General features: G+C 44.0%; 82 protein-coding genes and 4 pseudogenes. 44 read left to right on the top strand and 42 right to left on the bottom strand.

What is annotated here, in order from left to right; all coding sequences use genetic code 11:
* Nucleotides 1-954 precede the first annotated feature (954 nt).
* The gene (gene ppsA / locus F6K53_RS12475; protein WP_293069895.1) at nt 955-3,471 is read right to left on the bottom strand and encodes a phosphoenolpyruvate synthase; all 2,517 of its coding nucleotides are present in this window, start codon (nt 3,469-3,471) and stop codon (nt 955-957) included.
* 40 nt (nt 3,472-3,511) lie between these two features.
* On the opposite strand from ppsA, the gene F6K53_RS12470 reads away from it, so the two are divergent.
* The gene (locus F6K53_RS12470; RefSeq protein WP_293017798.1) at nt 3,512-3,643 is read left to right on the top strand and encodes a hypothetical protein; all 132 of its coding nucleotides are present in this window, start codon (nt 3,512-3,514) and stop codon (nt 3,641-3,643) included.
* A 480-nt stretch (nt 3,644-4,123) separates the two neighbouring features.
* Here F6K53_RS12470 and F6K53_RS12465 read toward each other — a convergent pair.
* The 4 genes and pseudogenes from F6K53_RS12465 to F6K53_RS12450 form a co-directional block, all read right to left on the bottom strand.
* Nucleotides 4,124-4,432, bottom strand: a pseudogene (locus tag F6K53_RS12465) (adenosine-specific kinase).
* 183 nt (nt 4,433-4,615) lie between these two features.
* A complete protein-coding gene (locus F6K53_RS12460; RefSeq protein ID WP_293080913.1) occupies nt 4,616-4,858 on the bottom strand; it encodes a hypothetical protein in 243 nt (80 codons plus the stop codon).
* A 439-nt stretch (nt 4,859-5,297) separates the two neighbouring features.
* A complete protein-coding gene (locus F6K53_RS12455) occupies nt 5,298-5,837 on the bottom strand; it encodes a universal stress protein (protein WP_293065310.1) in 540 nt (179 codons plus the stop codon).
* Nucleotides 5,838-6,244: 407 nt separating this feature from the next.
* Entirely contained in the window at nt 6,245-7,081 is an 837-nt protein-coding gene (locus tag F6K53_RS12450) for an S-layer family protein (protein WP_293017806.1), read from the bottom strand.
* A gap of 698 nt (nt 7,082-7,779) precedes the next feature.
* On the opposite strand from F6K53_RS12450, the gene F6K53_RS12445 reads away from it, so the two are divergent.
* Nucleotides 7,780-8,088: a DUF3288 family protein gene (locus tag F6K53_RS12445; protein ID WP_293017808.1), complete on the top strand. Its 309-nt coding sequence runs from the start codon at nt 7,780-7,782 to the stop codon at nt 8,086-8,088.
* A gap of 346 nt (nt 8,089-8,434) precedes the next feature.
* Here F6K53_RS12445 and F6K53_RS12440 read toward each other — a convergent pair whose 3' ends face one another.
* The 3 genes from F6K53_RS12440 to F6K53_RS12430 are packed head-to-tail and all read right to left on the bottom strand — an operon-like array spanning nt 8,435 to nt 12,449.
* On the bottom strand, nt 8,435-9,832 hold the full coding sequence (locus F6K53_RS12440; RefSeq protein WP_293040009.1) for an MlaD family protein: 1,398 nt from the start codon (nt 9,830-9,832) through the stop codon (nt 8,435-8,437).
* Nucleotides 9,833-9,877: 45 nt separating this feature from the next.
* Nucleotides 9,878-10,549, bottom strand: coding sequence for a dethiobiotin synthase (gene bioD, locus F6K53_RS12435; protein ID WP_293040006.1), 672 nt, complete (start codon nt 10,547-10,549; stop codon nt 9,878-9,880).
* A 13-nt stretch (nt 10,550-10,562) separates the two neighbouring features.
* Nucleotides 10,563-12,449 carry a serine/threonine-protein kinase gene (locus F6K53_RS12430; RefSeq protein ID WP_293040003.1) on the bottom strand — a complete coding sequence of 629 codons (1,887 nt, stop codon included), beginning with the start codon at nt 12,447-12,449 and terminating at the stop codon, nt 10,563-10,565.
* Nucleotides 12,450-13,135: 686 nt separating this feature from the next.
* Between F6K53_RS12430 and F6K53_RS12425 the strand changes: the two genes are divergently transcribed.
* Nucleotides 13,136-14,128, top strand: a complete 993-nt coding sequence (locus F6K53_RS12425) for a ribose-phosphate pyrophosphokinase (protein ID WP_293017817.1) — start codon at nt 13,136-13,138, stop codon at nt 14,126-14,128.
* A 139-nt stretch (nt 14,129-14,267) separates the two neighbouring features.
* On the opposite strand, the gene F6K53_RS12420 is transcribed toward F6K53_RS12425, so the two are convergent.
* Both F6K53_RS12420 and F6K53_RS12415 read right to left on the bottom strand, forming a co-directional pair.
* Nucleotides 14,268-15,686: a DUF4335 domain-containing protein gene (locus tag F6K53_RS12420; RefSeq protein ID WP_293080910.1), complete on the bottom strand. Its 1,419-nt coding sequence runs from the start codon at nt 15,684-15,686 to the stop codon at nt 14,268-14,270.
* 485 nt (nt 15,687-16,171) lie between these two features.
* On the bottom strand, nt 16,172-16,777 hold the full coding sequence (locus F6K53_RS12415; RefSeq protein WP_293036322.1) for a DUF3038 domain-containing protein: 606 nt from the start codon (nt 16,775-16,777) through the stop codon (nt 16,172-16,174).
* Nucleotides 16,778-16,952: 175 nt separating this feature from the next.
* Between F6K53_RS12415 and F6K53_RS12410 the strand changes: the two genes are divergently transcribed.
* From F6K53_RS12410 to fusA, 4 genes are all read left to right on the top strand, one after another.
* The gene (locus F6K53_RS12410) at nt 16,953-17,471 is read left to right on the top strand and encodes an adenine phosphoribosyltransferase (RefSeq protein WP_293036320.1); all 519 of its coding nucleotides are present in this window, start codon (nt 16,953-16,955) and stop codon (nt 17,469-17,471) included.
* Between the two features lie 152 nt (nt 17,472-17,623).
* Nucleotides 17,624-18,688 (top strand): ABC transporter permease, encoded by a 1,065-nt coding sequence (locus F6K53_RS12405; RefSeq protein ID WP_293036317.1) that lies wholly within the window; start codon nt 17,624-17,626, stop codon nt 18,686-18,688.
* 435 nt (nt 18,689-19,123) lie between these two features.
* Complete coding sequence (locus F6K53_RS12400) at nt 19,124-19,417, top strand: hypothetical protein (RefSeq protein ID WP_293017827.1); 294 nt, start codon at nt 19,124-19,126, stop codon at nt 19,415-19,417.
* Between the two features lie 318 nt (nt 19,418-19,735).
* Nucleotides 19,736-21,826, top strand: coding sequence for an elongation factor G (gene fusA / locus F6K53_RS12395; protein ID WP_293065323.1), 2,091 nt, complete (start codon nt 19,736-19,738; stop codon nt 21,824-21,826).
* A gap of 65 nt (nt 21,827-21,891) precedes the next feature.
* Here fusA and F6K53_RS12390 read toward each other — a convergent pair whose 3' ends face one another.
* Both F6K53_RS12390 and panB read right to left on the bottom strand, forming a co-directional pair.
* Nucleotides 21,892-23,628 (bottom strand): glycoside hydrolase family 9 protein, encoded by a 1,737-nt coding sequence (locus tag F6K53_RS12390; RefSeq protein WP_293065326.1) that lies wholly within the window; start codon nt 23,626-23,628, stop codon nt 21,892-21,894.
* A gap of 30 nt (nt 23,629-23,658) precedes the next feature.
* On the bottom strand, nt 23,659-24,441 hold the full coding sequence (panB, locus tag F6K53_RS12385; protein ID WP_293017833.1) for a 3-methyl-2-oxobutanoate hydroxymethyltransferase: 783 nt from the start codon (nt 24,439-24,441) through the stop codon (nt 23,659-23,661).
* Nucleotides 24,442-24,681: 240 nt separating this feature from the next.
* Between panB and F6K53_RS12380 the strand changes: the two genes are divergently transcribed.
* The 3 genes from F6K53_RS12380 to hpsU all read left to right on the top strand — a co-directional run bounded on the left by F6K53_RS12380 (nt 24,682) and on the right by hpsU (nt 27,476).
* On the top strand, nt 24,682-25,635 hold the full coding sequence (locus tag F6K53_RS12380) for a glycosyltransferase family 2 protein (RefSeq protein ID WP_293080907.1): 954 nt from the start codon (nt 24,682-24,684) through the stop codon (nt 25,633-25,635).
* Nucleotides 25,636-25,904: 269 nt separating this feature from the next.
* Nucleotides 25,905-26,858 carry a glycosyltransferase family 2 protein gene (locus tag F6K53_RS12375; RefSeq protein ID WP_293080904.1) on the top strand — a complete coding sequence of 318 codons (954 nt, stop codon included), beginning with the start codon at nt 25,905-25,907 and terminating at the stop codon, nt 26,856-26,858.
* 9 nt (nt 26,859-26,867) lie between these two features.
* Nucleotides 26,868-27,476, top strand: coding sequence for a hormogonium polysaccharide biosynthesis acetyltransferase HpsU (gene hpsU, locus F6K53_RS12370; protein ID WP_293080901.1), 609 nt, complete (start codon nt 26,868-26,870; stop codon nt 27,474-27,476).
* Here the strand turns inward: hpsU and F6K53_RS12365 are convergent.
* A complete protein-coding gene (locus F6K53_RS12365) occupies nt 27,437-27,598 on the bottom strand; it encodes a hypothetical protein (RefSeq protein WP_293080898.1) in 162 nt (53 codons plus the stop codon). The two genes, hpsU and F6K53_RS12365, sit on opposite strands and share 40 nt — an antisense overlap.
* A 224-nt stretch (nt 27,599-27,822) precedes the next feature.
* Here F6K53_RS12365 and F6K53_RS12360 point away from each other — a divergent pair, with 224 nt between their 5' ends.
* Nucleotides 27,823-28,560: a hypothetical protein gene (locus F6K53_RS12360; RefSeq protein WP_293080895.1), complete on the top strand. Its 738-nt coding sequence runs from the start codon at nt 27,823-27,825 to the stop codon at nt 28,558-28,560.
* Nucleotides 28,561-28,838: 278 nt separating this feature from the next.
* On the opposite strand, the gene F6K53_RS12355 is transcribed toward F6K53_RS12360, so the two are convergent.
* Both F6K53_RS12355 and F6K53_RS12350 read right to left on the bottom strand, forming a co-directional pair.
* Entirely contained in the window at nt 28,839-29,780 is a 942-nt protein-coding gene (locus F6K53_RS12355) for a glutathione S-transferase family protein (protein ID WP_293080892.1), read from the bottom strand.
* Nucleotides 29,758-30,024: a hypothetical protein gene (locus F6K53_RS12350; RefSeq protein WP_293080889.1), complete on the bottom strand. Its 267-nt coding sequence runs from the start codon at nt 30,022-30,024 to the stop codon at nt 29,758-29,760. The genes F6K53_RS12355 and F6K53_RS12350 overlap by 23 nt, the downstream gene beginning before the upstream one ends.
* A 565-nt stretch (nt 30,025-30,589) precedes the next feature.
* Here F6K53_RS12350 and F6K53_RS12345 point away from each other — a divergent pair.
* The 3 genes from F6K53_RS12345 to F6K53_RS12335 all read left to right on the top strand — a co-directional run bounded on the left by F6K53_RS12345 (nt 30,590) and on the right by F6K53_RS12335 (nt 32,799).
* A complete protein-coding gene (locus F6K53_RS12345; RefSeq protein ID WP_293080886.1) occupies nt 30,590-31,012 on the top strand; it encodes a hypothetical protein in 423 nt (140 codons plus the stop codon).
* Between the two features lie 48 nt (nt 31,013-31,060).
* On the top strand, nt 31,061-32,377 hold the full coding sequence (locus F6K53_RS12340; protein WP_293074610.1) for a sigma-70 family RNA polymerase sigma factor: 1,317 nt from the start codon (nt 31,061-31,063) through the stop codon (nt 32,375-32,377).
* A 296-nt stretch (nt 32,378-32,673) separates the two neighbouring features.
* Nucleotides 32,674-32,799 carry a hypothetical protein gene (locus tag F6K53_RS12335; protein WP_293074601.1) on the top strand — a complete coding sequence of 42 codons (126 nt, stop codon included), beginning with the start codon at nt 32,674-32,676 and terminating at the stop codon, nt 32,797-32,799.
* 204 nt (nt 32,800-33,003) lie between these two features.
* On the opposite strand, the gene F6K53_RS12330 is transcribed toward F6K53_RS12335, so the two are convergent.
* The 3 genes from F6K53_RS12330 to F6K53_RS12320 all read right to left on the bottom strand — a co-directional run bounded on the left by F6K53_RS12330 (nt 33,004) and on the right by F6K53_RS12320 (nt 35,566).
* On the bottom strand, nt 33,004-34,518 hold the full coding sequence (locus F6K53_RS12330; RefSeq protein ID WP_366511348.1) for a mercuric reductase: 1,515 nt from the start codon (nt 34,516-34,518) through the stop codon (nt 33,004-33,006).
* An 81-nt stretch (nt 34,519-34,599) separates the two neighbouring features.
* Complete coding sequence (locus F6K53_RS12325; protein ID WP_293065358.1) at nt 34,600-34,740, bottom strand: hypothetical protein; 141 nt, start codon at nt 34,738-34,740, stop codon at nt 34,600-34,602.
* Nucleotides 34,741-34,831: 91 nt separating this feature from the next.
* Complete coding sequence (locus F6K53_RS12320; protein WP_293080880.1) at nt 34,832-35,566, bottom strand: TVP38/TMEM64 family protein; 735 nt, start codon at nt 35,564-35,566, stop codon at nt 34,832-34,834.
* Nucleotides 35,567-36,533: 967 nt separating this feature from the next.
* Here F6K53_RS12320 and F6K53_RS12315 point away from each other — a divergent pair.
* Together F6K53_RS12315 and F6K53_RS12310 are read left to right on the top strand one after the other, a co-directional pair.
* Nucleotides 36,534-37,223: a hypothetical protein gene (locus F6K53_RS12315; RefSeq protein WP_293065364.1), complete on the top strand. Its 690-nt coding sequence runs from the start codon at nt 36,534-36,536 to the stop codon at nt 37,221-37,223.
* Nucleotides 37,224-37,330: 107 nt separating this feature from the next.
* On the top strand, nt 37,331-37,669 hold the full coding sequence (locus F6K53_RS12310; RefSeq protein WP_070395931.1) for a XisI protein: 339 nt from the start codon (nt 37,331-37,333) through the stop codon (nt 37,667-37,669).
* Between the two features lie 154 nt (nt 37,670-37,823).
* Here the strand turns inward: F6K53_RS12310 and F6K53_RS12305 are convergent, their stop codons facing one another.
* Together F6K53_RS12305 and F6K53_RS12300 are read right to left on the bottom strand one after the other, a co-directional pair.
* A complete protein-coding gene (locus F6K53_RS12305) occupies nt 37,824-38,069 on the bottom strand; it encodes a DUF4926 domain-containing protein (protein ID WP_070395932.1) in 246 nt (81 codons plus the stop codon).
* Nucleotides 38,069-38,404: a DUF6883 domain-containing protein gene (locus F6K53_RS12300; protein ID WP_293065372.1), complete on the bottom strand. Its 336-nt coding sequence runs from the start codon at nt 38,402-38,404 to the stop codon at nt 38,069-38,071. The genes F6K53_RS12305 and F6K53_RS12300 overlap by 1 nt, the downstream gene beginning before the upstream one ends.
* A gap of 455 nt (nt 38,405-38,859) precedes the next feature.
* Between F6K53_RS12300 and F6K53_RS12295 the strand changes: the two genes are divergently transcribed.
* The 5 genes from F6K53_RS12295 to F6K53_RS12275 all read left to right on the top strand — a co-directional run bounded on the left by F6K53_RS12295 (nt 38,860) and on the right by F6K53_RS12275 (nt 41,310).
* Nucleotides 38,860-39,426 carry a Uma2 family endonuclease gene (locus tag F6K53_RS12295; protein WP_293065374.1) on the top strand — a complete coding sequence of 189 codons (567 nt, stop codon included), beginning with the start codon at nt 38,860-38,862 and terminating at the stop codon, nt 39,424-39,426.
* A 107-nt stretch (nt 39,427-39,533) separates the two neighbouring features.
* Nucleotides 39,534-39,941, top strand: a complete 408-nt coding sequence (locus F6K53_RS12290) for a XisH family protein (RefSeq protein WP_293017858.1) — start codon at nt 39,534-39,536, stop codon at nt 39,939-39,941.
* A complete protein-coding gene (locus tag F6K53_RS12285) occupies nt 39,932-40,276 on the top strand; it encodes a XisI protein (protein WP_293017859.1) in 345 nt (114 codons plus the stop codon). The genes F6K53_RS12290 and F6K53_RS12285 overlap by 10 nt, the downstream gene beginning before the upstream one ends.
* Before the next feature lie 29 nt (nt 40,277-40,305).
* Nucleotides 40,306-40,521: a hypothetical protein gene (locus tag F6K53_RS12280; RefSeq protein ID WP_293017860.1), complete on the top strand. Its 216-nt coding sequence runs from the start codon at nt 40,306-40,308 to the stop codon at nt 40,519-40,521.
* 48 nt (nt 40,522-40,569) lie between these two features.
* Nucleotides 40,570-41,310: a class I SAM-dependent methyltransferase gene (locus F6K53_RS12275; RefSeq protein ID WP_293065378.1), complete on the top strand. Its 741-nt coding sequence runs from the start codon at nt 40,570-40,572 to the stop codon at nt 41,308-41,310.
* 268 nt (nt 41,311-41,578) lie between these two features.
* On the opposite strand, the gene F6K53_RS12270 is transcribed toward F6K53_RS12275, so the two are convergent.
* Both F6K53_RS12270 and F6K53_RS12265 read right to left on the bottom strand, forming a co-directional pair.
* Nucleotides 41,579-43,003 carry a hypothetical protein gene (locus tag F6K53_RS12270; RefSeq protein WP_293065381.1) on the bottom strand — a complete coding sequence of 475 codons (1,425 nt, stop codon included), beginning with the start codon at nt 43,001-43,003 and terminating at the stop codon, nt 41,579-41,581.
* Nucleotides 43,004-43,296: 293 nt separating this feature from the next.
* Complete coding sequence (locus F6K53_RS12265; protein ID WP_293065383.1) at nt 43,297-47,751, bottom strand: caspase family protein; 4,455 nt, start codon at nt 47,749-47,751, stop codon at nt 43,297-43,299.
* A gap of 320 nt (nt 47,752-48,071) precedes the next feature.
* Between F6K53_RS12265 and F6K53_RS12260 the strand changes: the two genes are divergently transcribed.
* From F6K53_RS12260 to msrB, 5 genes are all read left to right on the top strand, one after another.
* Nucleotides 48,072-48,674, top strand: coding sequence for a Uma2 family endonuclease (locus F6K53_RS12260; protein ID WP_293065386.1), 603 nt, complete (start codon nt 48,072-48,074; stop codon nt 48,672-48,674).
* A 240-nt stretch (nt 48,675-48,914) separates the two neighbouring features.
* The gene (locus F6K53_RS12255) at nt 48,915-49,076 is read left to right on the top strand and encodes a hypothetical protein (RefSeq protein ID WP_293030909.1); all 162 of its coding nucleotides are present in this window, start codon (nt 48,915-48,917) and stop codon (nt 49,074-49,076) included.
* Between the two features lie 458 nt (nt 49,077-49,534).
* A complete protein-coding gene (locus tag F6K53_RS12250) occupies nt 49,535-51,970 on the top strand; it encodes a caspase family protein (RefSeq protein ID WP_293080877.1) in 2,436 nt (811 codons plus the stop codon).
* Nucleotides 51,971-52,005: 35 nt separating this feature from the next.
* Complete coding sequence (gene radC, locus F6K53_RS12245) at nt 52,006-52,737, top strand: DNA repair protein RadC (RefSeq protein ID WP_070394266.1); 732 nt, start codon at nt 52,006-52,008, stop codon at nt 52,735-52,737.
* Nucleotides 52,738-53,252: 515 nt separating this feature from the next.
* Complete coding sequence (gene msrB / locus F6K53_RS12240) at nt 53,253-53,651, top strand: peptide-methionine (R)-S-oxide reductase MsrB (RefSeq protein ID WP_293030700.1); 399 nt, start codon at nt 53,253-53,255, stop codon at nt 53,649-53,651.
* A 34-nt stretch (nt 53,652-53,685) separates the two neighbouring features.
* On the opposite strand, the gene F6K53_RS12235 is transcribed toward msrB, so the two are convergent.
* Nucleotides 53,686-54,570, bottom strand: coding sequence for a UTP--glucose-1-phosphate uridylyltransferase (locus F6K53_RS12235; RefSeq protein ID WP_293071842.1), 885 nt, complete (start codon nt 54,568-54,570; stop codon nt 53,686-53,688).
* The gene (locus F6K53_RS12230; RefSeq protein ID WP_293029605.1) at nt 54,557-55,609 is read right to left on the bottom strand and encodes a GHMP kinase; all 1,053 of its coding nucleotides are present in this window, start codon (nt 55,607-55,609) and stop codon (nt 54,557-54,559) included. Before F6K53_RS12230 ends, F6K53_RS12235 begins: the two co-directional genes overlap by 14 nt.
* A 510-nt stretch (nt 55,610-56,119) precedes the next feature.
* On the opposite strand from F6K53_RS12230, the gene F6K53_RS12225 reads away from it, so the two are divergent.
* Complete coding sequence (locus F6K53_RS12225; RefSeq protein ID WP_293071841.1) at nt 56,120-56,620, top strand: peptidoglycan-binding protein; 501 nt, start codon at nt 56,120-56,122, stop codon at nt 56,618-56,620.
* Nucleotides 56,621-56,854: 234 nt separating this feature from the next.
* Here the strand turns inward: F6K53_RS12225 and F6K53_RS12220 are convergent, their stop codons facing one another.
* Nucleotides 56,855-57,013 carry a hypothetical protein gene (locus F6K53_RS12220; protein WP_293029592.1) on the bottom strand — a complete coding sequence of 53 codons (159 nt, stop codon included), beginning with the start codon at nt 57,011-57,013 and terminating at the stop codon, nt 56,855-56,857.
* A 113-nt stretch (nt 57,014-57,126) separates the two neighbouring features.
* Here F6K53_RS12220 and F6K53_RS12215 point away from each other — a divergent pair, with 113 nt between their 5' ends.
* A complete protein-coding gene (locus F6K53_RS12215; protein ID WP_071105518.1) occupies nt 57,127-57,591 on the top strand; it encodes a DUF4079 domain-containing protein in 465 nt (154 codons plus the stop codon).
* 249 nt (nt 57,592-57,840) lie between these two features.
* Here F6K53_RS12215 and F6K53_RS12210 read toward each other — a convergent pair whose 3' ends face one another.
* Nucleotides 57,841-58,548, bottom strand: coding sequence for a DUF1997 domain-containing protein (locus tag F6K53_RS12210; RefSeq protein ID WP_293071840.1), 708 nt, complete (start codon nt 58,546-58,548; stop codon nt 57,841-57,843).
* A 474-nt stretch (nt 58,549-59,022) separates the two neighbouring features.
* On the opposite strand from F6K53_RS12210, the gene F6K53_RS12205 reads away from it, so the two are divergent.
* Both F6K53_RS12205 and F6K53_RS12200 read left to right on the top strand, forming a co-directional pair.
* Nucleotides 59,023-59,682 (top strand): NAD(P)H-binding protein, encoded by a 660-nt coding sequence (locus F6K53_RS12205; protein WP_293071839.1) that lies wholly within the window; start codon nt 59,023-59,025, stop codon nt 59,680-59,682.
* Nucleotides 59,683-59,782: 100 nt separating this feature from the next.
* Entirely contained in the window at nt 59,783-60,508 is a 726-nt protein-coding gene (locus tag F6K53_RS12200) for a glycoside hydrolase family protein (protein ID WP_293044112.1), read from the top strand.
* A gap of 116 nt (nt 60,509-60,624) precedes the next feature.
* Here F6K53_RS12200 and F6K53_RS12195 read toward each other — a convergent pair whose 3' ends face one another.
* Together F6K53_RS12195 and F6K53_RS12190 are read right to left on the bottom strand one after the other, a co-directional pair.
* Entirely contained in the window at nt 60,625-60,762 is a 138-nt protein-coding gene (locus tag F6K53_RS12195) for a hypothetical protein (RefSeq protein WP_293029577.1), read from the bottom strand.
* Between the two features lie 296 nt (nt 60,763-61,058).
* The gene (locus F6K53_RS12190) at nt 61,059-61,205 is read right to left on the bottom strand and encodes a hypothetical protein (protein ID WP_293044114.1); all 147 of its coding nucleotides are present in this window, start codon (nt 61,203-61,205) and stop codon (nt 61,059-61,061) included.
* Between the two features lie 357 nt (nt 61,206-61,562).
* Between F6K53_RS12190 and F6K53_RS12185 the strand changes: the two genes are divergently transcribed.
* Nucleotides 61,563-62,735 (top strand): VCBS repeat-containing protein, encoded by a 1,173-nt coding sequence (locus tag F6K53_RS12185; RefSeq protein WP_293071836.1) that lies wholly within the window; start codon nt 61,563-61,565, stop codon nt 62,733-62,735.
* A 283-nt stretch (nt 62,736-63,018) separates the two neighbouring features.
* Here the strand turns inward: F6K53_RS12185 and F6K53_RS12180 are convergent, their stop codons facing one another.
* On the bottom strand, nt 63,019-63,270 hold the full coding sequence (locus F6K53_RS12180) for a hypothetical protein (protein ID WP_293071835.1): 252 nt from the start codon (nt 63,268-63,270) through the stop codon (nt 63,019-63,021).
* A 144-nt stretch (nt 63,271-63,414) separates the two neighbouring features.
* On the bottom strand, nt 63,415-64,653 hold the full coding sequence (locus tag F6K53_RS12175; protein ID WP_293071844.1) for an HhoA/HhoB/HtrA family serine endopeptidase: 1,239 nt from the start codon (nt 64,651-64,653) through the stop codon (nt 63,415-63,417).
* 912 nt (nt 64,654-65,565) lie between these two features.
* Between F6K53_RS12175 and gloB the strand changes: the two genes are divergently transcribed.
* The 5 genes from gloB (at nt 65,566) to dnaB (ending at nt 70,729) form a co-directional block, all read left to right on the top strand.
* Nucleotides 65,566-66,339 carry a hydroxyacylglutathione hydrolase gene (gene gloB, locus F6K53_RS12170; RefSeq protein ID WP_293072529.1) on the top strand — a complete coding sequence of 258 codons (774 nt, stop codon included), beginning with the start codon at nt 65,566-65,568 and terminating at the stop codon, nt 66,337-66,339.
* 120 nt (nt 66,340-66,459) lie between these two features.
* On the top strand, nt 66,460-67,005 hold the full coding sequence (locus F6K53_RS12165) for an EF-hand domain-containing protein (protein WP_293036303.1): 546 nt from the start codon (nt 66,460-66,462) through the stop codon (nt 67,003-67,005).
* Between the two features lie 183 nt (nt 67,006-67,188).
* Complete coding sequence (locus F6K53_RS12160; RefSeq protein ID WP_293072531.1) at nt 67,189-68,430, top strand: RNA-guided endonuclease TnpB family protein; 1,242 nt, start codon at nt 67,189-67,191, stop codon at nt 68,428-68,430.
* Nucleotides 68,431-68,598: 168 nt separating this feature from the next.
* Complete coding sequence (rplI, locus tag F6K53_RS12155) at nt 68,599-69,057, top strand: 50S ribosomal protein L9 (RefSeq protein ID WP_075901951.1); 459 nt, start codon at nt 68,599-68,601, stop codon at nt 69,055-69,057.
* 325 nt (nt 69,058-69,382) lie between these two features.
* A complete protein-coding gene (gene dnaB / locus F6K53_RS12150; RefSeq protein ID WP_293080872.1) occupies nt 69,383-70,729 on the top strand; it encodes a replicative DNA helicase in 1,347 nt (448 codons plus the stop codon).
* 213 nt (nt 70,730-70,942) lie between these two features.
* On the opposite strand, the gene tnpA is transcribed toward dnaB, so the two are convergent.
* A complete protein-coding gene (gene tnpA / locus F6K53_RS12145) occupies nt 70,943-71,410 on the bottom strand; it encodes an IS200/IS605 family transposase (RefSeq protein WP_293036295.1) in 468 nt (155 codons plus the stop codon).
* Nucleotides 71,411-71,439: 29 nt separating this feature from the next.
* Here tnpA and F6K53_RS12140 point away from each other — a divergent pair.
* A pseudogene (locus F6K53_RS12140) lies at nt 71,440-72,700 on the top strand (transposase).
* 91 nt (nt 72,701-72,791) lie between these two features.
* Here F6K53_RS12140 and F6K53_RS12135 read toward each other — a convergent pair.
* Nucleotides 72,792-73,349: an FKBP-type peptidyl-prolyl cis-trans isomerase gene (locus F6K53_RS12135; RefSeq protein WP_293017867.1), complete on the bottom strand. Its 558-nt coding sequence runs from the start codon at nt 73,347-73,349 to the stop codon at nt 72,792-72,794.
* Nucleotides 73,350-73,371: 22 nt separating this feature from the next.
* Nucleotides 73,372-73,695, bottom strand: a complete 324-nt coding sequence (locus F6K53_RS12130) for a phasin family protein (protein ID WP_008180024.1) — start codon at nt 73,693-73,695, stop codon at nt 73,372-73,374.
* 219 nt (nt 73,696-73,914) lie between these two features.
* Here F6K53_RS12130 and F6K53_RS12125 point away from each other — a divergent pair, with 219 nt between their 5' ends.
* Entirely contained in the window at nt 73,915-74,091 is a 177-nt protein-coding gene (locus F6K53_RS12125) for a hypothetical protein (protein ID WP_293080868.1), read from the top strand.
* A gap of 202 nt (nt 74,092-74,293) precedes the next feature.
* On the opposite strand, the gene F6K53_RS12120 is transcribed toward F6K53_RS12125, so the two are convergent.
* Entirely contained in the window at nt 74,294-75,433 is a 1,140-nt protein-coding gene (locus tag F6K53_RS12120; RefSeq protein WP_293017895.1) for a ferrochelatase, read from the bottom strand.
* A 708-nt stretch (nt 75,434-76,141) separates the two neighbouring features.
* Here F6K53_RS12120 and F6K53_RS12115 point away from each other — a divergent pair.
* Together F6K53_RS12115 and F6K53_RS12110 are read left to right on the top strand one after the other, a co-directional pair.
* On the top strand, nt 76,142-77,386 hold the full coding sequence (locus F6K53_RS12115; RefSeq protein ID WP_075901941.1) for a 30S ribosomal protein S1: 1,245 nt from the start codon (nt 76,142-76,144) through the stop codon (nt 77,384-77,386).
* Nucleotides 77,387-77,547: 161 nt separating this feature from the next.
* The gene (locus F6K53_RS12110; protein ID WP_293065452.1) at nt 77,548-78,285 is read left to right on the top strand and encodes an HAD family hydrolase; all 738 of its coding nucleotides are present in this window, start codon (nt 77,548-77,550) and stop codon (nt 78,283-78,285) included.
* A gap of 121 nt (nt 78,286-78,406) precedes the next feature.
* On the opposite strand, the gene F6K53_RS12105 is transcribed toward F6K53_RS12110, so the two are convergent.
* A complete protein-coding gene (locus F6K53_RS12105; RefSeq protein WP_293017873.1) occupies nt 78,407-79,885 on the bottom strand; it encodes a hypothetical protein in 1,479 nt (492 codons plus the stop codon).
* A gap of 408 nt (nt 79,886-80,293) precedes the next feature.
* Between F6K53_RS12105 and purB the strand changes: the two genes are divergently transcribed.
* On the top strand, nt 80,294-81,589 hold the full coding sequence (purB, locus tag F6K53_RS12100; RefSeq protein WP_293017896.1) for an adenylosuccinate lyase: 1,296 nt from the start codon (nt 80,294-80,296) through the stop codon (nt 81,587-81,589).
* Here purB and F6K53_RS12095 read toward each other — a convergent pair.
* On the bottom strand, nt 81,512-81,721 hold the full coding sequence (locus F6K53_RS12095) for a hypothetical protein (protein ID WP_293017875.1): 210 nt from the start codon (nt 81,719-81,721) through the stop codon (nt 81,512-81,514). The genes purB and F6K53_RS12095 overlap by 78 nt on opposite strands.
* Between F6K53_RS12095 and F6K53_RS12090 the strand changes: the two genes are divergently transcribed.
* Together F6K53_RS12090 and F6K53_RS12085 are read left to right on the top strand one after the other, a co-directional pair.
* The gene (locus F6K53_RS12090; protein ID WP_293017877.1) at nt 81,721-81,930 is read left to right on the top strand and encodes a hypothetical protein; all 210 of its coding nucleotides are present in this window, start codon (nt 81,721-81,723) and stop codon (nt 81,928-81,930) included. The genes F6K53_RS12095 and F6K53_RS12090 overlap by 1 nt on opposite strands.
* A gap of 42 nt (nt 81,931-81,972) precedes the next feature.
* The gene (locus F6K53_RS12085; RefSeq protein WP_293017879.1) at nt 81,973-82,848 is read left to right on the top strand and encodes a Uma2 family endonuclease; all 876 of its coding nucleotides are present in this window, start codon (nt 81,973-81,975) and stop codon (nt 82,846-82,848) included.
* 144 nt (nt 82,849-82,992) lie between these two features.
* On the opposite strand, the gene F6K53_RS12080 is transcribed toward F6K53_RS12085, so the two are convergent.
* The 5 genes and pseudogenes from F6K53_RS12080 to F6K53_RS12060 form a co-directional block, all read right to left on the bottom strand.
* Nucleotides 82,993-83,913 (bottom strand): Rpn family recombination-promoting nuclease/putative transposase, encoded by a 921-nt coding sequence (locus F6K53_RS12080; RefSeq protein ID WP_293017881.1) that lies wholly within the window; start codon nt 83,911-83,913, stop codon nt 82,993-82,995.
* 587 nt (nt 83,914-84,500) lie between these two features.
* Nucleotides 84,501-85,385, bottom strand: coding sequence for an Rpn family recombination-promoting nuclease/putative transposase (locus F6K53_RS12075; protein WP_293080865.1), 885 nt, complete (start codon nt 85,383-85,385; stop codon nt 84,501-84,503).
* 68 nt (nt 85,386-85,453) lie between these two features.
* Nucleotides 85,454-87,085, bottom strand: a pseudogene (locus F6K53_RS12070) (tetratricopeptide repeat protein); the annotation flags it as partial.
* 28 nt (nt 87,086-87,113) lie between these two features.
* Nucleotides 87,114-88,405: pseudogene (locus F6K53_RS12065) on the bottom strand (IS701 family transposase).
* Between the two features lie 80 nt (nt 88,406-88,485).
* Nucleotides 88,486-90,909 carry an NB-ARC domain-containing protein gene (locus F6K53_RS12060; RefSeq protein WP_293017883.1) on the bottom strand — a complete coding sequence of 808 codons (2,424 nt, stop codon included), beginning with the start codon at nt 90,907-90,909 and terminating at the stop codon, nt 88,486-88,488.
* 463 nt (nt 90,910-91,372) lie between these two features.
* Here F6K53_RS12060 and F6K53_RS12055 point away from each other — a divergent pair, with 463 nt between their 5' ends.
* Complete coding sequence (locus tag F6K53_RS12055; protein ID WP_293017885.1) at nt 91,373-91,627, top strand: hypothetical protein; 255 nt, start codon at nt 91,373-91,375, stop codon at nt 91,625-91,627.
* Between the two features lie 291 nt (nt 91,628-91,918).
* Here F6K53_RS12055 and F6K53_RS12050 read toward each other — a convergent pair whose 3' ends face one another.
* Nucleotides 91,919-92,098, bottom strand: a complete 180-nt coding sequence (locus tag F6K53_RS12050) for a hypothetical protein (protein WP_293065461.1) — start codon at nt 92,096-92,098, stop codon at nt 91,919-91,921.
* Nucleotides 92,099-92,128 lie beyond the last annotated feature (30 nt).

The raw sequence follows: 92,128 nt of genomic DNA, 5'->3' as shown, positions 1-92,128 counted from the left end.
GACCTCGTTAAAGAAGATTCCTGAAAACCTGGTTTTTATAGCTTGGAAATTATGGGCAATCCCAAGCAGCACAGATGATAGCGTTTGCCAGACTACGGCAAAGGTTGGTTTGATGGTTTCGTTAATTTTTGTTAACATGTCAACACCCTTTATAGTATGGATTGAAAAAAAATTGTTTTAAAATGCACCCTTTTATAGGCTTGTCAAGCTTTCACTTGTTCCACTGCTGTCTGTGGATCCTGTTTACCCGTGAGCTGTGCCATTGAAGACACCCTCATTAGCGATACCACAAGCCTGAAGACATCTAGCTAGTAGCTATTACGGGTGGTTTCACCCATAGTTATGGCTACCATGGTTTTTTACTTGAGCTGACAGCAAGAGAACTAGTGATTTCAGCTCATCTACATTTGATAGAGTTGGGAAAATCAAAAATGGTAGAATTTGTTCTATTTAATTACCCATTCTTGATTTATTTTATAATCTTTAGATTTTATTTATATTTCTCTGGAGCTATCATCCCCAATTCCTCCTATTTTATATTTCTTAAAAAACGTCAAGTTTATGGTTAGCCAAGGTTTTTCTATGGTTTGGGGCAAGTTAATCCCTAGGCCCTTGGCGTATCTTAAAGTTTTGTAATGTAATTTTTGATTTTGAATTACATGAGAATTTTTGGCTATTAACTCATCCTTCCTCCCAGGTCATCTGCGATTGTTGATCAAGAACTCGGCGACATCAATCACCAAACTTGGCATCTTTGCGGTGCGACCCGTGGCGAATTTAATTCTTAATGGGTCAAGCGCACCGGAGACGTTTTGAAGCTAGAAGCTACTTGCAACTTGCCCCTAAATGCGACGAGATTCAAGTCATCTCCATGGGGGAAAACCTTGAGGTGTTTGGTTAGGTGTAATGTAAATTTATTAACACATAACCCTCTTAACACCTAACACCGGGACACTAATTTACTCCTTCTACCTTGGCGATATCCAGAAGTGTCTTGAGTACCGAGTCAGGGTTCAAGCTGATGGAATCAATTCCCAACTCCACTAAGAAGCAGGCAAATTCCGGATAGTCACTTGGTGCTTGACCACAAATACCAATCTTGCGGCCATTTTTCTTGGCTTTTTCTATCACCATCCGCACCATTTGTTTAACTGCTTCGTTACGTTCATCAAAGATATGGGCAACTAAAGCAGAGTCACGGTCTAATCCTAAGGTTAATTGAGTGAGGTCATTAGAACCGATGGAGAAGCCGTCAAAGATTTGGCTATACTCGTCGGCTAGGATGACGTTACTGGGGATTTCACACATCACATAGACTTCTAACCCATTCTCCCCCCGCTTCAAGCCATGTTTTTCCATTTCCGCCAGCACCCGGCGACCTTCATCAGGAGTGCGACAGAAGGGAATCATGGGGATAACGTTTGTGAGTCCCATCTCATCCCGTACCCGTTTGAGTGCCTTACATTCCAAACCATAGGCTTCCCGGTAGATTTCATCACAGTAACGAGACGCCCCTCGCCATCCTAGCATCGGGTTCTCTTCTTTGGGTTCAAACTGTTTACCCCCTAAGAGATTGGCGTATTCGTTACTCTTGAAATCTGACATCCTGACGATAACTGGTTTGGGATAGAAAGCAGCAGCGATGATGCTAATCCCGTTGGCTAGTTTATCCACAAAGAAGTCAGGTTTATGGTCATACAATGCTGTCAGCTGAGCAATTTCTTCCTTGACCGATGGATCTTCGAGTTTATCGAAGTGAATCAACGCCATCGGGTGTGCCTTAATGTGATTGGCAATGATGAACTCAAACCGGGCTAACCCCACCCCATCGCAGGGAAGAAAAGACAGACTAAAGGCTTTCTCTGGGTTACCCACATTCATCATGATTTTGGTGCGGGTGCGCGGTAGGTTGTCAAGGGGTGTTTCTTGCACCTCAAAGGGCACTAACCCTTGATAAACCTTGCCTTCATCTCCTTCTGCACAGGAAACCGTCACTGGTTGGCCTGTCTTCAACTGGTTAGTGGCATTGCCACAACCCACAATCGCGGGGATACCCATCTCACGGGCAATGATGGCAGCGTGACAAGTGCGGCCTCCTTGGTTAGTGACGATAGCACTCGCTCTCTTCATGATAGGTTCCCAATCCGGATCTGTCTTGTCCGTGACCAATACCTCTTTGGCTTGGAAACGGTCAATCTTGTTGACATCCAGAATTACCCTTGCTTTGCCTTGACCAATCATTTCACCGACGGCGCGACCGGTGACTAGCACAGACGTTGCCTGCAATGTCTCTACATCGCCTTTGAGTTGATAATGACAAATAACATTGGCAGATTTCTGGGATTGTACAGTTTCCGGACGGGCTTGAACAATAAAGAGTTCACCGGTTTTCCCGTCTTTCGCCCACTCAATGTCCATGGGGGTGTAGCTACCCCGCACCTGGGAATAGTGCTCTTCAATGATGCTAGCCCACTTGGCTAGGGTCAGAATTTCCTCATCATTGATGGCGTATTTTCCCCGTTCTGATGGCGGCACTGATATATTTTTCGTCAGTTTTACGCCGTCATCATAGACCATTTTGACTTCTTTGCTACCTAGACGTTTGTCTAGGATAGGGCTATACCCCTCTTGGAGAGTCGGCTTGAACACCAGGTATTCATCAGGGTTGACTGCTCCTTGGACAACGTTTTCACCTAAACCGTAAGCCGCCGTTACTAAAGCGGCATTTTTAAATCCGGTTTCGGTGTCGATGGAGAACATCACACCAGAGGACGCTAGGTCTGAACGCACCATTTTCTGGACACCGACAGACAGAGCAACATCAAAATGGTCAAAGCCTTTAACAGTTCGATAGGAGATGGCGCGGTTGGTAAAAAGGGAGGCAAAGCATTTGTGACAGGCTTCTAAAACCCCTTTTACTCCGTGGACGTTGAGATAGGTTTCCTGTTGACCAGCAAAGCTAGCATCAGGTAAGTCCTCAGCGGTGGCACTGGAACGAACTGCTACATCTGTATTGTAATTTGACTGTAGGCAAGTGTCCCGATATTCTGGCTCAAACTGCTCACAGAATTCCTGGGGATCATTCCCATAGCGTTGGCATAGTTGTTGGTATGCCAACGCGATCGCATTGGCTAGTTCTTTTGGGAATGGCGTATTGAGGATTAAGCTTCTCGCTTGCATCCCCCGTTGTCGCAAGTTATTGACATCTTCCACATCCAGGTCAGATAATCCCTGGCGCAGCTTGGCTTCTAACCCAGCTTTCTCAATAAAATATCGATAGGCATAGGCTGTGGTAGCGAAGCCAGTGGGTACTCTAACTCCTACTGGTGTCAGTTGTCGGATCATTTCCCCCAAAGAGGCATTCTTTCCCCCCACTAGGGGGATATCGGCAATCCCAACTTCCTCAAACCAGAGGACGAAGGCTTTGTCTTTGGCAGATGGTTGGGCTTTTTCTGGAGCAGTGATGACCATATGATGCTTCTCCTAAGCTTGACTTCCAAGGGGAGTACAGATGGTTTTCTGCCTCAATGGGATTGTTCAATGGGATTGTGAAAAGTCCGATGAAGCACCTGAAGTTGTGGCAGTTGCTGAACTAGCATTAACTCAAGGCTTAGCCTGTTCGGCAGACAACGTCACCTTATGACAACGTCACCTTATGACAACGTCCACGAATATGCCATTGTCTTAACTCTAGCCTAGCAATTCGTTTCTCCCCTTCATTGAGCTATCAACTCTATCGGGGCTGATACTACTAGTTTAGAAAATTTTCCTCAAAGGAGGTCATCTTTCTTTACTTTATTTTATATACAACACAGATGTTGTTTAACTAGAAATCAGAAATGATTAAGTATAAGTCAGAAATGATTTAAATTTTTTATAGATATAAACAAGGGGATGAGTTTTAGTTAATTTCCAGGCTTTGGCTTATCTCACCAGATTTTTGTAGTTTATTTTACATAAATTTCCAGGCATTTGTAGTTTATTTTACATAAATTTCCAGGCATTTGCTATATGGTAAAAAACCTGAGGAAAATAGTAATAAATTTCTCAATACCATTATTTTTCGTCTCTGGTGCAACAGGCACGGAAATACCTGACCGCTAAAAATTACCCCCTTACCCCCTTAGCCCTTCATCTGTTGCATTTCAGCTACAATCTCCTGTACTGGATTGGCGGTTGAGCAATGGATAGGGCAGACTTCTGGGCACTGCTGGATGGCATTCAAGAAGTTGAATGGGTATGCTTCTTTGAGTACAATCACGAAGCTATGTCCAGATGCGCTCCCACAGCGTGAGCAAAGCTGAATCCCTTGAGGATTCTGAGTTGGATTAGATTTAAGCGTTGGATCATTTCCTGTAGCTCGGATCAATTATGATCCAGATGCTTCACAGAAGACGATGCCGGATTTTAGCTGGGTCGAAGTTCCGATCATGACCTGATATAAGTCAACGACCGTTTTAATAAAGTGGGCGTTACCAATAATAATGATGTTACTCCCCCTGACGAAATTTCCATCCTAAGCACTTTGAGTTCGATTGTCACCGACCTCTGAGCCTCAGTGAAATAGTAAAAACACTAAATTTAAACAGTAAAAACACTAAACTAAACCTAAAATCTATATACTATCTCCAGCCGAAGTAAAATGACTGCCAAAATGCCAAATATCTACCGGCATCATAGATACTTCTTCTGATGGCAGGTGGTAACCTGTAGATCTAATTATCACCTCAGCATTGACAAAAATGCCTAAGTATGAATATAGCAAAGGGAACAGGGAACAGCGGATCACCGGAACAGGGAATATGGGATCAAAATTTTCACAATTCCTACAGGGATTGCTATACAAGCAAACTAACATCAACAAGCCACGGTTGTTGAGAAATTACCGAAGAAATAACTCCCACAACTTACACAAAACTGGACTCCAAAACCTATAATATCAAGTTAGGTTGAATACCCATAATTAGAGGGAGGGTGGGACCCACCCCTAACCCCGACCAGGAGGGGAAGTGTGGGGAGGGTGGGAAGTGTGGGAAGATGGGGAGATGGCCAGATGGCCAGATGGGGGAGATTTTTATTAAGGGTAATTATCCCGACATGATATAAGTAGTAGGGTGCGTTAATAACGCACCCTACAAGTAGAGTTGTTGCGGAATTCCTGTTCTCAAAAACAGACTAGACTTCTGGTGGAAGTAAGAAGGATTAATGAAATGATTAGTGATGACTCTGTCTATTCTATCCTTCTATGTAATAAATGCATAATCCCTCAAGCCTTAGAATGTCAAGGGTGTCTATCTCTACTTTGTATCTCTAGTTACTGGAGTGGCTGTAGTGGTTAACTCAAGGCTTGGGGTTGCTACCCCTTGAACCACCAACACTGAGCAAGGAGCATGGTGAACAACATAGTTACTGACACTCCCGAGTACTATTTCTTTTAAACCCCCAAGCCCTCGACGACCTAGAACAATTAAATCCGCACCCCACTTTTGGGCGAGATCACAAATTCCTACACTCGGATCTGCCAATTGACAAGATACTTCGGCAGCGATACCATGATCATTGGCCTGTTGAGCATAACTCCTAAGCCACTCTTTGTTTTCCTCAACGTGTTTTTGCAGATTTTCTTGCTGAACCTTTCGGATACTACCATACACGTCTACATCGGCTATGGTGCCAAGACCTACGTAAGGAGTCATCATTTCCTGAGGTTCCCAGTTAAGGCAGTGTACTAGCATCAGAGTACTCTGTTCTTTTGCGGCTAGGTCTAAGGCCTGTTCAAACACTGCTTCTGCTTGGGATGAGCGGTCGATTGCTACCAGAATCTTTTTGTAAGCCATGATTAGTTTTTCCTCGTCTCTTCAAATTATTCAAATGGGGGCTCGAAGACATGGAATTTAAGTACTTGCAGAAAATAAATTAAGGGTTTCCTTTGTCTAGTAAAGATAGGGAAGATGGGTAAGATACTGAGGTTCGCGCTTGAGCTATAATCCCTGACATTGAAGACGTTGAGTGAATAGTTGATTGTAGTCAGTGCTGTAGTCAGTGCTGTAGTCAGATGCTACTCAATGTGATAGGGTTCTATAATTTAATTCTAGAAAAACTACTGACAGATATTAAGTACTGTTAACTATTTGTAACACTTATCGGCCTAGTCAAAAAAAATAGCAATGGGATGATAATTAGTAGGGTGAATGATTAAGAAAGCCTAAAAGTCCAGAAACGTACAGTTATTGGCCCATTTCTGTTACCGTAGGCAATAATAAGGGGAAAACCAGGAAATGAAGGGACTCGACTGAGGTGAATCAGCCACTAACTCTACCACTCCGTCCTTATTAATAATCCATCGATTAGCTTCAACAATTCTAGACCGACGTGAGTTAGCTGCATTAGAAGCACTAGAAGCTAAGATAGGATTTTTCCGGCGGCGAGTTCTGTGGCGAGGTAATGGACGTAAATCCATCCACAGGGTTTCACCCAAAAGAGGTTTAGTGGGGTCTGTGGGTAAGCCACCCCGCCCAAATTGGGTAAATTGATTCCCCTCATCGGTACCGCAACCAGTGGCAACTAGGAGTTTGGGATTCACAAAATTTTCTGGTAGCTCGAATAATCCCGCGCTAGGGTCGAAGTATGGTGCATTAATTTCGACGGTACCGCTAAAGGAAGCTCCCAGTTGGGAAGAGGCGGTAATATCACTTTCTGCAGTTTTTTCTTCCCGAAATTCAGTACCAAAAATGATAATCACTTGTCCTCCAAAGCTATCTTCAGCATTGGCAGTGATATCGCTATTGTCTAGGGCAACTAGCAAGTCAGTATCGATAGTAATGTTACTGCCAGTGACAGAACCTGTAGCATTAGTAGTGATGTTACTGCGATCGCGCATCAAGATTAGCTGAGAATCCAGAATAATATTGCCCTTATCGCCAGCACTGACTTCAGCAGAAAGGGTAGCGCTTTTGTCTAATACAATCGACTCAGCAGTAATGTCGAGATTACCAGCCTGGGCTAACTCCCCTGAACCACGAGCACTGACCGAGATTTCGGCACCATCGCGAACGGTCAAGTTGTTGCTGGTAATGGTCACCGAACCCGCAGCCCAATTGGATTAGACTTCGCGGCAGTTGTCGGGAACAGGGAACAGCGGATCACCGGAACAGTGGACAAAAATTGACGCAAAGACTATCAGAATAATACTTTTGCAAGAGGTCTATTGACCATTGCAAAGCGTGAAATGGGGTCTGTTGGTAGGCTTTGTCTGAGGGGATTGGTGCTGTAGTGGCAGCTAGATAAGGCATTAGCTTTGTGGGCTTGGGGGAAGCTTACGCATTTCATAGATAGGTCTGGCCGATTAATCTCAGTCTTAGAGTTCCCCCCACTGTTGGTCAGAGGAACATCTGTTTAGCACTGAGAGATTGCACCTTTAGCAAAGGGAACTTCGGATCACCGGAACAAGGAAAAAATCCTGTATACTTGATTAGGTTATCAACCGCTATATCAACAAAAATACAAGTATATTTAAAGCTAAAAACATAACTAAAAATTATTAGTTATAATCAGAATTATTTTACTAGTATTACTACTCTTATTAAGTAGTTGGTTACTCTGGCAAAATCTCATATGATCTCCGGATAATTACCCTTTATAACAATCTCCCCCATCTCCCCATCTCCCCATCTCCCCACACTCCCGTCTCTCCCCACCCTCCCCACATTCTTACTCCGATTCCCGATTCCCGATTCCCGATTCCCTTTGCTATAAGTAATTATTACTGTTCAAGCAAGCATGGAAGCCTTGACTGAGATGGAAGGAAATCAAGACCAGCAACATCCTCAGGAAAAACGCGATCGCGAAATAGTTAACCGTCTTTTACAACAACAACCCAATGAATACAACTTGGCCGAATTAGCCCGACTGCGGATTCGTTATGATAACTTCCCCGGTGCTAGAGCCATTCAAAGGGACTTGGATTTACTACTCCAGCGATGGCAACTGACAGAACCACAGCTTTTTGAGAAAACCCTTCAGATTCATCAAGCCGGTCTTGCGTATAGACGAGACAACAGTTCTGGAAGCCAGGATGACTGGACGTGACTCTCTTTGCTGAAGTCGGGAACAGGGAATAGGGAACAGGGAATAGGGAGTAGGGAGTAGGGAGTAGGGAGTAGGGAGTAGGGAGTGGGAAAAAATCATGTTGGTTTTTCAGTACCTTTTATGATAAATTTCCAGTTAAAAAACTCAGAAAGCTTACTGTAAAAGCGATGCAGTCGGCCAAAGGGGGTTTCCCCCACTCGCGCTTTGCATCAAGACAGAAAAATTAGGCTCTTCAACTCACAAAATTTACTGAATACGGCCTCTTACCACTGTTCCCTGCTCCCAGCTCCGAACGCGCCCCGCGTGGCCCACGGCCTCAGTCCCTGCTCCCTTTACTAGATTAATTTCATTTAACCGATTTCCTAGGGGCTGGGGGTAAAAGCTTAAACATCTGTTTTTGTTGATTCGGTTTAACGTTCTGATCAGCGGGAGCTATTGGATCGATCTTAGGTAGATCGATCTTAGAGGGAGACTTAGGGATGGGAACGGTTTTAGCCAGCTCATTAGACGAAGCTGTGTCTATAGCAGTATTCAGAGCTTCCAGTTGTTGAGATATCAAAGCCTGCTGTTGCAGCTGCTCGGTAGAAGACACTAAGCCGCTGAGTCCATTAACTAAATCCTTGACATTGCGGCGAAACGCTGGATCCCCAGTCAGATCATCTAGGTCAGCGGTAATCTTTTGAGCATTTTCAAAGGTAACTCGTGCTGAGTCTAGGGTTTGTTGCAATACTAGTAAATTAGTGGGACTGTTGAGAGTATTGGAAACATTACGTAAGTTAGCAGAAGCTTGGGCAGCATTAGCTGATAGGTTTTCTAAGTTCCGCAGCATTTGTGACACATCCGTTTGATAAACCGCTGAGTTAACCCGATTCGCGGTAACGGTTAAGTTGCTGGTCAGTACACGCAGATCTTGACTGGCCTGAGAGATGCTATCCAAGGTGGTGACCAAATTTCCCCGATTGCTTACCAATAGTTGATTGGCAGAGGTAATCAGTTGATTGAGTTCCCTTGCCGTTTGGCTGTATTGCTGGGAGGTACTAGAAATGCTACTGGTTGCCAACCCGATTAGACTAGATGTTTGATTGGCCGCACTGGTCACAGCATTCGTTGCGTTGGACAAGCCTGCTACCTCTTGCCGCACGATGCGGGACAACTGGGTCATCTCTTTGCTAAGTTCTGAGACGTCTCTGGCGGCATTGGAGGCATTTTCCGCAAGACTATTGATTTTGTCAAAAAACGCTGGATCAGCATAGAGTTCAGCAATGCGATTTCCGTTCCGTAGGAGGTCAGCAAAGGTGGAACCCACATCACCATTAATCTGATCTTCTTCACAAATAACTAGGGAAGAATTGCATTGTGCTCCGAAGGGTGTAAGACTTTGAGCAGTTGCAGGTAATTGTCCTAGAGGCATGATATCAACATTGGTAGCACCAATTAAACCCGATTGATTAGCTTCAACCTGGACTTTGCGGGGGATTAACAATCCAGGGTCATCAATTTCAACGGTGACATTGACCCCATTAGTACCGGGTTCAATCTTAGTGATTCTCCCAACTTGGACACCGCGATAGCTGACCGATGCCCCCACTTGCATCCCAGCAGCGTTCCCAAAATTGACAATGAATTTATAGCTCTTTCGACCTAAGCTAATCCCACTAATCCATACAACAAGTCCACCGAAAACAGCAAGTCCTGCTACTATTAATAAGCCAACGGAGCCTTCTCGAATCGTCCGCGATCGCATAGTTTAACCTTTTTTAGCCTTTCCCCTCACATTTACCATCATGCCTCACCAACCACTGACATCCAAACTGGAACCGACTTGAGCAAGTTTCGAGTAGTCCATTGGGTCAGATAGATGAGGTAAAATCCCCAAAACCTTAACATTGGTTAGAGTCTCGATTAAGCTAATCGGAGCCAACTGAGTTATTTCTTCGGAGGTACGAGGTTGGACGCAATTGAGGACAATCCCTTTGATGTCAACTCGTGATGAGCGTGCCAGGGCAACATTAGCAACCACTTGTGCGATCGCTCCTAATTCTATCGGCGCAACCAATACACAAGGCAATCGCCAATCCCTTGCCAAATCTGCCACAATCAGTTCATGAGTCACCGGTGAACCTAGTCCTCCCAAAGCTTCCACCAACACCACATCCCGCTGACTGCGCAGACTAACGAAGCCTTGCCAGACCTTTTCGAGGTCAACCTGTCGTCCTTCTAGATCTGCGGCAACTGGTGGTGCTGCAGGGGTTTTAAACTCCACGGGTGTGATCTCCTCCAGGGTTTGAGCCAAGTCAAATAGTTGGTGGTAAATTTCGCGATCGCCAATTCCCGTTTGAATCGGTTTGAATATCCCCAGACTCTCTTGAGGACGGTAAGTCTGCCAATAAGCAGCGATCACACAAGTCAAAACCGTTTTGCCGATGCCTGTATTGGTGCCAGTAATTAGTAATACGTTCAAGATTGACTCACTCTCAGTCCGTAAGGCTAATATCTACAGCAAAGTTTCTTTCCTGTTGAGCAATTACATCTACTATATACTCACCAGAACTAGGCAGCTGACCTTGCCACTTTTGCACCCCTGAAGCCTTTTCCACTAACTTGCCATTGGGATAGCGGATAGTTAAAGCCACATCACTTTCAATCACCTCTAGCTTCAATTGCTGACCCTGTTTAGCCTTCACCAAGTAGCGCTGAATCTTTTGGGGGCTAGTGCGACCCAGTAGCCGCAAAGGCTTGTTTTTCTCCAACAAATTGACCAGTTTTATCTTATACTCAGCAGTCGGTTTGGATTTTGGTTTCGGCTTCGGTGCTTCTGTTAACCTTAATCGTAGCTGATAATCGCTATCCGGTAGACCCTTAACTGGACTCAGTTGAATCGTGTAGTTGCCAGTGAAAAGAAATTTACCTTCCCATTGCCGCACCCGCTGAGCTCGATTGTCCACTGGTTTTCCGTCCGGGCCAAGCACTGTCATCAACACCCCTTCGTCACTGAGATCTGCCTTCAGGGTTTGGTCTTGTTTACCCTGGATAATGTAGTTAATAGTGTGATTAGCCTTTAAATTGCTGGATTTAGAAAGGGTTTTACCTGCAGAAAGCTCTAGAAGCTGACTGTAGATTTGAGGCTTACTCGGGGTGGGACTAGGGCTAGGGCTAGGGCTAGGACTAGGACTAGGACTCACTGACACCTTAGGACTAGGGGATTTCCCAGTGTCCTGCTGATTAACATTGCTCACCCATACCCAAGAGCCTATTCCTGCCAGCGCTGCTAGTCCTGTAGCTATCCCAAGCAACGGCCAAGGACTATTCCAGATAGAGTTACCCGTGGCTTGAGACATCACCGGTTCACTCGGTTCTGCACCTCTGGCCTCCCTGGGTGTCCCACCTTCAGCTGATGCCACCGTTGTGCCGGGTATTGGCTTGGGCTTTGGCAGTTGGGGAGTTAACCCAGAAGCTTGAAAGGCATACAAGACTTCCCTAGCGGATTGGTAGCGATCGCTTGGTTGATAACTAAGCATCCGATTTAATATCTCAGCTAACTCATCGCTAACCCTAGCCCAGGGACGCCAGTTCCAAGTCAGATTAGTATTATCCACCAGTTCTCCTGGTTCTTTCCCAGTTAGTAGCACTATCGCAGTCACTGCTAGGGAATAGAGGTCACTACTCGGATACACCTGACCTGTCTGAATTTGCTCCCTGGGAGCGTAGCCGCTTTTGCCAATACTAGTTGTTGGTGTGGGAGTATCGGGCAATTGAAGACGAGTTGCCAGTTCCTGTACCACACCCAAATTAATCAAAACGGGTATACTGTCCGTCTCCCGCATGATAATGTTATCGGGTGTGATATCTCGGTGAATAATCCCTTGGCTGTGGATGTAGTCCAAAACTGGCAAAGATTGCTGCAATAGCTGACGCACTTCCGTTTCTGATAAGACTCCCAAGTTGGTCGGGCTAGCAGCTATTGGGGGTGATTGGACTTCCCCATCCAGATTAGAAGATAGAGGTTGGCTTTGATTCTGAAGGGCTTTGCGTTGTTCTAGTAGGTCACCATAGGTTTTTCCCTCTACGTAGTCTCGCACCAGAAACAGTCGTCCGTCCTCTTCAAAGGTAGCTCTGAACTGAGGAATTTGCGGGTGTTCAATTTTATACAGGATACCTGCTTCTTGTTGAAACAGTTGCCTTGACTTATCTAGATTATTAGTTTCTGTCTGAGGGGGAATAAATTCTTTCAGGACACAAGGTTCATTGAAACGCCCTTGATCCTCTACCAGGTAAGTCCGATTGAATTCCCCTTGGTCAAGGACACGGAGCAGATGGTAGCGATTTTGCAGAATAGTTCCAGAGGCAATCGGTGGTTCCATCGGTGGTAGATCAGTTGTTACGCACAATGAGGCAGGAGGAGTATTCTTGAAGTTTAGACTTATTTCGGTTGCTTTGGAACTTCACCGGTGGATTCCAACTGTTCTGTTGAGCCACAGAGTTGAGCCACAGATAAGTTGATCACCATATACATCAGGGCTTACCCAAAACTGGACTCAAAACACCCTTATGGTGTAGGATCCGGAACCAGACCCTACAAGTATAGTTATTGCGTAAATCCTGTAGGGAATAGGGAATAGGAAATCAGGAATAGGGAATAGGAAATAGGGAATAGGGAAAAAATACTGTGTACCTAATGAATATGAGAACCGCTATATATGTTGTTCGGGTTTCTTAGAACATCACTACCTGTTCATTGCTATCTTATTGTGGTGTTGAATTATCTCAAATAACTACCTTACTTGACTAGATGTACAGTTGATCGAATTAAGTACAATAGTTAATTTTCAGATTTGAGTAAGAAACTTAAAAAACCTGCTTGAGTTATCAGGTTCCTGTGATGGCAATACACTATATATAGTGTCTTTATTCAACACCTCTGTTAGGTCAACGCTATAAAAATTAATAAAATATTAATCAAATTTAAATAAATAATTATAAAAATTATTATAAAAGGGATATTCGTAGAATGTTAAGATCGCGTTGAAATAAGCTTCGAGGGTTTGCTGTGAGCAGTTCAGTTACTTTAGAGCTTCAACCTATTCTGCCCCAGATAGCCGATAACAATCGTTTAAGACTATTTTCTGGTTCGGCAAATGTTTCCCTTTCTCAGGAAGTGGCACGCTATCTAGGACTCGACTTGGGACCGATGGTACGGAAACGATTTGCTGATGGGGAGCTCTATGTCCAAATTCAAGAATCCATCAGGGGGTGTGATGTTTACCTGATTCAACCGACTTGCTATCCGGTGAATGATTACCTGATGGAGTTACTGATTATGATCGATGCTTGCCGTCGAGCCTCAGCGCGGCAAGTTACTGCTGTGATTCCTTACTATGGTTATGCTCGAGCAGACCGTAAAACCGCTGGCCGTGAGTCCATTACAGCGAAACTGGTGGCTAACCTGATTACTGGAGCTGGTGCTAATCGGATTTTGGCAATGGATTTGCACTCCGCTCAAATTCAAGGTTATTTCGATATTCCCTGTGACCATGTCTACGGTTCACCAGTATTGCTACAATATCTGGCTTCTAAAGACCTAACCGATCTGGTAGTAGTTTCCCCCGACGTTGGTGGTGTGGCTAGAGCCAGAGCGTTTGCTAAAAAGCTATATGATGCTCCTCTTGCGATTATCGACAAGCGCAGGCAAGCTCACAATATCGCTCAAGTCATGAATGTGATTGGGGATGTCAAGGGTAAAACTGCGGTGTTAGTCGATGATATGATTGACACCGCTGGCACGATTTGTGAAGCTGCCAAAGTACTGCGTCAAGAGGGGGCTCGCCAAGTCTATGCTTGTGCAACCCATGCCGTGTTTTCCCCACCAGCTGTAGAGCGCCTCTCTAGTGGGGTGTTTGAAGAAGTAATTGTTACCAATACTATTCCACTACCGGACGCCAAACGGTTTCCACAGCTGACAGTGCTTTCAGTGGCTAACTTATTGGGTGAAACCATCTGGCGTATTCATGAAGACTCTTCTGTCAGCAGTATGTTTCGTTAAAAATCCCCCCTGGAGCAGGGGGGATTTTAATTTTAAACAGTTGTGTTGAGTGTTAAGTGTTGACTCGAAACAAGCAATGGTTAACGGTCAACCAAGAACGCAACTGGGTATCAGCCAAAATTCCATTTTCCACAGTAAATTATTCGTTGCTCCTGTAGGGACTAACATCTAACTCACCATTAGTCTTAAACACTACTCGGAAATGACCAAGGGGCTTCTGGGGTACTAACCCAGTCCCTTCGCCACCAATTCCAGCTGCTGCTGGCTTGATTAGGCGTTCTAGAGGAGTTTCTTGGGAGTAATCCCAAGACTCTTTATCAATTGCTTCATAATCAGCAATGATAGCCTCTTCAGTCACACCTACCCGATAAGTTAAATCTTGAGGATAGCTAGAGGTTTTATTCCAACTGTCACGAATTGTCTGAGACACTTTGTCTTTCAAATCATTAATGACAGCGATGTCAGTGATTTCTGGACCTAGGGTAATCTTACCAAGATAACCATCCCAAGGACTGATTTCCAGTATCCCTTCGTCTTCCCCTTGTTTAAATAACACCTGGAACTGAGCAATAGGTTCTTGGGTAGCAATATTGTCTGAAGTTTTGGTGTATAGCAACTCAGTCAGGGGGGTTTGCTCTGACCCATCCAAGGGTGTGCCATTAACAGGTTTGTAGCCTAAAATCGCGCCATCTCTGCCAACACTAACCTGGTATTTTAAATTCCCAGCAAACTGTTTCCGGTTCCCCCAAGCTCGAAAAATTCGCTTTTGCAAGCTTCTTTGTATATAGCGCAACTCTGTGGGATCAGTAATTTCTGGTGCAGTTGTCAGGACTTTTTCTAGCTCCTCAATCGAGAGTGGTGTTCCCTTTGGTGTTGGTGTTGGTGTTGCCTGAGGGTCACTCTCCCCAGTTGGGGTAGTGGTTTCATTGGCATTTTCCCGTGTTAGGGAAGGTTCGGGTTCCCGTACTTCTGGAATCGGTACAAAGAAAAATGCGATCGCAGCTAGAGCCAAACTTGCCATTCCCAGTGCAGCGGGGGCAGTACGCTCGGTTACTGGTTTTTCAGCTTGGCGATAGTGCTTAGAAACAGGCTGTAACGAAACACTAATATCTGGTAGGGTTCGTCCATCAGCCAAAAACTGGTCAATCGCCTCCACCAAGTCAAACAACTGCACTGTGTTCAAATCTACATGGAGAGGTTTCCCTGAGTTGGTCATTCCTCGTGACCCAGGAGTATCTTGCAGTGTCAGTCGATGCAAATTCTTGTCCTCGACTTTCTGCAGATGCACCTTAGCTGGTTTCTCAGCATGGGGTTGGGGGTGAGGCACTTTAGACAAAAATTCCTGAGCATAGCGGCTTACACTATGTACCAAGTCCTCAAAAAAATCCCGGCCACCACTTAGGGGTTGGTTCATAGCCCCTAAATGGCATTCCGCATTAGTTAGAGTTGTCAGCAATGGTCGGGCATCTGGCTGTAACCCATCCCCTTTGGTACTATTACTCCAACCCTCCAGGATTAGGGTACAGTTGGGAAGACTGTACTGGCGTCGAATTGTCATCGGCTGTTCCTGCTGAAAAATCCCTATGAATGCTTCCCCCACCTGCGTTCTCGTGGTGTGGGTATCCGTCTTGATTACAAGGGTTTATCCCTCGCGACAGGCGGCATCCTCGCCGAACATCCAGGACTTTTGCTGGACTGTTCCCCCAAGTCGTTTCCGCTATGGGGCTTATTCAATGAAGCTTTTACCTGAGAGTCTGACGTTTATGAACCGACTACAAAGGATTTATAGGTTAATTTTCCCAATCGTAGAGAGGTCGTGCCTCAGGGTTGCTCAGAATCTCGTCTGTCCTTCGCCGTACCGCTCAAGATGATGTCATTATATCATATTTTTGCGCTCCTAACCCCCACCTGAAGGAAGTGGGGGAATGGGTCGCTCATTTTTGTTCAACCTCTTAGAATAGCATTGAGGGTAATGGATAATTGGTAATGGTTAATTAATCTGGCTATACTTGATGGCATGGCGATAATCAGCAACGGCAACATTCAAGGCAATTCCCCATCAAACAAACTAGTCCATAATCTTTGCCTTCCAGAAGTGCCTGTACAGAACAGAAGCTGACTCAATAGAGAAATTGCCAGTTCATTCAACTTTTCTTGAGAGTTATAGGCAGCAACTTTAGAGCGACGGGGGTTCATCCGGCTGCGAAAATGAGCCTGGAACCTTTCCAAATACTTATATAGGCGAAAATGTTGTTCTAGAGGCACCTGCTTTTCCAGCAGTTGTTGATAAGCGGTCAACAACTGCCTAATCAGAACGGTCATTCGGCGTGCCATATGACTAGCAATCACCACTAGAGCCTTAGCTTCTTCTGGAGTTAAAGGACGTCGTGTGTAAGAGCGCCGCCAGGGATTGGTAGAGCGCATACGCCACAGGACAACACGATTTTTAATAATGTCCTGAAGTTCCAGCTCTCTAGCCGCCAATAGCATCGCCTCAGAACCTCCCAGTTCCAGAGCTTCAATGGCTAGTAAAATTAGGTCAATATGCAACCGAGTTCGTGGTGGACAGCCCTGAGCTGGAATCCTGAAATCAGGTAGGCTATCTAAAATTATTGGCTTTGACTGGGAAGCAGGACTATTGGTCAGCATTACGGTCCGTCGAAAGATTCACTCTAATAGCGCTTATCCTACAGCGAAAACCTTTTGAATAGATTTGTTCCAAGGAATCACACAAGGTTCAGCTTTCTAGTGTACGCTTTTACAGAAAGGGAATGGCAAGCTATAGTTTGATTCAAACCCGATTGATAACTAACTTCACCTACCGATGGATTTAAAATCTCTGATTCGCGATATCCCTGACTTTCCCAAACCAGGGATTGTATTTCGGGATATCACTACCCTCCTGAGAAATCCAGAAGGACTGCGCTACACTATCGATACCTTAGCTCAAAAATTTCAGGAAGCAGGAGTAAGGGCTGATTATGTCGTGGGTATGGAGTCTCGTGGTTTTATATTTGGACCACCTATAGCTTACCAACTCGGGGCTGGGTTTGTCCCAGTGCGCAAACCGGGTAAGCTACCAGCACCGGTATACTCGGCTGAGTATGACCTAGAATACGGCACAGACAAGTTGGAAGTCCATCAAGATGCTTTCACACCTAACTCCCAGGTTGTGATTATTGATGATTTAATTGCTACTGGAGGAACAGCAGCAGCTACAGTCAACCTGGTAGAACAAGCAGGCGGTCAAGTGGTAGGTCTTGGCTTTATCATCGAATTACGGGATTTAGGTGGACGTCAGCAACTGCCTGATGTACCCCTGATCACCCTGGTTGACTATTAGTTAACCATTATACTTAACCATTACTTATTAGTCATTGCTCAAAAGATAAGTTTATAAGAATTAAGAATTAAGAATTAAGAATTAAGAATTAAGAATTAAGAATTAAAGGACTTTAAAGCAATGACGAATGACTAACAACTAACGACTATTATATGACTTCTTCTACTAGAGATTCTAGCATTATCAATCGGTTTGATGGGGCTTGGCATAGACTAAAACTTCTGGTCACGAGTGAGACCTTTCTATACGTGGTCAAGCGACTGTTGCAGGGTCTTTTGACCTTGCTGTTGGCATCTGCTCTAAGTTTTGCCATTATTCAGCTTGCACCGGGAGATTTTCTGGATACCCTCAGGCAAAATCCCAAAATTTCCCCGGAACGCATCGAGGAACTCAAGGAGCAATTTGGTTTAGATCAGCCAGCAATTGTGCAGTATTGGCGTTGGCTAGTACGAGTTGTGACCAAATTTGACTTTGGTACCAGTTTCGCTTACTTCCGTCCCGTCTCCTCTTTGTTATTGGAGCGGATACCAGCCACCTTACTCTTAGCAATAGCCTCAATCTTTATTACTTGGGCGATCGCAATTCCTCTCGGTATCCTGGCTGCTGTCAATCAGAATCGCACCACTGACCGATTTCTACAAGTCATTAGCTACACAGGTCAGGGTTTCCCCAGCCTAATCACTGCTCTGTTGCTGCTCATCCTTGCCCAGAATCTTTCCCCCTTATTTCCTGTCGGTAGTATGACCAGTATCAATCATGATGATTTATCCGCCATTGGTAAGGTTTTGGATATTGGCTGGCATATGATTTTGCCAACTATTGCTCTATCCATTACTAGTTTTGCTGGTCTACAGCGAATTACTAGGGGTGAATTACTTGATGTGCTACGGCAAGACTACATTCAGACAGCCCGTGCTAAGGGACTCCCAGAAAATCGAGTTATCTATGTCCATGCCTTGCGCAATGCTATCAATCCTCTGATTACCATCCTTGGCTTTGAGTTTGCTTCTCTACTCAGTGGCTCATTTATTGCTGAAATTTTCTTCAACTGGCCAGGTTTAGGTCGTTTGATTTTACAGGCGGTAACTGCTCAAGACCTCTATCTGGTAATGGGAAGCTTGATGATGGGGGCTACAATGCTGATTTTGGGTAATTTGTTAGCAGACTTGCTGCTGAAAGTAGTTGATCCCCGCATTCGTCTGGAAGATTTGAAATAGACAATGGATAATGAAGTCTCAAGGATTAAGTGGTAACTCTGTGTTTCCTTGTCCGAAGTTACCTTTTTAGGTCAATTTTTGTTTACAACCAAAATAGAATAAGACCTTTGATTAAATCAGGAAAAAAAACTGAAACTATTGTCCCTAATACCTCCTGCCTTATGCCTTCAGCATAGCTGCCTTGCTAACTCGCGGACGTGCCTCAGCACTATTTTCGTAAGTATTCAGCCGTCAGCGATCAGCGATCAGCTATCAGCTAATGCGCTACCCGCACGCTAATTGATGTGCTAGCAGACACTTTCACTGCACTGGGTCGGATGAGTAAAATGAGCAGGGATTTTCAAGCAGCAGTACCACTCAGTAAGCTGATTTTATACCTTCCGTTGATTAGCTGACTGCTGACTGCTGATAGCTGAATGCTTACCTATTTTCAAGATGTTTACCCAAATTCATTATCTGATTCTTTCTAGAAGGAACGGTCGTTATCTGGTTGCCCAACCCAAAGCTGGTAGCCCAGAGGCTGGCGCTGGATATCTGTTGATGTTTCGCGAACACTTTGATGCCCTGAGTTATATCAATACCCACGGTGCTGATTTAGCTGACCAATTTTCTGTAGAGTCGGTTTCTGGGAGTCAGTTGAAGAATTTGCTGGAACGGTGGGGGTTTGTTGGTGTGGGTGTTGTTCAAGACCCATTGGTACCTCAAATTGAGTTTTTTTCTTACGGATAAGGGCTATTAGGTGACACAAGCAGACTATTCAAGTAGTCCCAAAAATAGCGATCGCATTTGCCCAAGCTCTCTGGCTTGACTGGGGATAATTCATAGCCCTAACCTCAAAGCAGCTGCTGAATCACCGATAGAGCAATATAACCGTCGTTCCGTGATTAATTTTTTTGAACAGGCAATGATTGGGAGGGCTGGTTATTCTCTGATTGATATTTCCTCTTGCTTGTTGATCACGACAACCATCACACCGCTGCTGGGCATATTGTTAATATGCATAGATTTTGTTTAAATTTTATTAAGGAGTAAATATAAGGAGTAACTATGAAAGACCTCACTGCTTATCGAAATATCGGTATCTTTGCTCACGTGGACGCAGGCAAGACAACTACAACAGAGAGGATACTAAAACTTACCGGGAAAATCCACAAAATTGGTGAGGTTCACGAAGGTGCAGCTACAACGGACTTTATGGAACAGGAACAAGAGCGCGGTATTACTATTCAGTCTGCCGCCACCAGTTGTTTCTGGAAAGACCACCAACTCAACATTATTGATACCCCAGGTCACGTAGACTTTACCATTGAAGTTTACCGTTCTCTGAAGGTTCTCGACGGTGGCGTTGGTGTTTTCTGTGGCTCAGGTGGTGTAGAACCCCAGTCAGAAACTAACTGGCGCTACGCCAATGATTCAAAAGTTGCTCGGATTATCTACGTAAACAAACTTGACCGTCTCGGGGCTGATTTCTACCGAGTGGTTAAGCAGGTAGAAGATGTCCTTGGTGCTAAGCCTCTGGTAATGGTACTGCCGATCGGAACTGAGAACGATTTTGTGGGTTTAGTGGATTTGCTAACCCGTAAGGCATGGGTATGGGATGAGTCTGGGGATCCCATGAACTATGAGATTCAAGATGTTCCCGCCGACATGGTTGATGATGTAGAAACCTACCGCGAGCAGTTAATTGAATTGGCTGTGGAGCAGGATGACGAGGTGATGGAACAGTATCTAGAAGGGGAAGAACCAGATATCGAAAGCCTTAAGCGTTGCATTCGCAAGGGAACTCGTGAGCTGGCTTTCTTCCCTACCTACTGCGGTTCATCCTTCAAGAATAAGGGAGTGCAGTTGGTACTTGATGCTGTAGTTGACTACCTGCCGAATCCCACTGAAGTCAAACCCCAGCCAGAAATCGATCTAGAAGGTAACGAAACCGGTACCCTTGCCTATGTTGACCCAGAAAAACCTTTGCGTGCCTTGGCGTTTAAGATCATGGATGACCGCTTTGGTGCTCTGACCTTTACCCGTATCTACTCAGGAACCTTATCCAAGGGTGACACAGTACTTAATACCTTCACCGGTAAAACTGAGCGTATTGGTCGTTTGGTAGAAATGCATGCGGATTCCAGGGAAGAAATTAACTCTGCCCAGGCAGGTGATATTGTTGCCATCGTTGGGATGAAAAATGTCCAGACTGGGCATACCCTCTGTGACCCGAAAAATCCTGCTACTCTTGAGCCGATGGTCTTCCCAGACCCCGTGATTTCCATTGCGATCGCACCTAAGAAAAAAGGTTCGTCTGAGAAAATGGGCATTGCCCTAAGCAAGATGGTTCAGGAAGACCCATCTTTCCACGTTGAAACTGACCAGGAAAGTGGGGAAACGATCATTAAGGGCATGGGTGAGCTGCACCTAGACATTAAGGTTGATATCCTGAAACGGACTCATGGCGTTGAGGTGGAGGTAGGTAAGCCCCAGGTGGCATACCGTGAATCCATTACTAAGCGCATCGAAGACAGCTATACCCACAAGAAGCAGTCTGGTGGTTCTGGTCAATATGGTAAAATCGATTACGTTATTGAACCTGGTGAAACCGGTACTGGCTTCCAGTTTGAGTCCAAGGTCACTGGTGGTAATGTCCCCAGAGAATTTTGGCCTGCTGTGCAAAAGGGCTTTGAAAGCAGTATTCAAAAGGGTCTGTTGGCTGGATTCCCTTGTGTGGACTTCAAGGTTACCTTGACTGATGGTGCTTACCACCCCGTAGACTCATCGGCTATAGCCTTTGAAATTGCGGCCAGGGCTGCTTATCGGCAATCCTTTGGCAAGGCTTCACCTCAATTGTTAGAGCCAATTATGAAAGTGGATGTATTCACACCAGAAGATTACATGGGGGATGTAATTGGTGACCTCAATCGCCGCCGTGGGATGATTAAGTCTCAGGAGAAAACTCTTACTGGTGCTCGCATTAAGGCAGATGCACCCTTGAGTGAGATGTTTGGCTATATTGGTGACCTGCGTACTATGACATCCGGTCGTGGTCAGTTCTCAATGGAGTTCTCCCACTACGCCCCTTGCCCCAATAATGTGGCAGAAGAGGTAATTAAAGAAGTGAAGGAACGCGAGGAAGCTGCTAAAGGTTAATCTTGTGATTTAACCAGAGTTCCTGGCTGGTTTTGGACTGGCCAGGAACATCATGTGATCAATAATTAAGTCTGTGCGATCACCATCCCCATCAAGGCAATCACCGAAGCATTGTAATCAATAGCATATTCATTAGTAGCCCAAGACCGCTCATCATCTACATAACTCAACATTCCCAAGCCTTTAGGCGCAATCTCATCCTGGGCATCAGTATTAGGACCCCCTACCATCAGACCAGGGATGACAATTTTTTTAGCTCGGGAAATCCGGTGATGAACATTACGCACCGAGTTGCTACCAACACCGGTAATAAAGCAAAGATTAAAATGATTCCGCCCCAGCAAATAATCTAACTGCTCAACAGCTGCCTTATAGTAGCCTCGATTCCCAGTGATGCGGTAGGCATAGAGTAGAGTAATTCCTTCTTCAGCTACCTTGTGATTAGATGCCCAATGGAATTTATCAATAGCTAAACGGTAGCCACTACGGTTAATCTTTTCCATCAGACTATCCGCCCTTCTCATCAGCCTAGCTGTGATTTCTAATTTCAGTTTGTCTGACCCCTTCCTTTGTTTCTGCACCAAATAGTTAACCATTGCTAGAGGAGAGGGATCTTTCCAACCAAACTCACCATAGTCGAAGGCGGTGATAGTTTTAGCTAAGTATTTCTCGTAGCTAGTCTTCCCTGTAGTAATATACAGTTCTACGGCTGCCCAGAAGCGGTCATCTTGATCGGTTTTTAAGGATTCTTGCTGATCCCACTCTCCAAAAAGATACTTACCTGAACCGGTGTCATCTCCTTCTTGCCAATCCACCTTCATAGATCGCTGTTTTCGGAGAAACCCCCAGGCTTTCTGTGCCGCTTGTAAGTAGGTTTGAGCTTGTTGCTTGTCAAAGGGAGTATAAACTCTAGCAGCCATTGCCATTACTGCTGCAAACTTGCCAGTCTCAGGTGTCGAAATCCCAAAAATGTACCGTGCTTGAGTATCTTGATTGGGTAGAATTTCCCCTGGCCAATTCTTTCCTGACAACTTGCGGTAGACAGCACCATCCTCCCGCTGCATCTTCAACAGCCAATCTAATCCTACTTTGACCTCATCGAGTAGATCAGGTCTACCATTGCCGCTTTCTGGTATAGTTAATTGGTTGTCCCTAAATAATTTAGGATATTGCTCGTACAAGTTTAACAACCGTCCGATGGTGACTGTCATTGGCGCAACATATTTAGCAAAATCCCCAGAATTATGCCAGCCACCTTGGGCAGATTTGAAGTCACCAGCTTTATGAAACTCATCGTTGTGGGCAATAATCCCATCTTTGAGATGGCAGGGGGGATGTTTTACTCCAGATACTGAATCATTTACAGCAACACCGCACCGTTGCAAATAGTATGACCGGAGTAGCTTTGTAAAGGTATCCTTATAGATTTGCTTACCAATGCCAAACGGATAAGACTGACTATAGCCGTATTTGAGGTAATAGCTACCTGATTTATCGAATTTAGTAAAATCAATAACTCTAATTTTATCATTACTGGCTTTATCGCTTACAGAATTTCCCAGGTTGGTCACAAAAACCGTTTTGTGAGTGATTAAATCAACCAGTTCAACCTGCTTCTTTTCCGAATTGGGGGCATTGATTAAGAAAGCCAACTTAGGCCCAGTTGGGTAATAGCCTATTTGATTGATAACAATTTTTCCTCTAGCTGCTGGATTATAGGGTTGAGCATTAAGCTTGGAAAAAAATCCATAAGCGATCGCACTAATCCAGCCAATAATAAAAAATCTTCTATCTATGTTCATCGTGAAGCTTTTACTTCAATGATATCTTGATTATTGGTCTTTTGGAAATTTTCCAGAACGAACCTCAGTACTAAACTCCTGCACGGCTTGGGTAATTACCTGGCGCAAATTAACATAAGACTTAGCAAAGGGTGGCTGGCGCTCGGAAAGTCCTAGTAAATCCGCTGTAACTAACACCTGCCCATCACAGTGGGGTCCGGCTCCAATGCCAATGGTGGAAATAGTTAATTTTTGTGTAATTGACCTTGCCAAATCGGGGGGAATATGCTCTAAAACGATAGCAAAGGCACCAGCTTGCTCCAATGCGATCGCATCCTGCAAAATCCGCTCCCCAGTTTCCGCTGTTTTTCCTTGTTGCCGTAAACCCAGTAGATGAATAGACTGCGGTGTTAAACCTACATGACCCATCACCGGAATTCCCACAGCGGTAAGTCTGGCCACAGTTTCAGCCATGGCAGGGTATCCTCCCTCCAACTTCACTGCCACTGCCCCAGTTTCCTTCAAAACTCGACCGGCAGAGTGGATTGCCTGCTGAGGACTTTCCTGATAACTCAAAAACGGCAAATCACAAACCACTAATGCCCGTTTAACACCGCGACACACCGCTTTGGCATGGTGAATCATGTCATCAAGGGTCACTGGCAGCGTTGTGGAGTAACCCAGCGTAACCATTGCTAGAGAATCCCCGACCATGATTATGTCTACTCCCGCTTCATCCAACAGCTGAGCGATCGCATAATCCGCAGCGGTCAGCACCACAATCTGGCGCTCCTGTTGTTTCCATTGATTCAACTGCTTGATAGTAACTGCCATAACCAATAAAAGTTTCAGTCAATCCAATTAATAATTCTGAAAGATGCTGATGAAAAAAGTGAACTGAACTATGGAAATCTTTGTAAAGAAGCGAGAACTACTGACTTCAGTGTAATTTTTCTGTGCCAATGATTGATGACTCATTAAGGGTATATGGGTTGATTACGGTAATCAAGAAGGTTGAACAATCTTGGTTGAGTAGGGAATACTAAGAATGAAGCTTCCTCGATCAGGTTCCCTATGTCAGAGCCTCTAATTTCTGCCATCATCTGCACCCACAATCGTGAAGAATATTTGGGTGCAGCCATTGATAGCTTGCTACAGCAGGATTTTGCCGATTATGAAGTAATTGTGGTCGATAATGCCTCAAGCGATCGCACCCGTAACATAGTTGACCAACGCTTAGACAACTCTCGACTAAACTATATTTATGAACCCGTACTTGGTTTATCCGTAGCTCGTAACACCGGGGCGGCCACTGCCCGTGCTGCTATTTTAGCTTATCTGGATGATGATGCCGTTGCCAGTGCCCGTTGGCTTAAGACAATTTACGAAGCTTATCAAAGCAACGAGAAACTAGCAATTGCTGGTGGTAAAGTAACCCTATTGTGGCCAGATGGCATTACCTCTCCCTCCTGGTTATCACCAGACCTAGCCGGAAATTTGGGAGCTTATGACCTAGGGGAAACCCTAATTGAGATCCAAAATCCTGGTTTGACTCCCAGAGGTTTAAATTACTCGATCAGGCGGACTTTCCTGGAGAAAATCGGTGGTTTTGATGTCAATTTAGGTCGTGTGGGGAAAAATCTGTTATCTAATGAAGAGTTACATATGACAGAATTAGCTCTCCAGGATGGTTGGCATGTTGCTTATCTACCTGATGCTCTAGTGGCTCACAATGTTGCCCCAGAACGAATCAATAAACGTTGGTTTTTGAATCGTGGTTGGTGGCAAGGTATTAGCGAGTGTTACCGGGAACAATTGGTTGGTCGTGCTGGTACTGCCCAATTGTTACGGGGAGGTGAACGAATGATGCGAGGAATCTACAAATCCTTGAAGCACTTCCGCAATCCAGCTCTGCGCTTTGATAATTTGGTTTATGCCTATGGTCAAATCGGTTATCTGAGTGCAGTAATTAAAGGAATGCTACAAAGGAGCAACTCCTCTGTATCCCACAACCAGTCCAGTAATTAATGAGACTGGATAAGAGGTAATCTTATATTATATAGCAATCCGTGTAGGAATTGAGAGAATGTTTGTTCCCTGTTCCCTACTCCCTGCTCCCTGCTCCCTGTTCCCTGTTCCCAGATCCGCTGTTCCCTTTGCAATAGCACAGATACTTTTGGTTGATTGTTGACTGTTCAATGTTTACTGATAAGCCTTAATTTTAGTTAAGGTTTGCTGTTAGTTATTATTGGCCAATAGACTTTTAATAAAACTTCCACAATTGCAGGTGTTTAATTATGAAATCCCCTAACACTAAACTTCCGGTATCAGTTCTAATTCCAGCCAAAAATGAAGAGGCTAATTTACCAGCTTGTCTTGAGAGTGTTAATAGAGCAGATGAAGTTTTTGTTGTCGATTCCCAAAGCAGCGATCGCTCCATTGAAATTGTGGAAGAATACGGTGCAAACCTAGTTCAATTCCATTTTAATGGGTTTTGGCCCAAAAAGAAGAACTGGAGTTTAGACAATCTTGAATTCCGCAATCAATGGGTATTAATTGTTGATTGCGACGAGCGCATTACTCCAGAACTTTGGGATGAGATTGCTGTGGCAATCGAAAATCATGATTATAACGGCTACTATATCAATCGTAAAGTATTCTTCCTAGGACAATGGATTCGTTTTGGTGGCAAATATCCAGACTGGAATCTACGGTTGTTTAAACACGAAAAAGGTCGCTACGAAAACCTGAAAACGGAAGGAATTCCCAATACTGGAGACAACGAAGTGCATGAACACGTTGTCTTAGAAGGCAAAGCTGGCTATCTTCAAAATGATATGCTGCACATCGACTTTAAGGACATTTACCATTGGCTAGAACGGCACAATCGCTACTCTAATTGGGAAGCTCGTGTCTATCTGAATATACTAACAGGTAAAGATGACTCTGGCACCATCGGGGGAAATTTGTTTGGAGACGCAGTGCAGCGTAAGCGGTTTCTGAAAAAAATCTGGGTTCGACTACCGTTTAAACCAATACTGCGGTTTATTTTGTTTTACTTTATACAGCTGGGCTTTTTAGATGGAAAAGCTGGGTACATTTATGGACGCCTGTTGAGTCAGTATGAGTATCAAATTGGTGTCAAACTCTATGAGTTACAAAAGTTTAGCGGTAAGCTGAATGTAGAAAAAACTGAACCAGTACAGACACCAGTAACGCCAAAGCCATCAGTTGTCTCTACAAATACCTGAGTCTAAATTATGACTAATGACTTAAGTAAACTACCAGCGTTAGATTTAGAACCCTTAGTGGATTTACGGCAGTACGACCAATCTTGGTTTGACCGAGGACGTCCGGGCTGGTTCATTTTATTTTGGTGGTTGGTGCAAGCGATCGCATTTCCCTTAAGTCCTCATAACTTCAATGGCTTCCGCCGATGGCTGCTACAACTATTTGGAGCCAAAATTGGTACTAATGTGATCATTCGACCCACTGCTCGTTTTACTTACCCGTGGAAAGTAGAAGTTGGTGACTACAGTTGGATTGGGGATGATGTGGTTTTCTACAGCTTGGATAGGATTCGCATTGGTAGTCATTGCGTTATTTCTCAAAAATGTTACCTCTGTACTGGTAGCCACGATATGAAAGACCCAGCCTTTGGTTTAATCACATCTGAGATTAATATTGGTAACGGAGCCTGGATTGCCGCCGATTGCTTTGTTGCTCCCGGTGTCCACATTGGAGCCAATGCGGTAATTGGTGCTCGCAGCACTGTGTTTAGTAATATCCCAGAGCAGCAAGTATGCTGGGGAATACCAGCACGTCCCCGCTATCGACGGGAAATCCAGGAAATAGGGAATAGGGAGTAGGGAGTAGGGAGTAGGGAGTAGGGAGTAGGGAGTAGGGAGTAGCTTACAAGGGTAGGTTTTTTACGGCGAGTAGGTACTTTAATTACGTATAAATTATCAAAAATCTGTATTATATTATACAATTATTTCCGTGATAATTCTGTCCATCTCCCCATCTCCCCATCTCCCCATCTCCCCATCTCCCCATCTCCCCATCTCCCCACACTCTTAATCATGGGTATTCAACCGGAGTTGATAATACAAGGGTAAGTTAACCAGATCCGGAAAAATTTTCGATAAGTTTCCGGATTTTCATTTTGCCAAAAGAAAAAGATAGTGGACCACTTTAAGTCAGGATTCCATAGTCATGGTTCACAAATTCATTTTCCAAGGTTCAGCTTACCTGTTGTCAGCGTCCGTGATGTGGCAAATGCTTCCTGCAACAGCCGGAATAGTACCTGGGAAGCATGACAATAGCAATGTTCGCACCTTCGAGATTGCTGGATTATTCGATGAGCTCCGCCAAATCCGTCGAGATGTTCAAGAGGTAACTAATACCATTCGTGAAGGCAGGCGTATAATCCAAGGCACACGCGGAGTGGTTGATGAGTTTGATCAACTTGGGGACGACCTCAACTCTGGACGAGTGGTAAAGTCTTCTAACAATAATCCCTGTCGTAAAAATGGCTCTCAGAAATCGGTTGCTATCAATGAGCAGGTGATTTGTACCAAAGAGGGAGCCTATGAGTTAAGTCAGGAATTGCGTAAGGTACTGATGATGACACAAACTCGAAACCTATATATTGATGAGTTTTACGGCAATTTTTTGGACAAAGTCTTTAATCGTCCTGTTGAGTTTATGTTCGAGAATAAGGAGGAGATGACCTTAGAGAATCTTACGAAAGTGCTTGCTCTCTATGATCAGAAACGGTGGGATTATAGCAAAATCACACAGATTCTTTTCTCTCCCTCTACTAGTAAAGCAACCTTGATGTTTGGAAAACGCACCGAACCGGAAATTGTATCTGTCCCTGATTCCATTGGTGAGTTCTCAGATTCCGTATTTAAAATAAAATCTAAGTCTCCTTTCTTGAATCAAGAATAACTTGACACGTAAGCTATCAGCGGTCAGTGGTCAGCGGTCAGCGGTCAGCCATCAGCGGTCAGCGGTCAGCGGTCAGCCATCAGCTGTGGCACAGGCTTCTAGCCTGTGACTTAACTCAGATTAAACCAATGCTTACCTGTTTTATTCAAAAGCATCTCAAGTACACATTAGCTGATAGCTGATAGCTGATAGCTAATAGCTGAAAGCTGATAGCTGATAGCTGATAGCTGATAGCTGATAGCTGATAGCTGATAGCTGATAACTAATAGCTGATCGCCTTAATCACTAAAATTAATTTGTGGTCCTTTTGGAACAATTCCCGAGGGATTAATAAAGGGATGACTCTTATAATAATGATCCTTAATATGGTCAATATTACAAGTTTCTTCTACCCCTGGCTGATGATAAAGGTCTTTGAGATAATTCCACAAATTGGGATAATCGAGAATTCGTTGCCAATTACATTTAAAATGGAAATAGTAAACTGAGTCAAAGCGTAGCAGAGTGGTAAACATACACCAATCGGCTTCTGTAATGCGATCGCCACAGAGATAACGTTGTTTACCTAACACCCCTTCCCAATAGTCAAGGGCATCAAAGAGGTCAGTTACTCCTTCCTCATAAGCTTGCTGAGTAGTAGCGAATCCGGCTCGATACACACCATTATTAATAGGTTGGTAAATGGCATCAATGGTTTTATCAATCTCTTCCCGTAAATTCTCCGGATAAAAGCTGATATCCGACTGAGCAATCCCGTCGAACTCTAGGTCAAACATCCGAATAATTTCACGGGATTCATTGTTAACAATCGTGCCAGTTTCTTTATCCCAAAGTACTGGAACTGTCACCCGTCCGGTACAGTTAGGGTCACCTTTGATATAAACTTCCCGCAGATAGCGAGCACCATTGACTGTATCAGGGATACAACCAGGCCCATCGGAGAATTCCCATCCATCTTTATCCATAAATGGGTCAACAATGGACAGGGTAATCGCTTCCTCCAATCCCTTTAAGGCTCGCATAATCAGAGTGCGGTGCGCCCAGGGACAAGCATAGGAGACATAGAGATGGTAGCGTCCAGAGGCTGGTTTATAGTCTGTGGAGCCATCAGCACGAATCCAATTACGAAACTTGGTAGGATTACGCATGAATCGCCCTTGGGGGTCTTGCTGATAGGCTTCATTAGTCCATTGTCCGTTAACGAGCATCCCTGTTGCCATAGTTTTCCTGTGATGGTATTTTTTTCATACTATCTATTGCACAGGGAGTAGGGAGTAGGGAGTAGGGAGTAGGGAATGCATCGCTTAAAACCCTCTTTGCTTTTGGCTTTTGGCTTTCTCGGCATTGCTGAATCTTTGGATAAATATGAGTGGGGTGGGCATTCTGCCCGCCGGGAATATATTGAAACTGGCAAGATGCCAGTTCCACCAAGATGCCTGTTCCACCAAGATGCCCGTTCCACAAAACTATTCAAATCATTCCATTATTAAGCCAGGCCGTATATTTTACTTGCTCTTGCGTTCGCTACACGAACGCGCCTTCACCTCCAGAACTTCCGTTGACCAGCACCGAAGTCAGTACCAGGTCAATCCTACTGTTCAAGATTTTGGTAAGTGTGAGGTCATAGTCTAGGCATTTAGCTGGCCATGGCCAGCTATGAGCAGGCTTTGCCTCTGTACGTCCCAAATAAGCTCATGCCTGACACTGAGCTTAAGCAGGTGCACAAAATTAATTACACATTTTCCAAAACTCAAAGCCTTACAATGTAAGGGTTACAGAGATTGGGAGTAGGTAATTAATTATGTGTAGGTGCTTATATAGCAATCCTAAATGATTTATAAAATCTGCAAAATATGAAATCCTTGCTCGGCAAGGGTTAGAGCGATAGCTCAGTCGGCTACTATAATTTCACGAATTAGATAGGATTACTATAATCACAAAAATAATTAAGGCAGTACAATGAAATCCGAGTAAACGTATAGAAACCTTGAATAATCAAGGAATAGTCATTACAGGAGGTAGCGTAACCATGAGTAACAGTCACAACACCAACACAAGTGGTGACAATTACAACAACAATATCCAAGGCGACTATGTTCAGGGTGACAAAGAAAATACCATCATCCAAACAAATAGTTCACTCGGGGTGGGCCTTACCCAAGGCCCGACAAATATTCATAAAATAAGTGTAAATACCAAAGAACCTCAATCCCAATCCCTCGCCCAAGCAGCAGCAGAAATCCAACAATTACTCCAACAACTCGAGCAAAGCAATCCTACCGCCACAGAAGCACAGCAGGAAGCCTTTGTCAGTGCAGCCATTGAAGCAACTAAGAAGGAAAGGCTGATTAATGCTCTCAAAGAAGGCGGTCAAGGAGCAGTTGAAGAATTTCTTGATAACCCATATTTGAACGTAGTAATTAGAATTATTGAAGGGTGGAGAAACCCTTAATTTTACCGGTTAATCTATTGGTAAACTGCTGGAGCTGGAAATGTGGAAATGGTTGAGAACAGATTGCATGGGCAGCACAAGATTGACACTCAGGGGGATAATTGTAACAAGCAGATTGGGGCTGACTATATCCAGGGTGACAAAGAAGATAACATAATCCAAACAAGTAGTTCACTTGGGGTGGGCGTTACCGGCACTACTAATGCCCACAATATAGCTGGAACCATCAACGAGATTGAGGGACATAATATTCAGGCTAAGGAAGTAAATATTTACCAACAAAACGGTTGCAAAGCGAAAAAAAACAAAGACCAAAACCAGCCAGGGGACAACCAGGTAAATCATCGTTTAGTTATTACACTAAATGGCGTAGACTTAGATGAATTCATTAGGGATAAGGAATTACAAGAAGCCGTGTCATTATTACTCCAGAAAGCTTCAGGAGACACGAGCGTAAACTTTGAAAAAATTGAAGAAGGAAGTATAAAAATAACCTTAAATGGTTCTTCAGAAGGTCTTAAGCGACTTGCGGATTTAATCCAATCAGGGGAATTAGGCGAACTAGGGAAAGGTCTTGAAGAATTAGGTCTTTCTGTTGAAGATGCAAAGCTAGTAGTTAAAGACACTACAGGGGAAGACGGAAATGGGGAAGCGGATTCGGAAGAGCCAGTAGATTCCCTTGCTGCAATTTCGAGTTGTCATTTCAAGGATAAGGGCTATGGCTATTATATGGAAAAAAATATGCCGCCTCAAGAAATTGCCAAGCTGTTAAATTCACTATCTACTCAAATAGAAGATTGGCTGTACAAATTTAAAATTAATAGCACGTATACCCATGAAGACATTATACACGATGTCTTTTTACTTGTCCTAAAACTAATAGAATTCGGTAAAATAGAGTCGCATTTCAACGTTGATGGGGAACTGTTACTGATTCGAATTAAGGGTGACTTAAAAGAGCCAATTATTAATCCAAAGGCTTGGTTGCGAACAGTTGCCTTTAATTACGTAAGAGGACTACACCGTGAGTATAAGAGGTTTGTAGATATTAGTTCCGAAATGTGGGAAAGTTTACCCTCGACTGAGCAGAGTAATGCGGTCTCTTCCCGTCATACTCACCCTATGCAGTATATAGAGAACTTGGAAATGCGGGAGAAGATAAAACAACTTCCTGATGAAGACTCAAAAATTTTGGAGTTATTCTATTTTGACAAGCTTTCTTGTGCTGAAATATCGATTCTTTTAGAGTCTAAGGGCTATCCCCGGTATACGGAAGAAACTATTCGCAAAAAAAAGTGCCGAGCACTCAATAAACTCCGCCAACTTTATTTACAAACGGGATTGGTGAGCAAAATAAAATTATAGATAGGGAGCATATCATATTTATAAAAAAAAAGGAAGTGTGGTAAGTGTGAGGAGTGTGATAAGTGTGGGAGTTTTATTATAATTTTTGCCTAATTTCAGGCATTGATATGCACCCTCTAAATAACTAGTAATTGTACTTAAATTACAAAGATGACTGTGGATGTATTTGTTATTACACAGGCATTTTTTTGCGTTTATTAGCATATGAAAAAGATTGGTATAGTTGTCACGTTGGGCGATATTTTTACTCTCTTTAATAGAAACCTTTAACTAAAGTAAAATCGGGTTAAGGCGACATGAATAGCAAAGAACTCCAAGAAAAGTACGCAGCAGGGCAACGAGATTTTTGTGCTATCGACCTAGTTCAAGCTAATCTGAGTGGTATCAACCTTAGTGGTGGGCGTTGCTTAATAATGGAATGATTTAAATATAGCGCTTTTTAACCTTTGGATTATTTCAATCGGAGGTCAAGACAAAGAGGGAGTAGGGAGATAGGGAAATAGGCAGAGCTGACCAAGTCCTATTCTGGGAAAATCTAAGGAACGGGCAAGATGCCCATTCCACCAAGATGCCTATTCCAGAAAACTCTTAAAATTATTCCATTATTAAGCAAAGCTCCTTTTACTCTAAGAAAGCTTAGTCAGGAATTCTAAAAATGTTTTAGTTCTTGGTGTTAAAAGAGTGCGGCGATAGGCATCTGCCGCTTTTTTAATTCCTTCTGCTTGAGTTGGATAGGGATGAATTACGCTGGAAAGCTTACTCAAACCAATCTTATGGACAATTGCTGTAGTCACCTCAGAAATCATTTCCCCTGCATGAGTTGCCACAATAGTTGCTCCCAGGATTTGATCTGACCCCTTCTTATGGTAAATTTTAACAAATCCCTCTTCTTCCCCATCTGCGATCGCTCGGTCTACAGTACTAAAGGGAATTTTAATAGTATTAACATTAAATCCTTTCGCTTGAGCTTCATGTTCATACATTCCCACATGGGCAATTTCTGGATCAGTATAGGTTGCCCAAGGCATCACCAAGTTACTCAGCTTATATTTACCCAAGCCAAAGGGAGAAAATAGAGTATTCTTAATCACAATCCGTGCTGCTGAATCCGCTGCATGGGTAAACTTCCAGTCCATGCAAATATCACCAGCAGCATAAATTTTGGGATTGGTAGTTTCAAGGTAATCATTCACCTTTACTCCTTTACGCTGGTCATACTCTACCCCGACCAATTCCAAATTTAACCCTTCCACATTGGGCGCACGTCCAGCACCGATCAAAATTTCATCTACTGTGACCGACTCTTCCAAACCAGTGCAGCTATTGAAGTGTAAGGTTTTACCTGCTTCTGTCTTCTCGACCCGGTTCAATTTGGCACCCAGGACTAAACGGATACCTTCTTTTAAAAAGACTTTTTGAACAATATCGGCGGCGTCAGCATCTTCTTTATTTAAAATGTGAGAACCGCGATGGAACAGCACTACTTCACAACCTAAACGGCGGAAAGACTGAGCTAATTCACACCCAATGGGACCGCCACCAATAACAGCTAGTCGATTGGGACGTTCTGTCAGAGAAAATACCGTTTCATTGGTGAGATACCCCGCCTCTTCCATGCCCTCAACTCGGGGTCTTACTGCTCTTGCTCCTGTAGCAATTACCGCTTTCTTAAACTTGAGGGTAGTATCGTTTACTTCGATGGTATCATCACCGGTAAACCGACCATTTCCTAAAAATATATCAATACCATAGGTATCTTTGAAGCGTTTAGCAGAATCGTGATGGCTAATCCCTGCCCGTAGCCGACGCATCCGTTCCATCACTGCCGGGAAGTCTACTTCAATATTATCTGGAACTTTAACCCCAAAGGCTCCCGCATTGCGCATCTCAGCCACTACCCGAGATGACCGAATCAAACACTTGGAGGGGACACAACCTACATTTAAACAATCCCCACCCATCAAATGCCGTTCAATCAACGCCACTTTCAAACCAACACCGATACCTGCTGCACCTGCTGCGGTAACTAATCCAGCTGTACCAGCACCAATAACTACTAGGTCATAACAATCAACAGGTTTTGGATTAACCCAATCCCCTGGATGAACGTAGTTAACCAACCTCTGGTTATACTCGTCCATGGGTGGAACAATAACTCTTTGGTATTGAGAACTTGACATTTATAATAACTCCTTTGATAGTTCAAAATTAAATTATTTGTTTTAGGGAATAGGGAGTAGGGAGTAGGGAGTAGGGAGTAGGGAGTAGGGAGTAGGGAGCAGGGAGTAGGGAGTAGGGAACAAAAATTCACGGATCTCTATAACCTTTAACCTTCTAACCTTTAACCTTGGCCAATAGGCCACGCTACGGGAACAACTTCCTAACCTTTAACTTCCTAACCTTTAACCTTCAACCTTCAACCTGCTAACCTTAAATCTCCTAACCTTAAATCTCCTAAACTGTCTCCTTAGAAACGCTTTTGGCTAAAGCCTTCTTAGCCAGATTAGTAATAAAAAGTGTTATTGCCACAGTGGCGATAAAACCAATAATCCGAATTGCCCACTGGAAAGTGGGATTGGTTGGTGCCTCACCACTACCAAGAGTGGCCAGGTCTCCAGCCAAAGAACCGATGTAAACGTACATTACTGTTCCTGGAATCATGCCAAAGGAGCCTAAGACGTAGTCTTTTAGCGAAACCCCAGTTAGACCATAGGCATAGTTTAAGAGATTGAAGGGAAATACAGGAGAGAGTCGAGTCAAGAACACAATTTTCAATCCTTCCTGACCTACTGCTTCATCAATGGCACTAAACTTGTCATTTCCGGCAATTTTTTGAGCAATCCAGTCCCTAGCTAGATAACGCCCAACCAGAAAAGCAGCCGTGGCTCCGATAGTGGCTCCGATGAACACATAGATTGAGCCTAAGACAACACCAAATACTACCCCAGCCCCTAGGGTAAGGATGGACCCAGGCAAAAATGCTACGGCAGCAATGATATAGATTGCGATAAATGCGATCGCTCCGATGGGTCCAAGACTATCAATCCACTGCAAAGCATTGCGCAGTAGTTCTTGAGGATTGAATCCTCCACTACTAGCGGATTCCTGTGCGAAACTCGGCTCAGCGTGTACCACCAGTACCATCACCATTGCCAGTAATGTTAATGAAACTAACTTGAAACCCTTCATGACCTTTCGGGGATGAAATTGACTGCTTCTTCTTGTACTTATCATGAGTTGGGACCGTTGCAATTCAACTTGAGACATAGTAATCAAATTATCTAGAGATTCTGGTTATCTTAAATGGCTTGTTTGGTGATGAAATTAACAAAAGTTTATAACTTTACAGGTAAGCATTCAGCCTTCAGCTATCAGCTAATGCGCTACTTGAGATGCTACTTGAGGTGCTATCAGCTTATCCCCTACATTGGTTTAATCTCTGTTACCTCAGCTGACGGCTGACTTCTGACCGCTGACGGCTGACGGCTGACGGCTGAGGCCAGTTATGGATTCAGCCTTGAGCCTAGGGCGATCAGCTTTCTAGAGAGTGGCCAACAAACAATTGCAGTATCAATTGCTTGTTGATGATCATCATACAATACTTTTTAGGAGCTAAAGCTAGTGAAACTAATTTAAATTTAATAAGAATATTTTTTGGGGATTTTCAGCTTAATATTAGCTGATACTCAGGAAAAAATAAGCTTTATTAATATAGCGGATATTAACTATAAAAAATTAGATGGGAGATTAATTTTGTAACAAAGTAACAGCAGCTCTGAAAACAGTTGTTTTTAAGTTATAGCAAAAATTAAATAGTTCAGCTAAATTAAAGCTAAATTGAAAGTTATGGGGGGTATAATTCACAATCCTATAAGATACTCATGATAGTCAGGAGTTGCCCAGTAAATCTACATAGCTGTAGCAGTTTTTATTAATGCATCCTAGTAGTTATAGGGTTGGTTTACAAGTTTTGCCTAAGTCCTGTAGCTGTGAAAACCTTTCCTTAGCAGGATTATTACAGAAGGATACTAAGGGATTGAGGAAACAAAAAAAAAGTTTTTTTTAATAAAATTTAACTCGATTGGATGGCAAAACTAAAAAAATACTGCTATACTTTCCGTAAAAGCTTGATTTACAAGACATGCAACTGACAACCATGAATCTTAAATCTGCTCAAGAAGACCATATTAATTGGATCAAAACTCAGCTAGAACAAACCCAGCGAGAACTTACTGAAGCGGAAGCAAACCTGGTTGAGGTAAAGGCTTTAGTGGAGCAAAAACGGGCAAACGTTGCCTATTATCAGAATAAGCTTGAAGCCGAACTATCCAGCAACGATATTGCAGCGGAAAACGATGATATTGCAGCGGAAAACGATGATATTGCAGCGGAAATATCGAGTGCTTTCCGGGAACTTGAGGTTAATGCTAATCATTTATCTGAACAAGCTCCCACTGTGAATTCAAGTGGCAATGTCGGTCAAGTAACTTTTGTTGATGAGGAATTAGAAGAGGAATCCTTTGAAGAAAACCAAAGGGAAAACCAAGACGATGAGGAGGGTAACAAGCGCAATCCCAGAGATATGTTATATCCAGAATTTAGAGGTAAAACATTCGGGGAAGCGGTAGAGATTATCTTAGATAAATTCGCGGCTCCGGTTAACCGAAAACAGATTGCCAGCAGACTCTTTGATGCCAAATCTGAGCATGAACAACTCCGTGCTACAAACTCCTTAGCTAACCAATTGCATCAAGGTGTAAAAGAAGGGAGATGGAAGAAAGTGGGACGAGGTCTTTTTGCTTCTAATTCTTTCCAGGAGCAAGTAACTGATGAAATTAATAACTAAAAGTAAATTTACAGTGGTTTTTTAAGTTATCCGTTTATACAAAAGTCGATCAAGTGTAATCAGGTTCCTATTGTAGTTTATGATATTTCGCAACCAAAGATTAATCAATGGATAAACTAGAGGTATATCGACAGCACATTCAGGACTTGCTTAAAAAACGCGCCAGTATTAAGTCGGCGAATCCAGCCATCGAAACCCAGCTCATTTTTGATACGGAACGGGATCATTACCAAATGGTTCATACCGGTTGGAAAAATAACACCACACGTATTTATGGCTGTTCTGTACATGTGGATATTAAAGATGCCAAGATTTGGATACAGCATGATGGGTCGGAGATTGCGATCGCAGATCAGTTAGTTGAGCTAGGGGTACCAAAGCAGGATATTGTCTTGGCCTATCAGGCACCCATCATGAGGCAGTATACCGAGTTTGCGGTGGGGTGAGCGCACCCGCCATACAGTGATGGAACTAAAAAATCAGTGGTGTGAAGTGTTCTATGACAGGCGTTGCTAAACAGATGAAGGCCGCAGGGTTACCCCTGAAGGATATTGCACAATATACGGGGTTGAGCGTTGATCAGATAGATGGGTTGTAGGTTCAAACGGCTTCATCCAATCTTCGGATATGCAGAACCTCATTTTTCATTAATGACTCAATTTGTGACTCTGAAACCACTAAAACGGCGATCGTTTCCCCGATCCCATTGAAAACTTCCAGACTATAACCATCCTCTCCGTCTTGTATTGGATGGTGATCGACAATCGTTGCAATATCCCCTTGCTGCAACTTATGCTTGGGAAAATCTTCCCGCAGAGCCACCCGTGAAAATAACTCAAATGCCATTATCTAGCCTCCTTATCTGGGTACAGGGTGATAAACTTTGTCTGTTGAGTTTCATGCTCCACCATCCAAATTGTCTTGATGTCTAGTTCAACTCCATTTGGTCCTACTAAAATGCCCCGAATGGTATAAACATCGCCAAATCGGTTGGGTTCATCGCTCAAAGTCGCATCCAATGGCAAAATCTGGGAACGCAAATCTATTTCTAACTGTTGCCAGTTCTCTTGACTATAGCCTGCCTGAGCTAAAAATTTTGACTTATCATCGTTATCACGCCAAACCAACAAATATCTGGTAAGTTTGGCCGTTGCAATGATGGCATCCTGTGGAAGTTTCATAAACCTATATGGTTATATGGTTATCCAGTTTTGGCGTTATCATCCCTAAACGTTATCATTAATTCCCAGTATATTGATTTTTGCACGTTAGTGTAGCCTATCGATCAAGGAATCGCACCCAACCTGGTTCCACGATGATGGCGTTGGGAATTTTATTCGCGATCGCTTATCTATTCTTGTCAAGACATCCGGTCACACAGGACTGACACTGGCCCTTTGATCCAGGGTTCTTTAGTAGAAGAAAGTAGGTTTTTTCGGTAGAGTGGGCAAAACTTACCCACCCCACTTAAATTCAATATTAAGTCTCTACTTGGAAGTAAACATCAACCATGTCGTGTCTAGTACTGACTCTCCCTGTTGTAAGGTAAAGTTGTAACTTATATGAACCAGTGGTATCTATCATCTAAAACTTGTTCTCGATGCTAAGGCCAGCTACGTAATTCATAGACTCTGCCATGATTGCCAATCCTCAGTCCCAAAAAATGACTGTCGAAGCTTACTTGGAATGGGAACCACACCAAGAACTTCGATACGAATTTATTAATGGTGACATTTTGGCTATGACAGGTGGCAGCATTCCCCACAACGATATTGCGATTAATCTACTAGCTGCCCTACGTCCCCACGTTCGTCCCAAAGGCTGTCGCATCAATATTGCTGATGCCAAAGTAAAGGTTACCGAATCTATCTACCGTTATCCAGATGTGGTGGTGAGCTGCGATCAGCGAGATAGAATAGCGATTAACGCGATCCAATATCCAAAACTTATCGTTGAAGTGCTTTCCCCCGGTACAGAAGCTCTCGATCGGGGGAATAAGTTCAAAGAATATCGCACTCTACCCAGCCTGGAAGAATACATCCTGATCAGCTCTACCGAGATCAACGTCGAGATTTACCGGAGGGGCGAAGGGCGGTTGTGGCTATACAGGGCATACCAAGCTGGAGATGTGATCACCCTACAGAGCGTTGGCTTTGAGTTTGCGATCGCACTCGTGTATGAAGATATCCCACTAGACCGGTGAACTATCTCAGACTAAGGTTTGGTGGTGCGATCACCCAAGGAATGATAAATACATTCGCTCTAGCATATAATTTTACCAGAAAAGCTTCCTGTTTATTTTAAAAGCTCATGGCAAAGGATCCTTTCCACAATGCAGTGAGAACTGCCCTAGAAAAAGAGAACTGGGTAATTACTGCCGATCCCTATCAACTGAGTGTTGGGGGAGTCGATTTTGAAATTGATCTTGCTGCAGAGCTAATCGCTGCAGAACGAGCAGGAGAAAAAATTGCTGTGGAAATCAAAAGCTTTATTGGTCGATCCGTTGTCTCCGATTTTCATACTGCCCTTGGGCAATGCATCAACTATCAATTTGCCCTAAATGAAGTTGATGCCCAACGTAATCTTTACCTTGCTATTCCTGAAACAATTTACCAATCTTTTTTCCAGCGACGGTTTGTACGATCAGTCATTGATAAGACTCAAATCAATTTACTCATCTATGACCAAACTCAGGAGGTTATTCGGCAATGGCTGTAGAAGAATCTGTAGAACAATATCGTCAATGGATTCAGCAATTACTTCTAGAACGAGCCAATCGCAAACCCACCTTCCCGGAAATTGAAACCCAAGCAGTGTTGGACACCGAACGAGATCATTATCTGTTACTGCACACGGGTTGGAAAGATAACCGTCGCACCCACGGCTGTAGCCTCCACTTAGATATCAAAAATGGTAAAATCTGGATTCAGCATGATGGCACGGAAATTGGCATTGCTACCCAATTGCTTGAACTGGGTGTTCCAGCTGAGGATATTGTCCTTGGCTTCCACTCCCCCAACATGCGCCAATACACTGAGTTTGCTGTTGATTAACTAGATTTCGGGCGTTGCTGAATCTTTCAATGAATAGGAGTAGAGTGGGCATCCTGCCCGCCCCAAAAGATCGCCAAACAGGCAAGATGCCTATTCCCCAAACAGGCAAGATGCCTATTCCACGGGTAGAGTGGGCATCCTGCCCGCGCCAAAAGATCGCCGAACAGGCAAGATGCCTATTCCACAGGATTTTTTCCCAGATCCGCTGTTCCCTGTTACCTAAAAACATGTACTTCACCAATTGAAAACCGCTATATTAATAATAATCATAAATAACAATAGCAATTAAAGCCATGAGTAGCTCGAATCAAAAACACTATAAAAGAATCGGGAGTATCTATGATGATTTGTGGAGTTACTCAGAAGACTACATTAGATTTATGGGGTTAAAAATCATTGAATATTTACGCTTAACCTCAACAGATAGTCTTGTGGATTTAGGCTGCGGTACAGGACTTTTTACCCAATCAATTCCGAAGGAAATACAGTTAGATAATCCGATTATCTGCGTCGATCCTTCTGAAGAAATGCTCTCACAAATCCCCTTAAGCCCTCAATACCAAATTAGGGCAGTAGATGCGATTACTTTTGTTTCTGAAACCTCAGGTTATAATAAGGTCTATATGAAGGAAGCAATTCATCATATAGACAATAAAGAATTACTATTTAGTAGTTTGTTTCAAAAGCTAACTAGTGGAGGAATTTTATTGCTAATCCTTCTGCCTCCTACTATTGAGTATCCTTTATTCAAGAAAGCTTTAGAGCGATATGAAAGAAGGCAGCCTAACTATAACGATCTAACTAGTTTACTTGAAAAAGTCGGCTTCAACGTCTCAGTTGATTTTGTTGAATATCTTCAGTCAATTCCTAAAGAACAATACTTGAAAATGGTAGCAAATCGCTATATGTCCTTACTGTCATTATTTGATGATCAACAGTTACAGGAAGGTCTAGCAGAAATCTCAGAAAAATATGCTCAACAATCTATCCTTGAATTTCCTGACCGTTTTGTTTTTATTACAGCAAGTAAGTAGTTAAGCTATCAGCTATCAGTTATCAGCTATCAGCTATACCAAAGGGAACAGGGAACAGGGAACAGGGAACAGGGAGTAGGGAGTAGGGAGTAGGGAAAAGGGAACAAAAATTCTCGCAATTCCTACACGGATTGGTATATCAGTTATCAGTTATCACCTATCAGCTAAAGGCCTTGGCCATAGGCCACGCTGCGCGAACGCGAATGGCCACGCTACGCGAACAGCTTATGCGCTACGCGCTGCATCCCTATTCCATACTCCCTGTTCCCTATTCCCTGTTCCCTATTCCCTTTGCTGTAGTCGCGATCGCATCAGCTCTAGCATTCAATCGCTTCAGTAAGGTTGTATGGGAGAGGTTGGGATCATCCTCAAGATTGACCAGACCAAAACTAATTGGGGGTGTATGACCGGGCAAATCTACCCAACGATACCAGGTATAACCGACAAGAGCGGGATGAGTCAAAGCCCTGGCTAAGGACTTAGCGCCATTACGCATCATCCGTGACCTTTCGGAAAACCCGTCTTCTGGTTCATCGGGTAAGGCTCGTTGAGTAAACCTGGTGTGTCCCCAACTAAACTCAGTGTTGAGCACTGGCAATTTTGTAGCTTGGTAGTATAGGTCTATCCGCTCATACATGTTGTAGCGATAATTGTTAGCAGATACCACATCTACCCAAGGTCTTTTGATGGCGGAAAATACAGCATTAGAAGGAGGTGCCCCAAACCGACATCCCAGGATTAAATGATTGTGGTCATAGCGGTGGATTGCTGCTGCAGTTTCCTGAAAATAGCGTCTAGCAAATTCTGCTTGAAACCCATTCTGATCCACTAAGTAGCCTTTAGAAACAATCCCTTGTTTTGTCTTAGTCCATTCTTTAATCGTGTCTCTAGATTCAATCGGGACCTGCCAATCTTTAGCTAACTGCTCTAGACTATTACCATGGCGCTTTAAAACAAAATCCCAGGCAGCACTATAGGCGGGTTTTTCTGGATTGAGGCTAAGGCAAAATTGTAGTAAAGATGCCTTAGCGTTATTGGTCAACAACAATTCTGAGTTAACCTTTCGGTCTGGTGTTTCGGCGTGTGCCCAATTGAGTTCATTGTCAGTAAAATATCCCACTAGCAGCTTACTACTTGCCACCGGTGCTACGATTTCCTTAGCTTTAGCATCAATCCCTTCAATCCATTTTGGATCAAACACATCAGGTAACTTTAGCTTCCTGTCATCAACCCTAAGTTCGCTGTCTGGAGCAGCTTTGACGAAATTTAGGATAACCGTGTAGGGCATACCCTGATCCCACAATTGAGGTGGTGTCCATGCTCCTAGGGCATTAAAATTCCAGTTTCGCAGCCGCTCAAAGGTAGCTTCCCGAAATGCAGCGGGGTCTTGACCATATTTATCTTCGACAACCGGAACATAGGGAGCAGGATAGCCAAAGTTGACGGAGGTGACACCCCGGTAAAGAAAGGGTTTGCCATCGGGGTCAATCAACCACCAACGACCTTTGTGGGATTTGCCAACTCGGAAAAAATCCTGCTGACCTATTACTGTTTCGGTCTTGATGCGTACTTGGGCAAGAGGACTAGCAGCTTGAGAGGCAAGAAGACTATTGGGTAGGGCAGAGCTCAGCAGTACGATAACTGCTGAGAGGATGAATAGAATAAATCGGGATAATACTTTCCAATGTCGCATTTCAGTTTTGTTAATCCCTGATTGAGATCCCCCTAAATCCCCCTTAATAAGGGTAGGGCTGTTTCATCTCATTTATAAACCCTATATAGGCCGGCGTTGCTGAATTAAGGAATGAATGCGCGATTATCTGATTTTATTACAGCCCCCTAAATCCCCCAACTTTGGGGGACTTGTCTTGATGCAGTCGCTCATGGGGGAAACCCCCAAGACCGCGCTGCATCGCTTGAGAGTTTTGTTCCCCCCAGAATTGGGGGGCTAGGGGGGCGAAAGCATACCCAAAATCAGCAACGCCATCAATTTTTGCAGAGATTGCGATCGCTCTCGTCAACATTGGGGTTACTAAGATAGTCTCGCACCCAATCACAACCCTTGGCTATTAGTTCATCCAATCCTCCTATACGCCATAACTTGGCATTTCCGGATGTATCAAGAGTGGCTAGTAAGCTGCCATCAGCACTAAGACTTATACTTGTAACTTTACTTTGATGCCCATCTTTGAAAGCAGTCAATAATTTTCCTGACATATCCCATACATAGGTATAACCCTTCTCCTCCATATGAGAACCATTATCCTCCAAATAACGCCGCTCTGCACTAACCACTAAGCCACCCTGGGTACTAAAACCGATACTATCAAAGCCATACTTAGCACTCTTAAACTTAACTAATTCCTCACCAGACTCCAATTCTTTTAAAAAGATATTACCTCGCTCTACATAGTGATCAGGTAAAGCATTCTGCGCCACTAACAGCTTGCCATCGGAGCTAAAAGCGATTTCACCCCATAGCTTAGGTTCAGTTTTCCAGATTTTACTGTTCAAATTCAACCGATGGAGAGTACTAGTATTCTTATCATCATAACCCTGCGGATATACAGTACTATCGTTCTCCACAACAAGCAATTGTGTACCATCAGGGCTAAAAAGAAGCTGGCTAATTGTTTTATTAAAATTTTTAGATTTATACAACTGATTGCCATTCAAATCCAATAAGCGAATCCTATTATCTTTACCAACTCCAGCCAATTGTGTACCATCAGGGTTGAAAATGATTTGCCTTATTTTTGTTTTAAGATCGGGAAATCGCTTCAACACCTTACCAGTCAAATCCAACCGACGAATAGTGTCATCACTTCCGACAACAGCTAGTTGCTTACCATCGGGGCTGATGCTGATACTTTTTAAATTCGGAATTAGCTCTAACTCCTCTAATGGCTTCTTATCTAGTTTCCACCAGACCAGGGTATTGTCATCACCTAAACTAGCAAGTTGTCTGCCGTTCGACGAGCTAGAAATCACCTCACGAATACCACCTTGATGCCCTTTCAGTTCAAATTCCAAGGCGTCTGACAAAGAGTCATTAATCTTATATGGTTCATCATAAACACTAATAATACCCTCACCCTCTTGCCCAATAATCAGACGACCTTCGGTATCAAAAATGATACTGCTAGCTCTACTTATGGGTTTAAACTCCTTCCAATATTCGCTATCTAAACTACGAAAGTAGGCAATGCTTACATCATCTCCAAACAATCCTGCTAAGTATTCACCATTAGGACTAATAGGACTAAAAACCAGATTTCCCGAGAGTGTAGGACTAAAAGCCAGATATCCAGAGGGTGCCTGATTAAAATTTTTAAACTCTGCCAACTGATTACGACTCCTGTAGTCCGACAAGCTGAGGGTATTGCCAGATTGGTTAGCTACTACTAGCTGGTTATTGGAGTTAAAGCTAATACTATAGAAATTGCCTTCCTGTTTCAATAGCTTCGGTTTATCTCCCGTTTCCCACAGGCAGATAGTACTGGAATTGCCCTTCTCAGTTACCCTTTGTAAATAGGCTAGAAGCTTCTTGCTATCAGGACTGAAACTGATCCCTCTGTCATATACACCGAAACCAGTAGGAGATAGATTTAAATCAGTATATGTAAACCCTGAAATACAGTCTGTAAGCTGACGTGGCTCTTCCTGTTTTCCTTCTAAGTTCCAGAGGCGAAAAGTCCCTTGCTGGTCAATTGTTGCTAATAAGCGACTATCCGGACTAACATCAAGATCTACGTCCCCCTCATGTCCTGAAAATACTTTGGGTTGTTGTCTGCCTTTGAAGTCTTGTAAGCGGACAGTACCATCCTCTGCTGTAGCAATCATTAACGTACCATCAGGCTTAAAAAACATCTTCTCAAAACCTTGAGGTACTTCTCTGCGGTTATATTCTCTAGTTGAATATAATGCCATTCGTAAAGTTTGTAACACTTCAGCTTGAATCTTACTGTCTGGCTTGAATAAGGATAAGTATCCCGGCCAATCTTGAATAGATTTTGCTGCCCGTAAACTGGCAAGCAAAGCTTCTAAATCTGGATATAATCCAAATTTGGCTTCAGCGGCTTGCCGATCGGCCTTAATTTGACCGAATAGGGCGTTTCTTTGACCAATTAAGGAGAATAAACCTGTAATTAACCCTACTATAACTGCGATCGCAACACCCGAATTACGATTAGTATTGAAGCTTTTTCGTCGGACGCTACACCGCACAAACTCAGCTTCTACTTGGTTAAGCCAGTTATTATCAGAATTGAGTACCTTTTTCAACAAATCCAGACGTGGGTTAGTATGCCAAAGAAACCTTGCCGTCTGCTGGCTTTCCCACTCCTGGGCTGCGGTCGTTAACCGCCGTTGCAGAAGTAAATTTTCCTCCTCCTGTTGCTTCCATCCCAGCAATCTTTGCCATCCCCGCACTAAAGCATCATGGGCTGGTTCTACATAGGGATTCCCCTCAGCATCTTGTCCTTCTACTAATAACCGTGCTGTGCTAAAACCCTCAATTACTTCCTTGACTAAATCATGTTTCTGAGGCGGATATTCCAATTCCCATAAAGGTACTTGCCTACGGGCTAACTCACCTCCACCTAGTGCCACCATCCGCAGCATCACATGACGGATCACTTGGTCATAAGCGGGATTTTCTTGAACTAGCTTCTGATACTCCTCATCCGCCCTTTGAGTTAGCGATCGCATTACTCCCCCCAATTCAATATAATCGGCTTGAGTCAACGCCCGGTCAATAGTCATACCCATATATTGTGACTGCCGTTGCCGCCTTAAATACTTGAGATACAGTTCACTCAAGGCAAAAGACAGCAGGGGTAATGCTCCCGGCATATCCGCCACTTCATCAATTAATTCTTCTACTAATTCGTGGGGTTGAAAATACATTACCCGTGCTTGAGCCGGTTTTTCTATCGCTTCCCTTAGTTCCCCTCGTGTCATGGCTGGTACAATAAATCGTCCACTTTGCCAAAGATTTATCAGTACCGTGGTTCCCAATTGATTTAGTACTTCCGGTGCCAACTTTAAGCCCACATCTGTGATTTGGGGTTCAAAATCAGAACGTAGGCTTAATACTACTCGTAATTGCTCCCGATAGCCATGAATTGCTGCCAGTATCTGTTGAAAAAATTCCTGGCGCTCCTGCTCATCTTGACAGAGTGTAATGATTTCTTCGCTTTGGTCAATAAAGATTAATAACTTGGATTTGGGATTGTTTTTAACCCAAACCGCAATACTTTCAGTGAGAGTTTTTTGTTTGTTCCCTAACTCGACTTTTGGTAATCCCGCCTCAACCAGGGCTTTATTGAGAGCTTGGAAGGGGGTTTCTCCGGGACGAATTGGTGACACTATCGACCATTTATCGGTATTTTCCTGTTTCAACTGGGGAATTAATCCGGCTTTCACCAAACTCGATTTACCCGAACCGGAAGCACCTAAGACCACAGTTAAGGAATGAGTATTGACAAAATCCTGTAACTTTTCTACTAGTAATGTTCTACCAAAAAATAGTTGACTGTGTTCCTCTTCAAAGGAGTTTAAACCCCGATAGGGATTTTTCGACTCATCTAATGGTGGTGCGGGGGGTAAGTTGAGTTCATGTCCTGGAGACAGAAAGATATACTCGCCTTTATCGTGCTTGTCTAAACACCAAATACCAGGGGTTTGCCGCACACGGCATTTTTCTGTGGGAATTTCGACTCTATCCCGTAAATATAAATATAATTTTGTGGCTGTAATTACCCCATCGACCGCCGGTTTGCCATTCGTGGCAGGAGGATAGATATCTGCTGCACCTTCTAGGGCTTCTAATAATGCACTAGCAAAAGGGGAATGATTGCCGATTTGACCGCGTTCGCTATCTAAATTAAAGTTATCTAAAGCCTTTTGATCCGAAGCTGAGGAAGTAATGATTTGCCAGGCCGGGTCAGTAATAAAACGGTCATAACGCTCTTGGTGAATTACTTCTGGTGATGTGAGTAAATCCCTGGTACTTGACCAACGGAAAGCACCAGCAAAACAGCAGTCTAGGATACCCAAGAAATGACGACAAGGTAATTTAATTAAAGCATCGTGTAACTTGGTCATGGGCAGATAACTATTAGTATCCCCCAGGGATGCATCTTGAGGAATTAGGTAACCAGCCGGGCCATCATCCCCATTGAGGGCAACTCCATGACCAGCGAAGTAAAATAATAAGCGGTCATTTTCAGTGACTTGTTCGGGTAGGGTTTGGTCTAAAAATTTGTTGAAGTTAGAGAGGGTGGCTACTTCGTCTAAGCATACCCAGACTTGATAACCATGCTTCTCGCGCAGAATTTCTATTAGTTTTTTGGCATCGTTTACGGCGGTGTTCAGGGGGGAAATGCCGTTTTGGTAGTTGTTAATGCCGATGATCAAGGCGAGATGGCGAGAAAACATGTTATACTAAAAGCACTTATAAAGATAACTTTAATACTCTTGATTGCTAGCATCCCATTTTGGCAAATATATCTTTTTATGTGGGCGGTATAATCCCGCTCACACAGCTGGGGTATAGTTTGTCAAATCTGGGATGCTCCCTATTTATTCCCCAAGATAACCTGTTGACTTTACGCAGAAATTAGTATTTTCGTAATAAATCTTTACCTATTGACGAAAGCAGACAAGCCCTAGTGTCATTGGCGTATATATCTTTCCCCTCTTGTATCCATGCCTTTTTATGCAATAAGTCTGTTTACAACCTAGATACAAACCCTATAATGACCAGGCTACTGATTCAAACCCAAACTGTTCCTGTTATGGTCAATCTTCCTGGGATCATCCCAATGACTCTCGCCCAGTTTTATGAATTCTGTCTAGCCAATCGAGATATACGAATTGAGCGCACCGCCAGTGGAGAAGTTGTGATTATGCCGCCAGTCTTTTCCGATACAGGCAATCGGAATCTGAAAATTTCTCAACAATTGGCTAACTGGGCTGATCTCGACGGTACGGGTGAAACCTTTGACTCCAGCACCGGCTTTACCTTACCCAAGGTCGCGATCCGCTCTCCAGATGCCTGTTGGATTAAACTGGAGAGCTGGAATGCCTTAACCGAAGAACAGAAAGCTTCCTTTGCCCCCATTTGCCCCGACTTTGTGATCGAGTTACGTTCAGCCAGCGATACACTCAGTGGCTTGCAAGATAAAATGCAAGAATACCTTGACAAGGGTACATCACTGGGTTGGTTAATCGACCGCCAAAACCGGAAAATTTACATTTATCGTCCTAATCAGAAACCAGAGATTTTGGACAATCCTGAAACCGTTAGCGGTGCTCCGGAACTGGCGGGGTTTGTGCTAAACATGAGCAAGATTTGGTGAAAGCAATTGTCAGCTATCAGCTAATGCGCTACTTGAGATGCTACTTGAGGTGCTATCAGACGTCAGCTATCAGCTAATGCGCTACTTGAGATGCTACTTGAGGTGCTATCAGCTATCAGCTAATGCGCTACTTGAGATGCTACTTGAGGTGCTATCAGCCTATGGGCTACAGATGGTGCTACTTGAGGTGCTATAGCACTACCCATTAAAGTTAGGACATTGATAAAAGCTCATTTGCTAATGCACGTCAACTTTTGCCTCTTGCCTCTTGCCAATGCCATTGCGCGTAGCGCTATATCAGCCTATGGTTTAGCTTTCGGTGCGATTGGCCTACGGCCACGCTACGGGATCAGCCCTACAGGCATAGCTGCGCTGACCGGACTACTTCTCAACCAAGATTAACGAGAGTGCGAACGCGCCCCGCGTGACATGCAGGTCGATCGCACTTCTGTGCTAAGAGTTTTGAGAAAGCGATCGCACTTGTGTACCAACAGTTTTAAGAAAGCGATCGCTCTTGTGTAGCAATAGTTTTGAGAAAGCGATCAGCCCTACACCGGTTAGCCCACACCCCATACCCAGTAAGGCTAACAATGCTGCTTGTCACCCCGTCAGGTCAAAAAGACACCGGTTAACTAGTATAATTAAATTAAAAAAAGTTAATTTTTTTTTACATAAAAGGTACCCTCAAGGGGACTATTAAGCTGGGGTTAGATGTATTATTATTTTGGAATAAACATACCCCATTCAGCTGTGTAAGCATGATTATACTGCCTACATAAAAAGATATATTTGCCAAAATAGGATTGTTCCAATCACTAGCATTAAAGTTATCTTTATAAGTGCTTTTAGAATAAAACGCCATGTTCTCCCGCAATCTCGCCTTTATCATCGGCATTAACAACTACCAAAACGGCATTTCCCCCCTGAACACCGCCGTAAACGATGCCAAAAAACTAATAGAAATTCTGCGCGAGAAGCATGGTTATCAAGTCTGGGTATGCTTAGACGAAGTAGCCACCCTCTCTAACTTCAACAAATTTTTAGACCAAACCCTACCCGAACAAGTCACTGAAAATGACCGCTTATTATTTTACTTCGCTGGTCATGGAGTTGCCCTCAATGGGGATGATGGCCCGGCGGGTTACTTAATTCCTCAAGATGCCAAACTCGGGGATACTAATAGTTATCTGCCCATGACCAAGTTACACGATGCTTTAATTAAATTACCTTGTCGTCATTTCTTGGGTATCCTCGACTGCTGTTTTGCTGGCGCTTTTAAATGGTCAAGTACCAGGGATTTATTAACATCACCAGAAGTAATTCACCAAGAACGATACGACCGTTTTATTACTGACCCGGCATGGCAAATCATTACGTCCTCAGCTTCTGACCAAAAGGCTTTAGATAACTTTAATTTAGAACGGGTACGCGGTCAAGTCGGTAATCATTCCCCTTTTGCTAATGCATTATTAGAAGCTCTCGAAGGGGCAGCAGATATCTATCCTCCTGCTACGAATGGTAAACCGGCGGTCGATGGGGTAATTACAGCCACAAAATTATATTTATATTTACGGGATCGAGTCGAAATACCCACAGAAAAATTCCGGATACGACAAACGCCCGGTATTTGGTGTTTAAATAAGCACGATAAGGGAGAATATATCTTTCTGTCTCCAGGACATGAACTTAACTTACCGCCCGCACCACCATTGGATGAGTCAAAAAATCCCTATCGCGGTTTAAACTCCTTTGACGAGAAACACAGTTCACTGTTTTTCGGTAGAACATTACTAGTAGAAAAGTTAGAAGATTTTGTCAAAGCTAATCCCCTGACAGTAGTGTTGGGTGCTTCCGGTTCCGGTAAATCTAGCTTGGTGAAGGCAGGATTAATTCCCAAACTACGGCAAGATCAAGAGAAATGGTGTATTTTGCCACCCATCCGTCCTGGTGAGACGCCCTTGGAAGTATTAAATAATGTGCTATGTAATGCTAAGTTACCAGAGGTAGCAGCCCAAACCCCACAGCATAACCTGGCAATGAGCATTGATGTTTGGGCGAAGAATAACCCCAACTCTAAGTTATTACTGTTTATTGACCAAAGCGAAGAAATTATTACACTCTGTCAAAACTTAGATGAGCGTAAAGAGTTTTTCCAACAGATACTCACAGCCATAAATGCCCATGGGGATAAATTACGGGTAGTAATATCCCTACGGTCTGACTTTGAACCCCAAGTCAGGGATGCTGGCTTAAGGTTTGTCCCCACAGACTATAACGTCGGAAACACTGTGCTTAAACAGGGTTGGCACAGCAGACGATTTATTGTACCGGCGATGACGCGAGCTGAACTCAAGGAAGCAATCGAGAAACCCGCAGAAGCACGGGTAATGTATTTTCAGACCCACGAACTTGTAGAACAATTGATTGATGAAGTGGCAGATATGCCCGGAGCATTGCCCCTGCTGTCTTTTGCCTTGAGCGAACTTTATCTCAAGTATTTAAGGCGACAACGGCAGGCACAATACAGGGGTATTACTATTGACCGGGCATTGACTCAAGCCGATTATAGTGAATTGGGGGGAGTAATGCGATCGCTAACTCAAAGGGCTGATGAGGAATATCAGGCGCTAGTTAATGAAAATCCAGCTTATGACCAAGTAATCCGTCATGTCATGCTGCGGATGGTGGCACTAGGTGGGGGTGAATTAGCCCGTAGGCGCGTACCTTTATCAGAATTAGAATATCCGGGAGAGAAAAATGGTTTAGTTAAAGAAGTAATTGAGCGCTTTACCAACGCACGGTTATTGGTGAAAGGAGAAGATACTGATGGTGATCTTTATGTAGAACCAGCCCATGACGCTTTGGTGCGGGGTTGGCAAAGGTTGCTGGAGTGGAAACAAAAGGATGAGGAAAATTTACTTCTACAACGGCGCTTGACGACCGCAGCCGAGGAGTGGGAAAGCCAGCAGACGGCAAGGTTTCTTTGGCATACTAACCCACGTCTGGATTTGTTGAAAAAGGTACTCAATTCTGATAATAACTGGCTTAACCAAGTAGAAGCTGAGTTTGTGCGGTGNCCCCATCTCCCCATCTCCCCATCTCCCCATCTCCCCATCTCCCCATCTCCCCATCTCCCCATCTCCCCATCTCCCCATCTCCCCATCTCCCCATCTCCCCATCTCCCCATCTCCCCATCTCCCCATCCTCCCATCGCCCATCTCCCCATCTCGATTATTGGGATAATCAGGATATTGCCAATCGAATCTAGCTTTCTTAGCTCAAAACGGGATAACTAAAAATAAATCCCTTCAGTCTTGGTCAGTGTACATCTATGACATATTGTCTGAGAATTGCTGATATTCCCATCAGTGAACGTCCTCGTGAGCGATTAGTTGCTCTAGGAGCTAAAAATCTGGCGACAGCGGAACTGCTAGCAATTCTTTTAGGTACAGGTCAAGGCAAAGGAAAGCTTTCTGCCATGGGTTTGGGACAGTTGATTTTACAGGAACTTGCCAAAGACCAACGAGACCCAATGGCTGTGTTGCGGAATATTAAAGCTCAAGAATTGACCCAAATTCATGGTGTTGGACTAGCGAAAGCCACAACGATTTTAGCAGCAGTGGAGCTGGGAAAACGGGCATTTCTGTCTCGACCAACAGAAGGTGTAATCATTGATAGTCCAGCCTCAGCAGCAGCATCTTTGAGTCATGACTTAATGTGGCAAAATCATGAAAGATTTGCTGTCTTGCTACTGGATGTTAAGAATCATTTGTTAGGTACTCAGATTATTACTGTTGGTACCGCAACAGAAACCATTGCTAATCCCCGGGATATTTTCCGAGAAGTGCTGCGTCAGGGAGCAACACAGGTAATTGTGGCTCACAATCATCCCACTGGCAGTGTTGACCCAAGTTTTCAAGATATTACTCTAACGGAACGGTTATTACAGGTAGGTCAACTCTTATGTATTCCGGTATTGGATCACTTGATTGTTGGCAATGGTAATTACCAGAGCATACGACAAGTAACCAAACTGTGGGATGAGTATCCCCAGGAAGATTGATACGAGTTGGATTCAAAGATAGTAGATTGGTTGAATGGGGAGATAGGGAGATGGGGAGATGGGGAGATGGGGAGATGGGGAGATGGGGAGATGGGGAGATTGGGGGAAAAGAAAGTTATATAGCAGTCGCCAGGGCAGTTAGGACATGACAAAAGTCTCAAACCTAAGTCTAGGAAGAGTTTAACTTCTGACTTCTGACTTCTGACTTCTGACTTCTGTTATACCTTTGACCGCAACTTACTATGACGTTTAGCGGTGGTAGACACGGAAGGGTTATCTCACCATTCATCTCATGGGCTAATAATTACCTTTGAATTATTACCCGTCATCAAACCCTGGCCATCTTCCCAAACGCCCCAAACTTCCCACACGCCCTAAAATACCCATCTCTTGTGTGCCAGAAAATGTTAAGTTAAGTATCAAAACGTGTCTTTTTTTTACAAAAGACCAGATCACCCTATTGGTGATCTCTCACCTCCCACGTATCAACAAAAAACTATTACAAGGATTCAGCCATGGTTAGTAAAGTCCAAAAGACTGAAGCACAGTGGAAAGAGCAGCTAACACCGGAACAGTATAAAGTCACCAGACAGAAGGGAACGGAAAGAGCCTTCACTGGAGAATACTGGAACAATAAGGAGAAGGGTATCTACAAATGTATCTGTTGCGGCACAGAGCTATTTAACTCCGATACCAAATATGATTCTGGGACAGGTTGGCCCAGTTTTTACGCACCTATCAAAGAAGAGAATGTAAAGGAGGAACCTGATAACAGCCTATTTATGCGCAGGACAGAAGTTTTGTGCTCTGTCTGTGACGCTCACCTAGGTCACGTGTTTAGCGATGGACCACCACCAACAGGCTTACGCTACTGTATGAATTCTGCTTCCCTTAGTTTCGAGAAACAGGATTAAAAAAACAGGATTAATCAGATCAAGTCACCTAAGTTTAATTGGGAAAATCAATTATGGTCTGTCGATAAAACTGGGGCATTCCGGTATCAAAATACTTGCCTTTAACTAGATAACCGGTTATGCCCTCTTCTTGTCGCAATTTATCAAGACAGGATGTGAGCTGAAATTCACCTTTTTCACGGATATTGTGGTTGATGTGGTCTTCAAGATAGTCAAAAATTTTCGGCTTAAGTACATACATACCAAATACCGCTAAAAACTGATCCTCCGCCATTCCTTCCATATGGAGATAGGCTCGCGCATACTCAAGAGTAGGCTTTTCATAAAGCTCTGTCACACGCAACTGTGATTCTGACTCTTCCCAAATCCCAGTCACACAACCGGCTTTATGAATAATCTCTCCTGGCATTACGGTCAAGGCAACAACGCTCTGATCAACCTGGTTATAAACTTTTAGAACTTGACTAGCACAGGAATTTTCATGGTCAGAAGTGTAAACATGATCCCCCAGCAACAATAGAAAAGGCTGATCGTTTACCCATTCTTTGGCACAGAATACAGCATGACCATAGCCTTCTTGCTCCTCTTGAATCAGAAAGGTAATTCTCTGGCCTAAATCCTGTAAATATTGGCTGTATGCTTGGTTTTCTGGAGAGAGTTTCTCGAAGAGTTCGGGTTTGGGGGGGGACTTAAACAATTCTTCAAAATGTTTGCGATCGCTTTTTTGCACCACAATCCCCACTTCTTCTATCCCAGCACTGACCGCTTCTTCCACAATCGCCATAATCACTGGTTTCGCCCTACCATCCCGGTCAATAATCGGAAATAACTCTTTTTTTACCACTTTGGTTGCTGGAAACAAACGGGTTCCAAAACCCGCTGCGGGAATTACAGCTTTGCGAACGTTATTGGTCTGCATAAATCGTTAACGCCAAAGATTCCATTTGGGGAAAATCACGCTCAATAATTTTAATTAACTTTTGTTGAGTTTCCTTGTCTTTAACAATAAATTGTGCACTGCCATCCCCTTGAGAGCCAACTCCCTTTCCCCCTAGGATATAAGGTTGAATTGGTTCATAATTCAGGATTTGGTGCAGCACTCCAGCAGTTAATTGCTCAGGGCAAGCAGGGATAAGATAGCGGTCGAATTCAGCTTGTGCCTGGTTCATCAAGGCACCAATCCGTTCAGCATCACCCCTTTCCAGAGCCTCAACTGCCTCCTGAGTAATTTTAGAACTGATTGGACCAAGATAGTGCTGAACATTCTGTTGTATTTCGTTAGTGGCGAATGGATAGCACTGATTCAGTTTACCGAGTATTTCCTGGGTATTTTTACTGGCACCGAGGTCTACAATTACAAAAAATAGATTCCGAGGTACCTTGAGTTCAGTAATATCGGTGTGATCACCATCAAACATCATCATGATTGGTCGATTGCCATAAGCACAGGCGAAATCCATCCGACCACATTGGGAAGGGGTGGTGGTTTCCCCTAGATAGGCTAACTCCATTTCCTCTTGGAGGCTCATGTTTAAGTCATACAGGAGATTGAAGCTGCGGGCAACTAGGACGGAAATTGCGGCACTTGAGGATAGCCCTTTCTTGATCGGTAAGTCAGTGCGGTAATTATCGATTTCAATTCCACCGACAGGATAGCGACAGAGACACTGGTAGGCAACCCCAGCAGCATAACTAAAAAAACCGCCTTTTTTAGCAACAGCGAGCAGAGCACTCCTTTCCATTGGTACACTAATAGAAACGGTGGGTTTACCCACCCTCAGGGAAGTACGAATAATCAGCTCGGTCGGATGAGATAAGACCAGAGCATAAATTCCCTGATTGGTTCCGGTGATTAAGGTGTAGCCCTTTTCCAGCTGGGGATTTAGGCAGCGATAGCCTCCTGCCCAATCACTATGTTCCCCAAATAGACAAAGGCGACCTGGGACAAACAGTTTCATTACTGAGTTAAATGCAAACGCAGTCTTGATTGGAATACAATACAGCCGGTGATTGCAGTAGGAGCTTCCGAGAGGCTACAGTGTATTTTAATGAGCTGCAAAGCACTATATAAAGAACTATAGTATGACATTGCCATCAGAGGGATTGCATTCAAAGACGGCAAGATACCATCAGACGGGTAAACTCTCGATAGAGGGTCCTACCGATCAATGCTACTTGGTATTAACTATAAATTTTGAAACCTCTATGTGGGTATATATAAATAAACGTAAAGTGGGGTAACTACATGGAACGTTTTATGTTAGCTACTGCATGCAAGCCTTGGCTGTGCATCCCTAAAGTCAACAATCACTAGTCAACACTTAACACTATACATAGTTACCCAGTGATTCAAATCACGCTTTACTGGCAGAAGGTTAACAACTTATTAAAACTTAAATCACCCCTGCTCAACCTCAGATATTTGATTATGAAGAATGCCAGGAAAAATTTCATCAGGGAAATCTAGCATGACAGCTTTGATTAATTTGGAAACCTCCCAGACCAGTGCTTGTGTCACTGCTTGGCTCAGAAAGCACACTCTTTATCTAGGGTTCATTGGTCTTTATGTGGTAGAATTACAAAGTATCTTGGCTCACCGGGGATATTACTTTGGTCCATTAGATGGTATCTTTGACACAGAGATTGAATATGCTGTGCAAGGCTACCAGCAAAAGGTATTTCTCAGAGCAACTGGTGTTGTAGACCAAAAGACCTGGCAAGCTCTTCTGAGTGGTACTCCCATCAATATGCCAATTATACATCCTGGTAGTTTTGGTGAGGCTGTCAAAACAGTCCAAGAAGTACTTTGGATTAGTGACTACTATACCGCTGAGATTGATGGCATCTTCGCTTCCCTGACACTCGAAGCAGTGCAACGCTTCCAACTCGACAGGGGTTTGCTAGGCAATGGTGTAGTTAGTGAACACACCTGGAACGCCTTGAGCGAGATGCCTCGCTATGTCTATTAGGCTAGTCTATTAGGCTATGTTTATTAGTGCTTTAGTCCTCTCGTAAAACATTGATACCAAGTTGCGATCAATGTTGCGATCAATCAAAGATATTATCCTTTGAACTGGTGAGGGAGTGAGCAGGTGAGCAGGGACTAGATTATAAAGGCAACTTGGTATGCTGACGGGGTGTTCAGGGGTGCGCTTGGGGGAGATGGGCAGCAAGAAATACGGATATGAACGCCAAACTGTAAGCTAACTGGGGTAAGCTAACAGTTCTGTTCCTGTATCTTTCCCCGGAATTGATTTAGGCATCAGTGGCAAGACGCGATCGCTTACCAAACCCATGCAATGGCAACTACCATGCAATGGCAACATTTCTACATCCTTAACAATCCCCAAATTCAGCGACAAGGAGCATAGCTATAGTACCATATTGTTTAACTGAGTTATTAGCACATTAGACTTGATAACGGCAATTATGTTATGTTAATTTTCATGAAGCTCCTGAAAATTGACATAACATTATGAACCTGCCAGAGTCTGTTAAATTTTGGTCTCAATTCTTCCACCCCTTACTGATGTGGGTGCTCCTAGCGGCAGCCTTCTATGCTCTTTATCTGGGCTTGAAAATCCAAAAGACTAGAACGGCGGAAGGTGACGAAAAGAAAGCGCTAGTTAAGGGTCAATATAATGTTAAGCACCATCTTGTGGGTTCAGCGTTGCTAGCCATGATGGTACTCGGTACAATCGGAGGTATGGCAGTAACCTACATTAACAATGGCAAGTTGTTTTTTGGACCCCATTTGCTGGCTGGTTTAGGCATGACCGGAATTATTGCTACCTCTGCCTCTCTAACACCATTAATGCAGAAAGGTCAAACTTGGGCTCGCTATAGTCACATCGTCCTCAATGTTGCACTCTTGGGACTATTCAGCTGGCAAGCCATCACCGGCATGCAAATTGTGCAGAAGATTCTTAGCAATCCGTAGATGATTTAATTTACCTAGGGGTGTGGTCTTGGTAAGCATTCAGCTATCAGCCGTCAGCCGTCAGCTTATTTTATTCAAAAGCAAAATTAGTAGCCTAAGCTATGGGCATAAACTGTTCGGTGTAGCGTGGCCACAGACCTTTAGCTGTTCACGTAGCACCTCAAGTAGCCCATAAGCTGATAGCTGATAGCTGACGGCTGAATGCTTACTGGTATTGTACCCCCCCTAGAGTAAATATTACTGTAGATTTTACCGCTGTGATTGGTTCGGTATAGGTAGACCATTACTGCTATGGAAGTCTTGCTGTACCTTGTGGGTTAAACGCCGGGAAACTTGACGCACAACTTGCTGCAAGATTCCGTTGCCTGTGCGTTGAATCAAGGACTGAGGGAGTTTCTGAATTGCCTTGGGAAACCACATGTAAACAATCAGGTCAAGATGCCACTCCACGCGGGTTATCGCTGATGGTATGGACTCCGATTCCAGCTGATGGTCTTGAAAATACTCCCTTGCTGGTACTTCTACTAAGGTCTGAGATGCCTGGAAATCAAGCTCATAGCCTGGACTGACGTAATTGGATATGGGAATTGTCCGAATCTGATAGGAATTTTCGTCTTGAGGTAACAATTCCAAACCGATTTTTGGCTCTACCCTATAGCCAAACGCCCCAAAGCTACCAATGGTCAAGATATAGCCATTGTCTGTGAGCAGTTCTACTTTCATAGGATGAGCGCAGCGACAAAACCAATCCTGGTGAGTATTTAGATAGGCACTCACTTGCTCAGCTGAAGCATACATCTCCATACAGTCTTGAAAATGACACTGAAACCGAGTCGGCTCACTACCTGAGTAAGACCCTGATGGAACAATAGGGTCAGTGTTGGCCTTTATAGCAGGAGTATTCAAATCGACCTGTTTTGCCTCAATTGACTGATGGTTAATAAAATGCGATCGCATACCTCATCCTCTTCATTTTATTGCCTTGTGACTAGTTGAGAAACTAGTTGAGAGCCTAGTTGAGAAATGTCCATGGGTCGCTCTTGCTTATCCAGCTCCTCTGGCTGAGTTCATCAGGAGTCGGACAAAAACAAGTTGAGCTATGTAAACAAGTGTAAAGTTTGGGGGACTGATCTAGCTGGGTTTCTGGTGATGCGAGATCAGTTATTAGATCAGTTATTAGATCACTGACTATAGCAGGTTTTAATTAGATCCACCCACAAAGTCTTAGAAAAACACATGACCTATAAACTTATACAACCGAGAGGTTGGGGTTTACGGAAGCTATGCAGCAAGGGAACAGGGGGTTACCCCCACTCGCGCTTTGCATCAAGACAAAATCCAATAATTCTCGATTGAATGGCCTAGTTTAATTTTCACTCAGAATAACTGGTAAACTGGCTAAGCTACTAGGTGAATTGTACGGAAATTGCTATGAAAGCATGTGTAGCTGGAGCAACGGGAGAAACAGGAAAGCGGATTGTACAGGAACTGGTTATGCGTGATATTCCTGTACGGGCTTTAGTGCGAAATTTAGACTACGCTCAAGAAATATTACCACCAGCAGCAGAATTAGTGGTGGGGGATGTGCTCAAACCCAAGAGCATCAGTGCTGCGATCGGAGATAGTACTGTAGTGCTGTGCGCCACTGGTGCTCGCCCTACCTTTGACCCAACCGCACCCTACCTGGTGGATTACGAAGGCACTAAAAATTTAGTAGATGCTGCTAAGCAAAAAGGGGTAGAACACTTTGTATTGGTTTCTTCTCTCTGTGTGTCCCAGTTTTTCCATCCCCTCAACCTATTCTGGCTGATTCTGGTCTGGAAGAAGCAAGCAGAGGAATATATCCAAAAAAGCGGCTTGACCTACACCATTGTGCGACCAGGTGGTCTCAGAAACGAAGACAACTCAGACCCGATTGTCATGTCTGGGGCAGATACTCTATTTGAAGGTAGCATACCTCGCACCAAAGTAGCAGAAGTTTGTGTTGAGGCGCTGTCGGAACCGGAAGCTCGGAATAAAATAGTAGAAGTGGTTAGCTCAGCAGAAGCTCCCGATCAAGGCTGGGAACAGCTATTTGCTGACGTAGGTTGAGGGAGTGTTGAGCGTTCGCTTAGCGTGACGTTCCGTCAATGGCATTTTGTGAACACTATTAAGTTCACAGTATTAACACTAGTAAGGATTATTCAACTGAGTGTCTTCATCACCCCGGCAGAAGTACGGAAAGTTAAGAGGATTTCCAAATACTTCCTATAAATTTACACTCAAAGGCTTATTTTACAATATTTCAGCCTTAGTGATAGTGAGCTTATTATTGGGGATTTATCTCAGACATGTGTTTAATAGATGGGCTTACTACCCGGTTTCGCGATCGCTATCTGATTATCCTACCAGTATTCACGGCACCCCTCCCTTAGTGATGAGGGGGGGAGATCCTTACATTCGCGCCCTAATGCGTACTATCACCGCTAGTGAAGCCAATGACCCCCAACCCTACACGATTATCTATGGGGGTCAACACGTTTCTGATTTAAGGCGTCATCCTGAAATATGTGTTCCCATAGTCGCTGGTCCTAATGTTGGAAAATGTAGCACAGCAGCGGGACGGTATCAGTTCCTTGATTTTACCTGGAAAGAAAAGGCACAACGCTATCACCCCAGACCCTCAGGCTTTTTGTTTTGGAAGCAGTATAGCTTTGAGGCACACTTCCAGGATGCTGTGGTTCACGATTGGCTCAAGGATAGTAGAGCCTGGGGGATGGATATTCCCAAAGAATTGCGGCAAGGAAATTTAGATAAAGTTTTGCGGCGGTTGTCTGGTACTTGGACAAGTCTAGGTTATGGCATAGAAACAAATAGCATGAGTAAGCACTTGCCAAAGGTTTATCAACGGATGCTTGAGGAAGAACTAAAGCAATAATTATGCAGGCTGGAAGGCAGGCAGGCAATTAACAATTTTATAGCATTTTATAGCATTTATTAATTTGGTGAGGTACAAAGTCCTGTTTGTTTTGTACCTCACCTATTTTATACTTGCTATAGTATTTTTATTTGATACCAAGTTGCGGTCAAACGTACAACTTTCTCTTCCGCCAATCTCCCTATCTCCCCATCTCCCCATCTCCCCATATTCCCCTCCTGGGAGGGGTTAGGGGTGGGTCCCCATCTCCCCATCTCCCCATCTCCCCATCTCCCCATCTCCCTATCTCCCCATCTCCCCATCTCCCCATCTCCCTATCTCCCTATCTCCCTATCCAACCAATCTACTCTCTTTGAATGCAACTCGGTATGAGATGTAAACATAGCATTGATAAAAAGAGGTAACAGAGAACAGGGAAAACTAGTAAATAGTTCCGAATATTTTTTGATTTTATTATAAATCATCAAGATTGTTCATGACCTATTTATCCCTGCTAGATATAGATAGCTTATAGCAATTCTACGACTTTTGAGGTACAAATTTCTGGTTTTTAGGGAGTAGGGAGCAGGGAGCAGGGAGCAGGTAAGAGGGAACCCACCCCTAACCCCTCCCAGGAGGGGAAGGGAAGAGGGAAGAGGTAAAAAATAATGTGTACCTCATGAGTCCTAGAAACGCTATATTTATTGAAATATATCATGACATTATATTAGCATTCAAGGGTTTTGAGTGTTGTTTTTCCAAAAGTGAGATGCACCCTATCAAAATTTAAAAGCTATACACAGCAATAATTTTAGGTAATTTAAGTTAACAGTTTAGCAAACAGGACAGAGCCAAAAAGTACCCTTAAGGGTACTGTTGAACCATAACTAAGCCTCCCATCATAGAAACCTGGGGGGGTGACCAAATTATCCTGATCAAAGGATAAAGTCATGAAATATTTAATGGGTAACCTTGTGATGGTGAATCCCTAGTAAACACTGAAAAGCAGACTAGGTAACATTTCCGAATAACTAGTCAAAAGCGACAGATTATTATTTTTGAGTAAAGAAAAATTATGGTAAAAATTCAAGCTGAAAGCTTTCCAAATCTAACGAATTTTGTAATTGAGAATAATAGCGATGCTGAGGGTGGTTCAGTCATCAGGATATCTGAGGATTCTGGTACTGCTACTAGAACCTTTGACCTACCTACTGGTAACTACGAAGTAAGGTTGGGCTACTTTGATGAGACTGATGGGGATAGCACCATAGATATCACTATTGGCGATACCGAATTGCCAACTTTAACTTTCAATAACCCCCCTCCTGGTGCTGGTAATACGCCTAATGCTGATAGTTTTGTCAATCAACAAATTAGCAGTACCGTATTCATCGAGAATGGAGACCTGATCACAATTAACGGTACTTCTGATGGCGGCGAATTGACCCGAATTGACTTCATTGAGTTTAATGAACTTGATGCCCCTTCTGCGGATATTTTCTGGCGTAATTCCGAAACTGGAAACAATCTTGCCTGGATCATGGATGGCACCAACTTGGGTCAGTCAAATTCGATTCAATCGGAACCAGCTGACAGTCCCTGGGAGATGCGTGGTGCTGGAGACTTCGACAGCGATGAGCAAAAGGATATTCTCTGGCGTAATACCGATACCGGAGATGTTGGCTTCTGGTTAATGGAAGGCTTTGAGTTCAAAAGCGGAGCATCTAGCACCCAGGTATCAGACCTCAACTGGGAAATCCGTGGCACGGGAGATTTCGACAGTGATGGAGAAGAAGATATTCTCTGGCGTAATACCGAAACCGGAGAAAATGCGGTTTGGTTGATGAATGGCACGGAGCTGGATCAGGGAGTCTTGATTACCAGGGAGAATGATGGTCAGAATTTGGTAGTACCAGAAGACGGTCTATGGCAAATGGAAGGTGCTGGAGATTTAGATAACGATGGTGACGCGGATATTCTGTGGCGCAATACTCAAAACCAAGATGTCTACTACTGGCGGATGGATGGTACTGAGTATGTAGAGTCAGTGTTCATTGACTCAGCACCAATCAGCGGTGAGTGGGAAATTCGTGGTACTATGGACTTTGACGATAATGGTTTTGACGATGTCCTGTTGCGTAATGGCACTACCGGACAAAATCAGATCTGGCTAATGAATCAAACGGGGCTACAGCAGGCAGTTGCCACCGAGTCCTTAACAGGGGACGAGTGGCAAAGCTATGTTTAACAAAACTCGCGGAATTCCCCACCGTCTTTCACGGTGGGGATGGATAGCGAGACGAGGACTTGTTGCGAATCGTGTTAGAATAAAGTTGGTTGATGACCCGCCTGACTGACTAAAAGGCTACCTTCAAGGTGTAAAAGTACTAGCAGAGCTCAGGGTTTGAAGTTACCGTAAGTAGAGTGGAGCCTTAATCAAACAGTTTTAACCCTTTTATGCATAGCCGACCAACCATAAAGGCTCCACTCTACTAAGGTTTCGTCTCCGGGAAGAGACTTGCCCCGGCTGGTTAGCCATAGAGCTGTAATTCCATGGTAAGTCTGTCGTAAAAGTTATACGTCGATAGAAGGCGGATGTCTGCCTGTGGACGCTGAGTAAGACCAATTCCAGCAGGCGCGCGCCTCTGGTTGAGGCATCGGCGGATGAAGCGGGAAACCTCAAAGACGAATAAGACCGTCCCTGATTTGAGTTGAGAATTGGAAGCCCCAACCTCAGCGTTCGCGTAGCGTGACCAAAGGTCAAGCAGGTTGGGGTACTTCACTATGCCAGTCTGGTTAATTATTCATTAGTGATTCAATAAGCAATTAGCATTCAGCAGACAGCTGAATGCTAATGTGATCCAAAGCCCGATAATTAAAGGGATTAACTGAACTTGATATTAACCGTTTCAACTACTACTTAACTACTACTTACCAGTGGGAAAAGCACCAGGTCGCACAGTCAATTTGGTATCTTGTTGATTGCGGCGCAACTCTAGGATTAAATCACTACCTACTTTGGTTTTAGCCACAGACTTCTGAACTTCTGTTGCATCTTTGACTGGCTGATCATTTATTTTGCGGATCACATCACCCGCACGCAATCCTGCTTTAGCAGCTGGGGAATTAGGTATTACTTTGGCAATCAATACTCCTTTTTCTTCATCAACCATCAACCCAGCATTGGGATTACTGTTGATCTGTTGTTTAACCTCTGGGGTTAAGGTTACCATCTGGATGCCCAAGTAAGGATGTTCTACTTTACCATCAACAATCAGTTGCTCAGCAATTCCTTCCACCGTATTAATGGGAACGGCAAATCCTAACCCTTGAGCACCTCGAATAATAGCTGTGTTCATGCCAATCACTTCACCAGAGGCATTGAGCAGGGGTCCACCGGAGTTACCGGGGTTAATAGCAGCGTCGGTTTGGATAAATTCCACTCGCTTATCGGGAACACCGACTTGAGAGCTAGAACGACCCGTAGCACTAATGATGCCAGTGGTTACAGTACTATCTAAACCAAGGGGATTACCAATTGCGATCGCCCATTCTCCTGGGGTGAGTTGATCGGAATCACCCAGAGCAACGGTAGGTAGGTTTTCCGCCTCAATCTGGATCACGGCTACATCTGTCAAGGGATCGCTTCCCACTACCGTCCCTTTAAATTGGCGACCATCTTTGAGGATTACATTAACACTATCCGCACTATCGACTACATGGGCATTGGTGAGAATATAACCATCGGTATCGATAATGAAACCTGAACCGGTACCCTGTTCAACTCGCTCTTGGGGTACATCGGGAAATGGGAACCTAAAAAATTCCCGGAACATTGGGTTTCTAAAAGTATCTGGGACTCTACTGGTGACGGTTCTAGAAGCGTTAATCCGCACCACTGCTGGTCCAACTTGTTCTACCACATTGGTGATAAAGTTGGGATTTTGAGTCACCACAGGTTTACTGCCTGGAAGCCTAGCTGTTTTGTTCTGAGGGACAATTGCTTGAGGGGATGTGGATTCGGGAACAGAGTTACGTAATGCTACATAACCGCCGGAAAAGCCTAACCCTGCTCCCAGTAACAACAGTGATACATAAGTTCCTGCTTTTTTTAAGGGATTACGGGTGGTGTGATTAGATTTGGGGGTTTGATGGTCTACTAGCATAAGATTCTGTTGACAAAAGGGTAGATCGACTGGGACGCAGTGGGCTTGATAGTGGTTTTGAATCAGTTCCTGAATGACTGGGCTTTGATAATTGCTGGATTTACGCACTAAGTTTATTAAAACCGGGTTTATCTTGATCAATCAAAGGCTGAAATCGGTGTAATTACGTTAAGAAACCGGGTTTCTGCGTAAGTCCTATAATTTAATCTAGACATCTTCTGTTAATTTTCTGTGAGAGCAGTGTTTAACTTAGATTAAAATTATTGAGGGTTGGGACTTGAGAACAATCGGTAATAGAATTAGCTAGGGAAGCAGCCCTTTGCTTTGGGGGCTATAGCCTAGGGGCAAGCAGGGAGAAATAGTTCCTATCCAATATGATCATTAGTCTAGCGCATTCCCCTAGTAATGGAGGTTGACAATACTACCAATATGTGATGGGTTAACCGAACATCCATACACTTCTAAGATGAAATAGTGTCAGGAATCCTACCTATAGTGAGTTGGTAATGGATAATGGGTAATTGGTGATTCGCTAACTATTACTGATTACCGATTACTGATTACTTAGGAAGTGTGTTCAAGGGTAACGTCGTGTCAGTTAAATTCGGATTATGTAAGAGAAAATTGTTAAAATTTAAAACCAAATATTACCATATAATAGTAGAAAAAATAAGGAATATAAAAAATAATGTTTTTTAACAAAAAATTCTAATAATAAAAATTAGGTAGGTAAGGTATACTATATATAGCATCTGTTGTTGAGAAAAAAAAACTATACCAATCCGTGTAGGAATTGTGATAATTTTTGTTACCTTTTCCCTACTCCCTACTCCCTACTCCCAGATCCGCTGTTCCCAGATCCGCTGTTCCCTTTGGTATATAAATTGTAAGTTAAACAGATGGTGTTAAACTATGCAGGTTCATCGACTTCCAGCCCTTTCTGACAACTATATCTTCTTATTACACGACGCCAAGGGGAATATTGCTGCTGTTGTTGATCCAGCCGAGGCTAAACCAGTGGTACAGCGTCTGAGAGAACTGGATGCTGAATTAGTGGCTATTTTCAACACTCACCATCACATGGATCATGTGGGGGGAAATCGACAGTTGATGCAGCAGTTTCCAGATGTGTGTGTATATGGGGGAGCTGAAGACCGGGGTCGGATTCCTGGTCAACAGGTGTTTTTAGAAGAATGCGATCGCGTCGAGTTTGGTGATCGGATTGGTGAAGTCTTGTTCGTTCCCGGACACACCAGAGGACATATTGCCTACTACTTTCCCCCAGTAGTCCCTGGTGAAACCGGTGAACTCTTCTGTGGCGACACCCTCTTTGCAGGCGGTTGTGGCAGACTATTTGAAGGAACACCAGGCCAAATGGTAGAATCCATGAGCAAGCTAAGGGATTTACCAGATCATACACGAGTATGGTGTGCTCATGAGTACACCCTGAAAAATCTCCAATTTGCCCTGAGTGTCGATGGTCAAAACTCGGACTTACAAGGGAGATTTGCCCAAGTCCAAGAGGCGCGTCATCGTAAAGAGGCAACGGTACCCTCCCAGTTAGGGGTTGAAAAGCACACCAATCCATTTTTACGTTGGGAAGACCCTGCCCTACAGTCGGCTGTTCAGGCAAAAGAACCCGTTAAGACATTTGCACGGTTACGGGAGATGAAAGACCGATTCTAAGATTATTGATAAAGTCTTGATCAAGGGACATATTTCCTTGAGAATATGTCCCTTGATTAGTTGGACTATAATCAAGGTTGAGTTAATAAATTTAGTTAATCCAAGCAATAGAAAAAACCCATGCTTAGCGAATTGCAGCAGAGAAAATTGACCAGGTTGTTTAACCTGTACGATCAGCAAACAAACGGTGTTTTAACCCAAGCCGATTTTGAACGGATTACTGATAACCTTGCTGCGATCAGGGGTTGGACACCGGGGTCGCCATATTATGACAATCTTCTGGCTATTTACATGAGGATTTGGAATGGCGTGCAAAAATTTACCGACCAGAATCAAGACCAGCAAGTGACCTTGGATGAATGGTTGACTTATCACGAAAATGTCCTGAGTGACACCGACGGTAACGAAGCAGTAGTCAATGCTAAAGCGGCAGGGATTATTTTCCTATTAGATTCTGATAAAGACGATAAAGTTACTCTGGAAGAATACCGACAGTTTTTTAAGGCTTACGGTATTGACGACAGTCAAATTGAAGAAATTTTTGGACGCTTCGATCAGAACAATGATGGTTACATTGACAAACAAGAGATATTAGATCTAGTTACCGAATTCTATTACAGTCAAGATCCAGACGCTCCAGGAAACTGGATTTTCGGTTCCTACTGATGATTTAGTTTTGCCTATTGGCGGATATGTTATCCCCGAAAGGGTTTAACAAGAGTCGCGGAATTACCCAACCTACTGCGTAGAGGTTGGGGATGGATAGCGAACCGAGAACTTGAATTCAAAGTTTGACATTTTACTGCGAAATTTATATAATAAACAAGGTCGATAGTAAGGTTGAGGGCAGTGAAACATAAAGCCGTCAAAGTTAGAATCTATCCCACACAAGAGCAAGTCCAAGTATTAGCTCAGCATTTTGGATGTGCTCGTTGGTGGTGGAACTATGCCTTAAATCAGTGTATAGAAACTTACAAAGAAACAGGTTTTGGGCTAAAACAATCTGCACTCAACTCGATGCTGCCAAAACTTAAAAAGCAAAAAGAGACTGAATGGCTAAAAGATTGTTATTCTCAGGTTTTACAATCTGTGAGTCTAAATCTTAGTCGTGCATATCAAAATTTCTTTGAGGGCAGAGCCAAATATCCTAGATTCAAGTCATACCATCATCGTCAATCAATTCAGTACCCCCAAAATGTAAAACAAGTTGGTGACTGTTTAAAGTTCCCAGGAAAACTGGGCATTGTCAAAGCAGTAATTCATCGCCCATTAGATGGGGGAATAAAAACTGTAACAGTCAGTAGAGCCCCATCTGGGAAGTATTACGCTTCAGTATTGATGGAGTATGATTCTGTTGGCGCAGCCGTTCCTATGGAACTAAACGCCAAAGTATTTACAGAGGGAAAGGTTGTTGGTATTGATCTAGGAATCAAGGATTTTGCGATCACTTACGACGGCAACAAGACTTCTAAATTCAGCAATCCTAAACATTTAGCCAAATCCGAAAAGAAGTTAGCAAAAAAACAACGCATCGCTGCCAGAAAAAAGAAAGGCAGCAGTGGGAATAAAAAGGCGCGTCAAATTGTAGCTAAGGTATATGAACATATCGGAAATGTCCGCCAAGACTACTTACATAAACTATCCAGAAAAATAGTTGATAACAACCAAGTAGTAGTAGTTGAAAACCTGAATGTCAAGGGCATGGTTCGTAACCATAAATTAGCTAAGGCAATATCTGATCTAAGCTGGGGAACTTTTGTAAACTTCCTGTCTTATAAATGTGAAAAAGAGGGAAAAGTACTGGTTGAGATAGACCGATGGTTCCCTAGTTCCAAGACATGTTCTAATTGTCATTACCGAATAAAAGAGTTGCCACTAGATATAAGGGCTTGGATTTGCCCAAGTTGTGGGACTCATCATGATAGGGACGGTAATGCAGCAAAAAATATCAGAGCAGAAGGTATCAGAATGCTATCCTCCTCTGGGACGGGGGAGGTCAACGCCAGTGGAGAAGAAGTAAGACCAAGACGTGGACGCCCGTCCAAGTTAAGGCATTCTTCCGTGAAACTGGAAGCCCCAACCTCTACGTAGTAGGTTGGGGTAGTTCACAAAGTGTTTTAATTGACACCGAGCCCTCAGCCCTCAGCACTCAGCACTCAGCACTCAGCGCTAAGTTGCGATCGCTTACAAATTGTCGTAAGATGGAATGTTTGTCGAAGCATTATCCTTCACTCTAAACTATACCCGAAATTAAACACTATGGTAAAACGTGTACAAGTCGTTTTAAGCAAAGACGTTCATAAACTTGGAAAAGACGGTGATTTGGTAGAGGTAGCTCCCGGCTATGCTCGCAATTATCTGATTCCCCAAGGAATTGCAGTTAGGGCTACCTCTGGTGTTCTCAAGCAAGTTGAGCGGCGCAGAGAGCAAGAACGGCAGCGTATCCTCGAAATCAAGCGACAAGCTGAGTCGATGAAGACTGCTCTACAAACCATTAGCCGCTTTACTATCTCGAAGCAGTTGGGTGAAGATAATGCTATCTTCGGTACTGTTACCAGCCAAGACTTGGCAGATGCAATCCAAGAGTCTACGGGCAAAGAAATAGACCGCCGAGGTATTACTATCCCTGAGATTAGTCAACTTGGTTTCTATAATGCAGAAATTAAGCTTCATCCAGAAGTTACAGCCACTGTAGAAATTCATGTTGTTCCCAAATAAGTTAATTAATAGTTTGTTTAGTTTGTTGAGAGTTGACTGTTGATTGTATCATCCTGTCAACTCTCAATTAAACAACAGGTGCGACCCGTGATGGCGAGGTATTGCTCGCCATCACGGAAAGCGCACCTGAGGTGCTTAATTTGTTCAGATTGTATTAGTCAGGCTTTAGCTGTTCGCGTAGCTTGCGCGTAGCGCATTAGCTAATAGCACCTCAAGTAGCATGGGCTTTGGCTTCGACGCTGGGACATAGCGCATTAGCTGATAGCTGATAGCTGATAGCTGATAGCTGACCTTTACCCTGAACTCAATAGACGACTAGTTTACTATGACTCAAAAACCAGATTTTTCAGCGTTTGGTAACTCTATACCACCCCAAAATATTGATGCCGAGGAGTCTATTATCGGAGGAATTTTATTAGACCCAGAAGCCATGGGTCGAATTGGTGATTTCCTGAATCCGAAAGCCTTCTATGTCCGGATTCACCAAACCATTTACGAAGCTGCTTTATTACTTTATAGCCAGGGTAAACCGACGGATTTGATGAGTGTTACTACCTGGCTTTATGACAATGACTTATTAGAGAAAGTTGGGGGTCAAGCTAAGTTAGCTCAGCTAGTTGAACAGACGGTTTCAGCGGTCAATATTGACAGGTTCGCTAAGTTAGTGATGGACAAGTACCTGCGCCGTCAGCTAATCGAAGCCGGTAACGAGATTTTTAAGTTGGGTTATGAGACATCCTTGGAATTGGAAACGGTCCTTGACCAAGCGGAACAGAAAATTTTCAGTCTCACCCAATTGCGTCCTCAGCAAGGTCTAATCCCGATTTCTGAAACCCTAGTTCAAACGTTCCAAGATATAGAAAATCGTAATCAGGGTATTGATTTGCCTGGTATTCCATCAGACTTCTATGATTTGGATGCCCAAATTGGGGGGTTAAGTCCGTCTGACTTAATTATCATTGCTGGTAGACCATCAATGGGAAAAACTAGCTTAGCGTTAGGAATTGCTCGTAACGTAGCTGAAAAAATGCCAGTGGCAATTTTTAGCTTGGAAATGTCAAGAGAACAACTAGTGCAGCGGTTGTTAGCTAGTGAAGCGAAAATTGACAGTAACTTTCTCAGAGCTGGGCGCATTGCTCAAAATCAGTGGGCACCCTTGAGCGAAGCAATCGGTGTGTTATCAGATTTGCCTATTTATATTGATGATACCGCTAACCAGACTGTGATGCAAATGCGATCGCATGCTCGTCGTCTTCAAGCAGCCCAAGGGAGCCCATTGGGGTTAATTTTAATCGATTACTTACAGTTAATGGAAGGCAGTGGTAGTGAAAATCGAGTTCAGGAGTTGTCTCGGATTACTCGCTCTCTTAAAGGATTAGCTCGGGAACTGAAAGTCCCAGTGGTTGCTCTGTCTCAGTTAAGTCGAGCTGTGGAATCTCGCACCAACAAACGACCCATGATGTCGGATTTGAGAGAATCGGGTTCCATTGAGCAGGACTCGGATTTAATCATGATGCTTTATAGAGATTCTTATTATAATCCAGATTCACCAGATGGAGATACGGCAGAAGTCATCATTGTTAAAAATCGTAATGGTCCGACAGGAACGGTGAAACTTATCTTTAAACCTGGGTTAACCAAGTTCCTGAATATGGCCAATCAAAGAGTGTAACCTACCACAACTGATTCTTAGTTTGGATATTGTTATTCATTACAAGTGAACGTTATTTTATCTAAATTTCTTTACAATACATAGATTTAATCAAATACTATTTAATCGAATGATTGAGTTCTGCACTTTAGTTTTGTACCCAGGTTTTCTTAATCTTTTGTAACAAAAATGCGATGCTATTTCTAGTGTTATTATGTTGACTAAAACTCCCAACTAAACGGGCAAGGGGTCTCCCGTTATAATCTTTGATTTAACGGGAGGGGAATTGCCCGACGGGGTATTTTGGCTTTGAACATAACTTTTCAATTGTTCTATTGTTACTCCCCCACAGGAAGCTACAAAATACGAACCTGTCCAGAAAACCCGTTGATCACCGTAAAACTTCTCCAGGTGTTCTGAAAACTCCTGACGTATCAGACGACTGGTAACGGTTTTGATGTTTGCGATCAGTTTTACAGGTGCCACCTTTGGGTTTAAGTCAACTAGCAAGTGAATATGGTCTGTTTCTCCGTTGAACTCAATCAAATTGCACTCCCATTTCACGCAAGTATCAGCACAAATTTGATTGAGTCTGGTCAATACCTCGTCCGTAATGGTTTTTCGTCTGTATTTAGTCACTAATACAATATGTACAGTAAGTCTATAGACAGACCTATTAGTTTTGGTGTAGTTTCCTTTCATAGTATTACGATAAATGGTACAATGAAATTATGATACTTACATACTGTTACCGAATCAAACCAAGTCAGGAACAGATAGCCATCATGGATAGATGGCTAGAACTGTTGCGCCGTCACTGGAACTATGCTCTAGGGGAAAGGCTTGATTGGCTCAACAGGACTCGTTCATCTGTTGATAGGTGCAGTATCGTTAGTGAACCGATTGGTGAAATTCCTCATCCCGTCAACTACTACACTCAGCAAGCTGCCCTCAAGGAGACTAAGCGGTTATTTCCTGAGTACAAGCAGATCTACGCGCTCGACCCAACAGGTGAATCTACAACGTCTCAACAAAGCCTGGGATAAGTGGCGTAAGCCTGACAAAGGTGGGTTACGTGGCGGTCGCCCCCGTTTCAAGAAATCTGGTCAATTACGATCATTTGTGTTTCCACGGGTAAATAACTCCAAAGCAGGAGCTAAACTGATTGATGGTGTACTGACCTTGAGCCGAATTGGGTCAATCCCTGTGGTGATGCACCGACCAATGCCCGTCGGATTTACTCTCAAGCAATGCACTATTGTCAAAAAAGCTGATGGTTGGTATTGTTGTATTTCGATGAAAGATGATAGCGTCCCTGAATTGTTACCTGTAGATTCGGTCAAGTCTGCCGTCGGAATTGATGTTGGCTTGGAGAAATTTCTGACTACATCTGATGGAGAGGCAGTACCTATTCCACATTTTTACAGGAAGGCTCAGGACAAGCTTGCTCAGGCTCAAAAAATAATGTCGCGCCGCGTCAAGGGTTCCAAGAACTGGAGAAAAGCCAAGCAGAAAGTAGCTTTGTTACACCTTCACTTAACCCGTTGTCGGAAGGAATTTCATTATCAAGTTGCTCATTGGCTGTGTAGTAAATACGACCTAATTGCTCACGAAAATTTAAACATCAAAGGACTCGCAAGAACTAAACTAGCTAAATCAATACATGATGCAGCCTGGGGCGCATTCCTGGAGATATTACAAGCAGTAGCGGTAAGACGCGGTTTGTTAGTCCAGGAAGTCAACCCAAGGGGAACAAGTATTGAGTGTTCTAATTGTGGCTCATTAGTTGAAAAAAGTTTAAGTAATCGCGTTCATCACTGTTCCAGTTGTAACGTCAAAATTGACAGGGACTGGAACAGTGGCATCAACATTTTAAATCGTGGATTATTGGCGGTTGGACTGCCGCTCAATGGCTGTGGTAAATTGGCACAAGATGCCGTGGAGCAGCAAGTCTCATTTGTAAATCTGAGAAGCCCACATCATAATCTTTGATTTGATGTGGGAGTAGTCACTCAGCGAGAATTCACCAACTGGGAGAAAGTATTCAGCTCATCGCTGAATTAGCTAATTTATTGCTAATGTATTAGTTAATTTTCAACAATTCCACATCAAAAATTAACGTAGCATTAGGCGGAATTACCCCACCCGCGCCACGGGCACCATAACCCAATTCTGGGGGAATGATCAGCTGACGACGACCACCAACCTTCATAGAACCAACCCCTTCATCCCAGCCTTTAATCACTTGTCCTATACCGATTTTGAAGGAAAAAGGACTATTGCGATCGCGAGAACTATCGAACTTGCTGCCATCTTCCAGGGTACCAGTGTAGTGAACCACTACCGTCTGTCCCGTCTCAGGCATTGCTCCCTCACCCTCAACTATGTCAATGTACTTCAAGCCCGACGGTGTTGTAACCGCCTGATCCAAATTGCTTCCGCTTTCTGAACTAGAATCCATAGCTAGATCTTGTTTATCATTAACATCTGGGTTAGCACTGTTAGCTGTTGTCACTACTTCCAGCTGAGTGTTGGTAATTTCTCCAGCAGTGGTAGATTTTTTACCCATACCCACTTGAGCCACAACCAACAGCAACCCAAAGGCTACTATAACGCCTATGCTGATCAGAATTTGTTTCAAAATCTGTTCTCCTAATTGATTATCAACGCCAGAGCTTATTTTCTAAATCCCGCACCTGACGCTCCAGACGGTCAATACGACCTCGCAATTCATCCATTTCTGATTGGCGAGGAACCCCTAAATCCTGCAACATATTGCGCAACTGCCGTTCCATGTTGCTCTCAAAGTTACCCTGCTCTGACTTGATCTGATTCATCAGATCATCTACAAAAGCGGTAGCTTGGTCGGAGTTAATTTTACCATCTTTAACCCATTCATCACTTACCTCTCGCAGTTTTTCGGCAACCATTGAGGTTGTGCCAACCCCAACCAACAATAACTGCTTGAGCCAGTCGTTATTATCCATAATTGTTATCCTGTTATCCTGTTATCCTGTCACTCGGCACTTTATGGGGCTGGGATCAGCTAGGCTTTCCTATGATTGGAGAAGTTTCATTGATTCCCAGCCTACAGTTCTATTCTGTGACATCTTTCCTAGAACAGGAGAAGAGGGAGAACAGTCGGAGGAGAACGGAAGAGGTGCAAGAAGGTTATATATAAAGCAACCTAAATATAAAGCAAGCTAGTGACATACTCCCACACTGACTCGTTGAGTTCAGTGTGGGCTTCTTGCCAACTCCACCTATCGGTATCGGCTTTCGCCGACGCTGCGCGAACGGATACTCGGCAAGCTTTATTAACGATACGGTCAGAAGTTACCGCAAGAAGAGTGGAGCCTTTATGGTTAGCAGGCTATGCATAAAAGGGTTAAAACTTTATGATTAAGGCTCCACTCTTCTAAGGTTTCGTCTCCGGGATGCCCCTCCGCACGCCTTACAATACAGAAAAGTTCGATTTTAAAGCACGTAGGTGGCGGTTAGCTCTTAATTTGTCTTCCCTACTACTTTCATTATAGACGATCTCAAAACGATGAATCGCGGTCTTAGCTAAAACGCTTTGGTGAATCAGTGGTGATGGTGATGGTGATGATGGTGCTCTAATGCCTGCACAGCTGCCAACTGGGGGTTGATAGATAGAGCATTTTCTGATATAAGTACCTCAATTTGAGGATTAGCCCACTCCGCTGCCATCTGTAAAAATTCTGGATGATCATTAACACAGGGCATCTCTACGTAGGTAACCTCTGAGTTACGACGTTTTAGAGCGTGAACAATGTGATGCACATCTAACAGGGTTTCGTGATTCTCTGTGGCAAAGCCAATAGGCATAAACACAATCGCTTTAGCCCCTAAGTTAATCAGGTTCTGGGCTGCTAATTCCGCGTGAGGCTGAGTCCACTTAATTAAGGGAGTTTGGTGGTTAAGCCAGCCCACAGAGATTAGGGGATACTTATACATCAACTGTTCCCTTACTGCCTCATACAATGCCTGACTTTCGTCAATCCCAGAGACAAATCCTTTAGCTTCGTGGGGACAGCCATGGTTCATCAGGACAATGCCAATTTGGGAGGGCAGATAGGCTTGAGCTAAATCGGTAGTAATTTTCTCTTCCACCAATCGAGCAGTTAGATTAATGTATTCTGGTTCGTTATAGAAAGACGGGATGTAACGCAATCCGTGAACCCAGTGTTGATCTCCATCCTCTAATTTACCTAGGGCTTTATTGACTTGTTCCACCGCAATACCGCTAGTAAAGATGGAATCCACCACTAGCAGGGGATAGATCAGCAGTTTTTGGAAACCTTGCGCCTTAATTTCACTGAGGACTTGTTCTGGCAGAAAGGGAGCGCAGAAGTTAAAGGCTTTGAATACCTTCACCTGATCGCCCCATTTAGCTTGCAGTTGTTTTTCAATACCTGCCCGTTGCTGTTCAAAAATCTTGTTGTGGGGTGAAATAAAGTTGTCATGCTGGTGCCCCCACTCGTGGAAGTCAAACATTGCCAATATTTTGGCTAAGGGTGGATAGATCCAGTTGGGGACTGGGGCAAATTTGGCAGTGAGCAAGTTTAAGGCTTGTTCGTTGTAGTTGGCGAAGTCTTCATAGCTTTCGACTTCTCCATAACCCATGAGTAAAACCGCAACTCGCTCGTGACCATGGGTTGGGGAAGGTTTTACTGATTGAGATTTTTCTGGAGTGGCAACCACTTGGTATTCCTGCTGGCTAAAGGTCGATTGCTGGGGTATCCCTGCCTTGTTTTTGGTGGAGAATGTACCCCTGGCATTTATTAGGCTAACATCCCCCATGGGGGGATATAAGAGGTAGCACAATACTCTGGAAAGTTCGGTAAAGATACTAATAACAAAATCTCGATTAGGTTATAATAGGATGTCTGGTCTTAATTAAATCTTATTAAATGAGCTGATCAGTTCGAGATTAGCCCACTAGCCTCTACCAAAGGCGCAAGTGTCGTCCTGTGGGCGAAGCCAGTGGGGGACTTTGGGACGGAGAGCTCAGTTCAGGTTTTGTCTAATAAATTATAATGGACATAAATTGGGGTGAATTTATGTCTATTTGATAACCAAAGCCGAAAATGCCCTTGGTTATTGACAGTAGACCAAAAGCCTGATTGAAATAGAGCAATTAAAATCAGATAAGGTCAGAAACTTGGCGGTGGGGCATCCCGTCAATAGTAAAGCTTGTCGAGTACCCGAATGCGGATCGGTTTCCTTAAGGAAATGGCGATAGCTGGGGTTGGCGAGAAGCCCACACCTACCCCCGAACCCCAACAGGTGTGGGAGATGTCACAAGTAGGACAACGCAATGTCGGTGTAAACAGCACAATGCTGACGTGCTTGTACATCAACAGGAGGCATAGTCATTAAAACCAAATCAAACTAGGACAAACAACGCACATGCTCAGTCAGAAAACAAAAACTACAGATATAGGATTCACTCACGAAGATTTTGCTGCCCTTCTGGATAAGTATGATTATCATTTTAGCCCAGGGGATATAGTTCCGGGTACGGTATTCAGTCTAGAGCCGAGGGGCGCTCTGATTGACATTGGTGCGAAAACCGCCGCCTATATTCCGATTCAGGAAATGTCAATAAATCGAGTTGATAATCCTGATGAGGTTTTACAATCCAACGAAACACGGGAATTTTTCATCCTGACCGATGAAAATGAAGATGGACAGTTGACTCTCTCTATCCGTCGCATTGAGTATATGCGAGCGTGGGAGCGAGTGCGCCAATTACAAGCGGAGGATGCTACGGTGCGTTCTCTGGTATTCGCCACTAACCGTGGTGGAGCGTTGGTACGTATTGAAGGGTTGCGCGGTTTTATTCCTGGTTCTCATATTAGCACTCGGGCAGCCAAGGAAGATTTGGTGGCCCAAGAACTGCCCCTAAAATTTCTGGAGGTAGATGAAGACCGTAATCGTCTGGTACTATCCCACCGTCGTGCTCTAGTCGAGCGCAAGATGAACCGCCTAGAAGTCGGAGAGGTGGTGATTGGCTCAGTACGAGGAATCAAACCTTACGGTGCATTCATTGATATTGGCGGGGTCAGCGGATTGCTGCACATTTCCGAAATTTCCCATGATCATATTGATACGCCTCATAGTGTGTTTAATGTCAATGATGAACTAAAAGTGATGATCATTGACTTGGATGCTGACCGAGGTCGGATTTCTCTGTCAACAAAGCAGTTAGAGCCAGAACCGGGAGATATGATTAACAACCGGGAAGTGGTCTTCGAGAAGGCAGAAGAAATGGCTCAGAAGTACCGGGAGAAGATGCTAGCACAAAAGCAAGGTATAACTCCAGAAAGTATGACTCCACAAGAGTCCCCAGAGCCACAAGAGTCCCCAGAGCCTGTTCAGGCTCAAGAGCCCCAAGAGCCTGAACAGGCTCAAGAGTCCCAAGAGCCCCAAGAGCCCCAAGAGTCCCAAGAGTCCCAAGAGCCTGTTCAGGCTCAAGAGTCCCAAGAGCCTGTTCAGGCTCAAGAGTCCCAAGAGCCTGTTCAGGCTCAAGAGTCCCAAGAGCCTGTTCAGGCTCAAGAGTCCCAAGAGCCCCAAGAGTCCCAAGAGTCCGAAGAGCCTCAAGAAGACGCAGTGCCAGAGGGAGAGTTTGTAGCAGCTGCCATCGACGAGTAACAACCAGGTGCAGCCACAAGAATTAGCCGTTAGCTGAGGCTAATGGCTAATCTGTATTGATGGCCCTGTTCCGGAACAAGAGCAAAGAAATTGGCAGGTGCGAATCTTGATCAACTAGCTAGTAGAATAAAGTTGATTAAAATAAACAACGGCATAAACCCTTGGTAAGCATTCGTTGTGGGAAGGTGACTTTCCCCAATATTGAAGCAGTCATATTTGATAAAGACGGTACCTTAGAGGATTCACAAGTTTATTTAAGAGAACTAGCCTATAAGCGATCGCGTTTAATTGATGCCCAAATCCCTGGTATTGGAGAACCCCTCCTGATGGCCTTTGGTGTCCAAGATGACACCCTTGACCCTACCGGGTTAATGGCAGTAGGTAGCCGTCGGGAAAATGAAATTGCTGCTGCTGCTTATATTGCTGAGACTGGTCGGGGATGGTTAGAGTCATTGGCAATCGCTGGTAGTGCCTTTGTTGAAGCCGAGAAGTACTTGCAAGATGCGGCTGGAACTTCCCCAATGTTTGCCGGTAGCCTGGAAGTCCTTAAATTCCTCTCAGAAGCTGGTTTAAAGCTAGGTATTCTCTCAGCAGACTCTACGGCTGGTGTAAAAGCCTTTGTCCATCGACACCAGCTAGACCCCTATATCCAATTACAGCAGGGTGTGGATTCTGAAATCAGTAAGCCTGATCCCAGGTTGTTCATACAAGCGTGCCAATCTTTAGGGGTAAAACCTGCTTCGGCCCTAATGGTAGGAGATTCAGCAGGTGATATTGAGATGGCAAAAGGTGCTGGTGCAGCGGGTTGCATTGGTATTTGCTGGGGAAAGCCAGAAGCTGCCCATTTAGAGGGAGCTGATATAGCGATCGCGAGCCTGGATGACATTAAAATTATTTAAAAACATATTGGTACTTATTAATTGAATTCCTTATGTTCGGTTGTTCGCCTTTGGCGAACAACCTGCTAACCTGCTAACCTGCTAACCTGCTAACCTTCAACCTGCTCACCTGATCGAGTGATTATTTCAATCCTGGTAAGTCCAAATTTGCCACGACTTTTGTAATCGCATCCCGACTGGCTTCGGCACCAAACCCCCAAGCCAGGAGGACGCCATAGTCACCCCAGAGGTTAGCGCCAAAGGTGGATTTATAGGTGTATAGCTCAATGAAGCCACTACCAGCAAGCAGGACAATTGCGATCGCATAACTGATTGCAGAGAAAATCCAAAGGCGAATCTTTGCTAGTCTTGGCTCTTGGATAACTATGCGTGGTGTCTCGATCCCTGGTGCTCTCTGCAATAATTCAGGTTGGGTGATGAGAAAGCCTAACTTAGTGGAGTTAGGTGGTATTTGTTTGACTAGTAGAGTGATCGCTTTTTCGATTTGACCATTCAACTCCTGAGCAGCTTTTTTATCGGTAGGTTCGAGATTATTCAACTTACTGCGCAAATTCTTTTGCTGACGTTGCCAACTCTGTAACTCTTGTGTTGATATTGTGGTTTCCAGCAGCAAGTTGTCCAAGTCCCTGAGTTTAGCATCCAGTTGCAGGTATTTATTAATCTGTTTTGCACAGTCATCTAACTGCTCATACAAGTCTTGAGGATTTTGGTCAGGTGCCTCTCGGATTGCCAGTGGCAAATTACGGCGTACTGACTGTAGATAAGGGGGGTCAAGATCAGGAGTGGTGGGTATTTTTTCTTCCAGGGTTTGAGAATAGTTCAGGAGTGCTAGCCAGTCTTCACGACCTTTGCGCCATTTCAGCCACACTGACTCTGCTTGGGTAATTGCCTGATTACCATCGTTCCAACGTTCCCCCTGCAAAGCCATCTCGACATCTAGCAGATGGGCTTCAATTCGGGTCTTGAAGGGATTTGGTATTGAGTTGAATTGATCGACTAGTGATGTTTCAGCTAACTGGGGGTCACTGCGCAGTTGGGTACGCAATTGACCAACCCGCACCAGAATTTTGTCCCGTAGTTTCCCTCGATTACGGTAGCTGGACACAGCTATGCTCAATATAACCCCAATGGATATGACTGCCAGAGGTATGGGGAAGGGGTCTTTGATTCGGACTGTTAATGGTACGCTTAGTTCAGTTTCTGAGAACTTGATCAGGAATTCACCACTAAATTCTCCACTTTTGGGGGCATCATCTAATTGAAACTGGATCGGGAGAGATAGTAGACTATTGGCCTCAATCTCCTTGTCTGGTAAAGTAGGCTGAATCAATTTAGCGGGGAAAATTTCTTGGCCATCCTGAGTATTCAGGTCTAGGGAGATGATTTGTAAATCCTTGACGGCGTTAGTCGTGCGCAAGAGTAAGCTGCGGCTTGTGCTAGAACCCCTGGTACCTGCTACAGTCATACTTTTAGGGGTGATGGTGAGATCAGCTTGGGCAAGGGCTGGTGGGGCCGATAGGAGTATTAAAATTGGGAGTATTAAAGCAATTAGAGGGCGTTTAGCCCAGTAATGGTGTTTAATCATACCTGTCTTAGTCAAGTGTGACCTCCGATTGTTGATCTGGTACTAAAGCTTAATATAGACCCATAATTGAGAGTAAAATTGGTGATGGTACCTGACAAAAGGCAATAAGCAATAGGTAACAGGCATGCTAGCAATAGGCAACAGGCAACAGACAACAGGGGATAGGGGATTTAACGAATGATTAATCATTAATGATTAATCAATTATATAGCGTTAATTATAATAATCAGATAGATTCAATACCTTGTAAGCCTGCTGGAGACCCCCAATACCGCACTACCTAACGACTCCCGACTCCCGACTAACGACTCCCGACTCCCGACTCCCGACTCCCGACTCCCGACTCCCTAAAACTCAAGACGAAAGTCCCTTACCCGATTGATAACTGCTACAATAGTAAGGTTGTGTTCTGCGATATTGGAATTGATTGAGCGCTACACCCTACCCGAGATGGGGGAATTGTGGACGGATACCTACAAGCTCAAAACCTGGCTTCAGGTGGAAATAGCTGTTTGTGAAGCACAAGCGGAACTGGGTAAGATTCCTAGTGAAGCTGTAGAGGAAATTAAGGCAAAGGCGAATTTTGACCTCAAGCGGGTGCAAGAGATTGAGCGAGAAGTCCGCCATGACATGATTGCCTTTCTGACTAATGTGAATGAGTATGTAGGGGATGTGGGACGCTACATTCACTTAGGCTTGACTAGTTCCGATGTTTTAGACACTGCCTTGGCACTGCAACTGGTTGCTAGTCTAAATCTTATTCTCGAACAGATCGAGAAGCTTGCTCAAGCGATTCGCTACCAGGCACAACAACATCGCTACACGGTAATGATTGGTCGTTCTCACGGAATTCATGCTGAACCAATTACCTTTGGTTTTAAGCTGGCCGGTTGGTTAGCAGAAGTTTGCCGCCATCGCGATCGCTTAGTGGCTCTGCGTCAAAACATATCTGTGGGCAAGATTTCTGGTGCTGTGGGAACCTATGCCAATATTGATCCTCAAGTGGAAGCGATCGCATGTCGAAACCTGTCACTGCAACCTGATACTGCCTCAACCCAAATTATTTCCCGCGATCGCCATGGTGAGTTTGTCCAACAGTTAGCTCTGTTAGGGGCAACCATTGAACGGTTTGCTGTGGAAATTCGCAATCTCCAAAAAACTGATGTCTTAGAAGTAGAAGAATTCTTTTCTAAAGGACAGAAAGGTTCTTCTGCTATGCCACACAAACGTAATCCAATTCGTTCTGAACGGCTAAGCGGGATGGCACGAATTCTGCGGAGTCATGCGGTGGCTGCTTTAGAAAATGTTGCCCTATGGCATGAGCGGGATATTTCTCATTCCTCTGTAGAACGAGTGATTCTGCCAGATGTGTGTATTTTAACTCACTTCATGTTAGTGGAAATCACAGATTTAGTGAAACACTTGTTAGTTTATCCAGAAAATATGAAGCGGAATATGAATGTTTATGGCGGTGTCGTCTTTAGCCAAAAGGTGTTGTTAGCCTTAGTAGAAAAGGGGATGACTCGAGAAGATGCTTACAGTATTGTTCAGTCTTGTGCCCATCAAGCCTGGAATAAACCTGAGGGAGACTTCTACAATTTAATTACTAAGGATCCTCAAGTTACTAGTAAGCTAACCCCTTCAGAAATAGAAGAATGTTTTAATCCCCAGCACCATTTGCAACATTTGGAAGAGGTTTATCAACGGTTGGGAATCTAGCTCGCTTTCAGCGGTTTTCAATTCGGTCAGGTACAACTCTCTGGGTTTTAGGGAGTAGGGAGCAGGGAGTAGGGAGTAGGGAGTAGGCAGGGCGTTGCTTAATAATGGAATGATTTTAATAGTTTTGTGCAATGGGCATCAGGCGTGGAACTGGCATCTTGCCAGTTTCATGCTTATTTTCGGGCGGGCAGGATGCCCATTCTACTCCTATTCATTGCTTGATTCAGCAACGCCTATTTTTTTCCTTTTTCCCTGTTCCCTGTTCCCTACTCCCTGCTCCCTACTCCCTACTCCCTTTTCCGATCAATCCTATGTTCACCTATCAAATACAAACGCTATAGAATAGTAAGTATACCTAAATCATTTCCCAAGATGAGGTTGTCATGACCCAGAGCTTAGAGCGAAAAGGTCTAACTATTTCGTTACCGGATCATACTCAACTACCAGAATCCAATGGCGAATTTGTGAAGAACTTCCATGAGCATCCCCAAAGCATTATTTTAACTGATTCTATTGAACCGGTTCTCCAGAAAATTCATCCCGACAAACAATACGCTATTGGTCAAGACTCAGGTATCTATTGGCGGATTACAGAACCTTTAGAAAGAGGAGCAGAAGCTCCGGATTGGTTTTATGTACCGGGAGTACCTCCTTTGCTAGATGGTAAACTTCGTCGTTCCTATGTACTTTGGCAAGAACACCTAGCACCTCTGATTGCTCTGGAATTTGCTAGTGGTAATGGAGACGAAGAAAGGGATTCTACTCCTTTATCTGCTACTGGGGAAGAAAAAACTAAACCAGGTAAATTCTGGGTTTATGAACAAATTATTCGCATTCCCTACTACGGCATCTATATCTTTGATACTGGAGAGTTAGAGGTCTATCATCTAGTTAATGGTAAATATCACCAGATGAAGACTAATGAAAGGGGACATTATCCTATTGAACAGTTAGGGGTAGAATTAGGTGTATGGGAAGGCTCATATCAGAATCTTAATCAGAATCACTTGTGGCTAAGGTGGTGGGATACGGAAGGTAATCTACTGCTGATGGGCAGTGAACGAGCTGAACAAGAAAAACAACGGGCTGAACAAGAAAAACAACGGGCTGAACAAGAAAAACAACGGGCTGAACAAGCTGAACGTTCACAACGAGAGGCTATTCCTAAGCTATTGGCAATGGGACTAACAGTGGAGCAAGTGAGTTCAGCGTTAGGCTTATCTATTGAGGAAGTAGAAAATGAAGAATTTAGAATTTAGAATTTAGAATTTAGAATTAATTTCGTAGGGTGCGTTAGGGACGGGCTCGCACTCATTTTCAGCCTCGTCGTCACCGTTGGAAAAGCCCGTTCCGTAACGCACCACCGGGTCAAACTACTTTTAGGTGCTACACCTAACCGAATTTTACTTATCCCTAAACTGGTTCAACCAATTGGTCAAATCCACTTCGGTTTCAAAATCTAACAAGGCTTCTCCTAAATCCTCCAACTGGGAAAAGGATAACTGCTCAATTTGATTTTGTAATTGGGGATTTATTTCACCGAGGCGACGGTTAAGTAGACGGATAATTAAATTAAGCTCATTGCGCTTTCCTTGTTCTAATCCCTGTCCTAATCCTTGTTCTAATCCTTGTTTTAATCCTTGTTTTAATCCCTGTTCTAATCCTTGTTCTAATCCTTGTTCTAATCCTTGGCGAATAATCCGTTGATAAACTACTGACTCTTGCATCATATCCTCCCGAAAATAAGCTTGAATTAACTGCTCATCAAATTTCACCCCAGCCAACAGTTGCACGCACGCAGATAAGTTACGCTGCTGTTGTCTATCTTCAATCATATCGATTCTGGCTGCTACCTGGGATAGCAAGGTTTCTGGCACTTCAGTTTGTGCTAATACGGCCAAGGGTAGTAACCCTGGGGTGGTAAGTAATGGTTGTGGATCACATTCCCAAATCCGAATTACCCGGTAGCGGAAGGATAGGTTCCTCTCAGTAAATTGATTCACAAATACTCCCGCTAATCGGGTTGGTTTCAGAAAAATTATTACCTGCTCAATATCACAGCGGTACTGGCGATATAACCTTACCCAATAATCGAGCATCCGCAGGGGTAAGGGAGGTTCAGATTGGGGTAAGGTTTGAAATTCCAAATGCAAAATAGCATCAGCAACTCGCACAAAAAACAAGGCATCTGCCCGAATTGGTTCTGTGCTTAATTCGGTGTTGAGAATTTCGATATCCTCTGCTGGTTCTTGGTTAAACAACCAACGGGTAAAGGCTTGGGGATATTGTTCAACTAAATATTTTAGGGTACTGTCGTAAGTCATTACACATCTGGTTAACTAATCGAAAGCAGTGTTTCTAGCCACAAATTCGACGACTCGAACCTATCCCAAATCATCTTCAATCAACCCAGGGAAAGGTATGTCGGAAATATCGGCTACTTAACTAACTCTTTAAATCCCAGTAAATCCCGACAATCATTAACGGTATATCGGGGGATAAAAACCAGGGAAACTTATGGCTATTGTTGGGGAATATTATTCTATTTTATCACAGTTATTAGCCATAATGTTACTTTTGATTTAGTTAATAACTTTAAGAGTTTTTTCGCTACAATCGGGAGGGATTAAATTCAGTTAAATATATAGATCCCCCCTAACCCCCCTTAAAAAAGCAATCGGGAGTGACTTACTTCAGTTAAATATATAGATCCCCCCTAACCCCCCTTAAAAAAGCAATCGGGAGTGACTTACTTCAGTTAAATATATAGATCCCCCCTAACCCCCCTTAAAAAAGGGGGGAACAAGAATTATCTGGATTTTTGGGCAATAGTAGAGTGGGTAAGGCAAATCCAAACCCACTCAATCAGATCTTGATAGCACTGCTTTTGAGTGCTACACCTAACCGGATTTTACTTATCCCTAAACTGGTTCAACCAATTGGTCAAATCCACTTCGGTTTCAAAATCTAATAAAGCTTCTCCTAAATCCTCCAACTGGTCAAAGGATAACTTCTCAATTTGATTTTGTAATTGGGGATTGATTTCACCTAGGCGACGGTTAATTTGACGGATAATTAAATTAAGCTCATTGCGCTTTCCTTTTTCTAATCCTTGTTCTAATCCTTGTTCTAATCCTTGCTCTAATCCCTGTTCTAATCCTTGGCGAATAATTCGTTGATAAACTACCGACTCTTGCATCATATCCTCCCGAAAATAGGCTTGAATTAACTGCTCATCAAATTTCACCCCAGCCAACAGTTGCACGCAAGCAGATAGGTTACGCTGCTGTTGTCTATCTTCAATCATATCGATTCTGGCTGCTACCTGGGATAGCAAGGTTTCTGGCACTTCAGTTTGTGCTAACACAGCCAAGGGTAGTAACCCCGGTGTTGTTAGTAACGGTTGTGGATCACATTCCCAAATCCGAATCACCCGATAGCGGAAGGATAGGTTTATCTCGGTAAATTGATTGACAAATACTCCGGCTAATCGGGTTGGTTTTAGGAATATTATTACCTGTTCAATATCACAGCGATACTGACGATATAACCTCACCCAATAATCCAGCATCCGCAGGGGTAAGGGAGGTTCAGATTGGGGTAAGGTTTGAAATTCCAAATGCAAAATAGCATCAGCAACTCGCACAAAAAACAAGGCATCTGCCCGAATTGGTTCTGTGCTTAATTCGGTGTTGAGAATTTCGATATCCTCTGCTGGTTCTTGATTAAACAACCAACGGGTAAAGGCTTGGGGATATTGTTCAACTAAATATTTTAGGGTACTGTCGTAAGTCATTCACTTAGGAAAAGCAAGACCAAGTCAGTATATAGTATTTCTAACTAATTAATGAATAATATTACTGATTACTGTGACAAATCATTGCGCAAACTTTCTAGATTCTCACGGCAGGTTACAGTGTTAGGATGATTTGACCCTAACCTGTGTTCTAAAATATCCAATGCCTGTTGATAGAGGTGTTCGGCCTGGTCATAGCGCCCCTGATATCGGTAGAGTTCAGCCAGGTTGTTGAGACTGGTGCCTACATGGGGATGGTCGTGACCCAGCAGCTGCTTTTCCATCTCCAAAGCCTGTTGATAGAGGGGTTCGGCCTCATCATAGCGCCCCATTGAGGAGTAGAGTAATGCCAGGTTGTTGAGACTGGTGGCCACCAAAGGATGGTGGTGAGCCAGCCGCTGCTTATACAGCTCCAAAGCCTGTTGATAGAGGGGTTCGGCCTCATCATAGCGCCCCTGATTATAGTAGAGTAATGCCAGGTTGTTGAAACTGGAGGCCACATCGGGATGGTGGTGACCCAGCAGCTGCTTTCTCATCTCCAATGCCTGTTGATAGAGGGGTTCGGCCTGGTCATAGCGCCCCATTTCGTCGTAGAGATTTGCCAGGCCGTTGAGACTGGTGGCCACATCGGGATGGTGGTGACCCAGCAGCTGCTTTATCATCTCCAAAGCCTGTTGATAGAGGGGTTCGGCCTGGTCATAACGCCCCATTGACTTGTAGAGAAATGCCAGGTTGTTGAGACTGGTGGCCACATCGGGATGGTTCTCACCCAGCAGCTGCTTTCTCATCTCCAAAGCCTGATGATAGAGGGGTTCGGCCTGGTCATAGCGCCCCATTTCGTCGTAGAGAAATGCCAGGTTGTTGAGACTGGTGGCCACATGGGGATGGTCGTGACCCAGCAGCTGCTTTCTGATCTCCAATGCCTGGACCAAGAGGGGTTCGGCCTGGTCATAGCGCTCCATTGACTTGTAGAGTGCAGCCAGGTTATTGAGACTGGTGGCCACATCGGGATGGTTCTCACCCAGCCGCTGCTTTCTGATCTCCAATGCCTGTTGATAGAGGGGTTCGGCCTGGTCATAGCGCCCCTGATTATAGTAGAGTGCAGCCAGGTTGTTGAGACTGGTGGCCACATGGGGATGTTCCTGACCCAGCAGCTGTTTAAACAGCTCAAATGCCTGTTGAAAGAGGGGTTCGGCCTGGTCATAGCGCCCCATTGAGTTGTAGAGTCCAGCCAGGTTGTTGAGACTGGTGGCCACATCGGGATGGTGGTGACCCAGCAGCTGCTTTCTGATCTCCAATGCCTGTTGATAGAGGGGTTCGGCCTGGTCATAGCGCCCCATTGAGTTGTAGAGTCCAGCCAGGTTGTTGAGACTGGTGGCCACATGGGGATGTTCCTGACCCAGCAGCTGTTTAAACAGCTCAAATGCCTGTTGAAAGAGGGGTTCGGCCTGGTCATAGCGCTCCATTGACTTGTAGAGAAATGCCAGGTTATTGAGACTGGTGGCCACATCGGGATGGTTCTCACCCAGCAGCTGCTTTCTCATCTCCAAAGCCTGATGAGAGAGGGGTTCGGCCTGATCATAGCGCCCCATTGAGTTGTAGAGTAATCCCAGGTTGTTGAGAGTGGTGGCCACATCGGGATGGTCGTGACCCAAGCGGGTTCTAGTTATTTCTAAACATCGCTCATACCATGATTCAGCCTGGTCATAGTGGGACTAAGCGCGAAATTCAAGCCCAAATATAGCCCTTACTCGCTTTATAAGCGACAAATACGTCCCAGTTCTGATGGATCCAATGGACAAAACGGCAAGACATAGCACTCCGAAATGCATCTATTGCTTCAGCAAATGTCTTTAATGGTTTGTGGCTCCATCGCCTTCGCAATCCTCCTGTGAGTTGATGCCAAAGAATAAAAGTATAGGCACACATCACCAAGATGAAATGTCTCATCAGGCTACGTTTGTGCCTGACTTGATATTCTTTGAGTCCCAACCATCCCGCTTGCTCCCGATAAAAGACTTCCACCCAATTTCTTTGAGCGTAAGTCTTCACCACCCATTCTGCAGTCACCACATCCGCTTCAACATTTGTCAAAAAATAGTCAATCTCTGTGGCTTCACGCTTATGTCGGTTGATTCATGACGATGGCCAGACTTCGTTTTCCACTCAAGCGGGAAATTTTAACTTCCATTGTTGCCACCCACAGGGCTTTTGACTTATTGAGATTGAGTTTGACTTCGGTGAAAGCCTCTTTGGGTAAGCTTTCGGCTAACTTATCCACTCGATAAGTTTCCACAGATTCCTGGGCTCGGGTGACAGTAACTTTTCGTTCGCGTAGCGTGCGCTTTTGGCGCATTTTTGGCGATTCCTCCTAAATACTTTAATTTTCGATTTTCTAGTTCATTAAGGAAAGATGTATTATTTCCATAACCGGCATCAATTAGGACAATTCCCGGATGATAGCCTCGACTTAACGTCCGTTCAATTAACTTTAATGCCCGCTCTGGTTTTTTGAGAAATGAGGGGTCTTTCTTTCCTGAGGGTAAAGAATTCTCGTGCTCATATAACTCAATATCCAACGGCAGGCTTTTTCGACCATCATACAGATGGGTTGTTACCACCACTATGCCGTTATCTACTTTGCCAATCTCTCCGATATATTGCCTTCCCACACCATCGGTGAAATTCCCACTCTTTCTATGTCCACTGTCGTCTACAATCAAAGAGAAACCACGGGGAATTTTCGTCTGACGACAGCTATTCATCACCTGCAACCGGCGTTCGTTGATGTCCTGTTCACACCAGGAAGCCCGAACGGTAAAATGCCGTAAGCTGTGGTAAGACACATCTACGGCATTCATAGCGAGCTGAGATAGGTTTTTCCTTTCACTTTCTCCCAATAATCCTCCCAGATAGTGTCTAAACTCTTTTCTCTGGGCTTTATTGTGGAAGACATCGTCAAAACGCTGACACCATCTCTCAAAGCAAGGAGGCATGGCTGTCGAAATTGTTTCTCTCATTGGATTGATTGGGACAACCGACTAACCTAAAAAGGTTATCCTATATATATTAGCACTATTTCTGTCCCTGATTATCGCGCTTAGTCCCAATAGGTACCTTGACCGTAATAGAATTTTCCTAAGCCCGTGAAGGGCGAGATTAAATCTTCATCCTTCAGCCAGTCAGTTAGAACTGTGGCAGCTGCGGCTAAATGAGGGATAGCGGGGGTAACTACTGCAATCTGATCTTGAGTTGGTATCTGGGGAATTTCTTTTGCCTTAGCCACCATTGTCTTACAAAAGCTTCGCTTGTAGCTATCGGCCTCTGGTAATTGAGCCAGCTTGGTCTGGAAAAATTCTCGAATTAATTGATGGAGCCGATAGGTTTGCTGTTCGGTCAGTTGCAACAGATTACGATTGACCAGATAGCGATCGCGTAATTCTTCCAATTCTTCCTGTTCTTCTTCCCATTCCTCTTCATCTTCAGTTTCGATCACACAATTCTCTACCAGGTACCACTCAAAAGGAGCTTGAGCAAACAGACTCAGACGACATCCCAACTGCTGGGCTTCTGGACAATCTTTCAAATCTTCCGAGGATAACTCAAAGGCTGCTGCTACACCCAACTGGGCTGTGATCTCCCCTTGTTCTTTTGGATCAAGTAATGCCCTTGCTGCTAATTTCTTTTTCTCTAAACGTTTCTGAACTTTAGCAATGGTTAAGCTCGGATGTATATCTAAATATCGTCCGACTAACTCCAAACCTAAGGGCAAATAACCCAACCATTCACATAAGACTTCTGCTTCTTTTCGTTCCTTCTCAATGCGCTCTTTTCCAACAAGGGATTCCAATAATTCCAATGCTGCCCCTGGGGATAGCACATCCAGGTCAATTCGTCGGTAAGAAGCCCCTGGACGCTGACGGCTGGTGACCAGTACTTTGAAGCGGGATTGGGCTGGAGGTAAATAGGGCTGAATTCTCTGTTTATAGTCGTTGCTGAAAGAAGGCACATCATCCAACACGATCAATGCTGTTCCTTCTGGCCAATTTCTCCAGCAGTATCTTACCTGCTCGTTGAATTCTAGTTGATCTGGAATGGTTAATCCTAATTCTGTACGGGCAAAACTAACAACTTGAGTCCCGAGATCCAACCCTCGCACTTGGAACCAGCACAAACCACCAGGGTAATTATCCTGATTTTTCAAAGCATATTGTAGAGCTAACTCGGTTTTGCCCACACCACCCATTCCGGCAATGGCACAAATTGCTAGTTTATTGGTCTGTTGAAGTTCCCGATGGAGCTGCTCAAGTTGAGCATCCCTACCGACAAAGTAGGGAGTGCCACGATTGATAATGTTAGTGGGGGGATTTAATTTTTTTTTTATTCCCCTTGGAATCGGGTTGTTTGGTCGTTTGCGCAATAACTCCACTGGTATTGGTTTTGTGCCGTCCTTTCCTTTGGGCAATCTGAAGGTACGATCGGGACCGATATCCCGCCCACCGTCCTGTATTTTGCCTGCTTGACGGGGGTAGATGCGGAGGGAGGCGGTGTTTCCTTCGATCTTCAATTCACATAGTGAATAACCATGGAGCCGTTTCTCTTCTTCTTTCCCCCAGCTTTCAAGGCCGAACAGGGAGCAGCCTTGCAGTGTGCTTCGAGGATTAGCACCACCTTCCGCCCAGCTGCTCAGGTTGGACTTGTGCATATGTCCGAACAGATGTAAAGCGAATCGTTCCGGCGAGCTATAAATCTCCCCTTTTAGCTGCTCTTGGGCTTCTTTGTTTAGCCAATCCTGGGGGTGGTGGGTAAGTAGCAAACAGGCATCGTGGTCTTGTGCCCAAGACGGCCCATGGTCATGACTTTCATTACATGCCTCATGGAACTGGCACATATCTAGAGCCAGCTTACCGTGTCTACCGTCCATCAGTTGCAGAAACGCGCTATTGAGTCCTAAAATTCCGAGTTTGAACCCATCCTTCTCAATTGTTGCTGAAAAATCTCCTGGCAGTATGCCTTTTGAATAGATGTCGGGCTTAGGTACGGTCGTATTTTGCCACCATTGAAGATAATTATCGAAAGCCTTGTCTACAAGTTGTCGCTCAGGACATTTGCTGTTAGCCCAAAATGCCTGTTGGAATTCATGATCGTCCCACCGATCCTGGAGATTAATCAATACGGAGTCAGACTGATCTGGTCGAACCAGGTCGTGGTTGCCAGGTACAGCCAGAAACTTTGGCTCAAATTCCATCTCGCGAAACTTTTTCCAGAACTTATCTAAGAGTTTGTCTAGCTGTTGGAATTCCGATTCACTGCCGCGCTGAGTGAGATCGCCAGTAAACATTACCAAATCGATTGGGCCTACCGTTTCACAAAGGTACTCTAAATCCTTAAAGAAAATTTCCTCAACATTTGGCCAGAGAGTTTTTGAGCCTTTCATACCCATGTGAAGGTCTGTCAGATGTAACCACCTAAGGATCACCTCCGTGTGATCATACATTTTGACCAAGCTAGTTGAATCACTCACCGATTAGCTGCCAGTTAACTATATTGCATTGACCAGTAGATGCTTGAAACCCAATTTTGATTTAGTCTAACACAGGAAAATCAGGGAACAGGGAACAGGGAACAGGGAACAAAAGTTATAACAATTCATTTTATATACCTATCACAATTTATCTGATATCTATCATTTTTTTTAGTTACTGTTGCCGATGATATCAGTAACTAAACTCAAAAAAAAACGCGATTGACCGAAGGCAACGCTACGCGATCGCTAACATTTTTATTCTGTTACCGATTCCCGATTCCCGATTCCCGATTCCCGATTCCCGATTCCCGATTCCCGATTCCCTAAAAAAACAATATCCCATTTCATTACCGTAGGATTTCTTTCAATACCCCCTCAAAAAAAAAATTCTAAAAACCCTTGACAATTAATTCTATAATCGTTATGATTATATCTATTAATTTCAAACACGAGTTTAATTATGACTGAAGACTTTGTGCCAAACGAAAACAACAATCCTGAAGAGACCACTCCCGATAATACTCCTCAGGAACCTTCCCAAAAAAAATTCCCAGTTAAGCACATTTTGAAGGGGTCACGTAAAGCAATACTCAATACCATGCATACCCTTTATGCACTGCGTTACGCGGAAATCTCGGAGTGGAGCCCCCTTCAGCCCACTGGAATCCCAGGGGAATTCATTACGATGATGACGAAGTACTTAATTATCGGTTAAACTAATTGGCGGGGGGTTTTACCCCCCTGGCAAAAAAATCAGGTCTGATGTCAGTGGTCAGTGGTCAGCGGTCAGCGGTCAGCCCTTGGCCTTTGGGTAATAGCTAATAGCTGAATGATAATAGCTGATAACTGTTCGCGTAGCGCTTAAGCTGACAGCTTACGGTCTGATTAAATCGGATTATGTCTGGTTTGGTTTACAAAGTTGAGTCATAAGGATAACTCCTAGCCGTGGAAAGTATTTCTGCGGCTATTTTTTTTGGTTGAAGGTTGGGAGGTTGAAGGTTAAAGGTTATTCGGTTGAAGGTTTAAGGTTGGGATGTTCAAGGTTTAAGGTTATTATCCGGAAATTCCCCTTAATAAAAATTCTCCCCATCTCCCCATCTCCCCATCTCCCCATCTCCCCATCTCCCCATCTCCCCATCTCCCCATCTCCCCATCTCCCCATCTCCCCATCTCCCCATCTCCCCATCTCCCCATCTCCCCATCTCCCCATCTCCCC

The sequence above is a fragment of the Moorena sp. SIO4A1 genome, from assembly GCF_010672065.1.
Classification (GTDB): Bacteria; Cyanobacteriota; Cyanobacteriia; order Cyanobacteriales; family Coleofasciculaceae; genus Moorena.
Note: the sequence above shows the minus strand (reverse complement) of the source record. Positions and strands in the feature narration are given on the sequence as shown.

Coding starts and splice junctions, on each gene's coding strand:
- F6K53_RS12255 (WP_293030909.1), top strand. CDS start 48,915: ATGCACGTCAACTTTTGCCTCTTGCCTCTTGCCAATGCCATTGCGCGT.
- F6K53_RS12055 (WP_293017885.1), top strand. CDS start 91,373: ATGACTGAAGACTTTGTGCCAAACGAAAACAACAATCCTGAAGAGACC.
- panB (WP_293017833.1), bottom strand. CDS start 24,441: ATGGCAGTTACTATCAAGCAGTTGAATCAATGGAAACAACAGGAGCGC.
- F6K53_RS12440 (WP_293040009.1), bottom strand. CDS start 9,832: ATGCGATCGCGGACGATTCGAGAAGGCTCCGTTGGCTTATTAATAGTA.
- F6K53_RS12415 (WP_293036322.1), bottom strand. CDS start 16,777: ATGCTGACCAATAGTCCTGCTTCCCAGTCAAAGCCAATAATTTTAGAT.
- gloB (WP_293072529.1), top strand. CDS start 65,566: ATGCAGGTTCATCGACTTCCAGCCCTTTCTGACAACTATATCTTCTTA.
- F6K53_RS12470 (WP_293017798.1), top strand. CDS start 3,512: ATGGTTTTCTGCCTCAATGGGATTGTTCAATGGGATTGTGAAAAGTCC.
- F6K53_RS12275 (WP_293065378.1), top strand. CDS start 40,570: ATGAGTAGCTCGAATCAAAAACACTATAAAAGAATCGGGAGTATCTAT.
- F6K53_RS12130 (WP_008180024.1), bottom strand. CDS start 73,695: ATGGATAATAACGACTGGCTCAAGCAGTTATTGTTGGTTGGGGTTGGC.
- rplI (WP_075901951.1), top strand. CDS start 68,599: ATGGTAAAACGTGTACAAGTCGTTTTAAGCAAAGACGTTCATAAACTT.
- F6K53_RS12075 (WP_293080865.1), bottom strand. CDS start 85,385: ATGACTTACGACAGTACCCTAAAATATTTAGTTGAACAATATCCCCAA.
- F6K53_RS12320 (WP_293080880.1), bottom strand. CDS start 35,566: ATGAAGGGTTTCAAGTTAGTTTCATTAACATTACTGGCAATGGTGATG.
- F6K53_RS12225 (WP_293071841.1), top strand. CDS start 56,120: ATGACAGCTTTGATTAATTTGGAAACCTCCCAGACCAGTGCTTGTGTC.
- F6K53_RS12420 (WP_293080910.1), bottom strand. CDS start 15,686: ATGACAATTCGACGCCAGTACAGTCTTCCCAACTGTACCCTAATCCTG.
- radC (WP_070394266.1), top strand. CDS start 52,006: ATGACATATTGTCTGAGAATTGCTGATATTCCCATCAGTGAACGTCCT.
- F6K53_RS12085 (WP_293017879.1), top strand. CDS start 81,973: ATGACCCAGAGCTTAGAGCGAAAAGGTCTAACTATTTCGTTACCGGAT.
- F6K53_RS12445 (WP_293017808.1), top strand. CDS start 7,780: ATGGAAGCCTTGACTGAGATGGAAGGAAATCAAGACCAGCAACATCCT.
- F6K53_RS12330 (WP_366511348.1), bottom strand. CDS start 34,518: ATGGACGAGTATAACCAGAGGTTGGTTAACTACGTTCATCCAGGGGAT.
- F6K53_RS12290 (WP_293017858.1), top strand. CDS start 39,534: ATGGCAAAGGATCCTTTCCACAATGCAGTGAGAACTGCCCTAGAAAAA.
- F6K53_RS12300 (WP_293065372.1), bottom strand. CDS start 38,404: ATGAAACTTCCACAGGATGCCATCATTGCAACGGCCAAACTTACCAGA.
- F6K53_RS12215 (WP_071105518.1), top strand. CDS start 57,127: ATGAACCTGCCAGAGTCTGTTAAATTTTGGTCTCAATTCTTCCACCCC.
- hpsU (WP_293080901.1), top strand. CDS start 26,868: ATGACTAATGACTTAAGTAAACTACCAGCGTTAGATTTAGAACCCTTA.
- F6K53_RS12285 (WP_293017859.1), top strand. CDS start 39,932: ATGGCTGTAGAAGAATCTGTAGAACAATATCGTCAATGGATTCAGCAA.
- F6K53_RS12205 (WP_293071839.1), top strand. CDS start 59,023: ATGAAAGCATGTGTAGCTGGAGCAACGGGAGAAACAGGAAAGCGGATT.
- F6K53_RS12405 (WP_293036317.1), top strand. CDS start 17,624: ATGACTTCTTCTACTAGAGATTCTAGCATTATCAATCGGTTTGATGGG.
- F6K53_RS12190 (WP_293044114.1), bottom strand. CDS start 61,205: ATGATATATTTCAATAAATATAGCGTTTCTAGGACTCATGAGGTACAC.
- F6K53_RS12295 (WP_293065374.1), top strand. CDS start 38,860: ATGATTGCCAATCCTCAGTCCCAAAAAATGACTGTCGAAGCTTACTTG.
- F6K53_RS12340 (WP_293074610.1), top strand. CDS start 31,061: ATGGTTGAGAACAGATTGCATGGGCAGCACAAGATTGACACTCAGGGG.
- F6K53_RS12310 (WP_070395931.1), top strand. CDS start 37,331: ATGGATAAACTAGAGGTATATCGACAGCACATTCAGGACTTGCTTAAA.
- F6K53_RS12360 (WP_293080895.1), top strand. CDS start 27,823: ATGGTTCACAAATTCATTTTCCAAGGTTCAGCTTACCTGTTGTCAGCG.
- F6K53_RS12455 (WP_293065310.1), bottom strand. CDS start 5,837: ATGGCTTACAAAAAGATTCTGGTAGCAATCGACCGCTCATCCCAAGCA.
- F6K53_RS12305 (WP_070395932.1), bottom strand. CDS start 38,069: ATGGCATTTGAGTTATTTTCACGGGTGGCTCTGCGGGAAGATTTTCCC.
- msrB (WP_293030700.1), top strand. CDS start 53,253: ATGGTTAGTAAAGTCCAAAAGACTGAAGCACAGTGGAAAGAGCAGCTA.
- F6K53_RS12410 (WP_293036320.1), top strand. CDS start 16,953: ATGGATTTAAAATCTCTGATTCGCGATATCCCTGACTTTCCCAAACCA.
- F6K53_RS12175 (WP_293071844.1), bottom strand. CDS start 64,653: ATGCTAGTAGACCATCAAACCCCCAAATCTAATCACACCACCCGTAAT.
- F6K53_RS12400 (WP_293017827.1), top strand. CDS start 19,124: ATGTTTACCCAAATTCATTATCTGATTCTTTCTAGAAGGAACGGTCGT.
- F6K53_RS12260 (WP_293065386.1), top strand. CDS start 48,072: ATGACCAGGCTACTGATTCAAACCCAAACTGTTCCTGTTATGGTCAAT.
- fusA (WP_293065323.1), top strand. CDS start 19,736: ATGAAAGACCTCACTGCTTATCGAAATATCGGTATCTTTGCTCACGTG.
- F6K53_RS12115 (WP_075901941.1), top strand. CDS start 76,142: ATGCTCAGTCAGAAAACAAAAACTACAGATATAGGATTCACTCACGAA.
- F6K53_RS12335 (WP_293074601.1), top strand. CDS start 32,674: ATGAATAGCAAAGAACTCCAAGAAAAGTACGCAGCAGGGCAACGAGAT.
- F6K53_RS12430 (WP_293040003.1), bottom strand. CDS start 12,449: ATGGAACCACCGATTGCCTCTGGAACTATTCTGCAAAATCGCTACCAT.
- F6K53_RS12345 (WP_293080886.1), top strand. CDS start 30,590: ATGAGTAACAGTCACAACACCAACACAAGTGGTGACAATTACAACAAC.
- ppsA (WP_293069895.1), bottom strand. CDS start 3,471: ATGGTCATCACTGCTCCAGAAAAAGCCCAACCATCTGCCAAAGACAAA.
- dnaB (WP_293080872.1), top strand. CDS start 69,383: ATGACTCAAAAACCAGATTTTTCAGCGTTTGGTAACTCTATACCACCC.
- F6K53_RS12460 (WP_293080913.1), bottom strand. CDS start 4,858: ATGTTAGTTTGCTTGTATAGCAATCCCTGTAGGAATTGTGAAAATTTT.
- F6K53_RS12195 (WP_293029577.1), bottom strand. CDS start 60,762: ATGGGGAGATGGGGACCCACCCCTAACCCCTCCCAGGAGGGGAATATG.
- F6K53_RS12270 (WP_293065381.1), bottom strand. CDS start 43,003: ATGCGACATTGGAAAGTATTATCCCGATTTATTCTATTCATCCTCTCA.
- F6K53_RS12230 (WP_293029605.1), bottom strand. CDS start 55,609: ATGAAACTGTTTGTCCCAGGTCGCCTTTGTCTATTTGGGGAACATAGT.
- F6K53_RS12265 (WP_293065383.1), bottom strand. CDS start 47,751: ATGTTTTCTCGCCATCTCGCCTTGATCATCGGCATTAACAACTACCAA.
- F6K53_RS12090 (WP_293017877.1), top strand. CDS start 81,721: ATGGGCATCAGGCGTGGAACTGGCATCTTGCCAGTTTCATGCTTATTT.
- F6K53_RS12355 (WP_293080892.1), bottom strand. CDS start 29,780: ATGGCAACAGGGATGCTCGTTAACGGACAATGGACTAATGAAGCCTAT.
- F6K53_RS12380 (WP_293080907.1), top strand. CDS start 24,682: ATGTCAGAGCCTCTAATTTCTGCCATCATCTGCACCCACAATCGTGAA.
- F6K53_RS12315 (WP_293065364.1), top strand. CDS start 36,534: ATGAATCTTAAATCTGCTCAAGAAGACCATATTAATTGGATCAAAACT.
- tnpA (WP_293036295.1), bottom strand. CDS start 71,410: ATGAAAGGAAACTACACCAAAACTAATAGGTCTGTCTATAGACTTACT.
- F6K53_RS12165 (WP_293036303.1), top strand. CDS start 66,460: ATGCTTAGCGAATTGCAGCAGAGAAAATTGACCAGGTTGTTTAACCTG.
- F6K53_RS12390 (WP_293065326.1), bottom strand. CDS start 23,628: ATGAACATAGATAGAAGATTTTTTATTATTGGCTGGATTAGTGCGATC.
- F6K53_RS12375 (WP_293080904.1), top strand. CDS start 25,905: ATGAAATCCCCTAACACTAAACTTCCGGTATCAGTTCTAATTCCAGCC.
- F6K53_RS12050 (WP_293065461.1), bottom strand. CDS start 92,098: ATGGGGAGATGGGGAGATGGGGAGATGGGGAGATGGGGAGATGGGGAG.
- F6K53_RS12235 (WP_293071842.1), bottom strand. CDS start 54,570: ATGCAGACCAATAACGTTCGCAAAGCTGTAATTCCCGCAGCGGGTTTT.
- F6K53_RS12080 (WP_293017881.1), bottom strand. CDS start 83,913: ATGACTTACGACAGTACCCTAAAATATTTAGTTGAACAATATCCCCAA.
- F6K53_RS12185 (WP_293071836.1), top strand. CDS start 61,563: ATGGTAAAAATTCAAGCTGAAAGCTTTCCAAATCTAACGAATTTTGTA.
- F6K53_RS12210 (WP_293071840.1), bottom strand. CDS start 58,548: ATGCGATCGCATTTTATTAACCATCAGTCAATTGAGGCAAAACAGGTC.
- F6K53_RS12280 (WP_293017860.1), top strand. CDS start 40,306: ATGAATAGGAGTAGAGTGGGCATCCTGCCCGCCCCAAAAGATCGCCAA.